The 115,343-nt window shown below is 39.8% G+C and carries 105 protein-coding genes, 1 pseudogene and 3 riboswitches; of the genes and pseudogenes, 20 read left to right on the forward strand and 86 right to left on the reverse strand.

Going from position 1 to position 115,343, the window contains the following annotated elements; translation table 11 throughout:
• The 15 genes from ACIQXH_RS00005 to ACIQXH_RS00075 form a co-directional block, all read right to left on the reverse strand.
• On the reverse strand, positions 1-227 hold a 227-nt coding region (locus ACIQXH_RS00005), incomplete at its 3' end, for an enoyl-CoA hydratase/isomerase family protein (protein ID WP_403121766.1).
• 76 nt (positions 228-303) lie between these two features.
• Positions 304-1,662 (reverse strand): FAD-dependent oxidoreductase, encoded by a 1,359-nt coding sequence (locus tag ACIQXH_RS00010; RefSeq protein ID WP_403121769.1) that lies wholly within the window; start codon positions 1,660-1,662, stop codon positions 304-306.
• Positions 1,663-1,695: 33 nt separating this feature from the next.
• Positions 1,696-2,415, reverse strand: a complete 720-nt coding sequence (locus ACIQXH_RS00015) for an SDR family NAD(P)-dependent oxidoreductase (protein ID WP_402868810.1) — start codon at positions 2,413-2,415, stop codon at positions 1,696-1,698.
• A gap of 20 nt (positions 2,416-2,435) precedes the next feature.
• Positions 2,436-3,167 (reverse strand): ABC transporter ATP-binding protein, encoded by a 732-nt coding sequence (locus tag ACIQXH_RS00020; RefSeq protein WP_402868813.1) that lies wholly within the window; start codon positions 3,165-3,167, stop codon positions 2,436-2,438.
• On the reverse strand, positions 3,157-5,019 hold the full coding sequence (locus ACIQXH_RS00025) for a branched-chain amino acid ABC transporter ATP-binding protein/permease (protein WP_403121771.1): 1,863 nt from the start codon (positions 5,017-5,019) through the stop codon (positions 3,157-3,159). The genes ACIQXH_RS00020 and ACIQXH_RS00025 overlap by 11 nt, the downstream gene beginning before the upstream one ends.
• Positions 5,016-5,885: a branched-chain amino acid ABC transporter permease gene (locus ACIQXH_RS00030; protein ID WP_402868818.1), complete on the reverse strand. Its 870-nt coding sequence runs from the start codon at positions 5,883-5,885 to the stop codon at positions 5,016-5,018. Before ACIQXH_RS00030 ends, ACIQXH_RS00025 begins: the two co-directional genes overlap by 4 nt.
• A gap of 29 nt (positions 5,886-5,914) precedes the next feature.
• Positions 5,915-7,087: an ABC transporter substrate-binding protein gene (locus ACIQXH_RS00035; RefSeq protein WP_402869857.1), complete on the reverse strand. Its 1,173-nt coding sequence runs from the start codon at positions 7,085-7,087 to the stop codon at positions 5,915-5,917.
• 172 nt (positions 7,088-7,259) lie between these two features.
• Positions 7,260-8,459, reverse strand: coding sequence for an ABC transporter substrate-binding protein (locus tag ACIQXH_RS00040; protein ID WP_403121773.1), 1,200 nt, complete (start codon positions 8,457-8,459; stop codon positions 7,260-7,262).
• Positions 8,460-8,634: 175 nt separating this feature from the next.
• Complete coding sequence (locus tag ACIQXH_RS00045; protein WP_402868821.1) at positions 8,635-9,234, reverse strand: TetR/AcrR family transcriptional regulator; 600 nt, start codon at positions 9,232-9,234, stop codon at positions 8,635-8,637.
• Positions 9,235-9,477: 243 nt separating this feature from the next.
• A complete protein-coding gene (locus ACIQXH_RS00050) occupies positions 9,478-10,278 on the reverse strand; it encodes an SDR family oxidoreductase (RefSeq protein ID WP_403121775.1) in 801 nt (266 codons plus the stop codon).
• Positions 10,279-10,363: 85 nt separating this feature from the next.
• The gene (locus ACIQXH_RS00055; RefSeq protein WP_402956949.1) at positions 10,364-11,125 is read right to left on the reverse strand and encodes an SDR family NAD(P)-dependent oxidoreductase; all 762 of its coding nucleotides are present in this window, start codon (positions 11,123-11,125) and stop codon (positions 10,364-10,366) included.
• Between the two features lie 104 nt (positions 11,126-11,229).
• Positions 11,230-12,303 (reverse strand): phosphotransferase family protein, encoded by a 1,074-nt coding sequence (locus ACIQXH_RS00060; RefSeq protein WP_402868826.1) that lies wholly within the window; start codon positions 12,301-12,303, stop codon positions 11,230-11,232.
• Between the two features lie 90 nt (positions 12,304-12,393).
• Positions 12,394-13,632, reverse strand: a complete 1,239-nt coding sequence (locus ACIQXH_RS00065) for an acyl-CoA dehydrogenase family protein (RefSeq protein ID WP_402868828.1) — start codon at positions 13,630-13,632, stop codon at positions 12,394-12,396.
• Between the two features lie 90 nt (positions 13,633-13,722).
• Positions 13,723-15,657: an oxidoreductase gene (locus ACIQXH_RS00070; protein WP_402868830.1), complete on the reverse strand. Its 1,935-nt coding sequence runs from the start codon at positions 15,655-15,657 to the stop codon at positions 13,723-13,725.
• 262 nt (positions 15,658-15,919) lie between these two features.
• On the reverse strand, positions 15,920-16,687 hold the full coding sequence (locus tag ACIQXH_RS00075) for an SDR family NAD(P)-dependent oxidoreductase (protein ID WP_403121777.1): 768 nt from the start codon (positions 16,685-16,687) through the stop codon (positions 15,920-15,922).
• 152 nt (positions 16,688-16,839) lie between these two features.
• Here ACIQXH_RS00075 and ACIQXH_RS00080 point away from each other — a divergent pair, with 152 nt between their 5' ends.
• A complete protein-coding gene (locus ACIQXH_RS00080) occupies positions 16,840-17,583 on the forward strand; it encodes an SDR family NAD(P)-dependent oxidoreductase (protein WP_403121779.1) in 744 nt (247 codons plus the stop codon).
• A 674-nt stretch (positions 17,584-18,257) separates the two neighbouring features.
• Here the strand turns inward: ACIQXH_RS00080 and ACIQXH_RS00085 are convergent.
• The 7 genes from ACIQXH_RS00085 to ACIQXH_RS00115 all read right to left on the reverse strand — a co-directional run bounded on the left by ACIQXH_RS00085 (position 18,258) and on the right by ACIQXH_RS00115 (position 27,503).
• Positions 18,258-19,808 (reverse strand): flotillin lipid rafts scaffold protein FloT, encoded by a 1,551-nt coding sequence (locus ACIQXH_RS00085; RefSeq protein ID WP_402988316.1) that lies wholly within the window; start codon positions 19,806-19,808, stop codon positions 18,258-18,260.
• A gap of 23 nt (positions 19,809-19,831) precedes the next feature.
• A complete protein-coding gene (locus tag ACIQXH_RS00090; RefSeq protein ID WP_403121781.1) occupies positions 19,832-20,350 on the reverse strand; it encodes an NfeD family membrane protein in 519 nt (172 codons plus the stop codon).
• A gap of 465 nt (positions 20,351-20,815) precedes the next feature.
• The gene (locus tag ACIQXH_RS00095) at positions 20,816-21,853 is read right to left on the reverse strand and encodes an aldose epimerase family protein (protein WP_403121783.1); all 1,038 of its coding nucleotides are present in this window, start codon (positions 21,851-21,853) and stop codon (positions 20,816-20,818) included.
• A 198-nt stretch (positions 21,854-22,051) separates the two neighbouring features.
• Complete coding sequence (locus ACIQXH_RS00100) at positions 22,052-23,446, reverse strand: sugar porter family MFS transporter (protein ID WP_402868842.1); 1,395 nt, start codon at positions 23,444-23,446, stop codon at positions 22,052-22,054.
• 251 nt (positions 23,447-23,697) lie between these two features.
• Complete coding sequence (gene araA, locus ACIQXH_RS00105; protein WP_402956935.1) at positions 23,698-25,122, reverse strand: L-arabinose isomerase; 1,425 nt, start codon at positions 25,120-25,122, stop codon at positions 23,698-23,700.
• 51 nt (positions 25,123-25,173) lie between these two features.
• The gene (locus ACIQXH_RS00110) at positions 25,174-25,869 is read right to left on the reverse strand and encodes an L-ribulose-5-phosphate 4-epimerase (RefSeq protein ID WP_402956933.1); all 696 of its coding nucleotides are present in this window, start codon (positions 25,867-25,869) and stop codon (positions 25,174-25,176) included.
• 23 nt (positions 25,870-25,892) lie between these two features.
• Positions 25,893-27,503: a xylulokinase gene (locus tag ACIQXH_RS00115; RefSeq protein WP_403121785.1), complete on the reverse strand. Its 1,611-nt coding sequence runs from the start codon at positions 27,501-27,503 to the stop codon at positions 25,893-25,895.
• A gap of 342 nt (positions 27,504-27,845) precedes the next feature.
• Between ACIQXH_RS00115 and ACIQXH_RS00120 the strand changes: the two genes are divergently transcribed.
• Entirely contained in the window at positions 27,846-28,937 is a 1,092-nt protein-coding gene (locus tag ACIQXH_RS00120; RefSeq protein ID WP_402868848.1) for a GntR family transcriptional regulator, read from the forward strand.
• Positions 28,938-29,278: 341 nt separating this feature from the next.
• The gene (locus ACIQXH_RS00125; RefSeq protein ID WP_402868850.1) at positions 29,279-29,848 is read left to right on the forward strand and encodes a biotin transporter BioY; all 570 of its coding nucleotides are present in this window, start codon (positions 29,279-29,281) and stop codon (positions 29,846-29,848) included.
• Positions 29,849-30,129: 281 nt separating this feature from the next.
• On the opposite strand, the gene ACIQXH_RS00130 is transcribed toward ACIQXH_RS00125, so the two are convergent.
• The 17 genes from ACIQXH_RS00130 to ku form a co-directional block, all read right to left on the reverse strand.
• Positions 30,130-30,612, reverse strand: a complete 483-nt coding sequence (locus tag ACIQXH_RS00130; protein ID WP_402956929.1) for a YusW family protein — start codon at positions 30,610-30,612, stop codon at positions 30,130-30,132.
• Positions 30,613-30,702: 90 nt separating this feature from the next.
• A complete protein-coding gene (gene trhA / locus ACIQXH_RS00135; RefSeq protein ID WP_402868854.1) occupies positions 30,703-31,347 on the reverse strand; it encodes a PAQR family membrane homeostasis protein TrhA in 645 nt (214 codons plus the stop codon).
• Positions 31,348-31,521: 174 nt separating this feature from the next.
• Positions 31,522-32,121 (reverse strand): cell wall hydrolase, encoded by a 600-nt coding sequence (locus tag ACIQXH_RS00140; protein ID WP_402868856.1) that lies wholly within the window; start codon positions 32,119-32,121, stop codon positions 31,522-31,524.
• 123 nt (positions 32,122-32,244) lie between these two features.
• Positions 32,245-32,814, reverse strand: coding sequence for a GNAT family N-acetyltransferase (locus ACIQXH_RS00145; RefSeq protein WP_402868858.1), 570 nt, complete (start codon positions 32,812-32,814; stop codon positions 32,245-32,247).
• Between the two features lie 27 nt (positions 32,815-32,841).
• Positions 32,842-33,246, reverse strand: coding sequence for a secondary thiamine-phosphate synthase enzyme YjbQ (locus ACIQXH_RS00150; protein WP_402868860.1), 405 nt, complete (start codon positions 33,244-33,246; stop codon positions 32,842-32,844).
• Between the two features lie 227 nt (positions 33,247-33,473).
• Positions 33,474-35,357: a PTS fructose transporter subunit IIABC gene (locus tag ACIQXH_RS00155; RefSeq protein WP_403121787.1), complete on the reverse strand. Its 1,884-nt coding sequence runs from the start codon at positions 35,355-35,357 to the stop codon at positions 33,474-33,476.
• Between the two features lie 4 nt (positions 35,358-35,361).
• A complete protein-coding gene (pfkB, locus tag ACIQXH_RS00160) occupies positions 35,362-36,282 on the reverse strand; it encodes a 1-phosphofructokinase (RefSeq protein ID WP_403121788.1) in 921 nt (306 codons plus the stop codon).
• Complete coding sequence (locus ACIQXH_RS00165) at positions 36,282-37,034, reverse strand: DeoR/GlpR family DNA-binding transcription regulator (RefSeq protein WP_402868866.1); 753 nt, start codon at positions 37,032-37,034, stop codon at positions 36,282-36,284. The genes pfkB and ACIQXH_RS00165 overlap by 1 nt, the downstream gene beginning before the upstream one ends.
• Before the next feature lie 211 nt (positions 37,035-37,245).
• Positions 37,246-38,502, reverse strand: coding sequence for a 2-oxoglutarate dehydrogenase complex dihydrolipoyllysine-residue succinyltransferase (gene odhB / locus ACIQXH_RS00170; RefSeq protein ID WP_402988282.1), 1,257 nt, complete (start codon positions 38,500-38,502; stop codon positions 37,246-37,248).
• Between the two features lies 1 nt (position 38,503).
• The gene (locus tag ACIQXH_RS00175) at positions 38,504-41,350 is read right to left on the reverse strand and encodes a 2-oxoglutarate dehydrogenase E1 component (protein ID WP_403121790.1); all 2,847 of its coding nucleotides are present in this window, start codon (positions 41,348-41,350) and stop codon (positions 38,504-38,506) included.
• Positions 41,351-41,703: 353 nt separating this feature from the next.
• Positions 41,704-42,474, reverse strand: a complete 771-nt coding sequence (locus ACIQXH_RS00180; RefSeq protein ID WP_402956915.1) for a dioxygenase family protein — start codon at positions 42,472-42,474, stop codon at positions 41,704-41,706.
• An 84-nt stretch (positions 42,475-42,558) separates the two neighbouring features.
• Positions 42,559-43,317, reverse strand: coding sequence for a polysaccharide deacetylase family protein (locus ACIQXH_RS00185; protein ID WP_402868874.1), 759 nt, complete (start codon positions 43,315-43,317; stop codon positions 42,559-42,561).
• 196 nt (positions 43,318-43,513) lie between these two features.
• Positions 43,514-46,963, reverse strand: a complete 3,450-nt coding sequence (metH, locus tag ACIQXH_RS00190) for a methionine synthase (protein WP_402868876.1) — start codon at positions 46,961-46,963, stop codon at positions 43,514-43,516.
• Complete coding sequence (locus tag ACIQXH_RS00195) at positions 46,956-48,803, reverse strand: bifunctional homocysteine S-methyltransferase/methylenetetrahydrofolate reductase (protein ID WP_403121792.1); 1,848 nt, start codon at positions 48,801-48,803, stop codon at positions 46,956-46,958. The genes metH and ACIQXH_RS00195 overlap by 8 nt, the downstream gene beginning before the upstream one ends.
• Before the next feature lie 106 nt (positions 48,804-48,909).
• A riboswitch (SAM riboswitch) is annotated at positions 48,910-49,008 on the reverse strand.
• 111 nt (positions 49,009-49,119) lie between these two features.
• On the reverse strand, positions 49,120-49,761 hold the full coding sequence (locus tag ACIQXH_RS00200; protein ID WP_402988274.1) for an MOSC domain-containing protein: 642 nt from the start codon (positions 49,759-49,761) through the stop codon (positions 49,120-49,122).
• Positions 49,762-50,246: 485 nt separating this feature from the next.
• Entirely contained in the window at positions 50,247-50,921 is a 675-nt protein-coding gene (locus ACIQXH_RS00205; RefSeq protein ID WP_402868881.1) for a phosphatase PAP2 family protein, read from the reverse strand.
• A gap of 89 nt (positions 50,922-51,010) precedes the next feature.
• Positions 51,011-51,853: a non-homologous end joining protein Ku gene (gene ku / locus ACIQXH_RS00210; RefSeq protein WP_402868883.1), complete on the reverse strand. Its 843-nt coding sequence runs from the start codon at positions 51,851-51,853 to the stop codon at positions 51,011-51,013.
• Positions 51,854-51,990: 137 nt separating this feature from the next.
• Between ku and ligD the strand changes: the two genes are divergently transcribed.
• Positions 51,991-53,853 carry a DNA ligase D gene (ligD, locus tag ACIQXH_RS00215; protein ID WP_402868885.1) on the forward strand — a complete coding sequence of 621 codons (1,863 nt, stop codon included), beginning with the start codon at positions 51,991-51,993 and terminating at the stop codon, positions 53,851-53,853.
• An 84-nt stretch (positions 53,854-53,937) separates the two neighbouring features.
• On the opposite strand, the gene dapF is transcribed toward ligD, so the two are convergent.
• From dapF to ACIQXH_RS00235, 4 genes are all read right to left on the reverse strand, one after another.
• Positions 53,938-54,924 (reverse strand): diaminopimelate epimerase, encoded by a 987-nt coding sequence (gene dapF / locus ACIQXH_RS00220; RefSeq protein WP_402868888.1) that lies wholly within the window; start codon positions 54,922-54,924, stop codon positions 53,938-53,940.
• Between the two features lie 181 nt (positions 54,925-55,105).
• Positions 55,106-56,398 carry an NCS2 family permease gene (locus tag ACIQXH_RS00225; protein WP_402868890.1) on the reverse strand — a complete coding sequence of 431 codons (1,293 nt, stop codon included), beginning with the start codon at positions 56,396-56,398 and terminating at the stop codon, positions 55,106-55,108.
• A gap of 158 nt (positions 56,399-56,556) precedes the next feature.
• On the reverse strand, positions 56,557-57,129 hold the full coding sequence (locus tag ACIQXH_RS00230; RefSeq protein WP_402868892.1) for a beta-class carbonic anhydrase: 573 nt from the start codon (positions 57,127-57,129) through the stop codon (positions 56,557-56,559).
• Positions 57,130-57,632: 503 nt separating this feature from the next.
• Positions 57,633-57,953 carry a DUF4870 domain-containing protein gene (locus ACIQXH_RS00235; protein WP_402868896.1) on the reverse strand — a complete coding sequence of 107 codons (321 nt, stop codon included), beginning with the start codon at positions 57,951-57,953 and terminating at the stop codon, positions 57,633-57,635.
• Between the two features lie 199 nt (positions 57,954-58,152).
• On the opposite strand from ACIQXH_RS00235, the gene ACIQXH_RS00240 reads away from it, so the two are divergent.
• The 4 genes from ACIQXH_RS00240 (at position 58,153) to ACIQXH_RS00255 (ending at position 61,152) form a co-directional block, all read left to right on the forward strand.
• Complete coding sequence (locus tag ACIQXH_RS00240; RefSeq protein WP_403121795.1) at positions 58,153-58,935, forward strand: undecaprenyl-diphosphate phosphatase; 783 nt, start codon at positions 58,153-58,155, stop codon at positions 58,933-58,935.
• Positions 58,936-59,291: 356 nt separating this feature from the next.
• The gene (locus ACIQXH_RS00245; protein WP_402868901.1) at positions 59,292-59,846 is read left to right on the forward strand and encodes a GNAT family N-acetyltransferase; all 555 of its coding nucleotides are present in this window, start codon (positions 59,292-59,294) and stop codon (positions 59,844-59,846) included.
• 255 nt (positions 59,847-60,101) lie between these two features.
• Positions 60,102-60,494: a CidA/LrgA family protein gene (locus ACIQXH_RS00250; protein ID WP_402868903.1), complete on the forward strand. Its 393-nt coding sequence runs from the start codon at positions 60,102-60,104 to the stop codon at positions 60,492-60,494.
• Positions 60,469-61,152 (forward strand): LrgB family protein, encoded by a 684-nt coding sequence (locus ACIQXH_RS00255; protein WP_402868905.1) that lies wholly within the window; start codon positions 60,469-60,471, stop codon positions 61,150-61,152. The genes ACIQXH_RS00250 and ACIQXH_RS00255 overlap by 26 nt, the downstream gene beginning before the upstream one ends.
• A 72-nt stretch (positions 61,153-61,224) precedes the next feature.
• Here the strand turns inward: ACIQXH_RS00255 and ACIQXH_RS00260 are convergent, their stop codons facing one another.
• From ACIQXH_RS00260 to ACIQXH_RS00280, 5 genes are all read right to left on the reverse strand, one after another.
• Positions 61,225-62,403, reverse strand: coding sequence for a Ger(x)C family spore germination protein (locus tag ACIQXH_RS00260; RefSeq protein ID WP_402868907.1), 1,179 nt, complete (start codon positions 62,401-62,403; stop codon positions 61,225-61,227).
• 3 nt (positions 62,404-62,406) lie between these two features.
• Positions 62,407-63,879: a spore germination protein gene (locus ACIQXH_RS00265; RefSeq protein ID WP_402988258.1), complete on the reverse strand. Its 1,473-nt coding sequence runs from the start codon at positions 63,877-63,879 to the stop codon at positions 62,407-62,409.
• Positions 63,854-64,963 carry an endospore germination permease gene (locus ACIQXH_RS00270; protein ID WP_402868910.1) on the reverse strand — a complete coding sequence of 370 codons (1,110 nt, stop codon included), beginning with the start codon at positions 64,961-64,963 and terminating at the stop codon, positions 63,854-63,856. Before ACIQXH_RS00270 ends, ACIQXH_RS00265 begins: the two co-directional genes overlap by 26 nt.
• A gap of 173 nt (positions 64,964-65,136) precedes the next feature.
• Complete coding sequence (locus ACIQXH_RS00275; RefSeq protein WP_402868911.1) at positions 65,137-65,286, reverse strand: YflJ family protein; 150 nt, start codon at positions 65,284-65,286, stop codon at positions 65,137-65,139.
• A gap of 54 nt (positions 65,287-65,340) precedes the next feature.
• Positions 65,341-66,429, reverse strand: a complete 1,089-nt coding sequence (locus ACIQXH_RS00280; protein WP_403079428.1) for an undecaprenyldiphospho-muramoylpentapeptide beta-N-acetylglucosaminyltransferase — start codon at positions 66,427-66,429, stop codon at positions 65,341-65,343.
• A gap of 189 nt (positions 66,430-66,618) precedes the next feature.
• Between ACIQXH_RS00280 and ACIQXH_RS00285 the strand changes: the two genes are divergently transcribed.
• Both ACIQXH_RS00285 and ACIQXH_RS00290 read left to right on the forward strand, forming a co-directional pair.
• A complete protein-coding gene (locus tag ACIQXH_RS00285; RefSeq protein WP_402868914.1) occupies positions 66,619-67,731 on the forward strand; it encodes a mechanosensitive ion channel family protein in 1,113 nt (370 codons plus the stop codon).
• A gap of 127 nt (positions 67,732-67,858) precedes the next feature.
• Positions 67,859-69,214, forward strand: coding sequence for an MATE family efflux transporter (locus tag ACIQXH_RS00290; RefSeq protein WP_402956883.1), 1,356 nt, complete (start codon positions 67,859-67,861; stop codon positions 69,212-69,214).
• Between the two features lie 56 nt (positions 69,215-69,270).
• Here ACIQXH_RS00290 and ACIQXH_RS00295 read toward each other — a convergent pair whose 3' ends face one another.
• On the reverse strand, positions 69,271-70,044 hold the full coding sequence (locus ACIQXH_RS00295) for an SDR family oxidoreductase (RefSeq protein ID WP_402868917.1): 774 nt from the start codon (positions 70,042-70,044) through the stop codon (positions 69,271-69,273).
• A gap of 227 nt (positions 70,045-70,271) precedes the next feature.
• On the opposite strand from ACIQXH_RS00295, the gene ACIQXH_RS00300 reads away from it, so the two are divergent.
• Positions 70,272-70,673, forward strand: a complete 402-nt coding sequence (locus tag ACIQXH_RS00300; RefSeq protein ID WP_402868918.1) for an Hsp20/alpha crystallin family protein — start codon at positions 70,272-70,274, stop codon at positions 70,671-70,673.
• Positions 70,674-70,770: 97 nt separating this feature from the next.
• Here the strand turns inward: ACIQXH_RS00300 and ACIQXH_RS00305 are convergent, their stop codons facing one another.
• The 6 genes from ACIQXH_RS00305 to ACIQXH_RS00330 all read right to left on the reverse strand — a co-directional run bounded on the left by ACIQXH_RS00305 (position 70,771) and on the right by ACIQXH_RS00330 (position 75,992).
• Positions 70,771-71,616, reverse strand: a complete 846-nt coding sequence (locus ACIQXH_RS00305) for a CAP domain-containing protein (RefSeq protein ID WP_402988238.1) — start codon at positions 71,614-71,616, stop codon at positions 70,771-70,773.
• A 463-nt stretch (positions 71,617-72,079) separates the two neighbouring features.
• Positions 72,080-72,523 carry a FixH family protein gene (locus tag ACIQXH_RS00310; protein WP_402868922.1) on the reverse strand — a complete coding sequence of 148 codons (444 nt, stop codon included), beginning with the start codon at positions 72,521-72,523 and terminating at the stop codon, positions 72,080-72,082.
• Positions 72,524-72,541: 18 nt separating this feature from the next.
• Complete coding sequence (locus ACIQXH_RS00315) at positions 72,542-73,954, reverse strand: sensor histidine kinase (RefSeq protein WP_402868924.1); 1,413 nt, start codon at positions 73,952-73,954, stop codon at positions 72,542-72,544.
• On the reverse strand, positions 73,944-74,636 hold the full coding sequence (locus tag ACIQXH_RS00320; RefSeq protein WP_403121798.1) for a response regulator transcription factor: 693 nt from the start codon (positions 74,634-74,636) through the stop codon (positions 73,944-73,946). The genes ACIQXH_RS00315 and ACIQXH_RS00320 overlap by 11 nt, the downstream gene beginning before the upstream one ends.
• A gap of 5 nt (positions 74,637-74,641) precedes the next feature.
• Entirely contained in the window at positions 74,642-75,604 is a 963-nt protein-coding gene (locus ACIQXH_RS00325; RefSeq protein ID WP_402988230.1) for a YncE family protein, read from the reverse strand.
• A 103-nt stretch (positions 75,605-75,707) separates the two neighbouring features.
• Positions 75,708-75,992, reverse strand: coding sequence for a hypothetical protein (locus ACIQXH_RS00330; protein WP_403121800.1), 285 nt, complete (start codon positions 75,990-75,992; stop codon positions 75,708-75,710).
• 102 nt (positions 75,993-76,094) lie between these two features.
• Here ACIQXH_RS00330 and ACIQXH_RS00335 point away from each other — a divergent pair, with 102 nt between their 5' ends.
• Complete coding sequence (locus ACIQXH_RS00335; RefSeq protein ID WP_402868932.1) at positions 76,095-76,337, forward strand: DNA alkylation repair protein; 243 nt, start codon at positions 76,095-76,097, stop codon at positions 76,335-76,337.
• 57 nt (positions 76,338-76,394) lie between these two features.
• On the opposite strand, the pseudogene ACIQXH_RS00340 reads toward ACIQXH_RS00335, so the two are convergent.
• The 7 genes and pseudogenes from ACIQXH_RS00340 to ACIQXH_RS00370 all read right to left on the reverse strand — a co-directional run.
• Positions 76,395-76,541: pseudogene (locus ACIQXH_RS00340) on the reverse strand (DUF2188 domain-containing protein); the annotation flags it as partial.
• 62 nt (positions 76,542-76,603) lie between these two features.
• Positions 76,604-77,530: a CobW family GTP-binding protein gene (locus ACIQXH_RS00345; protein WP_402868934.1), complete on the reverse strand. Its 927-nt coding sequence runs from the start codon at positions 77,528-77,530 to the stop codon at positions 76,604-76,606.
• Between the two features lie 127 nt (positions 77,531-77,657).
• Entirely contained in the window at positions 77,658-78,191 is a 534-nt protein-coding gene (locus tag ACIQXH_RS00350; protein WP_402988224.1) for a cupin domain-containing protein, read from the reverse strand.
• Positions 78,192-78,212: 21 nt separating this feature from the next.
• Positions 78,213-78,839 (reverse strand): methylthioribulose 1-phosphate dehydratase, encoded by a 627-nt coding sequence (locus ACIQXH_RS00355; RefSeq protein WP_402956865.1) that lies wholly within the window; start codon positions 78,837-78,839, stop codon positions 78,213-78,215.
• A gap of 2 nt (positions 78,840-78,841) precedes the next feature.
• Positions 78,842-79,498, reverse strand: coding sequence for a 2-hydroxy-3-keto-5-methylthiopentenyl-1-phosphate phosphatase (locus ACIQXH_RS00360; protein WP_402868939.1), 657 nt, complete (start codon positions 79,496-79,498; stop codon positions 78,842-78,844).
• A 2-nt stretch (positions 79,499-79,500) separates the two neighbouring features.
• Positions 79,501-80,733: a 2,3-diketo-5-methylthiopentyl-1-phosphate enolase gene (gene mtnW, locus ACIQXH_RS00365; RefSeq protein WP_402956863.1), complete on the reverse strand. Its 1,233-nt coding sequence runs from the start codon at positions 80,731-80,733 to the stop codon at positions 79,501-79,503.
• 156 nt (positions 80,734-80,889) lie between these two features.
• Positions 80,890-81,046, reverse strand: a riboswitch (SAM riboswitch).
• Between the two features lie 115 nt (positions 81,047-81,161).
• Positions 81,162-82,346: a pyridoxal phosphate-dependent aminotransferase gene (locus ACIQXH_RS00370; RefSeq protein WP_402868943.1), complete on the reverse strand. Its 1,185-nt coding sequence runs from the start codon at positions 82,344-82,346 to the stop codon at positions 81,162-81,164.
• 100 nt (positions 82,347-82,446) lie between these two features.
• On the opposite strand from ACIQXH_RS00370, the gene ACIQXH_RS00375 reads away from it, so the two are divergent.
• From ACIQXH_RS00375 to mtnA, 3 genes are all read left to right on the forward strand, one after another.
• Positions 82,447-83,229 carry a carbon-nitrogen family hydrolase gene (locus ACIQXH_RS00375; protein WP_403122599.1) on the forward strand — a complete coding sequence of 261 codons (783 nt, stop codon included), beginning with the start codon at positions 82,447-82,449 and terminating at the stop codon, positions 83,227-83,229.
• A gap of 73 nt (positions 83,230-83,302) precedes the next feature.
• Positions 83,303-83,455, forward strand: a riboswitch (SAM riboswitch).
• A gap of 71 nt (positions 83,456-83,526) precedes the next feature.
• The gene (gene mtnK, locus ACIQXH_RS00380; protein ID WP_402988807.1) at positions 83,527-84,732 is read left to right on the forward strand and encodes an S-methyl-5-thioribose kinase; all 1,206 of its coding nucleotides are present in this window, start codon (positions 83,527-83,529) and stop codon (positions 84,730-84,732) included.
• 12 nt (positions 84,733-84,744) lie between these two features.
• Positions 84,745-85,791 carry an S-methyl-5-thioribose-1-phosphate isomerase gene (gene mtnA, locus ACIQXH_RS00385; protein WP_403121802.1) on the forward strand — a complete coding sequence of 349 codons (1,047 nt, stop codon included), beginning with the start codon at positions 84,745-84,747 and terminating at the stop codon, positions 85,789-85,791.
• Positions 85,792-86,316: 525 nt separating this feature from the next.
• Here the strand turns inward: mtnA and ACIQXH_RS00390 are convergent.
• From ACIQXH_RS00390 to ACIQXH_RS00415, 6 genes are all read right to left on the reverse strand, one after another.
• Positions 86,317-87,774: a lmo1851 family serine protease gene (locus ACIQXH_RS00390; protein WP_483878329.1), complete on the reverse strand. Its 1,458-nt coding sequence runs from the start codon at positions 87,772-87,774 to the stop codon at positions 86,317-86,319.
• A gap of 269 nt (positions 87,775-88,043) precedes the next feature.
• Complete coding sequence (gene deoD, locus ACIQXH_RS00395; protein WP_403121804.1) at positions 88,044-88,748, reverse strand: purine-nucleoside phosphorylase; 705 nt, start codon at positions 88,746-88,748, stop codon at positions 88,044-88,046.
• Between the two features lie 221 nt (positions 88,749-88,969).
• Positions 88,970-89,140 carry a YozD family protein gene (locus ACIQXH_RS00400; RefSeq protein WP_402868951.1) on the reverse strand — a complete coding sequence of 57 codons (171 nt, stop codon included), beginning with the start codon at positions 89,138-89,140 and terminating at the stop codon, positions 88,970-88,972.
• 170 nt (positions 89,141-89,310) lie between these two features.
• Complete coding sequence (locus ACIQXH_RS00405; protein WP_402868953.1) at positions 89,311-90,018, reverse strand: hypothetical protein; 708 nt, start codon at positions 90,016-90,018, stop codon at positions 89,311-89,313.
• A 172-nt stretch (positions 90,019-90,190) separates the two neighbouring features.
• Positions 90,191-91,960: an ATP-binding protein gene (locus ACIQXH_RS00410; RefSeq protein WP_402956826.1), complete on the reverse strand. Its 1,770-nt coding sequence runs from the start codon at positions 91,958-91,960 to the stop codon at positions 90,191-90,193.
• 25 nt (positions 91,961-91,985) lie between these two features.
• Positions 91,986-92,213, reverse strand: a complete 228-nt coding sequence (locus ACIQXH_RS00415; RefSeq protein ID WP_402868957.1) for a YozE family protein — start codon at positions 92,211-92,213, stop codon at positions 91,986-91,988.
• A gap of 340 nt (positions 92,214-92,553) precedes the next feature.
• Between ACIQXH_RS00415 and ACIQXH_RS00420 the strand changes: the two genes are divergently transcribed.
• From ACIQXH_RS00420 to ACIQXH_RS00430, 3 genes are all read left to right on the forward strand, one after another.
• Positions 92,554-94,656 carry an MMPL family transporter gene (locus ACIQXH_RS00420; RefSeq protein WP_403121806.1) on the forward strand — a complete coding sequence of 701 codons (2,103 nt, stop codon included), beginning with the start codon at positions 92,554-92,556 and terminating at the stop codon, positions 94,654-94,656.
• A gap of 141 nt (positions 94,657-94,797) precedes the next feature.
• On the forward strand, positions 94,798-95,472 hold the full coding sequence (locus ACIQXH_RS00425) for a response regulator transcription factor (RefSeq protein ID WP_402868959.1): 675 nt from the start codon (positions 94,798-94,800) through the stop codon (positions 95,470-95,472).
• Positions 95,469-96,842 carry a HAMP domain-containing sensor histidine kinase gene (locus tag ACIQXH_RS00430; RefSeq protein WP_402868961.1) on the forward strand — a complete coding sequence of 458 codons (1,374 nt, stop codon included), beginning with the start codon at positions 95,469-95,471 and terminating at the stop codon, positions 96,840-96,842. Before ACIQXH_RS00425 ends, ACIQXH_RS00430 begins: the two co-directional genes overlap by 4 nt.
• Positions 96,843-97,280: 438 nt before the next feature.
• Here the strand turns inward: ACIQXH_RS00430 and ACIQXH_RS00435 are convergent, their stop codons facing one another.
• The 11 genes from ACIQXH_RS00435 to ACIQXH_RS00485 all read right to left on the reverse strand — a co-directional run bounded on the left by ACIQXH_RS00435 (position 97,281) and on the right by ACIQXH_RS00485 (position 107,627).
• Entirely contained in the window at positions 97,281-97,559 is a 279-nt protein-coding gene (locus ACIQXH_RS00435; protein ID WP_402868964.1) for a YokU family protein, read from the reverse strand.
• A 1-nt stretch (position 97,560) separates the two neighbouring features.
• Positions 97,561-98,979 (reverse strand): lysine 2,3-aminomutase, encoded by a 1,419-nt coding sequence (gene kamA / locus ACIQXH_RS00440; RefSeq protein WP_403121808.1) that lies wholly within the window; start codon positions 98,977-98,979, stop codon positions 97,561-97,563.
• 121 nt (positions 98,980-99,100) lie between these two features.
• Entirely contained in the window at positions 99,101-100,483 is a 1,383-nt protein-coding gene (locus ACIQXH_RS00445; protein WP_402868968.1) for a sigma-54 interaction domain-containing protein, read from the reverse strand.
• 85 nt (positions 100,484-100,568) lie between these two features.
• Complete coding sequence (ablB, locus tag ACIQXH_RS00450; protein WP_402868970.1) at positions 100,569-101,411, reverse strand: putative beta-lysine N-acetyltransferase; 843 nt, start codon at positions 101,409-101,411, stop codon at positions 100,569-100,571.
• A 55-nt stretch (positions 101,412-101,466) separates the two neighbouring features.
• Entirely contained in the window at positions 101,467-102,756 is a 1,290-nt protein-coding gene (locus ACIQXH_RS00455; RefSeq protein ID WP_402868971.1) for a peptidase, read from the reverse strand.
• Between the two features lie 17 nt (positions 102,757-102,773).
• Positions 102,774-103,439: a 3-oxoacid CoA-transferase subunit B gene (locus ACIQXH_RS00460; protein WP_403121810.1), complete on the reverse strand. Its 666-nt coding sequence runs from the start codon at positions 103,437-103,439 to the stop codon at positions 102,774-102,776.
• Positions 103,406-104,119 carry a CoA transferase subunit A gene (locus ACIQXH_RS00465; RefSeq protein WP_402868974.1) on the reverse strand — a complete coding sequence of 238 codons (714 nt, stop codon included), beginning with the start codon at positions 104,117-104,119 and terminating at the stop codon, positions 103,406-103,408. Before ACIQXH_RS00465 ends, ACIQXH_RS00460 begins: the two co-directional genes overlap by 34 nt.
• 18 nt (positions 104,120-104,137) lie before the next feature.
• On the reverse strand, positions 104,138-105,490 hold the full coding sequence (locus ACIQXH_RS00470; protein WP_402868976.1) for an aspartate aminotransferase family protein: 1,353 nt from the start codon (positions 105,488-105,490) through the stop codon (positions 104,138-104,140).
• A gap of 202 nt (positions 105,491-105,692) precedes the next feature.
• Positions 105,693-106,022: a hypothetical protein gene (locus ACIQXH_RS00475; protein WP_402868977.1), complete on the reverse strand. Its 330-nt coding sequence runs from the start codon at positions 106,020-106,022 to the stop codon at positions 105,693-105,695.
• A gap of 229 nt (positions 106,023-106,251) precedes the next feature.
• The gene (locus ACIQXH_RS00480; protein WP_402868979.1) at positions 106,252-107,226 is read right to left on the reverse strand and encodes a S66 family peptidase; all 975 of its coding nucleotides are present in this window, start codon (positions 107,224-107,226) and stop codon (positions 106,252-106,254) included.
• A 239-nt stretch (positions 107,227-107,465) separates the two neighbouring features.
• Positions 107,466-107,627: a YjcZ family sporulation protein gene (locus ACIQXH_RS00485; protein WP_402868981.1), complete on the reverse strand. Its 162-nt coding sequence runs from the start codon at positions 107,625-107,627 to the stop codon at positions 107,466-107,468.
• Positions 107,628-107,917: 290 nt separating this feature from the next.
• On the opposite strand from ACIQXH_RS00485, the gene ACIQXH_RS00490 reads away from it, so the two are divergent.
• Positions 107,918-109,015 carry an SGNH/GDSL hydrolase family protein gene (locus tag ACIQXH_RS00490; protein WP_403121812.1) on the forward strand — a complete coding sequence of 366 codons (1,098 nt, stop codon included), beginning with the start codon at positions 107,918-107,920 and terminating at the stop codon, positions 109,013-109,015.
• Between the two features lie 45 nt (positions 109,016-109,060).
• On the opposite strand, the gene msrB is transcribed toward ACIQXH_RS00490, so the two are convergent.
• Complete coding sequence (gene msrB, locus ACIQXH_RS00495) at positions 109,061-109,489, reverse strand: peptide-methionine (R)-S-oxide reductase MsrB (RefSeq protein ID WP_402868984.1); 429 nt, start codon at positions 109,487-109,489, stop codon at positions 109,061-109,063.
• Positions 109,486-109,971 carry a peptide-methionine (S)-S-oxide reductase MsrA gene (gene msrA / locus ACIQXH_RS00500; RefSeq protein ID WP_402869865.1) on the reverse strand — a complete coding sequence of 162 codons (486 nt, stop codon included), beginning with the start codon at positions 109,969-109,971 and terminating at the stop codon, positions 109,486-109,488. Before msrA ends, msrB begins: the two co-directional genes overlap by 4 nt.
• A gap of 261 nt (positions 109,972-110,232) precedes the next feature.
• Here msrA and ACIQXH_RS00505 point away from each other — a divergent pair, with 261 nt between their 5' ends.
• Positions 110,233-110,976, forward strand: coding sequence for a DUF4397 domain-containing protein (locus ACIQXH_RS00505; RefSeq protein WP_402868987.1), 744 nt, complete (start codon positions 110,233-110,235; stop codon positions 110,974-110,976).
• A 60-nt stretch (positions 110,977-111,036) separates the two neighbouring features.
• Here the strand turns inward: ACIQXH_RS00505 and ACIQXH_RS00510 are convergent, their stop codons facing one another.
• The 5 genes from ACIQXH_RS00510 to tatC form a co-directional block, all read right to left on the reverse strand.
• Positions 111,037-111,621, reverse strand: a complete 585-nt coding sequence (locus ACIQXH_RS00510; protein ID WP_402956801.1) for a YpmS family protein — start codon at positions 111,619-111,621, stop codon at positions 111,037-111,039.
• Positions 111,618-112,457, reverse strand: a complete 840-nt coding sequence (locus ACIQXH_RS00515) for an SGNH/GDSL hydrolase family protein (protein ID WP_402868991.1) — start codon at positions 112,455-112,457, stop codon at positions 111,618-111,620. The genes ACIQXH_RS00510 and ACIQXH_RS00515 overlap by 4 nt, the downstream gene beginning before the upstream one ends.
• A gap of 253 nt (positions 112,458-112,710) precedes the next feature.
• Complete coding sequence (locus ACIQXH_RS00520; protein ID WP_402869866.1) at positions 112,711-113,301, reverse strand: SCO family protein; 591 nt, start codon at positions 113,299-113,301, stop codon at positions 112,711-112,713.
• Positions 113,302-113,456: 155 nt separating this feature from the next.
• Positions 113,457-114,299, reverse strand: coding sequence for a DegV family protein (locus ACIQXH_RS00525; RefSeq protein WP_402868993.1), 843 nt, complete (start codon positions 114,297-114,299; stop codon positions 113,457-113,459).
• Between the two features lie 248 nt (positions 114,300-114,547).
• Complete coding sequence (tatC, locus tag ACIQXH_RS00530) at positions 114,548-115,300, reverse strand: twin-arginine translocase subunit TatC (RefSeq protein ID WP_403079419.1); 753 nt, start codon at positions 115,298-115,300, stop codon at positions 114,548-114,550.
• Between the last annotated feature and the right edge of the window lie 43 nt (positions 115,301-115,343).

The following is a 115,343-nucleotide window of genomic DNA, read 5'->3' on the forward strand; positions in this document are numbered from 1 at the left end:
GTTTTCAGAAAGTCAGCATCCAACATATCTAAATCTGCCCCTGCACAGAATGTGCCCCCGCGTCCTCGTACGACTAGAGCTAATACCTCATCATCATTTTCTGCCTCTCCGATGGCATCCGCCATTTCGTTCAACATCTCCCAGTTGATGCAATTCTTTTTCTCTGGACGATTCAACCAAAGTGTCGCCACGTTATTTTCCTTTTGATATTCAATAAACTTATACATATTGCACTCTCCTCTATATAAATTTTTTTACTAACTATACAACTATAGAAGTCTATTAAAAGCTTATGAATTTCTTTTACACATTACTTACTTTTGGTACAATCCATCCTGCTGTCTTTACAGCTTGCAAGGCAAATCCGAGGGCCATTGCCAACCCACCGCCATACCCACGTTTATAAACATTTCCAGTATCCGCTCCAGCAACGAGAAGTCCTGGAATCGGCTTCCCTTCTGAATTCAGTGCTCTAGCCTGATCGTCAATTCGAAGACCAGCATGAGTAAATGTAATGGCTGGTTCCACAACAAGTGCATAATAGGGTGCCTTGTCCAACGGCCGAAGATCATAAGCACGTGAAGGGTTGATTTTTTCAGGGGATGAAACAACTTTTTCATTGTATTCTTTGATGCTTTGCACAACTGTCTTCCCATCAAATCCCCATTGAGCAGCAATGTCACTTAATTCTGTAATCTCCTTTACCTTTATCCCAAGTGCCCCATGTTGAAGAGCCACCTGCAACCTATCCTCCGCTTCAACGCCATGGACAAATGACTTTAAGACATGTTCCTGTTGGATATGTTCGTCCCAGACAAGCAATCCACGTGCATTTGGCTGAAACACCAACTCATTTGAACTGCGGAAATCCCCTTGACTCTCGTCGGTAAACCGGACTCCTTCCTCATTAAATAGGAGCGAATAGTCACTATGATATTGGGAGAGTCGGGTAAATAGTGATGGGTTATTAAGACAGGCTGGTGAACTTATCAAATGTCCATAAAAACCTGGGTTCTCACCAGCCCATGTTGATCCTGCCTGAAGTCCTAAGCGGATTCCATCACCAGTACTGTTAGGATTAGACCTCAGGGCAATACCTGCCGCGTTTGGGTGGATTTTTTCTGCCCTGAGAGCAGGATTTGCCTGAAAACCACCTGTAGCTATTAGAGTCCATTCTGCTTTTACCTCAATTAATTCGTTATCATCGAGAATCCGTGCTCCCTCTACCCTCCCTTCAGGACTTAAAATTAGCTCTTCAACAAATGCACCTAAGATAATTTGACCACCCGCCTTCCGAATCATTTTTGTACAATCCTGAAGATGCCCAGTTACATTCAACGCATAACCGAGTCCATGAAGAACAGGTGTCGGTCCCGACTGAAACATTCCGCGGCTGCGCATCCATTCTGTTCCTTCTGGAAAATTTTCCAACACAACACGAGCCAAATGTGGGTCTCCATCATCCCATCCTCTAAGTACCCGTTCATCAGGAACTGTCCAAAGGAATCCTGCATGTTGTCCAGAACCACCAATCTCTGACGCTTTTTCTACCACTAATACTTTTGCGCCTGCATCTGCCGCACGGCCGGCTGCAGAAAGTCCTGCCATGCCTGCTCCGATGACAATCAGATCATATTCAAGAAACATTTGTTCATCTGTCAAATTCACTAACCCCTTTCCTCTGTTTCTAGCGCATTACCAGCGGAACCCAGCAGTTAATCCCCCATCTAACGGAATGATGGTTCCTGTTGCGATTTCCCAACGCATTAAATCCACGACTGCCTGGGCAATGTCATTAGGCTTGCCACTTTTCCCAATTGGAACGTAGTCCCTTACATAATCTTGAGCATTCTCAACAGTCATGGAAGTGTTAACAAAACCTGGACAAATCGCAATCACTCTGATCCCTGCTGGCGCAAGATCCATTGCTGCCGCTTTTGTTAAAGCAATAAGCCCCCCTTTTGAAGCACAATAACTTGCTCGATTATTTAAGCCCATTAAACCCGCAATAGAAGCAATATTAATAATTAAACCCCCACGACCAGCAGCTTTCCATGCATTTCCGACTTCCCTAGTGAGATAAAATGGAGCCGTTAGGTTCACCCTCATCGTGGTTTCCCATTCCTCATCGGTAGCATCTAAAACGGTAGTTGGCCAGCGGACACCAGCATTATTCACTAGTAGTTCGATTTGAGATGAATCTAACTCACTTACCATTTGTTTAATAAATTGAGGATCTCCGATATCCCCTACTTTTTTAATTAAAGCATTCCTTGTGACCTTCTCATCAAGAAGATCCAAGCCTACTTTATCCACATCTGCGGCAACTACAGTGTACCCCTCTTCTATTAGCCGGATAGCTATCCCGTTCCCCATTCCCCGGGCAGCACCGGTAACAATAGCAATTTTTGTCACACTCCCACCCCCATTTGATGTTACTTTGTTCCAAAGTATCCCTCTTGTAAGACCTCACTTGCAGCTGTCATAGTGACAGAACCATGATATCGAATACTTCCACCTTCAAGTACAACCATGTTTTTTGCATTCCGCAGTGCATAGGTAGCCATCTGCTCAATGACGATTACCGTCAATGCCCGTTTATTTAGCTCAGAGATAATTTCATATATTCTCTCAATCATTTTAGGTGCCAATCCCAAAGATGGCTCATCCAAAATAATGGTATCGGGTCGGGCCATGATTGCCCGGGCAACCGCAACCATCTGTTGCTCGCCACCACTTAAAAGTCCAGTAGGTTTATTTAGATGGCGTTTCAGTTCTGGCAGAAACTCTAGTATATCCTCATAGCTTCTCATCATCTCGACTTTGGATTGACCGGAGCCATAGGCTCCAATAAGCAAGTTTTCTTTCACTGTCATCGAATTAAATAATCGGCGTCCTTCAGGAACCAGAACAACTCCAAGTCCGATGAATCCATCACCTGATTGTTTACCCTTATGTTGTTTCACAGTGACCGAACCAGACGTTGGGCGAAGCATTCCACCTAAGATGAGAGCAAGTGTAGATTTACCTGCACCATTTGGCCCTAGGATAGCTGTAAAACTACCCCTTTCAATTTCTAGGGAAATATCTTGAAGAGCAAGTACTCCGTCATACCGGTGTGTTACATTTTCAAGGCACAATTCCTTTGCTACTATATTAGTGATCATCGGTTAAGTCCTCCTTACCATCTTGTAGTACAGAACCAAGATAAGCTTCCAGCACTTTTGGATTGTTTTTAATTTCATCAGGGGTTCCTGTTGCAAGTACACTTCCAAAGTCCAGTACCACCATCTGATCGGCAATACTCAGTACCTCCTGTACCACATGGTCAATAATTAAAATCGAGACTCCAGCTTGTTTCATTACTTGTAGGATTAACCGTACCTCCTTGCGTTCATCTGCATCTAGTCCTGAAAATGGTTCATCCATCACAATGATTTGTGCACCAGTAGCCAAAGCTCGAACAATATCGGTAACCTTTTGGACACCAAAAGGTACCTCCGCTGGATAGGAATTTGCATATGGCCGTAATCGAAGCTGATCAATTAACTTTTCAGCAATCTTAAGTGGTTCTTTATTATTTCCTTTGCCATTTAGTACTTTATAGCTTTGTTGGGCTGCTAGAATAATATTTTCTTCGATAGTGAGTTCTGTAAATAGTTCAGCATGTTGAAAGGTACGGCCAAATCCATGCTGTACTCGCTGGTAAGGCGCTAACTGTGCTAAATTGATTTTTCCAAAGCGCAGGCCTTCAAAACTTGAAGGTTTAACATACCCACTCAAAACATTTAACAGAGTAGTTTTCCCTGCACCATTTGGGCCAATCAGACCTACTACACTCCCAGCTGGAACATCGAGACTAACATGATTTAGAGCACGAACACCTCCAAAAGATACGCTAAGATCTGAAACCGTCAAATTGGATGTTGCTGGGTTTAAGAATCCTTCCACTAATGAATGAAGATGTTCGCTTTCATGAAATTCTATTAGTGCATTTTCCGAAGTAGCAGCAACAAGTTCTTCTTTTTTCACAATCGTCTTACTTCTCTTTTTTAGGCGTTTTAAAATACCTGGTACAATTCCTTCCGGCAAAAATAACAATACAAGAATGGTTGCAAAACCAAATACATACCCAGAAATTCCCTGCACCTCTCGAGCTACTTCAGGTACTAGTACCAGAAACATTGCACCTAACATAGCACCGCCAATACTTCCCACCCCTCCAACTACTGTACAGAGCATAAGGTTTGTAGCAATTGCTATTGTAAAGGCTTCGGGACTGATATACATTGTGGAGTAAGCAAGAGACACTCCAGCTATAGAAGTAATGGCACCACTTAACCCAAAAGCTAACGCGTTTTCAAGAGAAGGTTTTAATCCAATCGACATGGATGCCATTCGCTGACTTTTTACAGCTAACCAACGGCGTCCAAGTGTTCCTTTAGTAATAATGGTAACTAGCAGGAAAACCAAGGTGAACAATACGGTTGTTAACACTACGTAATTATTAGCACTAATTGGATCCTCAGAAAATAACAAGCGAGCAGGACCAACCGTGATACCCTGATCCCCACCGGTTACTGAGTGCCATCGTCCGATTACCTCATTTGATACCAACCCAAGTGCCAAAGTTAAAATGGCCATGTAAAGGATGGAAAATCGTCCCGCGCTGAGACCAATTATCAACCCTATTATTAGCGTAATCACAAAACTAATCAGAATAATTAGTTCAACTGAGAAACCACGAACACTCAAATTCGCTGCTAGGTAAGCACCGATGGCTAAGAATGCCGTATGTCCAATGGACCAAATCCCAGAGTAATTCGCCAACATACTGATTGAAATAGTCCCAATTGCATATATGAGTGTAAGGTTGATCACGTAGCTAACATAAGAACCCACTAGACCCGCTGGCCCAAGAATAACTATTAAAGCTATCCCCACAATAACAATCAAACTAAGCTGAGTGTTTTTTTGTTTTCTATTTTGCCCTAGAGCGGAGATGTTATGGCTGTTCATACCCTAGCTCCCCCCTTAGCCCCCAGTATACCGCTCGGTCGAATAAATAGAATGGCGACGATTACGGCAAATACCATCGTGTCCCGAAAACTTGCTGAAACATAACTTCCAGCTAAATTATCCATAATCCCAATCATCATACCGCCAGCTGCTGCACCCATCATATTGTTCAGGCCACCCAAGAAAACTCCTGCAAAGGCCCGGAAAAGAACCATTGCCATCAAGGTAACACTAACGGAAGTCTCAGCGGCCATAATGAAAGCTGTTAACCCAGCTAAGCCACATCCTAAAAACCATGCAAGACTTGCTACTCGACTGCTTTTTATGCCTACCATTTTGGCAGCAAAGTGATCTTCAGCAGAAGCCCTCATTGCTAATCCTATACGCGTCCAGTTAAATAAGGTTGCAACGAGCAACATAGCAACTATTGCTAGACCAGTAGCCAATAGTTTTTGATAAGTAATTGCCACTCCTAAAAACGTAAAGCTACCATCTATAATTGGAGGGATTGCCCGGGGGGTAAACCCCCAAACAGTCCCAATTAACGCCTGAAGTACTAACCCAAACCCCATTGTTATGACCAATGCTGAAAACATGCTGCCGGGCCCGAGCGGGCGTATGATAAATCGTTCTACCCCGATTCCAATCATGCCAGCTACAATGAACGTAACAGGCAGTGCCAATATTACAGGAACTCCCAATGCCATCACGGATAAAGCAACGTAAACTCCAATAGTTGCTATATCTCCAATTGCAAAGTTTACAACATCTGTTGCCCTAAAAATGATAACTATCGAAAGGCCAAGTAGTGCGTAAAGAGATCCACTTACCAGTCCTGAAAAAATTACGGAGAGTAAATCATGCATCGTATTTCTTCACCCCTTTTCTAGTTTATCTACCAATCTGTCGCCGGATCGATAAAGCCCCCTACCGTTTTCCATTCTCCATTTTCAACCTTAACAGGCTGAATTTCTTTAACACCCAAATGATTGTCAGATGAAAAGGATACTGGAGGAAGAATATCTGTCTCATAATTTTCAATAGATTCCAAAGCACTAATTAACTTTTCACGTGTCGGTGCTCCATCGATTTTTTTCAGAGCCTCAACAAAGATTTTTGACTCAGCCCACGTAAATAGAGATTGGAAATCAGGTGTTGTAGCAGGAGCATGCTTTTTCAGAACCTCTCTATACTCCTTAACAGCAGGTGAATTAGTTGTAGGTGGCACAGTCCAAGACATAGCATGAAGTCCCTCTACGGCTCCTCCTCCTAACTCCAATGTATCTAGTGAAGCATTAGGTGAATATGTGTATAATGGAACTTCGAAATTTTGGTTATCCAACGCCTTTGCCAACGCAATTAATTCCTCAATCGGTTGAATCATAACAATAGCATCAGGTTTCCGGTTAATAACTTCGAGGGCAATTGGAGCATAGTCTGCCGTACCATATTTTACCGGCAATAGATCTACCGATAAACTCGATTCGACGGTTTTTACACCTGGTTCCACATTATTAGCCACTATTTCGTATACCGCCGGATCGTTATGAATAACAAGAATATTCTTAGCTCCTTCCTTAGCAGCCCATCTTCCAAGAGCACGAGCTTGATCTTCGTATGGAATCATCACCCCATAAAGATTTTCACGGGATGGATCATACCAGTTTTCTAGTCCTCCATAGACATTTAACAAAGGTACCTTTTTTTCATCTAATACGAATGAGAAAGTTGCTTCTGTTTGTGCAGTTCCAAAAGGAGCTACAATAGCGAAGACCTCGTCTCGTTCAATTAGTTTCCGGGCAGCAGCAACCGTTTGCTGTGGGTCCCGGCCACTATCTTCTGTGATGTATTCAATCTTCCTTCCGTTTACTCCTCCATCTTCATTGATCATTTCAAAATAAGCCTCAATCCCTTGGCGCTGGGTACTACCATAAACAGCTGCAGGTCCTGTCATCGGCAACCATGCCCCAATTTTGATGGATTCTTCTGTTATACCTAGCGTCTTCTCCGCATTTCCACCGCTACACCCAGCTATAAATAATAGCAGCATCGCAATCCCTAATAGCACCGTTTTCAATCGCCATACCCCCACTATTTTTAATAATGTAAATATTCAGAAATTATCTCCCAAAAGATATCTGTTATTTTCGGATAAAAGGTTGGAGGCTGGCTGTTCAGAATCTTTCGGTTGATCGCTAAAGGTCAAAATCACTTTGTTGCCATTTTCAAAGGACTATCCTTTACCATTCCTTATCAGGATCAATGAAATCCCCTACAGTATTCCATTCTCCATTTTCCACCATGACTGGCTGTAATTCTTTTACACCCATATGGTCACCTTCTGAGAAGGTTACTGGAGGAATAATACCGTTTTCAAAATTCTCCATCGATTTTAGTGACTGAACAAAAGATTCACGTGTAAGAGGCCCATCTACCTGGTTTATTGCCTCTACAAAGACTTTAGCGACTCCCCACATATATAGGGATTGAAAATCAGGATGTGCAGACGGTTCGTACTTTTTCAAAGCTTCCCTATATTCTTCCACCTCTGGAGTGTCGATGGTTGGCGGCACCGTATAAGACATCGCCCTTAGTCCTTCAATTGCTTTGCCACCAAGTTCTAACGTATCATTTGATACATTAGGTGCATAGGTGTAAATAGGAACATCTAGATTCTGACGATTCAATGCCTTTGAAAAAGCAATGAGTTCCTCTACCGCTAAAATAGCGACAACAGCATCGGGCTTTTTGTTTGCTATCTCGAGTCCAATCGGAGCGTAGTCAGAAGTCCCAAACTTTACCGGGAGCAGATTAACAGATGCTTCCTTGGAAATTGTATTGACTCCTGGCTCAGCAGCTTTAGCTACATTAATAAACGCTGCGGGGTCACTGTGAACGACAACGATATTCTTCGCCCCTTCCTTAGCTGCCCAGTGGCCTAAAGCTTGTGCCTGGTTTTCATATACCACCTGAACCCCAAAAAGATTTGGTTTAACAGGATTCCACCAATCGTTCGCTCCACCCTGTCCCGGCAGGAAAGGTACTTTCGCCTGATCTAGCAAATAGGGAAATGTTGCCGCGCTCTGTGCCGTGCCGTTGGAGCCCACGACTGCAAAAACTTTATCCCGCTCCACAAGTTTACGAGCGGCAGCCACAGTTTTCTGTGGGTCGAAAGCATTATCTTCCACTATCCACTCAATCTTCTTTCCATTTACACCACCATTATCATTGATCATCTCGAAGTAAGCGTTCATCCCAGTTTGCTGAAGTATTCCATGTGCAGCAACACCACCTGTAAGAGGGAGCCAAGCACCAATTTTGATAGAAGTATCCGTGACCCCTGTTGCTTTTTCTCCTTGAGATGTAGTTACATCCGTTCCATTACTACAAGCAGCTAACAAAGAAGTGATTATAATTAAACCTAAGGCTAGTCTTTTCAAATCCCATTCAACTCCTTTTGAAGAGCGTCCATTCTAATTAACATTGAGATACTCAGAATTATAAGCATGGCCCCTTATAGGAAGCGCTTACATTAACTATTTAGCTCATAAATCCGCTATACAAATAATATAAGAGGATTTATGATAGTCTATTAAAAAAGTACCTTATCTTTATTTACTTAGAAATTCCAAATTTCACAAATTCCATAAGCTCATCTAATAATTTGTCGTCAACTTCTTTTCCATCCCACAAAACCCATTTCATACCAATATAATTCATAATGCCCATAAAAGAATAGACAATTATTTCTGGGTTTAGTTTTCGAATATCCCCTATTTCCATTGATTCCTCAATCCGCTTGATATAAGGTTCAGCGAAAACCTCCATTATTTTCCGATGAAGCTCTTTATCGACAAATTCAGCTTGTGGAAATAAGCTATACCAGTAGGGTCTTTCTTTTAAAAAATCTAACATTGCCTTAAAACCTTCTCTTTCCATCTCAATCCTATTGTCTATCCCTGCTGTTTTTTTTCGTAGGACTTTTGTTAACTCACTTTGCATTTCCCAAAGTAGTGATTCAAATATTTGGTACTTAGATTCAAAATAAGTATAAAAATTACCTAATGAAACTCCTGCCCTTTGGGTAATCTCTGTTACACTGCTCTCGTGATATCCATTCTTCCCAAAAACATATTCTGCCGATCGTAAAAGCTTATTTCTAGTTTGAATTCCTCTGTTAGTTTTTGGAATAAGGTTCTGATTCTCTTGGGGCATTGCAATTCCTCCTTAGTACATATAAAGTGAATCATGTTTCAATTATCATTATAACCGATTGTTTTGGTCAAGCTAATACTGTTAGAGGAATTTATCAGTATTATATTTCCTTGTATGTTTTATTTTAGTGAAAACTGATTCAGTATTTAAATTAACTTTATAATAATTTAACATTTTTGTCAATATTTTGAAAATTTAAATTATATACATCCGATAATTCTCAGATTCCCCCATCCACTCCGATTAATTTTTACGGGAATATTGACTTGCACCTTGGCCACCATCAATTGGAATCGTAACACCATTAATGAACTCTGCTTCTCCAGAAAGGAGGAATGCAACAAGGAGTGCCACTTCTTTCGGCCTCCCTAACCGTTTAGCTGGAATTCCATCTGCATGTTGAGCAGCTGCAACTTCCCAATTTTCCGGATTAATATTTTTAAAATTATTGATCAACATATTCGTTGCAATTGGACCTGGTGCTATTCCATTGACACTAATGCCGAATTCAGCATATTCGATTGCAGCTGCTTTTGTTAGACCTACCACTCCATGTTTTGATGCTACGTACCCTGGCTTATGGTAAAGTCCCCGAAGGCCTGCAACCGACGCAGTATTCACCACAAATCCTTCTTTCTGCTTTTTCATCACAGCAAGAACATGCTTTAGACCATAGAACACGCCAGATAAGTTAATATCAATTAGCTTGGAAAACAGATCGCTATCATACTCCTCGAATGGCGCACTTGTGTCGACAATCCCTGCATTATTAAAGAAACCATCAATTCTCTCAAAACGACGAATAGTATGATCAACGTATTTCTTCACTAACTCTTCATCGGAAACATCTGCTGTTAAAAGGAGTACCGGGGATTGCTGCGTCTTTTCGGTAATGAGGCTTCTTGTTTCCTCAAGTGCCTCGATGTTTTTGTCAACAAGGGAAAGCATAGCCCCTTCAGATGCTAAATGAATGGCTGTTGCACGGCCTAAGCCAGACCCTGCACCCGTAATTAACACTACCTTTTTTTCAAAACGTTTATACATCTTAGCCTTCCTTTCTAATTTCTTAAACAGAAGAATATTCTGTTGGTCAAAAGACCTTCTTATTCATAAAAGAGTGAACTAGTCACTACTCAGAGGTTACCCCTCCATCAATACTTATCGTTTGACCTGTCATGAAGTTGGAAGCATTGGATGCTAGGAATACTGACATCATGGCAATATCTGAGGGCTGACCTAGCCTTCTAAGTGGAATCAAATTCAGCATCTTCTTTAAGAGTCTTTCATCTGCTATTTCTCCTGTATTGATATCCGTACTGATGAGCCCTGGTGCAATTCCGTTTACTAATATTCCATGACGAGCCCATTCTGAAGCAAGCGACTTTGTCAGCTGAATGACCGCCGCCTTGCTGGCCCCATACGGAGCAATCCGTTTAAAAGTTTTGATTCCCCCAATGGAAGATATATTAATGATTTTCCCGCTCCCTTGTTCTATCATGATTTTTGCTGCTTCCTGACAGGCAAAGAATAAGCCCTTAATATTAATATTAAACATCGCATCCCAATCTTCGCTTGTAACTTCAATGGAAGGTTTGGTAATACTGATACCTGCGTTATTTACTAATATATCTAGCCTTCCAAATGTATCCGCTACCATTTGGAACATATTTTGAATTTCGTCTAAATTCGCTATATCGCAGCCAATGGCCAGTGCTTGCCCTCCCTCCCGGATCACATCTTCTGCCACTTCGTTACAATGTTGAATGTTTCGGCTCGCAATGACAACGATTGCCCCTTGGTTTGAAAACGCTTTCACTATTTGCTTTCCAATCCCCCTACTCCCTCCTGTAATAAGGGCCACTTTTTCATTCAAATCAAAGAGAGAGTCCAATCTCTTTACCTCCTTAAAAAATAGCAGTTTTCCCTTTTTGATAAAACTCTTATGGGATTGCCACCACTGAGATGGATGTGACTATCTATCCAGCAATGTACTTATTAAAATTTCTTTGTCTCGATAATTTCATTGGCATATTGCATCAAACTATATATAGACTGATCCAATGTTGCAAACCGTTTGTCCTTTGTCTGGCCAAGAGACCATCTATAATAAATTTGCTGCATCACAACCGCAATTTTAAAATAAGTAAACGCCATATAGAAATGCAGTGGAGGGATATCTTGCCCGGTCTTTAAAGAGTATCGGTGTATATATTCATCGCGAGTGATAAATCCAGGTGAGGTCGTCAAGGATGGTAAACTCTGTTTAACAGATTCCCAATCATTCGTTTGGGTCCAATAACCCAAGGCGGCAGCTAAGTCGAATAAAGGATCAGCAATCGCAGCCAATTCCCAATCAAAAACTCCAACTACTTCCCCGACATTTTGTTTGGAGAACATCATATTATTTAGTTTATAATCATTGTGAATAACTGTTGCTCCTAGTGAATGAGGAATGTTCTCAGTGAACCATTTTCCTATTTTATCAAAATAGGGTATATCATGCGTTTTACTTCGCTCAAACCGAGTTAACCAATTGTTAACTTGTCTCTCAACAAAGCCTTCAGGGCGTCCAAAGTTTTCTAATCCTATAGCCTTGTAATCGATTTGGTGAAGCTGTGCCAGCGTATCAACCGCCGCATAGGAAATTTGTTTGGATTTTTCGTCTGTAGCTGTAAAATCTGTCGGGAATTTCGCATCGAATACATAACCCTCTTTCCGTTCCATAATATAAAATGGGACTCCTATTATCGACTCTTCTTCACATAAAAGGTAGGTTTTTGGTACATAAGGGAAAGCTGGATATAATTTCTCTAATAAAGAGAACTCCCGTTTCATGTCGTGTGCTTTAGGAGGAAGAGGTCCTAAAGGGGGACGCCGCATAACAACTTCTGCCTCCCCACATCGAATTAAATAAGTTAAATTGGAATACCCGGCTGAAAATTGAGTCACTTCAAGCGGTTCATTTGGCCACCAATTTAAATGTTTAAGCATATAGGAGTGAAAAGCTTCCCGATTAAAATCTTCCCCTTCACGAACGACTGATATCACATCGCTTTCATGGGATTTCATCTTATTACCGCCTTTCCGCCAATTCACTAGTTTATTTCCATTACTTGAAAACGTTTATGATAGGTGCACCTTACGACTTTATTAATCATTCTAATGATTTAAAGTATACTTAGTCTCTTTTTGATTAAACTGTTTTAATTCTTGTTTTGCCACAGCTTCCCTGTGTACCTCATTGGGTCCATCCGCCAGTCGAACAATACGTGCATATGCCCAGTTTCTAGCAAGAGAAAAGTCTTGGCTAACTCCGCCTCCTCCGTGAACCTGAATGGCTCGGTCGATTATTTTCGTTGTCACTTCTGGTGCAATGATCTTTATCATCGCTATTTCTTTCTTCGCTTCTTTATTCCCTAATTTATCCATCATATATGCTGTTTTTAGAGTTAGTAGACGTGCTTGGTCAAGTTCAATCCTTGAATCCGCTATCCATTGCCGGATAACCCCTTTATCGGAGATAGCGCTTCCAAAAGCGACCCGAGTTTGTGCTCTCTCAATCATTGATTCCAATGCTCTTTCTGCCAAACCAATTAGGCGCATACAATGGTGAATTCGACCAGGCCCAAGTCTTCCCTGAGCAATCGCAAAACCTTTTCCTTCTCCCAATATCATATTTGAAGCAGGTACCCTTACATTTTCAAATAATACTTCTCCATGCCCATGAGGTGCATCGTCGTATCCATACACGTTGAGGCTTCGAAGAACTTTTACTCCTGGAGTATCAATCGGGACCAAAATCATGGATTGTTGCTCATAGGTTGGGGCATTGGGGTTGGATTTCCCCATAAAAATAAGAATTTTACAGCGTGGATCCGGGGCGCCCGATGTCCACCATTTGCGCCCATTAATAACGTAATGGTCTCCATCTCTTTCAATACTTGATTCAACGTTTCTCGCATCAGAAGAGGCCACTGCAGGTTCTGTCATCGCAAAGGCAGATCTGATTTTCCCCTCCAATAAAGGAATCAGCCAATCCTTTTTCTGTTGCTCCGTACCGTATCGTACCAACACTTCCATATTCCCTGTGTCAGGTGCACTACAATTAAAAGCTTCCGGACCAATGAAGGGAGAGCGGCCCATTATTTCACATAAAGGAGCAAACTCCGAATTAGTTAGTCCTGCTCCGTACTCACTTTCTGGAAGAAATAGATTCCATAGGCCCTTTTCCTTTGCTTTAATTTTCATTTCCTCAATGATTGGAGGGATTTCCCACCTCGATGTGCCTTCATTTAACTGTTGCTCATATACGGTCTCATTTGGATAAACATATTGTTCCATAAACTCCGTTACCTGATGTTGCAGATCCTTTACTTTATCTGAGAACTCGAAATTCATCCTAATACATCTCCCTTATTATTAAGATATTTACCTCCTAAACTGCCTTTCTTTCCTGTTAAATTGATACATTTATTAACTTTTTATCAATTAAATCTTACGGGCAATTCGATGACCCTCTAATATTGCATGACTTATCCGCCGAGGTGAGATGGCATCGCCAACTAAGTGAGCCGGAATAGCTACATCCCTAAGTTGCTTGGCAAGAGTGTTTTCTTGACGTCTTCCCGCATCTATGACAAGTAAGTTTGATTCTATGAGTGTTTCTTCCCCACTTAAAACATTACGAACTTTAATATTATTTCCATTAGCTTCTGCGATTTGGTGTAAAATCATAAATTGTACCCCAGCTGTACTCAGTCGATTAAGAAGCAGTTGAATGCTTTCATGCGGAATGCTTGCTCCAATTGTTCGTGACGGTGTCACATATATCACCTTATAACCCTTCGCAGCAAGACATCCTGCCGTACTTAATGATGGCCAAAATCCTGTCCCATCATCTACGACAACCGCAGTTTCACCTACGCCTTTTGACAAATCGTCAGACTTTAGCACATCATAAACCGTCAATACCTTACCTTTAATAGAATCATGAACCTTAGGTTGTTCTGGCACCGCTCCAGTTGCGAGGATAACCGTATCAAAACTGTTTAAGTCATTAACATCTACGGCTTGATTTAAATTTACAGTAACCTCAAGTCTTCGAACCTCTGATTCTAAGTAATGAATGACGTCGATCAGCTCCCGGCGGTTTGGTTCCCTTGCTGCTATTCTCACCTGTCCGCCTAAGGTCGCTTCTTTTTCAAATAGTTCGACTGAATGCCCTCGTAAAGCTGCTACCCTTGCTGCTTCTAAACCCGCTGGCCCTCCTCCGACAACGGCAACCTTTTTTATGTTATTGCTCTTAGGTATTATTCTATCTAACTCATTTTCGCGGCCTGTAGTCGGATTAACAGCACAATATAAAAACGGATCAAATGATCGGCAATCCTGGTTACAGCCGATACAAGGAATAATTTCATAACTGCGACCTGTTTCTGCTTTGAGTGGCCACTCTGGATCGGCAATGAGGGCTCGGGTAATCCCGACTAAATCTGCTGCTCCTTCTGCCAAAATCTTCTCTGCCATATTTGGGTCTTTAATACGTTGACTAACAAGAATGGGTATATTAGTAGCTGAGCGAATTTCCCTTGCTGCGTCTACCGTGACTCCTTGAGGAATGGTCAAATCCTTTACATATCCTCCTCTAATCCCCTTCGTAATGTTCAAATAATCGACAGGACTAATTCCAGACAGCACTTTGACAATTTGAAGTGTGTCAGCTAACTGCATGCCGCCGCTTACCTCTTCCTCCGCACTCAACCGAACACCTATAACAAAATCACTTCCCGTTTCCTTGCGAATGGCTTCCAGTAATTGAAGTAAGAACCGCATTCTTCCTTTTAGGGAGCCGCCATATTCGTCATTACGTTTATTGGTTCCAGATGAAAGAAATTGAGCGACCAAATAGCCATGCGCAGCATGAATTTCAACCCCGTCATACCCAGCCTTTTTTAAATTTAATGCCGATAGTACAAAGGCATCGATGATCTCGTTAATTTCTATATGTGTTAGCTCAATCGGCCGGTAAAGAGCACGAGGTGATTGAATGGCAGATGGTGCTCTTAAAGGATAATCGGATTCTCCTCCAATCATCTCTCTGCCTAAGTGAACCAATTGACCAATCACCTTAGCTCCGTTGGCATGAATCGCCTCAGCCCTGCGTCGAAACATCGGAACAGCTTCTTCCAAATATGCCTCATTTAGCATTCGTCTCCGAAGTCGAGAACTTGGATGAACAATGGTTCCTCCCGTAATTAGGAGTCCTGCACCGCCTCGTGCTCGTTCCTCCCAATACTTGATGTCCTCTTCCATCGGAACACCGTCTGTAATCATTGCTGTACCATGAGCAGTCCCAACAATTCTATTCCTCAAGGTAATACGTCCAAGAGTAAAAGGAGAAAATAAATGTTGGTGCTTCGTCATCGTTTAACATCCTCTCAAAAAATTAGGAATTCAAAAAACGAGTGCCTTAAAAATAATAATTTACCAATACATGAATCACCTTTCAACATCAATTGTAATAGACTGAGTTTTGATTAGTCAATATATTTAGAATATTTTTACAAATAAATATTATATCTTGAGGCTTCCTGTTGAAGTATTCCTTGACTCGGCTACATTTCTTAAACATGAAACATTATAACGTTCTAAATACTTTTACCCTTCTAATTTCAAACGACTGTTTTTACTGGTCTAACATCCCGCCATCAACGGTATATAATGATCCTGTTACGAAAGATGATTCCTCCGATAAAAGAAAATTCATTACAGCTGCTACTTCTTCTGGTTCCCCATACCTTCCTAAAGGTGTGGCCATCTCATTAAACGTTTTTTGTTTCCTTACATTACCGGAACTCTCCTCAATCCTCCTCATCATCTGTGTATTTATTGTACCGGGACATACAGCGTTTACTCGGACTCCGTATGGTGCTGCTTCTTTAGCCACGGAGCGCGTCAACCCTATAACTGCATGCTTAGACATATTATACGCTGAACTTCCAGGTACCCCCATTAGACCAGCAAGTGAAGAAGTATTGAGGATGGCACCTGATTCCTGTTTTTTCATTACGGGAATGACATATTGTAGTCCAAGAAATACTCCCCTTACATTTACTTTATATACTAAATCTAAATCTTCTACTGCTAGATTTTCGATTACCCCTCTTGGTCCTTCTATCCCAGCATTATTGGCAAAGTAGTCTATCCTCCCAAATTTCTCAACTGTTTTTTGAACAAATATTTTAACGTCTTGTTCTCTAGATACATCTGCTTTTACAACTAGAACGTTTGCATTCTCTAATCCAGTCTCAAACACAATTTCTTGAAGCATTTCTTCTGCCAAGTCCACAAGCACTAAATTTAATTCTCGTTTTGCCAGCCGTTTGATTAAAGCCTTTCCAATTCCTCCAGCAGCACCTGTAACAATGGCTGTAGTTGAATAATTATGAACCATATCAACTTCCCCCTCTTTAAAAGATTCTTTCTACTGACTAACTTAGAATATTAAAAACTATAAATCAAGTAAAATTAGAATCTTTTTAATTTTCTGTTAATTCTTTTGGCGTTATGATACTTTTAATATAACAAATATTAGGAGATGATAGTGTGGGGAAACTGGACAAAAAAGTAGCTATCGTAACGGGGGGAGCTTCAGGAATTGGACTTGCAACTGTAAAAGCATTGATTGAAAAAGGGGCCACAGTTGTAATCTCTGATTTAAATGAGCCCCCGGGAGTATTTGCCGAACAAGAGTTGAAAAAGAATGGAGCAGAAGTTCTATTTATAAAGGTTAATGTTGCTGAAGAAAAATCCGTTGAAAATCTAGTAACAGAAACGGTAAATAGATATGGAAAAGTCGATATCTTAATAAATAATGCTGGGATTGGCGGGTTAAATCCAACGCATACACTCACTTTTGAGCAATATAATAAAATTATATCAGTGAACCAACACGGTGTATTTTTTGCGGCAAAACATGTCATTCGTGAAATGCTAAAAACTGGGGGTGGTTGCATAGTAAATACTGCTTCTATCCTAAGTACTGTTGGGCTTCCTGAAACGTTTGCTTACACAGCTAGTAAAGGAGCAGTATTAAATTTAACCAAGACTCTTGCACTCGAATACGCTGATAAAAATATTAGGGTCAATGCCATAAGTCCCGGTTTCCTCGAGTCCGGAACCGTAAATAGGGAAGCTAATAATCTTTCCTATAACGAGCTTATCGCTAAACACCCGATTGGAAGACTTGGAAAACCGGAGGAAATTGCTCATGCCATTATTTTCTTATGTGAAAATGATTTTGTAACAGGAACTTCGCTAATCGTTGATGGAGGCTATACTGCGAGATAATGATGCTAGCAATTACTTGGGTAATTGGGGCTCTTCTAGAGCTCCTAAAAATTACTCAAGCAAGTGCATTAATCTCATTTCCCCTTACTATTTCAAAAACACAAGGAATAGTATACTAATATTTTTTCACTATAATAGCTCATGCTCCCATACAAACTACTCCCAATATATATATTCATACTTTCATCCCTTAAACCTTCCACAAAAAATTAGTGTTATTTTAAAAATTCTGCTGGTACTTCCTGTTTCTCCGTTTCACAATTTTCACAAATAAATCTTGATTCGTACCTATCACAAAGGACCTATTAAGGGGGTTACCATTTTATTTTCAAAAAAAGTAATTCAAGGAGAAAATCATCCATGCTTTCCTTCGTATGAATGGTGATCTGATTATAAATTGGTTATGTCATTCAAACTTCTCCATGTATTTTTTGGAATAGATAAAGCACCTCCTTTAATCATCGTACCCAGGAGGTGCTACTATTTAACATTTAAATGGAACCCTTATTTTACTACATATTAAATGGCTAACTCTAATACTGTGTATACCAGGAATTTACCATCAAATAGTCGGATGAACCAATAAATTTTAGTTTAAATTCAAATTTTTCTTTACATTGAAATTTCACAATTATCCCCCCGAGTGTTTCCTATCCTTTTCTCCTTACCCTATTTTATAAAATAGTCTTCTCCAATTCTTCTTTCCCTGCACCGATCGTCGCATTCATGTCTACATTTTCTTGATTCACCGTGGGCGGGTATATATTTCGCTTACCTGAAAAGTTATCCAGTAAGTCTTTCACATCAATGCCTGAAGATTCCTTTAAGGACTCTTGTAGTGTGGACATGAGGTTCGTCGCGTAAGAGGTCACTTTGTTAGCACCCCCATTTACACCATTCCCACCCGTATCCACTACCGTTATTTTATCAATGTTACCCAGTGGAGAAGCTATTTGTTTTGCATACTCCGGGAGCATTTTCAGGATCATATCCATCACGGCCGCTTGACCAAACTGTTCAAATGCTTCAGCAATCTTCTGTTTTGCTTCGGCCTCTGCCACCCCTTTTAAACGGATGATATCGGCATCTGTTGTCCCCTGGGCCCTTTGTGCATCGGCTTTGGCAAGTCCATCCAACCGGATACGTTCCGCTTCCGCTTTTGCCATTGCTTCAATTTTATACTTATCTGCGTCAGCTTCAGTTATTTGTTTCATCTTATTTGCCGAAGCCGCTTGCTCCACCGAATAACGGTCAGCATCCGCTTTTTTCTTCACTTCGGAATCATATTGCTTTTCTCGGCGAAGAATTTCTTTTTCTTCAAGCTCAATTTGCTTTTGCCGTTCAATAATCCTGATTTGCATTTCGTGTTCCATTACATCTTGCTTTGAACGGGCTGTTTCAAGATCATATGCTTGGTCTGCACGTGCTTTAGCAATGTCCTGCTCCCGGCGAAACTCTGCAACCTTTAACTTATTGATTTTTTCGGCTTCCGCTATTTCCGTTGCCCTCTCAAGTTCAGCACGTTGGGCCTCTTTTGAAGCTTCCGCCCGTTTAATCCTGGTTTCTTTTTCAGCATCAGCCGTTGCAATATCCGCATCCCTTTTTACTTGGGCAATTCTTGGCTTCCCTAGTGAATCAAGATAACCGTTTTTATCTCGCACATCTTTTATTGTAAAAGACACAATGATTAGCCCCATTTTTGCTAAATCTTGAGAAGCGACCCGCTGAACTTCCTGTGAAAATTTTTCACGATTTTTATAGATTTCTTCAACGGTCATGGAGCCAAGGATAGATCTTAAATGTCCTTCTAGCACTTCACGGGCTTCCTGTTCACGATCGTCCTTGGTCTTTCCTAGAAATTGTTCAGCAGCCGTGGCTATGTCCGTTATGGAACTACCGATTTTAATGATGGATACACCATCTGCCATAACTGGTACACCTTGTTCCGTATATACTTCGGGCGTAGAAACCTCCAGTTTACTCGATAGCAGGCTTAACGGTTCTGCTTGCTGGAAAACCGGAAGGACAAAGGCTCCTCCACCCCGGACAATTTTTATTTTATTTCCTGATTCATCGGCATGTACGTTTTTATTCCCCAAATAACTTCCAGTAATGATTAATGCTTCATCAGGACCAGCCGTACGGTACTTCGTAACAAAGACAGCAATAAGTGCAATAAGTAAAAAAGCAACAATAGCAATAACGATCCATATTAAACTTGTCATAAACATTCCCTCCTCAACCCTCTTTAATTATAATGGGGCATGACATAGACAACCCCATTTTTCACCTCAATGATCAAGACTTTAGTTTCTGAAGCGATTTGTTCATTTTTGAAACTTGCCGCAGTCTTAGAAATACTGCCGCTATTACTCTGTATTAACACTTCGCCAAACCCGTCTACCGGAACTGTCGTTAAGACCAGTCCCACCCTTCCCCTCAAATCATGATCATGAAAGGTTAAGCTTGACTCCGCCCTTGAAACGGGAATCAAAACAAACACATTCAATAATGTGACGGTTGTTAATGCCAGTAAAAAAGAAAGGCTTACAATCACACCGGCATGGAGATCTGTAACTGATTCAAATAGAAAACCACTTGCAAAAAAGATCGTCAAAAAACTAAGAATCAAAGTAGGATTAAAAATATCCGGAAGTTCTAATCCAGAAAATACATCATTAAACAAAATGATTAAAAATGTCAGTCCTCCAGATATAATTAATCCATATAGATAGACGGTTTCTAGTGGTACTCCATACAAATCCATAATTTCATCCCTTACATAAGGTTTTCTTCCCCCAAAAAATTGAGCATCATTTAATTTAGCCGCTACCTCCTCTTTCTTTTCATTTGATACCATTTAGATGTTAGGGTATAAAAACCATATTATACTTTAATCACCATTAATACGAATGAAAGCAGGAAAGGTTTCACAATTATAATAAATACGCCTTAATTTGGACCTACTACAATTGCCCAATTTCGATAGGAATAAAAAAGGGTCGTCATTTTTTTCAATATTCATTTAGAGGATAACCTATAGGAATAATGTACGGGGAAATTGTTATATTTAATCGTGGCATAGATAAAGCACCTCCCATGATTAATCGTCTTCAGGAGGTGATGCGTGTTTAATATTCTCTTGTGATTTTTTTATTTTTACCTCTATATGGTCAATTGCCCTAAGTCCCGACTGCTGCACCGGATCCTCACGTATGGTAGAAACTTCAACTTAACGGGGGCTAACCTCGATTTTGAACTTTGTTTGGGACGTATAACTTTCGCCTGCCAAAAGCAGAATATCTCCAAAACCTTCAAATTCCTCCGCTCCTGGAGCAGCTTGGGTTTCAAACGTTATTCCACCATGTTGACTTAATTTTTCTCCATGCATCAGTGGAACACCTTTCACAAAGTTTGCCGTGTAAATGACAACTGCTGGTTCATCTGTGTAAACCTTGACTGTTATTTTCCCGTCAGGACTAATTAATTTGGCTGCAATTTGATGAATTCCTGAAGAGGTAAGGAAAAATGGATGATCGATTCCTTGAACCTTTTCAACCTCTGCGTCAATTGCATCAAAGGTTGAACGTAATTCCTTTGGCGTACGAAAGTCATAAGGCGTGCCAATCGTGCTTCGCTTTTCCCCAGTTACCGTGGTATCTTCATTTACTGGCGCAAACTCTTCAGAAAAGATTTGTAAGAAATGATTATCGATTGGATTGCTAGGGTGCCCTGTTAAGTTAAAATAGACGTGATTGGTCGGATTAAAAATTGTGTCTTTATCACTTTTTGCTTGATAGTTCACTGACCAAGTATTTAAGTTATCCAATGTATACGTCACACTTACTTTCAAATTCCCCGGAAAGCCATTTTCTCCATCAGGTGAGTGAGTTGAAAAAATGATTGACGCACTTTCATCATTCTCCTCCACTTCATAATCCCATATTTTTTCATCGAATCCGGGATTGCCACCGTGTAATGTATTCCCTAATTGATTGACGGATGTTTTATACCGGGATTCACCAATGGAAAACTCACCATTTTTAATTCTACCAGCCACTCTACCTATTGTAGCTCCATAATATGTTTCTTTTTGATAATCCTCTATCGTGTCAAATCCCAATACGATATTAGTGGGACCTGATTCCGTAAGAACGAAAAGATTGACGATTCTTGCTCCAAAGTTTGTAACTTCCATTCTTATACCATGATCATTTTCCATAGTAAACAGCAAAATATTATTCCCAAATGAGCTATGTGATACTTTCATAATATCGGCTCCTACCCTATTAAATTCTTTTTTATAATGATAAGTTAATTTTTTTAAAGCGAAAAGACAAAAGCCCGAAGTATTCACTTCGGCCTTTTGTTAGGAATCATAAAAGTTCATGATGTACCTATAGATTATAATGACCAGAGTACCATATGAATTCCTGATTTAACTGGCTCCAAAAATCATAGTTGTAATTTAAGCACTTTCTCCCTTGGCTGGTTTTATTGATCCATTTTTTTCAATTTCCTCTAAAGAATGACCTCGAGTTTCAGGAACACATGTCCGGATAAATAGAACACCAAGCAAACATATAACACCGAATATTGCAAAAACGGCTTCTTGAGAAATCGTTGCTGTCATGATAGGGAATAGCAATCCAACCAAGAAAGATCCAATCCAGTTAAATGATGAAGCTAACCCGGATGCACGCCCGCGAATCGCCAGTGGGAAAATTTCTCCAACGATAACCCATGTTAAAGGCGCCCACGTGAATGAATATAGCGCAACATAAATACTTAAAAAAACAACCATCATCATCGGATTTGCATCAGGAATTAATACATTCAATATTGCGGGCAAAATAAAGGATAGCCCCATAATAGTTCCGCCTATCGTTAATAAAGTACGGCGATTGAATTTATCAGCAATCATTAAGAATAATAATGAACCTAATACAAGTATAACCCCTTGAATAATTGGCCACATCAATACTGAGCTGGCTTCATGCCCTGTTGCTTTTTCTACAATCATAGGAATATAATAAAAAATTGCGTTTGCTCCCTGGAATTGTTGAAACGCAGCTACCCCGACCCCAGCAATTACTAGATAACGGTATTTACTGCTTAAAAGGGTTCCCCATGACGCTTTTTGATTTACTTTCGTTTCCTCTTTGGCAGTGTCTTGAATTTGTTTTATTTCAGAATCAATTTGTTCTTTGTTAGAGCGAATATAGCTCAACACTTTACGTGCTTCATTAATCTTATTATTCTTAATCAAAAAGCGTGGTGATTCCGGTAACCTTAACACCCCGATAAACAAAATCAAAGCAGGTACGGCAGCCAAACTTAGCATCAAACGCCATGCCATGGTACCTGGTAAGTCTTTCAATAGATAAGCAATAATGTACGAAAGTAACATTCCGGAAACAATCATTGTTTGATTAATTCCGGACAACCGTCCACGTAAACGGGCAGGTGCCATTTCAGACATATAGGCTGGGACTAACGCAGAGGCAGCACCAACAGCTATCCCTAATAAAATACGAGCAACAATCATAAATAGAATCCCTTTATGAGGGGATACACCTGCTAAAATAGACCCAAAAGCAAAAATGATAGAAGATATTAGTATCATTTTGCGCCGTCCTAAACGATCTGAAAGTTGTCCAGCCAGGGCACCACCAAAAATAGCTCCAAACATCAAGGAAGAGGTGATCCAACCTACAGCACTAGGGTTGTTTTGAAGATTCCAATCATGTTGCAAAAAAGGCAAAGCACCCGTCATAACGCCGATATCATAACCGAAGAGAATGCCTCCAAATGCCCCAAAAAAATAAATGAATCCACTTGAGATTTTCTTTTCATTAACCATTAATGTTTCCTCCCAAAGGTTATAAAATTACATTCAAAAAAATCCCTATACTATAAAAGTATTAATTTCTTTTTAAGAAACCCTAATAGTTTACAACTATTGCTTATAAGGATGAATTCTGTGTCATTATTCAGTCAATAAAACGCTTTCATCTTACCCTAAAAAATAAAGCACGCCTACAAATTAATTTCAGGATTTACGAATCTAATTTTCCCCTCCCCGGAAGCCAATCTCCCGTGGAGGGAAAAACATTACTTAATAACTACGTAATCCAAACCTACTAATTTTGCATAGGTTATGATTTGGTCTGTTGTTAAATTCAATGACACAACTGTATGGTGACCCCCACCATTCTCTAGCCAAGCTTTCACTCCATCTTGGAAGTTTGGCTTAACTTCCCAAAGTACACGGGCCACTGGAAGGTTTGGTGCTGGAACAGATGGTTCAAAAGCAGAAACTTCATTAATTAAAAGTTTATAGTTTGTACCAAAGTCAGCCATGGAAACAACGACACCGTCTCCCGCTTTACCATCGAATACTAAACGTGCCGGATCTTCACGATCGCCTATACCTAATGGAGATACGACCATTTTCGGTTTATTGCTTGCTAAAGTTGGATCGACTTCAAGCATATGTGACTGTAGGATTGATTCTTGTCCGGCAGCTAATTCATATGTGTAATCCTCCATAAAGCCAGTTGATTGGTTATGGCTCATCACTTTCAGTAAGCGATCAAGTGCTGCCGTCTTCCAATCTCCTTCACCCGCAAAGCCATATCCCTGCGCCATCAAACGTTGGACGGCAAGACCAGGAAGCTGTTTCATTCCATATAAGTCTTCGAAATTCGTTGTGAATGCCGTATAACCACCGTCATCAAGGAAACGTTTAATTGCAATTTCATAGCTTGCCTGTACCTTAACGCTCTTTTCCCAATCTTCCTTACTGTATGTACCATATTCAAATTCATAAAGTCCTTCATATTCTGCAAATAATGCCTCAATTTCTTCATCCGTAACTGCATTTACATATTGAACAAGATCCCCTATTCCAAAATAGTCAACTGTCCAGCCAAATTGGATTTGTGCTTCAATTTTATCCCCTTCAGTTACGCCAACGTTTCGCATGTTATCTCCAAAACGAGCGACCTTAATGTTGAAGCTCTCGTTATAAGCAACCGCTACGTCCATCCATTGTGCAATTTGTTGTCGCACTTCAGGACGCTCCCAATAACCTACAACCACTTTGTTTTGTTTGTTCAGACGGGCATTGATAAAACCATATTCACGGTCACCATGAGCGGATTGGTTTAAGTTCATAAAGTCCATATCTATCGTAGCCCATGGAATGCTTTCATTGAATTGAGTGGCTAAATGAAGTAATGGTTTTTGTAATAATTTTGTTCCACGAATCCACATTTTCGCAGGTGAAAAAGTATGCATCCAAGTAATGACTCCGGCAACTTCATCACGATAGTTGGCTTCTTTCATGATGTTTGTTATTCTATCTGCACTAACAGCTAGATCTTGCAAAACAATTGGGTAAGGCAGAATGCCGCATTCATTTAATGCATCGGTTATCGTTTGTGCATGCGCCTTGACTTGCGCTAACGCATCTTCTCCATATAGATGTTGTGATCCAACGACAAACCAAAATTCCTTTGTTTCTGTTGTTAACATAATAACCCTCTTTTCTTAATCTACTGGTTTGATAACTTGGTAGAGTTACTCTTACTTTTGACCATAATAAGCATTTTTTCCATGTTTTCGTAAATAATGTTTATCCAAAATATTTTGTGGTAATTCTTTCGCAAAATGATTTAATTCCCTTGTGAATAAATTCATTTTCGAAACTTCATCCAAGACCACACTGTTCATGACAGCGGATTTTGCATCTTTACCCCATGTAAACGGTCCATGACCATGAAGTAATACGCCAGGAACGGCTAAAATGTCCAACCCACGCTCTTCAAATGTTTCGATGATTACCTTCCCAGTCTCCACTTCGTACCCACGATCAATTTCCTCTTGTGTTAGATAGCGCGCACAAGGGACCGATCCGTAAAATGTATCTGCGTGAGTAGTCCCCATCGCTGGAACATCAAGGCCTGCTTGAGCCCAGATTGTCGCCCAAGTTGAATGAGTATGAACAATGCCGCCAATTTCTTGGTAATATTTATAAAGTACTGCGTGAGTCGCTGTATCTGATGAAGGCCTCAGCTCTCCCTCAACAACATTGCCATCTAAATCGACAACTACCATATCGCTGGCTTTCATTGTTTCGTAATCAACACCACTAGGTTTGATAACAAATAAACCACTTTCACGGTCAATGGCACTTGCATTTCCCCATGTATATTTCACGAGACCATATTTAGGCAAGTCCAAATTTGCTTGATATACCTCTTCTTTCAGTTGTTCTAACACGCCAACCCCTCCAGTTTTCCAACTCATAACATCAAATTGTCAACAGCTACCTGCTCAATTACTAAGCCCTTCCTGTATCTTTCAATAAATGTTTCATATCCTTCAATATCTACTTGGTCAGGATAAATTTCTTGCCCATCCATATCTTTGAATACTTTTTGGTCGAGGAAGTCTTCTAAACTTTCTTTTTGATTTTTATTCAACATGTAAGAGGCAAGAATCGCCATTCCCCACGGTCCACCTTCACCTGCTGTTGACATTACCGATACTGGCGTATTCATTGCAGCGGCAACGATTTTTTGTACAACAAGTGGGGTTTTAAATAAACCACCGTGAGCCAAAATACGATCAATCGCAACATTTTCTTCCTTTGTCAAAATACCCATTCCGATATTTAAAGCACCGAAAGCAGTAAAAAGGTGAGTCCGCATGAAGTTCGCTAAATTGAAACGACTCTCAGGCGAGCGTACAAATAGTGGTCGTCCTTTTTCAAATCCTGTAATATTTTCACCTGAGAAATAACCGTAGCTAAGCAAACCACCACCATCTGGATCCGCTTCCAGAGCTTTGTTCAACATTACTTCAAATAATTTATTTGTCTCAACCTTTTGTCCCATTGCCTCAGAAAATTCACGGAACAATCCCAACCATGCATTAAGGTCACTTGAACAGTTATTCGCGTGGACCATCCCAACTGGACTTCCGTTTGGTGTAGTTACCATATCAATTTCTGGATATACTTTTGAAAGCTCTTTCTCTAGTACAATCATGGCAAAAACGGAAGTTCCTACTGAGACGTTGCCGGTACGTTTTCGCACACTATTCGTAGCAACCATTCCCGTTCCAGCATCGCCTTCTGGTGGGCAAATCGGAATGCCTGGTTGTAAATTCCCGGACCTATCCAGGATTTTCGCTCCCACTTCGGTTAATTCTCCCGCTTGCTCACCTGAAACGTAAACTTTAGGAAGGATCTCTTTAAGCATCCAAGGATAACCTTTCGTAGCAATCAATTCATCAAAACGCTTGATCATTAATTCATTGTAATCATGCGTTGATTCATCAATTGGGAACATCCCTGAAGCATCCCCAATGCCAATTGCTTTATTACCAGTCAATAACCAGTGAATGTATCCAGCCAAAGTCGTAATACAATCAATACGCGGCAAATGCTTCTCTTCATTTAATATTGCTTGATAAAGGTGGGCAATACTCCATCGTTCAGGGATATTGAATTGTAATTGATCAGTTAATTCTTTTGCTGCCACACCAGTTGTTGAGTTACGCCAAGTTCGAAACGGAACAAGTAGCTCCCCTGTATGGTCAAAAGCCATATAACCATGCATCATTGCAGAGAATCCAATAGATCCAATTTTCCGAATTGTTATGCCGTAATTTCGTTCAACTTCTTGCTTCATTTCACTATAAGCTGTTTGCAGACCGGTGATTATATCCACTAAATTGTATGTCCAAAATCCATCTTCCAGAAGGTTTTCCCACTCATAACTTCCAGATGCGATTGTTTCATAACGTTTATCTATCAACACCGCTTTTATACGTGTTGAGCCAAATTCGATTCCAAGTGAAGTATCACCCTCGTTAATCGCTTGTATAATTTCTAATCGATTCGATTGCACGTTAATCCCCCTTTCGATAGCGCTTTCAATATACAGGAGGCGCTTGAATTCATTTATGAATATATTATATTTTTTGTACGTACATTTGTCAATAAACAATATTAATTATACTCACAGCTTTTAAGTTGAACCGTCATCCTCACTTCAAAGGCAGTGAATCTAGGATATTAAGTGAATAGGGATAGGGAGTAAAGGATATGGTAAAAAATCAGGTATTAATAGCTTTGTCCACAAACTGAGGTAATTTGTTTTAATCCACTCAGGCTTATGTTAAAATGTGTACGTACAACTCTAAAAGGAAAATAAATAAGAATGCAAACAACCGAAACGAGGTGAGGTTTAATGAAACCAAAGTATCAGGTAATCGTCGATGATTTAAAAAATAAAATCCTTACAGGTGAGTATAGTATAGGAGAACAAATTCCTACAGAGTCCGTTATGCAGGATATGTACAACGTTAGCCGACACACTGTAAGAAAGTCCATTTTAGAATTAGCAAACGAGGGATTCTTAAGAAGTGAAAAAGGTTCTGGGACATATGTTAGTAATCAATATCAATTAAAGTCTGGTGGGAATTTCAAATATAAAACGATTGGTGTCATCACGACCTACATATCGGATTACATTTTCCCTTCTATTATCCGGGGAATCGAAAAAAGATTAAATGAAAATAATTATTCCTTACTATTGGCCAGTACAAATAATGACGTCGAACAAGAAAAAAAAGCCTTGGAAATGATGTTATCCTTTGGCGTAGATGGTTTGATTGTTGAACCTACAAAAAGCAATCTATACAATCCCAACATTGCTTATTACCTAACATTTAAGGAACAAGAGGTACCATTCATCATGATTAACGCTTATTATGAAGAATTAGAAGTTCCTTTCTTTTGCCTAGATGATGTGCAGTCGAGCTATCTCGCGACAAAAGAATTAATTTCCAATGGGCACACCCAAATTGGGTTCATTTCGAAAATGGATGATTTACAAGGAAAGTATCGAATGAAAGGATATATAAAAGCACTTGGAGAAGCAAAATTACGCTTTCAACCCGAACAATTGCTTTCATATACTACAGAAACGAAGCTAGACTTGCACAAGAACTTGAAGCGGTTCTTAAACGAAAATAGAGACGTGTTGACTGCCATTGTTTGCTATAACGACGAGGTAGGGTTAGAAGTAGTAAATGTATGCAGACAACTTGATATTTCCATTCCGGAACAATTATCAATTATTGGCCAGGACAATTCTTATATAGCGAAAAATGCTAATATCAAATTAACGACTTTAACACACCCACAAGAACAAATGGGTCATGATGCAGCTGATTGGCTGATCAAGAAATTACAAGGAAAGAAGGGCTTACCCAATGAAAACCATTACCAACCAGTCTTAATTGAAGGGGAAACTGTAAAAAAGCTAGATGAAAAATAAATCTAGTCTGGTGTAAATGATTGACTATCTTCACATGGGCCCCTATTATTCCTATGTGAAGGCAGTCAAATGATGAAATCCATTTTGTCTGCTCTTTCATGATTCCAACCTCATTTACAAAGTGGTGAACATACAGCTATACCTGTAATATTGAATGTTCGAGTTGAGCTAAATATCAGGCTTATAGATCCCTATATTCTTTACACTCCCCCTTATATGCAATCCAATTTTCTTCCTTCAAACTTCAGAAAAAACAAAAGATATTGACAGTATTTACTTCCTATAATAAAATTTTATTTGTTAACCAAATAATAAATTAGTTTACATTAGGAGGAAACGCTATGAATACGAGTCATGAAAAATTAAGAATGATGATAATCACAGCCTTATTTGCAGCTATTATCGGAATCCTTTCCCAACTAACCATTCCACTCCCGCTCGTGCCTATTACAGGACAAACTCTGGCCGTTGGACTTGCCGCTACGATCCTGGGTGCTCGTTATGGTACTTATTCGGTAGTTTTGTACTTATTCATTGGTGCAGCTGGTGTTCCTGTCTTTGCAGAAATGTCTGGAGGACTGGCAAAGATTTTCGGTCCTACTGGTGGCTATTTATTGTCTTATATCCCTACTGTTTTCATTACCGGCTGGATTTTGGAAAAAACCCGTTTTACATTTCCCATTGCACTCATAGCTAATATCATTGGCATGATGATAACATTAACCATTGGAACAATATGGTTGAAATATGCAGCTGCATTAACTTGGACAGCTGCCATTGCTAGTGGATTCGCACCATTCTTAATCGTAGGTATCCTGAAAGCCCTCCTAGCATCCTGGTTAGGTGTTTCCATTCGAGCTAGACTTGCTTCAGCTAAAATGCTTCCCAAAAAAAATATCTCTATTTCCTAATAGACAAAATAAAGACAGGTAGATACCATGGATTTGGTACCCCCTGTCTTTATCGTTTAATTAAATATATTTAAAGTCGGGCTTTATTTTTCAGAAAAATAAAAAAAGACTCTTTTTAGAAAAAAGACTCTTTTTTTATATGTATTTACTACGGTCCTATCCCCATAAGCCCGAATTAAATAGCATAGTAAAAGTATGATAAACCCCTTTGTTTACCTACACCATTTTACTATAACAATTAAGATTTGACAACTCTTGAATATATTCTATCACGATTGTTTTTATTTATTAACGACTTTATATACCTTTGTTTTTCCATCGCTATACGTAACTTCCAATTCGAACTCTTGGTAATCCTCTTTTAAGTTAAAGGCTTTAGTCACCTCTTGTATGACCTCATCATCCGTAGAGTCTTGGGTGAAAGTCAACTTTTCTAAAATTGGCGTCAATTCTTCCATCGCTTCATCACCATGAACTTCATGTTTATTGGATTCATCATCGATAGAAGCTTCCGTTTGAGCACCCATGGTATCATATTCCGCTTCATAGTCATTGTTATTCCCTTTATAATCAACTTCTAGGTTAAAGGCTTTGAAAGTAAATGGAAGCTTTTCATTGGTTTCTGTTCCCTTTTCAGGATTTGTTTCCGCTTGGTTTTCATTTTCTTGTACCGGCGGATTCTTTACCTCGTCATCTTCTCCACATCCTGCTAATACAAGCATAGCAGCAAATGGGACCGAAAGTACTTTTAAAGATTTCTTCATATGGTTTCCTCCTAAGTCTCTTTTCTTATCTATTACCTAAATGGTAGAATTTAAAACACGAATTTATTTATATAAAGATAATCCCTCTAGTTATAGAGGGATAATATAAAATAAAACTACAAAGAAGTGTGCCACAGATCCTGCAAGCACGAAGAGATGCCATACAGCATGGTGAAAAGGAAAACCACGCCATACATAAAAGATGGCACCGAAAGTATAAAGTAATCCTCCGGCTATAAGTAATTGTATGCCTGCTGCTGGCATGGTGTTGGTTAGCGGGCCCCATGCCAGTACAATCATCCACCCCATTGCGATATATAAAATCGTGGATAGATAAAGAAACTTCTTAACAAAGAAAGCCTTGAAGATGACTCCTACCACTGCCACACCCCATACAACTCCCAGTAGCGTCCATCCTAAAGCCCCTTGAATGACGAGCAGCATGATTGGTGTATACGTGCCCGCAATAAATATATAAATGGCCGAGTGATCAAAAATCTCAAAAAGGTCTTTCAATTTCCCCTCAGGAAAGCTATGCACTAAAGTAGAAGCTACATATAAAAGGAGCATAGAAACTCCATAAATGATCGAAATCACAATGAGTGAAGCCGATCCTTGATGAGCAGAGAAAATTATTAATAAAACAAGAGCGGCAATGCTTAATAAGACACCAATTCCATGGGTGATTGCATTGAATACTTCCTCTTTTTTTGTATAAACGTGCGTATTAGCCATCTTACAACTCCTTATTCATTGAACCACTTTTTCAATTTCCTTTTCAATTATATCCTACTTCCAGAATGCATTAAAGTAAGTAATTCCATTCATCAGCCCTTTTCGACTATAACGTTTTTGAGGAAATACTCTTTTATTGAAAAAGGCCTGACCGTAGACGGTCAGGCTTCATGATCAAATGGCAAAATGGTGGCCACCGATAATTTTAACCACTTCTAATTTTTCCATCCACACACTGTCGGATATACTTGGATTCCAAAAATATAATGCATCATTCGTATAGCCGTGAATGGCTATTGCTTCATTTACTGCCCGTACTGCATCTTCTCCAGCAGGTTTGTTAATGCTACCATCATCAACAGGAGAGAATTGATTTTTTTGATAAATCACTTCTCTTACTGTTTCAGGGAATTCGCCACTATCAAGACGATTTAACACGACTCCTGCTACTTCTACCTTGCCTCTATATGGCTCACCTTTTGCCTCAGCATGAACCAATCTAGCTAATAATTCTTTATCGGTTTCATTCATGAAATGCGGAATAATCAATGTTTTGCCTGGTTCAGCAACATTATTCTTGTTATTATTGACTTCTTTTAACGTTTGAATTGGAACTCCATGTTGCTTAGCGATATCCCATATCGATTCACCTTGTTTAATAACATGTTTTTTAGCACCATTCGAAGCCTTGCTTGTGGTTTCCCAAGGGAATGCTAGTCCAAGTATGATGACACTAAGAGTTATGATCATCGGTAATACAACTGATAATTTCATCCTTTAACCTCCTCGTTAAGCACCTCCCTAGAATAACAGAATAAAAAAGAGAAAACAGCGTCAAATTATTCCCAAGGTAATCCAGGTGTTTTTTTACATTTTTTTTAAAAAAGTGATTATCGTTCATTCGTTTCTCGCTTGCCATTCTTCACGTAACATCCCCATCTTGATGGAATCGTAGTAAATCCCATCGTGATAAATGCATTTCCTTATTCTACCCTCAAGTTGCATTCCTACTTTTTCAGCGACCGTCATCATTCGTTTATTTCCAGACCACGTCGTCAATCCTATCCTTTCAATGGTTAAATTTTGAAATAAATAAGGAATGAATAGGCTAATGGCTTCCGTTCCATAACCGCCATTCCAATATCTTGGTTCATATATGGTAATTCCGATTTCTAGCCATCTTGCTGGTTCATTCTCCCAATAATAAACAACCGACCCGATTATTTGGTGTTCCCTTTCTATTAATAATTCAGAGAAAACACCTAATTTTTGATCGTATCTCCGTAGTTTCATCTCATTGTTAATGTACGTAGGATAATCCATAATTTCATTAGCTGAGTATGGTGTATCCCATTTTTTCCACATAGGATTTTCTTCTCCATACCTTAAACTCCATAAGGTTTTCAAATCGTCCTGTTGGACATTCCTCAACCGTACTTTTTTTCCTGTAATCAAAACATCTATCAAAATTGCTTCCCCCTGCATATCCTTGTCTTACTCAATCAGTTTGATGAAGTAATGACGATCTCTAGGACCATCAAATTCACAGAAATATATACCCTGCCATCTACCAAGGACCAGACTACCTTTATGGATAATAACTTGTTGTGACGACCCTACAGTGCTGGACTTTAAATGAGCAGCAGTGTTCCCTTCCATATGTAAATCCAACGTATGATTCCATGGATAAAGCTCATCCCATCTCCTAAGCATATCTTTTTTAACATCTGGATCCGCATTCTCATTAATTGTAATGCCTGCAGTAGTATGTGGACAATATACAAGCGCTATACCTTCTTGTATTCCCCTTTCCGTTACAAATGCCTGCACTTCTGTCGTAACATCTATCATATCATCTCTTTTGATGGTTTTTAGTGTGTTTTTCTTCAACAATGTCATCCTTCTCCTTTTTATGTTATTTATATTCTCTACCCAAAAACTAGGGGAAACATGCTTTTTTATGTCTCTATCAATGGCTTATTATTCGTCATATAAAGACTTTTTAACCAATCTATAATATGGCCGAGGAACAACCTTCCCCAAAAGTGAATCATATGGAATCTTTGTACGATTAAAAGTCTGGAAAATTGAAAAGACGGATTCAAGATTCTTGAATCCGCCAATCTTCAGTTCTGTTTTCTTTTCCAGAATCCCAAGATAAGTCCAGAGATGAGTGAGCCTATTAAAATGGCCAACAAATATAGAAATGGATGGTTAACTAATGGTATTACAAACACGCCCCCATGAGGTGCCGGCAATGTGACATTGAATGCCATCGTAAGAGCACCCGCCGTTGCTGCTCCAATCACACTACTGATAATGACCCTAAACGGATCGGCTGCCGCAAATGGAATCGCTCCCTCTGTAATGAAAAAGGCTCCCATAAAGTAATTTGTCAATCCAGATTTCCTTTCTGTATCGTTAAATTTACTTTTGAAAAATGTAGTCGCAAAGGCAATGGCAAGCGGAGGTACCATACCACCCGCCATAACTGCTGCATGAGGGCCGAAGCTTTGTGCTTCAATAGCCGCAATCCCAAAGGTAAAGGCAGCTTTATTGATAGGGCCCCCCATATCTACAGCCATCATGCCTGCAAGAATCATCCCTAAAAGAACGGCGTTTGTCCCTGATAGGCCCTGAAGCCAATTCGACAAACCTTGGTTGAGAGCGGTCACCGGTTCATTAATAACGAATAGCATGATCAAGCCTGTTATTAACATTCCGAACACCGGATAAAGCAATACCGGTTTAATCCCTTCGAAAGCCTGTGGCAAATTAGAGAATAATTTCTTCAATCCTAAAACAACATACCCGGCAAGAAAACCTGCAATCAGGCCACCTATGAAGCCAGCATTGGCCTGGGCTGCCAACAACCCTCCCACCATACCTGGGGCAAATCCTGGACGATCGGCGATACTTGAGGCAATGAAGCCTGCCAGGACTGGGACTAGAAAGAAAAAGGCCCCGCTTGTACCTCCCCCAATATCACTTAATGCTTTGGCTATCGGATTATATTCCGGTTTCGTCGGATCGGATGCATCTAATCCAAAAAAGAAGGATAGTGCAATTAAGATCCCTCCACCTACAACAAATGGAAGCATATTACTTACGCCATTCATCAGATGCTTATAAATATCGATTTTTCCTTTTGTTGAAGGTTCATCTTCTCGACTATCCTTTTTGGTCCCTTTGTAAATGGGTGCGTCCCGGTTAACAGCCCTTTTAAGTAACTCCTCCGGCTTCCTGAGCCCATGAGCAACGGGAACGATGATAACCCGCTTACCGTCAAAACGGTCCATCTCCACTTGTTTATCCGCTGCAACAATAATGACATCCGCATTGGCAATTTCCGCTGGATTCAACCTATTTTTTACACCTGTCGATCCATTGGTTTCAACTTTGAAATCAAGACCCATTTCTTTCGCCTTAGCCTTTAAAGCATCCGCTGCCATATAAGTGTGGGCTATTCCTGTCGGGCAGGCCGTAACGGCCAAGATTTTTGCAGCATCCCTAATTGCACTTGTTTCCTGTTCTTCGTTTTCGTCTTGATCTGCTTCTTGTTCTTTTTGATCGATAATCTCCAACACTTCTTCAGCTGATGTGGCAGAAACCAATTGAGACCTGAATTGAGCGTCCATTAATAATGAAGACAATCGAGATAGGGTCTCTAAGTGAACCTGATTAGCTGCTTCACTTGCCGCAATCATGAAAAATAAATGAGCTGGCTGCCCATCAAGCGATTCATATTGAATACCTGAAACTGATTTTCCAAAGCAAATGGCCGGCGTTTTCACAGCACTCGTTTTTGCATGTGGGATGGCGATTCCCTCACCTATCCCTGTCGTACTTTGCTCTTCACGTTTCAAAATGGCGGCCTTGAAGCCACCTTCATCATGTAAACGTCCAGCTTGTGCTAACTTGGCGGATAATTCTTCTATCACCCCAAGCTTTGTCTCGCTTTGCAAATCTATAAGAATGGTATCCATTTTTAACAAGTCTGTAATTTTCATAGAGTTACCCCCCTTTTATCTCACTGACACTAACCTGCGGCAATACTTTTTCTATTAATTCCCACGTACAAAGGTCCGATGAAAAAGCTGTCGCACTTCCCGCGGCGACACTATATCGAAAAGCGGTTATAACATCTTCCGTTTTTTCATACATCCCGATAAATCCGGCCACCATGGAATCTCCGGCCCCCACTGAGTTGATGACCTTTCCTTTCGGTATATTTGCAGCATAAGATTTATCTCTTGTGATAAGTACAGCCCCATCTCCTGCCATCGAAACGATTACGTTTTGAGCACCTGCTTCCAACAATTCCTGCCCATACTTATTTGCATCCTTCACATTTCTGATTTCAGTCGAGTAAAGACTCGCTAATTCGTGATGATTAGGCTTCAGGAGAAAAGGCTCATAATGAACGACTTCCAATAATTCTTTCCCACTAGTATCAACCACCACTTTTACTTTCCTCCCCGAACATATTTTCATCATCGTTTCGTACACATCACGTGGGAGGCTTGTTGGAATACTACCAGATAAAACGAGCCAATCATTTGGCTTGAGTTCACCAATTAAACTAAGTAAATGATGATAATTCTCCATGGATATTTCAGGACCATGACTATTAATTTCAGTCTCCACTCCTGTTTTTAATTTAATATTGATTCTCGTATCACCTGTTATTTCCGTGAAATTAGTCCTAATATGATCTTTTTCTAAACAGGCTTTTACAAATTCCCCAGTTTGGCCACCTAAAAAGCCTAAAGCAGTCGTATCGTTTCCTAGCCTTTTCAATACACGTGATACGTTAATTCCTTTGCCCCCCGGATATTTCTTATCCATGCATGTTCTGTTCACCAAGCCCATTTGGAAGTTTTCAACCTCGACCAGGTAATCTATTGAGGGGTTAAGCGTTACGGTATAAATCATTAAATCGTCACGACCTTTATCTTGGGATTTTTCAAGAGCTGTTCGACGGCAGCTTCATTATTGTTATCCGTCAGCAAAATGACTTCACTTACATCTGCCACTTTTGCGAAGGTGACTTCATTTAATTTTGAACTATCTGCAAGCACATAACTTTGATTGGAAAGCCTTATTGCCGTCTTTTTCAATAGCGCTTCTTCAGGATCTGGTGTGGTCAAACCTAATTCAGGATGAATGCCATTGATCCCTAGAAAACATTTATCGAATCGGTAATCACTTAAAAAATCGACAGCTGTACTACCTACAACCGCATTGGTGGAAGCCTTGATGGTTCCACCAACGATAACCGTTTTTATTTCCAATTCCATCAACTTTTGTATATGCATGAGACCGTTGGTTAAAACGGTTACATTTTTATCTTTTAAATAAGGGATCAGTTCAGAGATGGTCGTACCTGCATCAAGATAAATACAGTCATCATTCTCGATAAAAGTTGACCCCAGCTCTGCTAGGAGCTTTTTTTCGGATAACGCTTTGTTTTGCTTCTCCAAGGTGGTCGGTTCCATGCCTTTTCTTTGAAGCAAGGCAGCTCCACCATGAACACGTTTTAAAAGCTTAAGTTCCTCAAGTTGGACTAAATCACGCCGAATGGTAGATTCTGAAGCTTGCAAATGATCGACAAGTTCTTGCATCTTTATAATGCCTTTTTTCTTAATCAACGTAAGGATTACGTCATGCCTCTCGGTTGTCAACAATTGCCTCACCCCCAATATATTTCCATAATAACTTCATTTTTCAGATTAATCAATCATTATCGTTCACTTTTATTCAAAAACATTCATTTATATTAAAAAAACCAATCACATTCCTGCAAGTGATGATATGATTATCTCTTTATCTATGAACTTTTCTACAAAAAAAAGCCCCCATCACCATGACAGGGGCTTTTTCATTATATAGGATTTATTAATTTTGTAATAAAAGTTGTTCAGGATCTTCAAGCATTTCTTTGATTGCCACTAGGAAACCAACTGCTTCTTTTCCATCAACGATACGGTGATCATAAGATAATGCAAGGTACATCATTGGTCTGTTTTCGATTTGATCGCCAACAGCAACAGGACGAGTCTTGATAGTATGCATACCTAGAATACCAACTTGTGGTGCATTCAAGATAGGTGTCGATAATAGGGAACCGAATGTACCACCATTTGTGATGGTAAAGGTACCACCAGATAAATCTGATAGCGCTAATTTGTTGTTACGTGCTTTAACAGCTAGGTCCGCAATGTTTTGCTCGATTTCAGCGAAACTTTTACGATCAGCATCTCTTACAACTGGAACAACTAAGCCTTCTTCAGTCGATACGGCTACACCGATATCATAGAAGTTCTTTTTAAGGATATGATCCCCTTTGATTTCAGCATTCAATAAAGGATACTTTTTCAATGCCCCAATGACTGCTTTTGTAAAGAATGACATGAAACCAAGTTTAACGTCATTAGCTTTAACGAATGATTCTTTATGACGGCTACGTAATTCCATAACTGCAGAAAGATCGACTTCGTTGAAAGTTGTAAGCATTGCCGCTTCAGATTGGACTTGAACTAAACGTTTAGCAATGGTTTGACGACGGCGTGTCATTTTCACTACTTCTATACGGTCATCGTTGGCTTCAATAGGAGCTGCCGCTTGTTTAGTAGCTGCAGGTGCTTTTGGAGCTGCTGCAGGTGCTTTACTTGCTGCTTCCACGTCTTGTACACGTACACGGCCTAGTGGATCAACAACAGGTACTTGAGTTAAGTCAATTCCTTTTTCACGAGCTAATTTTCTAGCAGCTGGTGATGCAATAACTTGTTGAGTGGAAGATGCTTCTTTCGTTTCAGCCTTTGGAGCTTCTTTGGCAGGTGCTGCTTGTTCCACTTTAGCTGGTTCTTGTTTCACTTCTTCAGCTTTTGGAGCTTCCTTAGCAGGTGCTGCTGCCGATCCATTTTCATCCACGATGGCAATAGCTTGTCCAACTTGAACAGTGTCGCCTTCTTCAGCTAAAAGTTCAGTAAGGGTCCCAGTGTAATCAGAGATGATTTCCACGTTTACTTTATCTGTTTCCAGTTCAAGGACATAATCTCCCTTTTCAACATGGTCACCAGGTTGCTTTAACCATTGCGCAATAGATCCTTCAGAAATTGATTCTGCTAATTCAGGCACTTTTACTTCAGCCATTTTATTTATCCCCCTCATTATTGCGTGTAATTGCTTGACTCATAATCCGTTGTTGTTCATTTTTATGGACAAGTGGATCTCCCTCAGCCGGGCTTGATCTACGTTTTCTACCGATATACGTTACAGAAAGATTTCCAGGAGCAGCCGCATTTAAGCGAGGTTCAACAAATGTCCAAGCTCCCATGTTTTTCGGTTCTTCTTGAGCCCAGTAGATTTCTTTAAGGTTCGTATATTTTTTCAATGCTTCTTGAACGCCAGTGAACGGGAATGGATAAATCTCCTCGATACTGATGATTTGCAACCAATCGGTATTTTGTTCAGTAGCTACTTTATCACGTAGTTCTACAGCTAATTTACCGCTTGCAAATACAATGCGCTCAACAGCTTTAGGTTTTTTGCCTAGCGTTTTCGTTTCAATGAATGATTCAAAACTTCCTGTACTGAACTCTTCTGGAGTAGATGCCATCACTTGGTTACGAAGCATACTCTTCGGTGTCATGATAACAAGCGGACGCACTTGTTCCTGATCAAGTATTTTAGCTTGTCTTCTAAGGACATGGAAATACTGAGCTGCAGAACTTAAGTTAGCAACTGTCCAGTTATTTTCAGCTGCTAATTGAAGGAAACGTTCCAGGCGAGCACTTGAATGTTCTGGTCCTTGTCCTTCGTATCCGTGTGGAAGTAGCATAACAAGTCCAGATTTTTGACCCCATTTTGCACGGCCTGCCGCAATGAATTGGTCAAAGATTACTTGTGCCGTATTGGCGAAATCACCGAATTGGCCTTCCCAAAGTACAAGTGTTTCTGGAGCAAAAACATTATATCCATATTCATAAGCAAGTACTGCCGTTTCAGTAAGCGGACTGTTATGGACAGCGAAAGATGCTTTGGCAGATTCAAGAGTATGAAGCGGTGAATATGTTTTGCCGTTCACGCTATCATGCAGCATGATGTTACGTTGTGCGAATGTTCCACGTTCTGAATCTTGACCAGTTAAACGGATTGGTGTGGCATCATTTAAAATCGTTGCAAATGCAAGCGTTTCAGCATGTGCCCAGTCAATTTTACCGTTTTCACCAAACGAATCCAGACGACGGGACAAGATTTTACCTAATTTTTTATTAGGCGTAAATCCTTCTGGCCATTTCACAAGTTGTTCATTGATTGAAATAAGTTCTTCCTTAGATACAGCTGTATCAATCGTAGGAATGCCTTTTTCAATTATTCCCGGAGGATTTACTTCTTTGGAAGCTTCCGGTTTGTTTCCAGAAATTTTGGCATAGGCTTCTGCAAGTTTAGTATCCACTTGTTTTGCCATTTCTTTCACTTCATTTTCTGTAAACTCTCCAGATTCAATCAGTTGTTTACCGTAAATTTCTTTAACTGTTGGATGCTTATGAATCAAAGCATACATTTCAGGTTGTGTGACCAATGGCTCATCCATTTCATTATGGCCGAAACGTCTGTAACCGATTAAGTCAATCAAGAAATCTTTTTTGTATTTTTCACGATATTGGATGGCAAGATTAACTGCAGCCATACATGCTTCGGGATCATCAGCATTAACGTGGACGATAGGTACTTCAAAACCTTTTGCAAGATCACTCGCATATCTAGTTGAACGTGAATCTTCACTTTCGGTAGTGAAACCAATCGTGTTATTAGCGATGATGTGGATTGCCCCACCAACTTGGTAACCGCGTAGACGGCTTAAGTTAAACGTTTCAGGTACGATACCTTCACCTGGGAACGCAGCATCACCATGAATAAGGATTGCTAGTGACTTATCAATATCTTGCACTGGGAAGCCTTTTGCTGTCCTGTCTTCTTGAGCCGCACGAGAGTAACCTTCCACGATTGGGCCAACTACTTCCAAGTGACTTGGGTTATTGGCAAGCGTAATTCTTGCTTTCTGTACGCTTTCTTTTGTAATTTGTTTATCCAAACCTAGGTGGTATTTAACATCGCCAGTCCAACCATAATTAATGCCGGTTGAGCCTTCTGATGGGACTAAATCCTTATTAGGTGAGTGTTGGAATTCAGAGAAAATCACTTCATATGGTTTTCCAAGGACATGTGCCAGGACATTAAGACGTCCGCGGTGAGCCATGGCAATATTCACATTGCTCGTTCCATTTTGGACAGTCTGTGAAATCATCTCGTCTAACACTGGAACCAATGCATCTAGACCTTCAATAGAGAAACGCTTTTGCCCTACAAATGTACGATGTAGGAACTTTTCAAATCCTTCAACTTCATTCAGACGTTTTAGCATTAATGCTTTTTTCTCTTTTGAAACTTTAGGGAACATTTTACCAGATTCGACCATATCAGTAAGCCATTGCTTTTCATCCAAGTCATTTACATGGTGAAATCCAAAGGCTATTGTTTTTGTATAAAGTTGTTTAAGATATTGGAAAGCTTCGTATCCGTCTTTTACGTTTTCAGGTGATTGCGCGCAAATAAGATCAGCCGGTATTTTCCGTAAATCCTCAACCGTCAAATCGTATTTTTCAAAGTGGATTTGCTCTGTGTCTGGCTTGTCTTCAATCAATGGATAAATGCTTGAAGCAAGATGTCCATATGCACGAATATTTTCTGCCAATTTTACTGCAGACATAATTTTCTTCATTGAAAGGACTTCACCAGTCTGTGGTGCACTTTCCATTACAGTGCCTGCCTCTACTTCAAATGAAGGAGGACCAGCAACCTCAAAAAAGTTTTTCAGTTCCGGATCTACTTCTTCCGGATTAACTTGAAATAAATCGTATTGCTCCATGACATACCCAAGGTTTGGACCAGAAAAAGATTTCCATGGGTCGTAAGCCTTAGCATCCTTGATGGTCATTTTTGTAAACCCCCAAATTTTTCTCATAATTTCGTTTTATCCATCCCCAAATTCCTTCTTCTAACATTTCCCCAAATAGATAATTTATAATAAATAACTTGGTCATTGAATAATAAAATTTTAAAGGATAAAACGTTTTCAGATGCTATATTAACATGTTTTTGTCGAAATATCCAAGGGTTTCACCTCTTTATACACCCTTTTTCAAACTATTATTCTGTTTAATTCGCCTTATTTCGTCTTAAATAGACCTTTTATCTTTTTTAAGTCTATTTTTTCTAAAAAAAGATTTTTCTATTTTCGTATATTAATTCAAACAAGCTAGATTTCGTACGATTGAAAACCCTTTCAACTCAAGCAAACTCCCAAGCTGTCAAACTTAAGTTTCCATACTGAAAACTACGATGCAACATTTTTGCCTTTTTATTGGAATCTCCTGCTCCCATCGCAATGATCAAGGGAATGAAGTGGCCTTTAAATGGCACCGCCTCGGAACTATATGGCCCTATTCTTTCATAATCAAACAAGGATTCCAAATCCCACTTCTCTACCTGTTCTTCCACCCAGTTTTCAAAACGGATTGCCCACCCCTCCGCAACATGCAGGTCTGGCTGAATCTGGTTAAAATTATGCACAATCCCACCGCTACCAATTATAAGGACGTTATTCCGTTTGAGAGCCCCCAGCATTTTCCCGATTTCATACTGTTTTTCAAACGGTAGGTCGGAACTGATCGATAATGAAACGATTGGTATATCAACTTTAGGATACATGAGATGCAACAGCCCCCATGCCCCATGATCGAGAGGACGCCTTTCATCCAGCTCCCCCCATATGCCCACTCGTGACAACAGGGTTAAAATCTTATCGGAAAGCTCCAAATTTCCTGAAGCGGGATAGGATACCTGGTAAATTTCTTCCGGAAAATCGATATAATCATAAAGGATTTCATGCTTCTTGACAGCTGAAACCAACTGTTCATCACTTTCCCAATGGGCTGACAGAATGACTATTGCAGTTGGCTTCTCAATTTCTTTTGTATAAGCTTTTAAAAACTCGGTGTAGCTATTCTCTTCCAAGGCTAATAATGGCGTTCCATGTGATAAAAACAACGATGGCATCATAAAAACTTTAAATCCTTTCCAAACTATGATCTTTAAATTAAAATCCAATTACCTTTAATTTACTATAGTTGAGCTTCGCTTTCACTAATTAAATTGAACCTTTGGGGTTGTCTCATCTATCGTATCAAAGATATAGCCTTCTTTTTTTAGGATTTCTATTATCTTCGGCAGCGCTTTAACGGTATTTTTCATACTGTTGATATCATGCAGCAGGATATTAGCCTGTTTTTGATTTTTCAAGCCTCTTTGCACGGATGTGATGATTTGATGTTCGCTTATAGTAGGACTGATTCCATCCGTTGAATCTATATTCCAATCTGTATATATATACCCTTTATCCGTTAGCTGTTGAAGTATTCCATTAATGATTGGTTTTGTGCTTGCTTGTTGTCTCAGACGATTTCGTGATCCACCGGGAAGACGAACGATTCGGCTTTTTATTCCATAATCTTTTTCTAACATCGTTTCAAGACGATTTAAATCCTCAAAAAAACTATTCGTGGAACGATACACGATTGAATAGTCATGTGTATAGGAATGTAAGGCAATTTTGTGGCCTCTTCCTATCATTTCTTCATAGCATTTTTTTGCATATGGCTCTTCATTACCTTTAACAAAAAATGTTGCCTTTACTTGATACCGGTCTAAGATGTCCAGGATATCCATTGTATTCGTAGAAGGCCCGTCGTCAAAAGTTAAATAAACTGTCTTTTGGTTTTCTTTACTTTTGACGAGTGGAGTTATTTCTTCCGGAATTATTGCATGTACGGGTCCGGCAAGTGTTTCACTTAGGATCATTGAAAAACAGAATACTATCGTATATAAGTGCAATAATTTCTTCATAATTATATCTCCCCCTTGCTTTTTACCATTAAGGTGTACTATACCAGGGGTTTCATGCATCAATTTTTTTTAGAATATAGGCATGGAATTATGGTCTTTAACAACTTCACTTTCTGTATCAGGAATTTATTCTTAATGTGCTCTCGAAATTAACTCGCCATAATCAATAAGACAGCGGATTTAACCGCTGCCTTACTTATCTATCGACATTAAAATATCTAGCTTCAGGGTGTGCAAACACTATAGCGGAAACAGATGCCTCCGGTTCCATCATGAAACCTTCAGTCAATTCTACCCCAATATCCTGAGGCTGTAATAAGCGGAAGAGTTTTTCCTGGTCTTCCAGATTCGGGCAGGCTGGATACCCGAAAGAAAATCTTTGACCAATATACTTGGCAGCAAATCTCTCTTTCATGGTCATTTCGATAGAATCGCTGATTCCCAAATCGTCACGCATCATTTGATGGATTCTTTCAGCAAATCCTTCAGCCGTTTCGAGAGCAAGGGATTGTAGGGCATGATTTTTTAAGAAATCTCCCTCTTTCTTGAACTTTTCAGCCCACTTTCTAATGCCTCTTCCTGCTGTAACCAGGAAGAAACCAACATAGTCCATTTCGCCAGAAGAAATAGGCTTCGCAAAATCAGCCAGACAAAGGTTTGGACTTGTATCTTGCCTTGGAAAATCAAAAGTTTCCAATACTTCCTGATGATCCTCGGGATTGTATACCACTAATTTGTCACCATCACTTTGGGCGGGGAAAAATTGATAAACTGCATTTAATCCATATTCAGGTTCGGATTTCAGGAATTCAATCAGATCGTCAACCAAATCATTCAATTGTATAGCTTTATCGTTACCCTCCTTCAGTAATTCAGCCACCTTCCCTTTTAGACCCAGATGATGCCCAATCAACATCTGTCTATTGATATAGGGCTGAATGACTTCGAGTGGATATTTTTTTAGTATATGCCTTTTGACATCATGAGGTTTTTGAACCGGTACATTCCTTAGTGGAACCGCACTTACTGGCTTACGTTCCGGTTTTTCAATTAATGCGGCGATGGCAGCATTGGCTTTTGCCTTTTCACGTTTATTTTTCAGTTCCTCTAGGTATACCATTTTTCTGTTCGTATCATGTAGGATATTCGTAACGGCCAAACCATCCATCGCATCCTTAGAATATAGAACAGGCCCATCGTATTCGGGTGAGATTTTAAAATCGGTGAACTTACGGGATAATGCGGCACCACCCACCAAAATTGGGGTGTCAATCCCAGCCTGTTTCAAATCCTGTGCTGTTAAGATCATTTGCTGAGCTGACTTTACAAGCAGGCCCGATAAACCGATAATGGTAGGTTCATGCTTCCGTACTTCCTCAATGATTTGCTGTGGTGCAACCTTAATTCCAAGGTCCACTACTTCATAACCATTATTGGAAAGAATGATATCGACAAGGTTTTTACCGATATCATGGACATCCCCTTTGACAGTGGCCAAAAGAATTTTGCCTTTTTTAGCATGATCCTCTGAATTTTCCATAAGCGGTTCAAGATGTGAAACAGCGGCTTTCATTGCCTCGGCACTTTGAAGCACTTCTGCCACAATAAGTTGGTTATCATTGAATAACCGCCCCACTTCGCTCATTCCATCCATCAATGGTCCATTAATGATTTCCAGTGGAGCATCACCACGCTCTATGGCTTCATTCAAGTCCTCGATCAATCCTTCTTTTGTACCCTCGATTATGTAGTTACCTAACCTTTCATCTAATGGAAGAATAATTCCATCATCTTTCTTTTCAGCTTTTTTACCACGATAAAATTCAGTGAAGGTCGCCAGTGTTTCTGTTGAGGTATCAAATAAAAGTGCTTCAGCAAGCTTCACTTCCACTTCTGGTATTAAAGCAAACCGTTCGAGTTTTTCCGTATTCACAATCGCGTAATCTAGTCCAGCTTTCGTACAATGATAAAGAAAAACGGCATTCAATATTTCCCTTCCACGTGAAGGCAAGCCAAACGAAACATTTGAAATCCCAAGAATCGTCAAACATTCAGGGAATTTTTCCTTGATTGCTTTAATTCCTTTTACTGTTTCCAATGCGGAGCCAATATATTGTTCATCTCCTGTACCGACTGGAAATACAAGGGGATCAAAAATCAAGTCACTTTTCTTTAGGCCGTATTTGTTTACAAGTAAATCCACTGAGCGAGTAGCTACTTCTATTTTTCGTTCGGCGTCTACCGCCATACCAATTTCATCAATCGTTCCTACTACGACAGCCGCACCGTATTGATGAATAAGTGGAACGATTTTTTCAAACCTCTCTTCACCATCTTCGAGATTGATTGAGTTTATGATGGATTTCCCTTGGGAATGTTTCAAGGCTTGTTCAAGAACGGCTTCATCAGTTGTATCGATGACTAAAGGGACCTTTACCTTTTTGACGACCTCTTCAATGAATTCTTTCATGTCACCGAACTCATCTCCATCAGGGTCTGCCAGACAGATATCAATGACATGCGCACCTTTCTTAACTTGTGCCCGGGCAATCTCCGCTGCTGGTTCGTATTTCTTAGCACGAATCAATTCCTTGAATTTACGAGATCCAATGACATTCGTTCGCTCTCCGACAAACAGGGGTCGCATTGAGTCGTCATAAATAAGCGGCTCGATGCCAGATACGGCATGACCATGTGCAGCCTCAGGTAATTTCCGTGGTTGAATATCTTTAAGTACTCTTGAGAGCTCTTTAATGTGTTCAGGAGTGGTACCACAACAGCCACCAATGATATTGACCCAGCCTTTTTCTGCAAATTGTTTCATTTTCTCGGCTAGGGAAGTGGGAGATTCATGGTAATGCCCCTCTTCATCAGGCAATCCTGCATTTGGATAACAGCTAATCGCATTGTCGGATAGATCTGCTAGAGTACGGATATGGTCAATCATAAACTCTGGGCCTGTCGCACAGTTCAAACCGACAGCCAAAGGGTTCATATGCTCTACCGATAAATAAAATGCCTCTATGGATTGACCGGCTAACGTCGTTCCCATCGGCTCGATTGTTCCTGAAATCATTATCGGTACTTCCTTGCCAGTTTTAGCGATGGCCGATCTAATTCCAGAAAAGGCCGCCTTTACATTGAGCATATCTTGACAGGTTTCCACGAGTAATAAGTCTACCCCACCGTCTATAAGGCCAAGTGCCTGTTCCTCATATGAATCGGTCAATATATCGAAAGTCGTTCCACCTGTAACAGATAAAGTTTTTGTCGTTGGTCCCATGGAACCCGCTACATACCTGGGCCAATTATCACTTGAATATTTTTCACATGCTTTTACGGCAAGCTCTGCCGATACTTTATTAAGTTCATATGCAAGCGTGCTTAATTGATATTCTTCCAGCACTAAGCTTGTGGCACCAAAGGTATTAGTCTCTATAATATCGGCACCTGCCGCTAAATATTTTTCATGGATGGTTTGAATGATTTCAGGACGGGTTAACGATAAATACTCATTACACCCTTCGTATTGTTCTCCACCGAAATCCTCGGCCGTTAAATCTTCAGCTTGAATCATGGTGCCCATTGCTCCATCAAGAAGAAGAATCTTTGATTGTAATTGCACGTTAATTTCCCTTTTACTCATGTCCTGCCACCTCAGATGTTTGTTTACGATCATGATCCTTAATATATGTAGTAAGTTCCGCTGTCATTTCATAGCGTAAGAAAGGCGTTATTAAGTAAATTCCCTTGAACCTCTCTTGGGCTGCGTCTACCAATTCCCTTGCTATATTTATAGCTTCAATCCTTGATTTTACTGGATCAGCTCCCGCTGAGGCCATTGCTTTCCGTACACTGTCAGGTAATTTAATCCCCGGTATTTCATTATGGATGAATTCGGCATTCCTCGTACTGGTAAGGGGCATTATCCCCATGAAAATCGGTGTTTCCAAATGTTTTGTCGCCTGATAGACTTCTTCTATTTGTTCTACTGAATAAACTGGCTGTGTTAAAAACGAATGAGCACCGCAAGCGATTTTCTTTTCCATTCTCTGAACAGCCTTATCGAGATATTTCACATTTGGATTAAAAGCTGCGGAAATCTTGAAATTAGCCCGTTTCCCTAGACTTTGTCCGGAATAGGAGTAGCCCTCATTGAATTGCTTAACCAGACTTATCAAATCGAATGAAGATAAATCATAGACAGACGTTGCCCCCGGGAAATCACCAATCTTAGAAGGATCCCCAGTGATAACTAAAACTTCATCCAGCCCGACCGTATGCAATCCCATTAAATGGGATTGTAACCCAATAAGATTTCGGTCCCTGCACGTAATATGGACCATCGGATTCACCCCTAATTCAGCCTTTAATAAATTGGCTAAGGTCGAATTCGATATCCTTGGTGAAGCAAGTGAATTATCAGCTAAAGTAATGGAATCCACCCCAGCTTTTTTCAAGGCTTCAGCTCCTGCCATAAACGTTTCGATTCCTAACTTTTTCGGTGGATCAAGCTCAACTAGGATCGTTCTATCCGTTTTTGCCTTTTCATGAAGAGCTAATTCTTGTTTTTGGTTATTCACTTCAATAATTTCTATATGTCGAGCTTTCGTAATTTTTTCCTTGACTGGCGCTAAAGTGCCAATCATTTCGTTCACAGCTTGTATATGTAGTGGTGTCGTACCACAGCAACCCCCTATAATGGTTGCTCCTTGTTTTCGTAATTCGAGTGCACTTGAACCGAAATATTCTGGTTCCGCTTTATAGACCAGTCTCCCATCCACATAATCTGGAAGACTTGCATTAGGATAGATGGCAATCGACGCCTGCATAGGCAATTTCACTTCTTCCAGTGCCCTTATCATATGATGGGGGCCCAGACGGCAATTCACCCCAACCACATCTGCACCTAGGTACTCTAGCTTTTGAAAAGCTTCATTCAAATGAAATCCATTTTGAAGATTTCCAAGTTCATGCATCGATACATTTGCAATAATCGGCAGGTCCGTTTCCTTTTTAGCAATTTGAAGCACCGTTTCAAGCTCTTCATAATCATAGAATGTTTCAAGAAGAATTCCATCGGGATCTTCCAGGAGCAAACTGTATAATTGTTCTCGAAAACCCCGTTTTATTTCTTCTATACTTAAATCCGATTTACGTATACTACGCTGGGCCCCAATTGTACCAAAAACATAAGCCTTCCCTTTCGCTACTTGTTTAGCAAGGCTGACTCCTTGGCGATTGATCCGACTGACTTCTTCCTCCAGCCCATACCGTTTCAATTTATTGAAATTGGCACCATATGTATTGGTTTGCAGAATATCTGCACCCGCTTCTAAATAGGCCCTATGTATAGTCTCAATTTTATCAGGATTGGTGCAATTTATTTCCTCATAACATTGATCGATTCCATAGGAGTACAACAACGTACCCATCGCGCCGTCTCCAACTAGCATTCTTTCCTTCAATTCACTACGAAAATCCAATTAGTACACCCTCTCTTAAAAACACTATGGTTTTTGTCAGTTTCTATGAGTGTGAGAGTAAAGAAAAAAAACCTTCTCAAAGAAGAAGGCTTTTTTCGAAACATTCTCCTCATCTATCAAGCTCTGCTTGCTGGATTTAGCACCTTTGCCTAGGCTGGTTGCTGAGGTTTCATCGGGCCAGTCCCTTCACCTCTCTCGATAAGATTTATTAAGTTTAATTTTCTAAACATTTCAAAATTTATTTATATTTAATTTACATGAATCATCTGATAATTTCAAGAGTATATTTATCATTTTTTCATTTTCTTCAGACTTTTTAACGATACATCCTTTTAGAAAGCAAGGCTCCCCATTCTTCCGACAAGGATTCAATGGAAAGCAAGGACATTGCCCCCTCCTCCCCATCACGCTTATGAAGGATGACATCCGTTGCATAAAGTACCGTAACCTTATCTTGAAGCCGATCCAATAACACGATATCATCTTGTTGGCCAATTACCCCTTCTTGTATAACCCTAGCAAAATAGCCAGTTAGATTAGTGTCCATCACCAATTTCAAAAACTCTGGCTCTTTGTTAAAGTGGGAGATGGTCGAGCAAGGAATACGCCCCTGTGTAATCTGAATAACGGTCCCGCCAATGCGATAGATATCGCCTATAAACGTTTGACGTTCAGTCATTCCAGCAATCGTCAAATTCTCCCCAAATGCAGGGATGGAAAGCTGCTTATTGAATGTTCGATTCCATAAATCATAATGCTCAAAGGGATAAAAACATAGAGCACGGTCAGGCCCTCCATGGAACTTTCTGTTACCCACTCCATCCCTATCAATCCCTGATTTTGTTACGGTGATATAGTCGATGGCCTTCTTATCCATTGCCGTTTTGATCTTTACCCCCGAAAGCTCCTCCTCTTTTGGCATCCCAATTTGAAGAGACATGATTTTACGATTTTCCATTGGACATCTTCCATTTCTTTTAAATTTCCAGATTGCAATAAAGAAACATTCTTTATATTCAATCTATTCAATTATTTGATTATACCAAACAAAAGCAATAACCTCTTTACTAGGTATAAAATTCGATGTGAAAAGAGAATGATATAAAAATAATCCCTTTGTTTTAGTAATTTAGTTGCTATTTCCAAATTAATTATGATAGAATATGAACACAATATATAGTCGAAAAAGACAATCCGTCGCCTATATGTTGATTCACGATTAATTTCCTCATTGTCGCTCTTTAGGGGGCGAATTTTTTTGTCTCCTTTTAAAAAGGGTGGAAAACAGTAGATCCTTACTAATTATTTATACCTAACAGGTAGCTACCAAATTGAACAAGAGACCTTCTTTTAATGAAAATTTATAGGTACGATCATTACTTTCCTCACAGTACACCACTTTTTTGATAATTTTGGTGATTTTCTTATGCCTTCATTTTCCCCTTAGCTTCTATTTTTTCGCCCCTTATATTCCAGGTATCGTAACAGCCATGCCGATATCGTTAGCCAAGCAGCTCCGGCAACAAAACCTGCCACAACATCGCTCGGGTAATGCACCCCTAGATAAATGCGGCTCCATCCAATGACCAATGAAGCCAAAAAAGCCAAAAACCATATAATGCCGTTCATATATTTACTTTTGACGATTCGTAAACATACAACTGCAATGCTTCCGTAAACGATAACCGAAGCCATAGAGTGACCACTAGGAAAACTATATCCTGAAACGGATAATAATGGAGCGATATCGGGTCTTTCCCTTTGAAAAAGATATTTTAGCCCCCAATTAAATACCCCACCCATTGCTGAAGTGATTATTAAGTATAAAGCAAGCTGTTTTCTTCTGTATAAGGCCAAAATCAAGGCAAATATACCAATTAGTACGACTATCCATGTCACCGACCCAAAAAATGTGAGCGTAGTCACAAAGCTGATAAATTGTTCACTAAAGGGCACTTGGATGAAATTGATAAGGACTTTATCAAATTCGATTAACTCCCCTTCCTTCAGTTCTTCCACAATTTCAATAAAAATGAAAAAATAAACTAGGATTAAACCAGCCATCATGGCAATATAAAGAAGTTTTTTTGAAATATGTATGCTAAAAAAGTTATGCATTCTCGGACACCACCTTTTCCCTCATTTACCACGCTACCTCTAGGATAAAACAAAAAAAGCCTAAGCGATAGATTTCGCTCAGGCTTTTTTTACGCTTGTTTCTTTTTAGGCTCCGCTCTTTTGCGTGTCGTCTTTTTCTTTACAACCATTTTCTCCGGCTTCGTCCTGTCAATGGACGCTTGTAAAGCTGCCATTAAATCCGTCACATTATTGGCCACGGGTTCTTTAGATTTTGCTGTAATGGTTTTCTCGCCAGTTTTCTTTGATTCAATCAATTCAAGCAAAGCTGTTCGATAATCATCTTTGTATTTAGTCGGATCAAACGTCGATGTCAACTGATCAATTAATAATATGGCCGTATCGATTTCTTTTTTTGCAATGGCATCATTAGCAGGAATATTAGGAACGTCGGTTGCAGAACGAACCTCATCAGGGTAATGAATGGTTTCCATCAACAATGTGTTATCCACTACCCGAAGGATAGCCATTTGTTCTTTGGAACGAATGATGATTTTAGCGAGACCAACCTTGCCTGACTCCAAGAGTGCTTCCCTCAAAAGAGAATAGGCTTTTGTACCGCCATCGTTTGGAGACATATAATAGCTTCGGTTGAAATAGATTGGATCAATTTCCTCTATTTTAACAAAATCAATGATTTCCACTGCCTTATCTTCATTTTGTTTTTTTAATTGCTCAAGTTCATTGTCTTCTAGGACAACAAACTTTCCTTTTGTATACTCAAACGCACGAACAATATCATCCTTGCCTACTTCTTTCTGGCAAACTGGACAAACCTTTTCATATTTTATCGGTGAATGGCATTCCTTATGCAAAGTTCGTAAGGATATATCCTTATCTTCCGTTGCCGCATGAAGCTTTATCGGGATATTCACCAAACCAAAAGAAATGCTGCCTTTCCATATTGTATGCAAATTCCTCACCTCATCGTTGATTAATTGATTCACTATTATTATCATTCCCATTTCTTTCAAAAAAATTATATCTCAACTCTTAAAATTAAGATTTTATGGGGAAAATACTAATAAACGCATTGAACGGAGGGAAAAATGTGATAAAACCAATGTTGCCCACCTATCATCCAGAAGCTCCTTGTTCTAAGGAATGGATATATGAAGTCAAATATGATGGCTTTCGGGCCATTTTAACGATTGAAGAAAGTAAAGTGGCAAAGCTGACGAGCCGGAACGGAAAAGAGTTGCTGCCTCTTTTTCCGGAAATCGGTGAATTCCTAGAAACCTTGAACCTCGAAGGTATACTTCCCCTTCAACTAGATGGAGAACTAGTTTGGCTAACGAATGAAGCCAAGGCAGACTTTTCCGAGATACAGTGGCGTGGACGTTTGAGAAACCAAACATTGATATCCGAGGCTTCCACCCTCTCCCCATGCCGATTCATAGTGTTTGACTTACTAACCTTAAATGGAAAAGACATTACCAAACAAAACTTGTCGGAACGGAAAGCTATGTTGAAGGGCTTAGGAAAGAAACTTCATTTCCCAGAAAATCCTAGCCCCCATGAAGAAAGCCCAATCCAACTGATTGGAAACTATGATACTGCAAATGAAGCAATGAACAAGGTCATTCTCATGGATGGGGAAGGGATTGTAGCCAAGAACATCAACAGCATATGGCACGAAAAACGGTCAACCTCCTGGATCAAGGTGAAAAATTGGAGGGTATTCCCCTGCTTTATCACCGCTCTTCATAAAGAAAACGGATATATTTCAATTTCCGTTTATAAAGACGGTGTAATTACCCCGATTGGGAGCGTCAAAAATGGCATGAGTGCCCAGGATAAAACCATTTTACACGAATTGATTAAAAAAAATGCCGTCGAAGAGAATGCGAAGTTCTTTTACCTCCATCCTTCCATTTGTATCGAAGTGCAATTTCTGCATGTTCATGAAGAAAATGAATTACGGGAGCCTCAGTTTTCCCAGTGGCTGTTGCAAACGATACCAAGTGAATGTACTTGGGAGAGGTTCCTTATCAGTCAATTTACTTTTCCGGAGTCGGTCCATATAACATCCCCAGATAAACCGATTTGGGCATTTAAGGATAGAAAGGTGATAAAAGTTGAATACCTCCAATATTTACGGGAGGTGTCATCTCATTTCTTGCCTTTTCTAGCCGACAAACTTCTGACAACAATTCGTTACCCTCATGGCGCAATGAACCCTGAACGTTTTTTTCAAAAAAATAAGCCAGAGTATGCGCCCGCATCGATTCAAACGTTCCTGAATGAAGACATCGAGTATATGCTATGTAATGAACTGGAAACATTGCTTTGGTTTGGCAACCAACTTGCCTTGGAGTTCCATGCACCATTTCAGAAAGCTGGCTCTACTAAACCAGATGAAATTGTATTGGATCTTGACCCTCCCTCGATTGAGTATTTTAACTTGGCGATTCATGCCGCTCTTGAAATAAAGAAAGTCTTGCTTCCATTACATATAGAAGCATTCGTAAAAACTTCAGGAAATAAGGGATTACAGATTCATATTCCACTACCGGAAGATACTTTTACTTATAAAGAGACACATATTTTCACTGATTTTCTTGGTCAATACTTAATAAGCTCCTTTCCAAATGACTTTACCTTAGAGAGAATGAAGAAAAATCGACAAAATCGACTTTATCTCGATTTTGTCCAACATAGTGAAGGGAAAACCATTATCGTCCCTTATTCCCCTCGTGGAAATCATTTCGCCGGGGTAGCCACTCCCTTATCATGGGAAGAAGTGAATGAAAACCTTAGACTGGAAGATTATACAGTGGAAACTGTACCTAACAGGATCAAAAGGTTGGGCTGCCCCTTCAAGAATTACAGGCAGATTGATAACGGCCCAGCATTTCTAGAGGTTTTATCCTTCCTTAAACAACAAAAGGGGCCTTATAAGTCCAAAAAATAAAACAGGTGAAGAAAAACGAATCGTTTTTCTTCACCTGTTTTTCTTTTTTTATAATAATTTACTGATTTGACAGCCTTTTGTCCCTTACCATTTCGTTTTCAAAAAGCTTTGTACTTCATCCTGCATCTTTGCATATAATTTTGTTTCCTCTTCATATTCATGTTTTTCAAGCACTGTGAAAACCTCTGGCTGATCGATGTCTATTTCAAGCAACGCTTTGAACTCATAGGTTGCATTTCCAATCAGGTCAATGGAATACGCATTACTCTCTTCATCATGGTGAACGATACATTTCACTTTTCCACCGTTGTTATAAACGGAAATTTCCTGTTCAAGCGAATTAAGTCCAATCGAGCAAGTAACCAGACTTGAAGCCGACATCGCAGTTCCACAAGCATTCGTGAAGCCTACACCTCTTTCGAAGGTACGAACATAAATGCTCCCAGGTGTCAGTTCTTTTACAAAACTGACATTGACCCCATCCGGAAACAGGTCATTCGGTTGGTTCACTTTCGTGGCAAGCTCTTCCTGTAAATTACTTTGCAATACATCGCTATCCACTAAGGTGATCAAGTGTGGATTTGGGACAGCCAATGCCGAAAATAGGAGGGAATCATGCAACTCAGGGAGCAATTCATTTAACAACTGATCCTTTTCTATTGCAAGCGGAAGATCCTTGACCCTAAAGCTGACCGGAGAAATTTCCACTTTGAATGTTGGAATTCCCGCATAAATATCATCCGTTTTTTCGACGAGTAAATTCACTTTCATCGTCTCAACAGTCATTTTATCAAGCCCTAAAACGTCATTCGTATACCTGGCCACACACCGAAGTCCATTACCACACATGGATGCTTCTGATCCATCTGCATTAAATACCCGCATTCTGGCATCTGCATGCTCACTTTTCATGACAAATAGAATGCCATCCGCTCCAAGCTTTTCTCTATTGCAAAGGACCTTCGCTAATTTTTCGCGTTCTGCCTCTGTAAAGGTCAGAGTTGTTGTTAATTCATCAATAATTAAAAAATCATTGCCCGATCCATGAATTTTAAAACCTTCAATTAACATCCTGTCACATCCTCAATGCTGTTCATTTATTTTAAATATTCTTTATCATAGCATTATAAGTTCGAACATGTCATCGGGAAAATTCCAATTAAGCGAATATTCCATCAAGAAAGCCGAGTTGCCATACAATAAAAAGCCTGTGGAGGCAATTCTACCCACTCCACAGACTTTTCAATTCATATTAACCTATTATAAAATAGATAATAAACAATATAGCGCTAACATACATTGGACCTGAAACTTCTTTCGCCTTACCTGTGACCACTTTCAGGAATGGGTATAGAATAAACCCGAAAGCCATTCCATCTGCAATACTGTAGGTAAATGGAATGAAGGTAATGATTAAAAGTGCGGGGATGCTTTCTGTATAATCGCTAAAGTCCATTTTCTTAATATTTTCAAGCATGAGCATGCCGATAATGATTAAAATTGGCGCAATGGCACTATCCGGAATCACCTTAATTACCGGAATAAATAAAAGTGACAGAAGAAACAAGAACCCCGTGATGACTGATGTTAAACCGGTCCTGCCCCCTGAGGCGATGCCTGCAGCGGTCTCAACAGTGGCTACCGTCGGACTGGAACCGATAGGGCCAGAAAGAAGAACGGAGACACTCGTTGCCTGTAGAGACTTCTTATAAGCCTCCGGACGTTCGATGCTGTTCACATGTCCGTGTACAAGACCAATGTTTTCAAAGATTAGTACCATGGTCATCGCAAAAACACTTATCCAAAATTCAATTCGCCCCACCTCGATAAATGTCAGTGAAAAAAAGAGTTCACTATAAGAGGCTGTATCCAAACCAGAAAAGTGGATATTCGAGATTTCAATCGTGCCAAAAAAGTACGCTATACAGCTACCTATGATGATCGTGATCATAAAGTTTCCTGGGACATTTTTAATAAATAAAGCAATGGCAAGTAAAAATGTCAAAATCGTTGCTAGAACAGATGGGTCACTCAAATGACCAAGTCCAAGAAGCGATGAAGAGCCCCTTGTAATAATCCCACCCTTTTCCAAACCGATTAACAGCAAAAATAAACCAAGACCAACAGAAATGGCGTCTTTTATGGAACCTGGAATGGAATCATTAATCAATTTCGAGAACTTTGTAAAAGCCACGATTACAAAAATGAGGCCCGAAACAAAAACAGCTCCAAGAGCCGATTGGAAGGATAAGCCCATTCCTTGAACCATTGTGTACGCGAACAGGGCATTGACGCCCATACCGGGGACGATGATTATTGGTACATTAGCCCACAACCCAATCAAGATACAACTCACTGCGGAAAGGATAATGGTTGCAATCACCGCTCCATTAATAGGTATACCTGCTTCAGATAAAATCAGGGAATTCACGACGAGAATATATACGATTGTGAAATAACCAACCACACCGGCAAGAATTTCACGTTTTCCATTTGTTCCATATTGGGAAAAATGAAAAAACGTTTCTAAATTTGTTTTCTTCATGTAGTATCCTTACTATGTTGTCCCTCGCCCACCCGCTTGTATAAGTGACAAACTGCACTTCGTGATTTTAACAAATATTCATTTAAAAATAAATAGAAACTCTTAAAAATGAAAAAGCTGATGGTATGATTCCATCAGCTTTTGGTACATTGTTTTTATTATTTTTCTATGTGGTCATAACCGTTAACGACCAGTTCCAATTTGCCTTTATCCGGAGAAATGATAAGTCCATGGACAGGAACATTCTTTGGAATCAGAGGATGGCTTTTAATAACCTCTACACTATTTTTTAAACTTTCATAAACGTCATCAAATCCACGAAGCCAACTCTTGATATCGATGCCTGAAGCTCCGATTGTATCGATTGTTTCCTTTTGAATGCCACGTTCTACCATTTTTTCTACCGTAACATCAGCATTGACAGAAGCCATGCCGCAATCATGATGAGGGATGACAAACACTTCATCCGCCTTCAATTCATATATAGCAATCAAGATACTACGCATGACGCTACCAAACGGATGAGAAACAATCGCTCCGGCCGTTTTCAATATTTTCACATCACCATTTTTGACATTCATTGATTTTGGTAACAGCTCAACAAGGCGAGTGTCCATACAACTGACGATAACCATTTTCTTTTCAGGGAATTTGTCTGTTTTGTACTTAACATATTCCTCTTTTTCAACAAATTGCTCATTATAATCTAGAATTTCATTAAGTAAACTCATACCTTCACCCTTTTTCTATGTATTCTATTATGTATTACTATTTGATTATATCAAATCTTTAGACTATTAGCCAAAAAAATTGCCTAATGCTAACCTGATGCTAAAAGGAACGATGATGATGTACGGCTACACAAACCCCAGCATACGCAAAGGGAAACTAAGAAGAGGTGCATTTGACTTGAATATCGTTTCCCAATCCTTCGACAGCACCATACTTGATAGCCACCTTCTTTCCGGTGCCACTCATAATTTCAAAAGAATAAGAACCCTGCTGAAGTTTGTATGGATATCCATTCATTCTTGTCATAATTATAAATCATTCTATTGATCTTCACGAGGGACTTTGTACCGTTTTCTTCATAATAACCAATGAGTTCGCCTCTTCGGTTCATGGCCGATACTTTATTGATAACCCCTCCTTTTTATTATACTCGGCTAGTAAATGACCCTTGTTCCATCATAAAAAAAGGGATCCGCCTAAGCAGAATCCCCCGATGTAAAACTTATAAAATCCTAAATATGAAGGGAATGCGATAGTCGACCCCTTCATAAGCTCTGACTGCAGCTATAATTGTAAATACAACTAAAGCTATACCTATGACCGGTAATAGTACTGCACCAATCAATATGATTACAAGTAGACCAGCGACGATGGAATATACAGTATAAGAGATAAAGAAGTTCAAATATTCCCTTCCGTGATAATCTACAAATTGGGATGAATCCTTCTTAACTAACCATATGACTAAAGGACCGACAAAAGCGGTAAAAAAGCTAATTACATATATTAGGGCAGCAAACACTCTTTCATCTTTAGTGGGCATGTGTTCTGTTCCTCCTTTCTTATATGAAATAATACGATTCAAAAAGCAATTAGTTTCATTTCTTACATGTTTTTTAAAAAAAAGTAAGTCTTTTTTCCCCCATCTTAAAACGTTAACGGATAAAAAACCGAATAAGTTGGCCCTTCCCACGCATACAGATTAAATAGTGGATTGTCCACGTAAGAATGGAGGGATATATTTGCTAAATGAATTCCAGGCCTTCATCCTTGGAATCATCCAGGGCTTAACTGAGTTTTTACCGATTTCAAGTACAGGCCATTTATATCTGGGGAGGCACATTTTCCATCTTGACGAAGCTGGCATCTTTCTAGATACTATGCTACACATTGGAACTTTACTTGCTTTATTGGTCGTTTACAAAGATGAAATCATATTCTTATTGAAAAATCCATTCTCAAAATTGACGCTTCTTCTGGTAATAGGAACGCTTCCGGCTGTTATTGCCGGTCTCCTTTTAAGTGATTGGTTTGACAGCCTTTCAAAAACAGGGTTGACGATTGGTTGGGAATTCCTCGTAACCGGAATGATTCTATGGTGGGCCGATGGAGTCAATAAAGGGAATAAGAAACTAGATGATATCTCCATAAAAGATTCCTTTATCATCGGTACCTTTCAGGCGGCTGCAATCATGCCTGCCTTATCACGTTCCGGATTGACCATCGCAGCTGGTCTTTTTTGCAGGCTTGACCGGGCAACAGCCGCCTATTTTTCTTTTTTACTTTCCATCCCTGCCATTGCCGGAGGAATCCTCTTTCAGATGAAACCCATTTTCACGGGAGAGGTTGAAAGGATCCCTTTCATGGCTCTTTTGATTGGGACCCTCGCTGCCGCAATCTTTGGATATATAGCCGTAGTCTGGATGATTGATTTCTTAAAGAAACGATCTTTGAAGATGTTTTCCATGTACGTCTGGGCACTCGGTACGATAATTTTATTCATGCAATTCACTGGACGATTTTAACAAAATAAAAAAGCAACTTTTCTTAGTGAAATGCTGACAATCGGGCTCAAAATCAAGTTGAATACCAACCAAAACCTTCCCAATTTCCACCTTCAAAAAAAAGTTGGAAATTGACGAAAAAAAAAGGCAAAAAACCTATTCCCAAACCGTTTATTTTTTAGTATTATACCTTCGTAAGGTTCTTTAGATTTAAATACTTTCTGAAAATAAAAATAGGGAAGGCAAATGGTGCGCCACCGGTTTCCGGTTCTAGTGGGTTCGATTCCCACCCCGAAATTTTTTGATGAACGACTTAAAAAATTTCGAGGGTGGGCAGCGGCTACGCATAAGGACTGCCCTCAAACGGAGGGACGGAAATGTTAAAAAAGAGAGATTTTGCAGATTGTTTTTCTCTTTATGAACACATGACTCATCCAGATGTCTTCCCTTTCGTGCGCCATAAAGTAGATTCATATGAAGAATATGTATTCATTACTAAGCAAACGATTGAGGCTGAAGAAAAAGGTGAGCTCATTTCACGAACAATCTTAGATGAATGGGAAAATCCCGTTGGTTGTATTTCTTTATACGATATTGAAAACGGAGCTGGGTTCCTAGGTACATGGCTTGGAAAACCTTTTCATGGTAAAGGGTATAATGCCGTTGCCAAAGACGCCTTCTTCAAGGAATTATTTTTTGAGCTCGGCATGGAAACGGTTTTTATGAGGATTCGCAAAATAAATATCCGTTCCATTAAAGCAGCCGAAAAGCTTCCTTATGCGATCAAGGCAAATGAAACCAGAAAAGCTCTCTATGATCAAATAAATCAAGAGGAAGACATTTATGATTTATTTGAAATTCCCAAGGATTTATACACCTTGCATATCCTAAGACAGGATAATGATGAAGACCAGCAATTACTTGAAGCTTAATCTTAATAAAGGCATGCCAACTCTTTCTTATGAAAGAAAAGGTACCCTATCATTTATATACAGAAAACGGAAGCGTCCCGGATTTGGGACGTTTTTTTATGTTTATTTACATTTCCCCCTCTTTTAGCCATATGGAGTACAATTTTTCTGGGCCGAATAAGCATATACCCTATTAATTTACTCAATCTTTTTCTATAATAAATACAATTGACCAATTACTAAATACATTCAAATAGTCATGGAAAGGATCTAATTATGAAAAAAATCATTCTTTTTATCATCCAGCTTTTCCTGTTGGTTATTATTTGTGAACTAGGGATTTATTTATCCAATTTCTTCAGTTTGCCCATTCCAGGAAGCGTAATTGGCATGCTTATATTATTCATTTTATTACAAACTAAAATTTTAAAAGTGGAGTGGGTTGATATTACATCAACCTTTTTAGTCAAACATCTGGCCTTTTTCTTCATTCCGATTTCTGTAAGCTTAATGACCATGGGTTGGCTCTTTCTAAAATACGGACTTCCCTTAGCCCTAACACTGTTAATCAGTTTGATTATCGGATTCATCGTATCATCCCTGGTCGTCCAAAAGTTCTCCCGTAGAGAAGAGGTTAAACAGCGTGACAACATTCATCACACTTTATAGTATAATGATTACGATCATAGCCTATGCTATCGGTAGGAAAATATACAGTACACATCCTTCACCTTTTACGACGCCTGTTTTTTTTGGAACAGTCACTATTATTCTCGCGTTGCTAATAAGTGGGTTGGATTTCAATGACTATACCCCAGGCAAAGACATCATCACGTATTTCTTAGGACCGGCTACTGTTGCGTTGGCCGTTCCTCTTTATAAAAATAGAGCCATAATCGCAAAATATGCGATACCAGCAATCAGCGGTATGGTTCTGGGTCTTGCCGTGACATTAACCCTTGCCTTAACCATCGCCAAAGCCTTAACACTTCCGCTTTATATCCTTCAGGGATTGGCGGTTAAGTCCATTACAGTTCCTATTGCCGTGGAAATCACCAAAATTTATGGCGGAAACCCTAATATTTCTGCAGCTTTCGTCATTTTAACCGGTGTTTTAGGCACGATGATCGCACCTAAATTGATGGATAAACTGAACGTCACGATGCCTTTCGCCCGTGGCATTGCTTATGGCACAATTGCACACGGACTTGGGACTGCCCAAGCAACACAGGAAAGTGAATTTACAGGAGCGGTCGCAGGTGCGGCAATGGCCCTTTCCGGCATCATCATTTCATGCTTATTTCCACTAATTAATCATTTTCTCTAGTATGATAAAAAATCCACATCGTCATTTGCCGATGTGGATTTTTTATGAAAAGATTCTGACTGAGGACCTAGCCTATTTCCCATCATTCCCAGGCAATTTTGAACTTTTAAACGGATGGTAATCAAGTGTACCAGCGTTGGTCAGGTTAACTGTTATGTTAATTTGGTCAATTGAATTTCCCTTCAAATAATCATTTGGTTCCTTAAAGCCTTTAGCTTGCCAAAATTTCAATTCTTTACGGTATAGAGTTCTCCCCAGACCCAGTGGATCTCCATTCCGTTTTAAGCCTATTTTATATGTCTTTTCAATTTCTTTTCTTATATAGTCTTGAACTACATTTTCAAAGTTCTTTAAAGGTTCTGTATTTGACATTTCCAAGATACTCCCATTAATATGTATATCCAGGTTGTATTTAGCTTCATTATCTTTAATGAACGGTTTGATTTTCACTTTAGGGTGGGATAATGAGATGTAATTTGTGCCGTCACCTTTTTTAAATTCAAGTGGTGTTCTATTCGTATCTTCCGTTACCCAGCGCAATCCTTTTAAATCATCAATGGAATACCAATTTAACGATTTTTTATAATACAGGACAAAAGCTCCGTCAATCATGAAAGTCCTGCGCTTTTTCTTGTCCTCGGTCCAATCCTTTTCACTAAAAGAAATCGTCGGAAGGATCGTAGTTATCGAAACGTCCCTGTAAGTGGAAATAAAGGTTCTCAATGAAATCGGTTTAATATAGGAAATGTTTTCATAAACCGCTTTTGGAAAATGCAGCTCTGAATATAAAGGCGTTAAATTGAAAAAACCTTTAATAGCAAACAATTCCTTCAATGGCTTGTTCGTCGCAAAAATATTACTTGAATACCGAATCAAATTATATCTGAAAGCGGCATCAATTATATCATTTATATTGTGCTTTAACGCCCTATCCGTCAACACAAAGGTAGAAACTTGACCAAGGTATAATCGTTGTTGTGCCGACTGATACAAATGGTTTATTGCCTCCGCAATGGATTTCCCTGAATGTTTCCCGACATACACTTTTCCCGGTTCTGTACTCTTGTTTTCTTGCTTGGCCACACCAGATAAGTCAACCAACTGTACATATACCTCATACTTGCCATCAAGATAATCCACTCCTAAAGTAGTCACGTAATGGATGTCCTGAATATCCTTATAATCCCAACATCCCGTTAAAAGTGTAAAGGCCGATAAGATGAGAAAAAGCTTCGACAATCGTCGTGTCACTGTTTACTCCCCCTTTTCCGTTTGGTCTAGAGCGCCTTTAGTTCTTTTCTTAACATTCCATGGGATTTTTATAAAAGCATCTGAAACTTTCGAAAGACTTGGAGGTGAAAGTTCATTCATATAAGGTACTCCAAACGACTCGAGAGAGGAAACCCAAAAAGTAACGAATATAAATCCAATAAGTAAACCATAAATACCTAGTATAGAACTAAGTATTAAGATTAATAAACGGATGATTGATACGACCCCTGTCAAAGATTGATTAACCAAGGTATAGGAAGCCACTGACGTGACTGCAGCGATGACAAGCATTGTTGGAGATGTCAATCCGGCACGAATGGCTGCATCACCGACGATCAAACCACCAACGACTGCAACAGTCTGGCCAACTGCTTGAGGTAACCGTACTCCCGATTCACGGAACAACTCGAATAACCCTAGCATGAGAAACATTTCAAGCGCAACAGAGACAGGTAGTCCCAATCTGGAGATACTGACTGTTGCAAGTAAAGGAAAAGGCAATTGGTCTATGTTATACGCTGATAATGCCACCCAAAAACCTGGAAGCAATATAGAACACACCAATCCAAAGACTCGTAGAAGCCTTTCTAAAGAAACGAATATGAAAGGAAGGCTTGAATCTTCGGCCGCTTTAATCTGAAGCAATAATGTGGTCGGTGCTATGATGACGGTGGGTGAACCATTCATAAGTACAATGAACCTGCCTTGGTTTAATGATCCGACGCAAAAATCGGGTCTACTCGTATAATGAGTCAGTGGGAACAGCCTGAAATTTGCCTTTGAGATCAACTCCTCAAGCTGTTGATTACTAATCAATACATCAATATCAATTTCATTCAGTCTTTTCCTTACCAGCTTAACAAGTTCAGGATTTATTATGTTCTCTATATACATTAGGGCGACTTTTGTTTGGGTGCTCTTCCCAATTGTAAACTCTTCATAGGATAGCGAAGCTGTTCGCATCCTTTTACGTATGAGAGCCACATTCGTTGCAAGATCTTCCACAAACCCATCCCGTGGGCCCCGAAGAGAAATTTCAAATGATGATTCCTCCGGACTCCTGTTTGGAATGTCTGGTAAAGGTAATGCAAAAAGCTGCTGTGTTACTTGGAAAAAAATAAGGATTTCCCCGCTGAATACCCGTCTACTTATGTCCTCTTTATCAATCGGACTGCAAGAAAGCTCTGTCAAAGTCAAAGAAGGATGAAATGGAGGCTCGAGCTTTTCATGATCATCCTTTTGCTCCAGCATAACGTGAATGTATTGCAATACATTATTATTCAATTCAATTGTATCTACCATTCCGGGGTAATAAAATAAGAGGATGTTCGCTTTTTTATTCTGTTCACTTTCCATTACCCTAAATAAAATATCCGAACTATTCCTGAAAAGTTCTCGAAAAACTTCTTCCGTATAATAGTATGGTTTATCATGGGCGCTTTTGAATCGTTTCATCAGGAACCACCTTTCGTTTAGGTTTCATCTTGGCTGCCACTGTAAATAAAAGAATAAGAATAATGAGCAAAAAGAAAGTACCCAGAAAATAATAGTTCTTTAAGAATGTATAAAAATGAATATCGCTTAAGGGAATTACATTGATAATAATCATCATTATTGCCAGGACTATCAGGATCCCTTTCTTCATATTCGCTGTTTTTACTCTTAATAAATCCGGAAGTAAAAACATCGCCATTGATACCCGAATAAAGGCGCCAGCAATCCATTGATATATGGAAAAAAAGTCTGTATGGGCAATGTACTTCCCGATAGTCAACAAGCGCCATTGTTCATAAGCCGGATATCGCATTTCGCTAGAAAGAATTGGGCCGAACTCAATAATGGCACCGGTAAGCGGGCCAAGGATTAATACCGTGATGATGCCCATCATCCCCAATACCGTTTTCAGTTTAATGGCCTCTCCATTTGAAAGATGATGCTGAAATAATATAACGATAATCAACTCCAGATATCCATTTGCAATGTAGTACATTGATTTAATCCCAAAAAAATAACCCTGCTCAAATAGTGGAAAGAGAAAATCATAGTTTTTTTCGGGTATATTACCAGTAGCTACAAAGATACCTAAAACAATCACAATGGGTAATAAAATCGCTGAATTAATGGCAATGGTCTTAAGGTTAGAATACGCAAGCACGGCACATATACACGCAAAAGGTATAATAATGGCGATTGAAGGTGTTTCTGGCAAGGACGTGGTACGGACCCAGTCAACCATATCTTTAGCCGTCGTCAAGATGATCGTGATCAAATATACTGAAAGCACAAAACATATTACCTTTGTAAACCGTTTTCCCATTCGATTTGCCAACCAGGGAAAAAGATGCTCCGTTTTTTTCTTCTTTAAAATCCAATACAGTAGGAACGCCCAACCAATAGATAAGACACCTGTGAGAACAGCAAATATCCAAGCATCTCTTCCTGCCACATCCAATACCAAAGGAATGATCATAACGTGGTTCAGAAGTCCGACCGAAAGGATGACTATCGGTAGTGAAGAATTAAAATTAATCTTTTTCATATTTAAACTCCATAAGGGAAAAGTTTTATCCATAACTATAAAGCATTCATTGTTTTGGAATAATAAATAGCATTTGCAGTGTAATAGGAATATATCCAAAAAGATATAAGGTCTATTTTTAAAAGACAAGAAAAACATAAAGGAGCCGCAACGTAGAATACGTTGCGGCTCCTTTATGTTTTTTCTTTTTTAGTGAGTTCATATAAACGTCTTAACTCATAGGTTTTATACAATTCTAACTTTCTTCGTTCAATAGGATGATAACTGATTCCTGCAGTTTTTAACTGCTGAATGAACCATCCTTTCGAGTATTGGTGAGCCATCCTTCCCCCTCCTCTTTTCGAAAAAAGATATGCTTGAGGAAGGGAAATAATAACCTACTTTTTACTTTTCATTACATTCGTCAACAATTCATACATTTCCGCCGCAGTTTTGAACGGACGCTTTTGACGCATTTTCGTTTGGTATGCGTCGGAATTATTGACTAGATCAAGAAGTGCCTGGTTAAAGACTTGATCTGATAATTCCTCTTCCTGAATCACCTTACAGAAGCCTTGCTTTTCAAAGCTTGCAGCATTTAAAATCTGATCCCCACGGGATGCGGCCGCACTAAGCGGAATAAGTAGCATTGGCTTTTGTAGGCCGAGGAATTCAAAAATTGAATTCGAACCTGCTCTTGATACAACAACATCAGCACACGCTAGCAAATCGAATAGTTCTTCATGTACGTATTCAAATGGGGCATACCCTCTTTGCTTAAGTTCCGACTTGACATTATCTTTTCCGCAAATATGAATAATTTGATAATCCTTTAATAATTGATCCAAGTTATCCGTTATCAAGTTATTTATTTTAACCGCTCCAAGGCTGCCGCCCATGACCAATAATACGGGCCTGCTATTCGTGAAACCACAAATGGTCTTGCCTTTTGAAGGTTTACCTGTGAATATCCCATCACGTAGTACCGCCCCAAGGTACATGGCCTTATCTTTTGGCAAGTCCTTTTCCGTCTCTTCAAATGTCGTGAATATTTTAGAAGCAAGCGGCATGGCAATTTTATTGGCTAGCCCTGGTGTATAGTCAGATTCATGAATCGCTATGGGGATTTTCAACATCCTTGCTGCCAATACGACCGGAACCGAAACAAATCCACCTTTTGAGAAAATGAAGTCAGGCTTAGTTCGTTTTAAAATCTTTCTTGCGTCAAAAATCCCCTTTATTACACGGAAAGGATCTTTTGCATTTTCTACAGAAAGGTACCGCCGGAATTTACCAACTGAAATCGTTTCATATCGAATTTCAGGAAATTCCTTTTCAATGATATCTTTTTCAATCCCTTTTTTAGAACCGATATAAGTAACATCCCACTCATGTTTTAAAAATTCCGGGATGATTGCTGCATTAACTGACACATGACCGGCTGAACCTCCACCGGTAAACACTACTTTCTTAGTCAAAATTTCCACCTTCCAAACTTAAAAAATCACTTTCCATCCATAGTACCACATTTCAAGGGTATATTTACTCGAAAATGCAAACAATGATATAGAATAACGTAATAAATGCAATGAGCGATTATTTTTTCATTTTCACTCTGAATATATTATAATCTTAGTATTCTACAATTCTACAGAATACATTGGAGGAACATTACATTGCAAGAAGTTTCTGAATCTCTTAATCAATTTGAAGGAATTGATGCATGGACACAACTAGGAATTTCTATCATTATTTTCCTTCTGGTCCTTTTGTTAAGGAAAGCATTCACTACTTATATTTTCAAATTTTTCCTTAAAATCGCAAAAAAAAGAAAAATTGAATTTGCCGCCAACCTAATGCTAGCCATTGAGCAACCAGTAAGATGGCTCATCGTTTTGATAGGGATCATCATTTCGATGCACTACTTTCCAATTGACATCCCATCAGAAATTATGAGGTCGAAGATATACCGTTCGGTCTTTGTCTTCTTGTTCTTTTGGACGATTTTCAATATCAGCTCGATTTTAACCATCTTGTTCCCTAAGTTAGTTAGTAAATTCGGACTTGAAGTCGATCAAATCGTGATGCCGTTCTTAACGAAAATCATTAAATTGATTATCTTGGCACTGGGAGCATCCATCATTGCGGAAGAATGGGGATTTAACGTCAATGGATTTGTTGCAGGTCTTGGACTAGGAGGTCTAGCCTTTGCCCTTGCTGCAAAGGATACTGTCAGTAACTTCTTCGGTGGAATCGTTATCGTTACCGAAAAACCTTTTACTATCGGCGACTGGATTAAAACACCAAGTGTCGAAGGGACGATTGAGGACATTACGTTTCGTAGTACGAAGGTTCGTACATTTGCGCAGGCTCTCGTTACGGTTCCGAATGCCACCCTTTCGAATGAACCAATCATCAACTGGTCGAAGATGGGCAAAAGGCAGATTGCTTTTCATTTAGGCGTGAATGTCACAACGCCAAAGGACAAGTTGGAAAATGTCATTAAGAGAGTTGAAAAAATGCTTACTGACCATCCGGAAGTCCATCCCGAAACCATACTGGTGAAATTTGATGAGTTCAGCCATACGGGTTTCAACATCTATTTGTATTTCTTCTCAAACGAAACCAACTATGGGGAGTATTTAGCCATCAAAGAAGATATCAACTTTAAGATTTTGGATATCCTCGAAGAAGAAGATGTCCAGATTGCCATCCCTTCTCAGGCATTCATCCTACAAACCGATTCGCATACAGCAGACATGAACGATTTTCAATCCATGCATGACTGACAAAAGGGACTGCCTAAATACCGGCAGTCCCTTTTTATATCTTGCCTTAAATAAAATCAAAATGTTCAAGGGATTTTATGATATAATTCTTTCATTGTGAAAAAATTTCATACACCGAGGTACATCGATGAATCAAACTTATAAAAAGTCAGAAAAGATCCGTTTGTTATTTTATATTTTGATACCTATCCTCATCACCCAAATCAGTCTCTATGCCATGACTTTTTTTGATGTGATGATGTCGGGCCAATACAGTACTGAAGATGTTGCCGGCGTCTCGATAGGAAGTTCGCTCTGGACTCCAGTCTATACGGGATTGAGTGGCATTTTGATTGCCTTGACTCCGGTCGTCTCACAGCTAATCGGATCAAGACGTACAAAATTGGTATCCTTTTCAGTGATGCAGGCCATATACTTGGCCATATCCTTAGCCGTCATAGTTTTAGTCGTCGGGTCATTTGTTTTAAACCCTATTTTGAATGCCATGGATTTGGATTCAACTGTCCACCGGGTCGCGCATGACTATCTGGTTGCCCTATCAATCGGGATTGTTCCATTATTCATATACAATGCCTTAAGATCCTTCATTGATGCACTGGGTCAAACAAGAATTTCGATGGTTATTACGTTGATCGCACTTCCGATAAATGTTGTGTTCAATTACCTTCTCATATACGGAAAATTTGGTTTTCCGAAACTTGGAGGGGTCGGTTCTGGTTATGCCACCGCGATTACCTATTGGTTAATCGCTATCATTGCCATCTTAGTCGTGGTGAAAATGAATCCGTTCTCTTCCTATCTCGTTTTCCATGAATTTTTCAGGGTATCTTGGATTGAATGGCGGTCCCTATTAAAGATAGGCGTCCCTATCGGATTGGCCATCTTTTTCGAAACAAGCATTTTCTCAGCCGTTACCCTCTTCATGAGTAAATATGATACGATCACTATTGCTTCACATCAAATTGCGATGAATTTCGCGTCATTGCTTTATATGATGCCGCTTAGTATATCTATGGCCCTAACCATTGTCATTGGATATGAAATTGGTGCTAAACGATATAATGACGCCCGTGAATACAGCAAGATAGGAATAATCATGGCTCTGTCGATGGCCCTCGTCAGTTCAGCTATCCTATTTTTCTTCCGGGAACCTGTAGCTGCTCTCTACACAAAAGATCACGCTGTAGTTGCACTAACTTCCCATTTTTTGATCTATGCCATCTTCTTTCAGATATCCGATGCCCTGCAGGCACCCATTCAGGGAGTATTACGTGGATACAAAGATGTCAATGTCACTTTCGCTATGTCACTTGTCTCCTATTGGGCACTCGGACTGCCTATAGGCTATCTATTTGCTAAGTTTACGGAAATGGGAGCTTTCGGATATTGGGTCGGTTTAATCTCAGGTTTGGCACTAGGAGCAATAGGTCTGGCCGCTCGTTTACGATACATTCAGCATATAAAATTCAATAAAACCGCTTAAAAAGGTGAAAAAAGGATTTATCCTTTCTTCACCTTTTCTTATCTTTATCTATCCTATTACTTCTTATTGATTTTACCTAGAATATCACTTCCGCCTGTGATTGGAATGACGCTTCCGGTAATGAAATCAGATTGATTTTCGCACAAAAAGGTAATGACTCGTGCAACGTCTCCTCCTGTTCCGGGTCTTCCTACCGGGACCAACTCATCCTTCTCCCCCTTGGCCATAAAAATCTCGGCTTCCTTCCATGCACCTACAATATCCCCTGGACAGACCATATTGACCGTGATTCCATTGGTTGCTTCTTCTAATGCCAATGTTCTTGTTAAAGAGGTCAACCCGCTTTTTGCAGCAGCAAAAGCCGAGCGGTAAATCCAGCCGGGTGCCGTCTCACAACGGTCAAAACCGAGCGTGATGATCCTACCCCATCTTCGCTTTCGCATATGAGGGATGATTTCCTTTGTCATAAAGAAAAAACCATTTAGATTACCGTTCATCATGTAATTCCATTCTTCACTGCTATACTCGGTCATGGATTTTCGTTCATGCAAATAAGGTCCTGCATTATGGATGAAGAAATCTATTCTTCCAAAAGTATCCATAACTACTTCCACCAGGCTCTTGCAATCTTTCTCAACTGAAGCATCGCCTTCAATTGCCAATGCTTTTACTGAGTAATTTTCCCTCAATTCTTGTACCAATGCTTTTGCTTCCTTTTGACTTTTCCGATAGGTGATGACTATTGACGCCCCCATACTTGCTAGGGAATAGGCAGTCCTTCTACCGATTCCCTTTGCTCCTCCCGTAATAACAGCTACTTTTTCATCCACAGGCATCCCTCTTTACCAAATGATTTTTATTTTATATTATACATAGGCACGAGTTATTTTCCTAAAAATTAACATATCGGAAAATGAACCCATGGGTTTGAGCCTGCATAAAATAACAAAAATAACCCTGTCACCAGAAATGCAGGAGAAAGGAATTCAATATGTTTCCTTGGAATTCACTTTTTTCTTTCCAGAAAAACTCAAATCAAAAGGACTTCTTAAAGAATATGCAGCAAAGTGATGTACAGACCTTTATTGAAAAGGTATTTACACAAGTCATACCAGAAAATATGCAAGGAATGACGAACCAAGCTAATAATCCTTTCCAAAAGGATAATAAGCCTTCAGAACACCCCTTACATTCAGAAGTTTTCGAAACGCATTCATTTGTCTTCATAAGAATACCCATCGAGGATGAAGCCTGGCTCAAACAAATGAAACTGAAACATACTTCTAATCAATCAATCGTTGAAGGTATACCAGAAGCATCGGATCGACATGTGATTACATTGCCTGCTCTCGTTAAGAAAAAAGGTGCTGCTGCACAATATAAAGACGGTACATTAGAAATCCGTCTGCCTAAAAGCTTTAATTCGCAGTATTCCGAAATCGATGTTTCAGAATTTTAATTCCTCTAGAACGATTACATGCAATCATTTCTGAACTAACGCAAAAAAGAGTGTACCTCAAATTTCAAGGTACACTCTTTTTATTCTATTAAACTTATTATTTACCGATGAATTGTTGAGTCCAGTAGTTACCTGATTCTACATATCCAACACCGATATGAGTAAAGCTTGCATTCATGATATTTTCACGGTGGCCTTGGCTGTTCATCCAAGCTTCAACCACTTCTTCTGGTGTTTGTTGACCTTGTGCGATGTTTTCTCCAGCTGATGTATAGCTAATTCCGAATTGTTTCATCATATCGAATGGAGAACCGTACGTGGGGCTATTATGATCAAAATAATTATTGTCTTTCATATCTTGAGACTTCGCACGGGCTACCTTGCTCAATTCTGTATCAATTTCAAGAGCTGCTAGACCTTGTTTTGCTCGCTCAGCATTTGTTAGTGTAACTACTTCTTGTTCAAAAGCACTTAATTCTGAGCTTGTCTCTTTTTGTTCCTCATTTGTTTTCTCTGTCGTTACTTCTTCTGTTGTCTCAGGTTTTGCTTCTGGCGCTGTTACTTCTTCTGTTGCTTCAGGTTGTGCTTCTGGTGCTGTTACTTCTTCTGTTGCTTCAGGTTGTGCTTCTGGTGCTGTTACTTCTTCTGTTGCTTCAGGTTGTGCTTCTGGTGCTGCTACTTCTTCCGGTGTTTCAGCTTTTGCTTCCGGTGTTAATTGTACTTGCTGTACTAATTGTTGGAATGCGAAGTGTGAAGTTGGCATTGCAATATTATACTTAGCTAAGTATTGTTCAAGTACTTTTTGTATATCTTCCTGATTGATAGATTTATATGTTACTTGTTTCACAGTTTCACAGCTTGCCGCTTCAGTTTGGCTAGCACCCGCTCCTGTAAAAATTATAGCTGCAGCAGCTGCTGCTGATATGAACATTTTCTTTTTCATTTGTATTTCCTCCCATTAATTCGTTGATGTGTCTTGGCTCTGGAAATATCATATCATGCATTTTTTGTAATAAAGGCACCATCAATTTCCAGAGCCCTATCCAACAACAATTGATTGGAAGGAATATTATCCTAGTTTCATAGTCATAGAGAAAAACCTTATTCTATCAATGTTTTGCTTTTTCTTACATATTCATATATTTTCCATGATTTTTTTGTCAATGGAAGATACTTATTACCATTACCATGGAATACTAATAACTTTTAGTTGACAACTTGTATAAACCCTTATTGATATGACTTTTTTTACTTTTATATTACAAATATTTCGTATGAAACACGTTTATAATGTTCCTTTTTCTTTCTTTTTTGAAAAATAATGATAGACTCAATTGAATTTAAAAAAGGTTCGAGTTTTACCGAACCTTTTTTCACTACGAGAAGTTGTGACAAAAAAATCATTTTCAATGATCACTTTCTTCATGATCCATCTCATCCATGTTTTTGGAACCACCATTTTCCTCGGGTGAGCTTGGAGTTCCGATTATGAATTCCTTCTTAGGCATATTGTGCATATCCCTGGCCGTTACATGGGCATATACATAATAAGTTCCTTCTTCATTAAAGGACTTTTCCAATTCATAGATTCCATTTCCTTTATGGGTGGCGGCTATTTTTTCATGATCCTCACTATTTGCCAGCCATATTTCAAAACTCACATCATCTGCATCCTTCACTTCTTCTTCACCATAGGTCACTTTTGCCTTGAATGTTACTGGCTCGTCCCTTTCACCTTTAGTAGGTTCGACCGTTAGATCTACATTCAGCAGTTTTGGAATCTCTTCTTCTTTACCACAACCAGCCAGTATGGCTAAAGCTACACACATTCCAATCATCATTTTTTTCATTGCCATTCCCCTTTTTTATTAATTCCATTCATCTACTATAGTCGGTAGCACTATGCTAACTTTTGTACCTATCTGTTCCTCACTTTCTATAGTAATTTTACCTTTTTGCTGCTCAACCAATTTCTTGACGATGGAAAGCCCCAGCCCCGAGCCCCCATCAAATCGGCTTCGTGCTTTGTTCACTCGATAAAAGCGTTCCATCACATGATGAATATCTGATGCCGGTATTCCTCTTCCAGTATCTCCGATGATTAGCTCACACTCTTCTTTTTGCTGGGTCAATGTTAAGTAGATGGTGCCCCCCGTTTCCGTATATGTAATGGCGTTATCCAGGATATTATGAAGAACTTGTTCTACTCTTCCTTCGTCACCCATAATAATCGGGTCAGGATCTAGTTCAACCTCCAACCGGATTTGCCTTTCTTTCATAATAGGCTCATATTTAACCAACACTTCTTCTATGAATTGGGCAAAGGCAATTGGCGTACTATGAAGACCACTTTGTTCACTGTCCAACTTAGCTAAATTCATTAAATCCCTTAAAAGTTTTTGCAGCCTTTGCGTTTCCCTTGAAATGAGTTGAAGGTATTTTTGTTTTTCTTCTTCATCTTTCACAATGCCATCCTTAATGGCCTGCGTATATCCTAAAACGTAGCTCAATGGTGTTCTAAGCTCATGTGCTACATTTTCGAGGAATTCTTTTTTTCTTTCTTCTTCTAAATAAATGGACTGTGCCATCTCATTGAATGCTTGAGCCAAACTCCCTATTTCGTCTTGGCTCTTGACTTGAAGCTTAATATTATAATCACCATCCGAAACGCGATTGGCAGCGTGTTCCATTTCCTTGATCGGCTTGACCAACTTTTTCAACCATTTTGTCATAAAGAAAATCACAACAATTAAAAATAAAAATGCGGCCCCCAACCATTTTGCTGCAAACTCTCTAAGTAAATCGGTAATCGAATCAACGGGAATATATGTATAGATGATGCCTTCAAGGCGATCTCCATCGTTTAAAGGAATAATTGCCGCTACAATATTCTTATCGAACCTTTTCTCATACCCTTCTTTTTCTACGGCTTGTCCGGCCAATAGGAGTTGCCTTTCTTCTTCTGAAATGAGGGTGTCATAATCGATTTCAAAGGGCAGGCAAGCACTTAATTCCCTTGGGTTGCTGACAACAAAGACTTCACTATCATTTTTACTATTGAACCATTCTACCTTTTCCACGAAATCTTCAGTGATTTCCCCTCCGGAATAGTCCACACCAAGCAAGCTGGCTTCATTAACTAAATCTGTTTTAATTTTTTTTACATATAAGTTTTTGTAATAATATTGTGATAGCGAGTATGCGAATAGAACCGATAGAATAATTGCGGCAATAATCGTTACCCATATTTTAATAGATAGGGACGGTCGCTTATTCCACATGTTTTTCCTCGATTTTATAGCCAATGCCCCATACCGTTTGAATATAGTCGTCAGTCTTCAATTTCATCCTTAACGTTTTGATATGGGTATCTACCGTACGTAAAGAACCCCCATATTCTCCGCCCCAAATGTTCTCGAGGAGCTGCTCGCGGCTCAGCGCTTGATTTTGATGATGGATGAGGAATACGAGCAATTCAAACTCCTTCAATGTCAATATCACTTGCTTCCCCTCTAGAGACACAGTTCTGGAATCAAGGTTGACGTTAATTTCACCCAGCTGAATGCTATTTGTATCTTCTCGTTTCAATGACATTTTCCCTGCTCTGCGTAGTACAGCTCCAACCCTGGCCACCAGTTCACCTGGATTAAAAGGTTTCACCAAATAATCATCGGCGCCTATCCCTAATCCTTTTACCATATCCCATTCCTCACCTTTTGCACTGACAAAAATGATAGGGACTTCAGATTGTGAGCGGATTTTTTCACATATGGAAAAACCGTCCATTTCTGGCATCATGATATCCATTAAGATCAAGTCTACATCATGAACTTCAAGCAGGGATATGGCCATTCTCCCATTATCCGCTTGAAGACATTTATATCCTGAGTTAAGCAAATACATTTCTACCAAGTTACGCATATCTTCTTCATCATCAACGATTAAAATGGTGTAATGATGCATGTTATCTACTCCCTAACCAACATTTGAAATGGACCTTCACCGACTTTTGCCGTTTTCTTGACCTCCATGGTTTCAGTATCCACTATATACACTTCATCACTGTCATACCCTGCCACTATCAAATCCTCCTTGAAGTTTCCCATTTCAAAAGGATTGACACCTACAACAAGGCTCTTGATCACTTCATATTTGTCATTCAATTTATATAAAGAACTTGAACCATGACTCAGAATAAAAATCCCGTCATCATTTTCAATGAATTTTATTGGCATAGTCGCCGCCTTAATCCTTTTCTTCAACTTTCCCGTCTCTGTCGAATAAATATAGAGATTTTCTTCTACCTTTTTTCCCTCACCATGACCGCCTATCCAAATTTCTTCATTTTCCTCCCTTACTAAAGCGCCTGTGGAGGAACTCTTTATCGTAAACTCCCGATCAACTTTTTTTGTTTCAAGATCAATCACCGAACAGATGGTATCCCCAAAATTAACGACAAACAAATTATGTGATTGCTTCCCTTGAAGTACGGTTAAGGGGCTTTGACCAACCCTGACCCTGTCTTGCTCCTTGCCTTCTTCATCTAAAAAGGAAATGGAATGATTCAATTGGTTGACAGCCACAATCCCCTTGTCTTCTTCTAGCATAAGCATATTGACGATCCCCTTCCCTGAATTCCAGCTGTTTATGTGTTTACCAGCGGATAGGGAAAAGATTTCAATCGTCGACATCTCCTTTCCATACAGAAGGAGCGTATCTTTGTCCGCTAAGAGCAAAGCTCCTGTAAAGGGTTCAGAAATATCCCAACTGGCAAAGCGCTGATAGTTTTCATCCAGGAACGTCAAGCTTGTATTTTTAATGTTGACAGTAGCCAAAAAAGATTTATCCAGGTTTATTTTGGTATACGTTTCATTGCTGTCGCATCCACAAAGCAGGGCAACGGCAAGCAAAAGGGGAATGACCCGCATCATGACTTTGACTCCTCATTCGTTTAAAAGCTATTTTCAAATATTCTAACAATAAAATGTGAAAAAAGTATGAAGAAAAAAAGAAAAATGATGAACAACTCCCGCTTCACTTTGAAGCCAACAGTCGTTCCTGTACCGTATGGTAAGCTGAAATGATTGCTGTCTTTTCTGCATCGGTAAGAGAGGATTCCCTCACCCGATTGACACTTAAATGAAATTTATCATGAATTGGCTTCCTTGCCCGAGGATGGGCATTTTCATCCAAGAGTTCACGTCGGATAAGTTCTGACAGAACTCTTGACGGGTCTTCTTCCCCCTTCAATACCCTCCTGTTATTCCATAGGCTTAGATAAGCCTCCAATATTGTCTCATCATTCATTAAATTTTTCATCCATTTCCCTTCCATCCATTACTAATTTATACATATTAAAAATCATCTTCGTAAAGACTATAAGTATATTTTAACTTTATTACTTCTAAAGGAGTGAGTGAATTGTCTCAAGTATATCGTTGTCCGAATTGCAGGACAAATAAATCCCGTTTCAATCTCATTGAACAGGTTCCCACCCCTGTTAAGAAAGATCCGCAATCCGGTGAGATTGTCGAACAGTACTCAAATGATGCCCTTCAGCCGTTTCACCTAGCCTATAATGGTCCTGAAGTTCGAGTACAGTGCGCAGCATGTGGGCTTATTGAAGATGAGAAAACATTTGCAGCTTTTGGACTGCAGTCATAAAAAAATCAGGCCCATGCTTTAAGGGGCCTGATTTTTTTATTCTTTTCCGACTGCCATTTTTGCTCGATCAATGGCGATTGGAATAGCTTTCCCGTCCTCATATCCTTCATCAAGTAAAGCGTTCGCTATCTCAATGGCTTTTTCACGGACATCTGCATCAAGATTTTTCATTGAATTAGGATAATCGCTTTTGTTCCACGGCATCCATAACCACCTCCTCGATAACTAGTCCTCCTCTTTTCCCGGTTTCGATTGGTGGTAAACGTCTATATCGCCGCTTTCACTTCCAAAGCTTTTAACTCATTGATTATCTTCTCTTTATCCAGTTTTTCGCCGATTATGACGATATTCAAAGGCATTTTAATCATTTCATTCATATACAATGGCATCCCATAAGAATATTGGAATAAGTAAGGATGCTGCGAATGCGTGAAGGAAAGATATCCTTTCATCCTGTATACCGTTTCAGGGAGGGCCCTGAGCCAATCCTCAAAGTCGGTTTGATTAATGGTCCCTGTAAAAGTATGCACGATTGCACTTAAATGAAGATGGCTATGTACTTCGAGCTTTTGATGGTTTTTATGTTGGTTCCTATGCATTTGTTGCAGGGAACCTATAGATACGGCTGCATATTCCGTCAATAAACATACGGCTTCTGGATTCAACCCCTGAATGGAATAGATGAGTTGGGATGCTTCCATTTCACTTACCAAATCCGCTTTATTTAATAAGATGAAATCTGCGTGGTGTATTTGCTCGGACAACAACTGTCTAAGCTGTGGCGAGAGCTGTTCTCGGTCACGCCACCTCAATAAATCGACCACCGTGATAATCCCTTTATACTCTAACTTATTAGCAAAAAATGGTGACATGATTCCATCGAGTACTTCTACTGGATGTGCTGCACCTGTTGTTTCAATATAAACGGCATCTAGATCATTTTCGGTCAACAATTCTTGCAGCTGAATTTCAAGCTTGTCCTGAAGGGTACAACAAATGCAACCATCAAACAATTCCTTTAACGGTACGTCATCGCCAATCAAACCACTATCCACCGATACACTGCCAAGTTCATTTAAAAGCACGGCCACTTTTCTACCCGCTTCACTTTCCTGCTTTAATATATTTCGAAGAAGCGTCGTCTTCCCGCTACCGAGAAAGCCGCCTAATATATATACTTCGGTCGTTTTCATTAGTATCTTCTCCTATAATGTACACGATTTTTATTTCCGTTAAAATTTTATCATACTTTTCCCGCTTAAGCACCCTGCGGGGCCACATAAAAAAACCAGCCCGAAAGCTGGTTTTTTCACACTTTTATTATGCCTGAACTTCATCTTTTTCATATATCGGAACCCAGCCGGCCGCTGTAACGAAAATACGGACCGCGACTGTTCTTCTATCTTCCGCTAGCGTGAAGTAGTGACGAGTCGATTCAGGTACGCTGATCAAATCTCCAGGGTTAAGTCGGACATCGAACCATTTTCCCTCGCTACCCTGGATGGCGAAGATACTCGTTCCCCCAGCGATGAACCGTACCTCGTCATCTTCATGATGGTGTTCCTGCTTGAAGTTCTGCAACAATTGGTCCAAATTCGGATTGGAATCGGATAATGTGATAATATCATGCGCTTTATATCCTCTTCTTTCCGAAATTTCTTTAATCTCTGACTGGAAAGCATCAAGAATCTCTTGTTTATCTTCATCCGTAAGATCATATTTTTCCACCAGATGGGCTGGCAATTTTGAAATATCCCATTGTTCGTAAATTACGCCTTGAGTCTCTAAAAAGCTCTGAACCTCTTCATTTGTTTCAATTACTTCATTTGTTTCTTGGAATCTAATTGTAGCCATTATTTTTCCTCCTTTATATTTTTAGCTGAGCGAACCTGTCAATATCTTTTGCTGGTTAAGTAACAGCTGATATTGAAACAGGAATTCACATGCTTCTAAGATTTTTTTTGCTTCCAACCCGCTTTTTCCCCATACGGTTATACCATGATTTCTGATAAGCACCGCTCCTGAGTCTGCATCGACATAGGGACTGAATGTCTCAGCCAACAACGGAATATCTGCATGGTTATGGATGATGGGTATCTTCAATTCTGCATCTTCCTGCCATCGTCCAGTAGCCTTGATAATTTCATGATGACAAAAAGTCACTTCCCCAACTTCACTATATAACTCGGAAATCACGTTATTTTCTACTGTATGGACATGGAGGACGCAATTGGCATCCGTTTTCCGATAAATCTCTGTATGAAGAAGAGTTTCAGCGGAAGGTCTGAGCTCGGTCATTTCGACTGGTTTTCCTGACAAATCCACCAAAATAAAATCGGAATCTGTCTGCTTGCGTTTATCCTTGCCACTTGCGGTTATATAAAAAGAAGGGCTATTAGCCTCACGGATCGATAAATTTCCACTCGTCCCCATGAACCAATCTCTCTCGGCTAGTTCTCCCTTTATTTGCGCTAGTTCCTGCCACTCTTTTGAAGCTGTCACCCTTACACCTCCTGCATTTTTTTTAGAATATCAATCACATCATGGAAAGTTTCAAACTCTTTATGGGGAATGGCTTCTGTGCGGCACTTTTCAAGGAGCCTGTCACGGGCAATAACAAAATCTGCCTGTTTAGCCGCTTCAAAGTCGGTAACGGAATCTCCAATCACCAATTTATACTGATCCTTTGTAGAAAGCTTTCTCATAATCGTAGGTTTACAGCAACCACACCCATGATTACATTGGTCATCACAAGTATGCGGCCACTCAATCATAATTTCTTCCTGACTGAAGTCGGCATGATTACAGTAGACATTCTCTACAGGTAAGAGGTCATTCAAAAGAGGTTCAACGAAAAAGTCCATTCCACCACTGACAATATAGAGAGGAATATCTGATTTTTTTGTAAATTCCACAAAATCACTGAACCCTTGGCGAATACCCGCTGTCTCCTTCACATATTGAATGATGTCCTCCTTTAAATCGCTATCCAGCAGGGAAAACATTTCCCCTACACCGTGGGAAATGCTGATTTTTTGCTGAAGAACACCATCTTTTAATGCCTCCCAGCCGGGCGGGGCAAACTTCTTCATGATTGAGATGATATTATCCGAGTTGGTGATCGTTCCATCAAAATCACAGAAAATGATCGGTTTGACCATGATTATAGCCCTCCCCATAGGGCCAGTGCTTTTTGAAGTTCCTCATCTTCCTCAGCCGCGATTGACAATGATTTTCCGGAAAGGACAGCTTCTACTGCGGAACGGAAGGCCTTAGCTCCGCCTTTTGCACCATCCGGATGACCATGGACGCCCCCACCAGCATTGATCACACTTTCTATCCCAAAATCCTTGATGAGATCTGGAACCATGCCAGGATGGATACCTGCCGATGGAACCGGGAAAGTCCTTTTCCAAGATGTTTCATTTCTCGTCAATCCTTCAGCAATCGCCAATGTCTCTGCTTTATCGAGTGCCACATTTCCGTATGGAGAGGGAAAGAGGGATAAATCTGCACCTGATATCCTCACCAGTTTTCCAAGGAGAAGCGGATAGCTGAGTCCATAAAATGAAGATGAAGCTAATGCTCCGCTATATGCCGGATGAGCCATGATCGGTAAGTTGATCCGGTCATTTTCGCGTAAAGCCTGTAGAACATCCAATCCATATGTATGAACATTAAATAACAAGGCATCTGCGCCGGCTTCGGCTGCCAGTTCAGCTTTATCCAATAGTTCTAGTGTTTTTCCTGACAGGTTCACAGCATATAAGGTTCGATGTCCCGTTGTCTCATAGATACCTTTCAAAATGGCCTTTCCGGTTTTGACTCTATCGATGAAAGGCGTCTGATCTTGGTCAAAAAGAATCTCATCGTCCTTGACAAGATCGACTCCTCCCAATGCCTGTTGCTCCAATTGTTCATTATGAAAGGCAAGGTCTCGACCTAACACACCTTTAAAAATACTCATCACTAGGGGGCGGTCAAACACATCAATTTTTTCCCTGATCCCACTAATTCCGAATCGAGGACCTGGAAAGGCTTTTTGAATATCGCCGACAAAGTCCAAATCCATCAATTTGATTTCCCCATCCAATGACAATTTACCGAATACTGTCGTCAAGATAGCCGGTAGATCATTAGAAAAATTACCTGCCGGGTAGGCAATCCTGATTGTTGAACGGTACACTTTTTGACCGAAATAGAGATTAACTCGCTCTTCTTCGGGAAGGGGTGTTACGGAAACTACCCTACCTTTATGTTTTTCCAGTTGCTGTTGCACCAAGTGAGGAAGTTCAGTCCATGTCCCTACAGTCAATCCTAACGCAATGCCTTCTGCTTTTTTCTCATGCTCTCCTTTGAAGTCATGAAGTAAATACGTAGCGATTATTTCGCTCATCTGATCACTCCCAATACGTAAAAGTCATTCTTAAAGTTGTCATTGTTGGTCTTTCCTTTAACAAGCTTCTAACCATCTGCGAACAAAGTTGCACTCCAATTCTCTGTTAAACATGTAAAAGCCCCTTCCTAAAGAAGAGGCTTTGAAAAAGCCATCTTCTTATCTCCCAGCTCTATAGCTGCAAGAATTAGCACCGTGCCTTACGGAATCAATAAATGATCCGGCGGTATTATCTCCGCCCCATTTCACAATGGTATTACAGTCGGTTGCTGGGCTTCATCGGGCTAGTCCCTCCACCTGCTCAAAATAAGAAAATGCTATTATATTTTCGTTTATGTATCTTAACTAAAAATTTAGAATTCTTTTTTATATTCTTTCACGCAATTCATACTTTGTCAATAGGTATAATGTTCAAACTATTCAATATCTCACTGATTTTCTTTGAATATATTCAATGTACGAATTCTTTCTACCGCTTCTTGGAGTCTGTCTTCTGAAGTGAGAAGTCCCACCCTGACGTATCCTTCACCAAATTCACCGAAACCATTTCCTGGTGCAACTGCTACATGGGCATGTGCCAGTAAATGATCTGCAAAGCTCGCTGAAGTATATCCTTCAGGGACCTTTAGCCAAGCAAAGAAGGAAGCATCTGGAGCCTGGACATCCCATCCAATGGATCGTAACCCTTCGATAAATACATTTCGTCGTCCTTCGTACATGTTCACGAGTTCCTTCACACACTCTTGTGAATCCAGTAAAGCGCATGCCGTGGCTTCTTGTATTGCGGGAAAAAGGCTGACGTAAAGATGATCCTGCAATAATTCAAGCGATTCGATGACACTCTGGTTGCCAACCGCAAAGCCAACCCTCCACCCCGCCATGTTATATGTTTTAGAAAGGGTGTAAATTTCTATCCCCACTTCTTTTGATCCTTCTGCTTGAAGGAAGCTTACCGGTTTTTTCCCATCGAACCCAATTGCACCATATGCGAAATCATGGACCACACATATCGAGTGTTCTTTTGCCATGGAAACCGTTTCTTCGAAGAATTCTGCTGACGCCGATGCTCCTGTGGGATTATTGGGATAATTCAAGAACATCATCTTCGCTTTGTCAAAAACCTCTTTATCTATTTCCTTATAATCGGGAAGAAAATCATTTTCTTCGGTCAAGGGCATAATTTCCGTTTTAGCTTGGGCTAACGCTACACCTGACAGGTAATCTGGATAGCCCGGATCAGGCACTAAAATTGTATCGCCTGGATTCAACAAGCATTGCGGTAATTCGACTAGACCAGCCTTTCCACCGAAAAGAATCGCCACTTCCGTTTTAGGATCTAGCTTGACGCCATATTCACGTTCATAAAAGAGGGCCGCAGCTTCTTTTAAATAGGGAAGCCCCCTAAAAGGAGAATATTTATGATTCATGGAATTTCCTGCTGCTGTCTGCAGGCTCTTCACGATATGTTCAGGAGTCGGTTGGTCTGGATTTCCCTGCCCAAGATTAATGACATCCTTGCCTTCTGATGTTATGTTATTAACTTTTTCGACTAAAGAAGCAAAAAACTGCTTTGGAAGCTCTTGAAGAAGTCTGGATTTTTCGAATTGCACCATCTTTGCACCTTCTCTGAAATTTCTTGAAATTATAGTCACAAATGATATATGTTTATCTTAATCTTGTAAAGTACTTTTTTACATATGGAGGTTTTAAATGATGAAATGGAAAATCGCCTGTTTACAAATGGACATTGCCTTTGGACAGCCAGATATAAATTTTCAGGTGGTAGAACAATGGATTGAAAAAGCTGTACAGTCTAAACCGGACATCGTCATGCTGCCGGAACTATGGACAACCGGCTATGACTTAACGAGATTACATGAAATTGCAGACGAAGAAGCAGAACAAACCATTACCTTTCTAAAAGCCCTTGCAACAAAACACCGAATTAACATAATCGGTGGCTCGATTGCAAAGAAAACTAAGGAAGGCATCTATAACACAATGCTCATCATCGATAAAGAAGGCAAACTGGTTAAAGAATATGATAAACTCCATCTGTTTCAATTGATGGATGAACACCATTACTTACAACCTGGCAAAAAAGACGGCTTATTCTCCCTCGATGAAAAGATTTGCGCCGGATTCATTTGCTATGATATCCGGTTTCCGGAATGGCAACGAGCCCATACGGTACGAGGTGCGGAGGTTATCTTCGTGACCGCCGAGTGGCCAAAGCCTAGGCTCCATCATTGGAGGGCACTGTTAATCAGCCGGGCAATCGAAAATCAAGCCTTCGTTGTGGCTGTGAATCGTTCCGGTTCTGACCGCAATAATCATTTTGCCGGACATTCCATCATCATCGACCCATGGGGAGAAATCATTTGTGAGGCTGGTGAAGAAAAAGAACTTCTACTCGGCACCCTTGACTTAGAAAAAGTAGGAGAAGCAAGAAATAAAATACCCGTTTTCGAAGATCGGCGGCCCGATTTTTATTAATTTCCCATTGACAAACTATTTGAAATATTGATATCATTCATTCAAGATTAATTTTCTGAAAATAAATACAATACTCTTATCAAGAGCAGGCTGAGGGATAAAGGCCCTATGAAGCCCAGCAACCGACTGTAATACCATTGTGAAATGGGGCGGGAATTCCGCCGGATTATATCCACAGAGCACGGTGCTAAATCCACCAGAAAGAATTCTTTCTGGGAGATAAGAGGTTCGAAGTGAAGCTTCTGCCTCTTTCTATGGGAAAGGGGCTTTTTCATATTTTTTAATGTACTTGGAGGGATAACAATGACTCAACCATCAAATTTCAAGCTATTGACAAACGAAACGGCAATTGACCTAACGAAGAAACTTGGGTTACTGCATTCAGATGACTCATTACTATGTAATGAAATCGGTGACGGAAATTTAAATTATGTTTTTCACGTTACAAATCCCGTAACAAATAAAGGAGTCATCATCAAACAAGCAGTTCCTTACGCAAAGGTTCTTGGTGAAAGCTGGCCATTGACTTTAAAAAGATCGGCTATCGAAGCAAATGCATTAATTCAATTCAGAAGCTATTGTCCCGAACTTGTCCCACAAGTCTATTATTCTGATGAACAGCTTGCAATCACCGTCATGGAAGATTTATCACACTTGAAAATCGCCCGGACCGGATTAATTGAAGGAGATCATTTCCCTCTATTATCCAAACATATTGGTGAATTTGTTGCAAAGACCGCTTTTTATACGTCTGATTTTCATTTGGAACCGGCAGCGAAAAAAGAGGTTGCCCGGAACTTCACGAATCCAGAACTCTGCAAGATTACTGAGGTTTTCATTTTCACGGATCCTTTTTTGGAGGAACATCCAGGCGAGTTTGAGCTTGAGTTGCTGGAGGCTGCCAAGTCTATATGGAAAGATGCTGATTTAATACTGGAAGTGGCTAAGTTAAAACAAAGCTTCGAATCCGAGCAGGAGGCCCTTCTTCATGGCGATTTACATACGGGAAGTATATTTGCAAGTGATACAGAAACAAAGGTAATTGACCCTGAATTCGCTTTTTATGGTCCTGTTGGATTTGACCTTGGACAATACATGGCGAATCTCCTATTCCAGGCAGTAACACGCGAGGCCACTGGGAAGGAAGAAATCTTTACTCATCTTCAGGAATTTTGGAATACATTTGAAGAAACATATACAAACCTGTGGAATTCTGAAAATAAAAGTCCTTACAGTAAGATCGAAGGTTATCTTCCATATGTACTCAACAAGTTTAAAGGTGATGCATATGGCTTTGCAGGATGTGAACTAATTCGAAGAACCATTGGCCTATCTCATGTTGCTGATTTAAATGGCATTGAGAATAAAGAAACTAGAATTACAGCTAAAACGGCTACCTTGAAAATCGGGGCCCATATAATCAAAAATCGGAAAGAACTGAATATTTCAGCAGTGATAGAAGCCGTAAAGCAATATACATTGCCTTCCTATTCAGCCCTATAAGGAGATATACATATGACAACTACAACGCCACTACCCTATTCCGTCCAATGGAATGATACCCATATTACCTTATTGAATCAACAGGCCTTGCCATCAAAAATAGAATTCATTGAACTTTTTACGGTTAAAGATGTATATGACAGCATCTTGACCTTGAAGGTCCGTGGTGCCCCCGCTATCGGGCTAACTGCAGCATTTGGCGTTGCTCTTGGTGCAATCCAGGAAAATACCACGGATTTATGGCAATTTAAACACAATGTCACGAAACATGTTACTACACTCGCTTCTTCAAGACCAACAGCGGTCAACCTTTTTTGGGCACTGAAAAGAATGGAGAGTACTCTACAAGCAGCCAATAGCATAGCTTCAGCCAAAAGCGCTCTTGTTGCTGAAGCAAAAAAGCTATTTTCAGAGGATGTGGAGATGTGCCGAAAAATTGGTGAATACGGATTGTCTTTATTCAACGAGGGTGATTCTATTTTAACCCATTGTAATGCTGGGGGGATAGCCACTGCACGGTACGGAACTGCCCTCGCACCTTTCCACCTGGCCCAGGAAAGATCCTTTCCTATAAAGGTCTATGCCTGTGAAACGAGACCTGTCTTGCAAGGGGCACGACTCACCGCATGGGAACTTATGCAAGCTGGAGTGGACGTTACATTAATCTCGGATAATATGGCAGCCCACACCATTCATCATAAAAAAATCGAAGCCATTATAGTCGGAGCAGACCGTATTGCGGCAAACGGTGATACAGCCAATAAAATTGGTACATTGGGTTTGGCGATATTAGCTAAGCATTACGATATTCCTTTCTATGTAGCAGCACCATCAAGTACATTCGATTTATCTCTCGAGTCGGGTATCTCCATCCCAATCGAAGAAAGGAATGGGGATGAAATCACTTCTATACAAGGAGTCAGGATAGCACCAGAAAATGTGAAGACATTCAATCCTGCTTTTGACGTTACGCCCCATTCTCTTATTACAAGCATCATTACCGAAAATGGCATCATTTCACCTGATTACAGGAGTAATATCCCGCTTGTTGTAAAATGAAATTATTTATAAAGGATTGATCAAGGGGCTGTCCCAAAAGGTGTAATTACACACCGAAATTGAATAAATAGTAAAAGGCAGAAACGTTGATTTAACAACATTTCTGCCTCTTTATTTTTGCGAAATCCACTGGAATAAGGACTTATTAGACAGCCCCTTCATTCTTTTCACGATTAACCTTGGAAACCCATTCAGTTGCTCCTGTTATATTTATTCTGACGAGGTTCTTTTTGATAGATATAATCGCAGAATTTAGTCAGATTGGCATCTAGCCTTCTTTGATTTTTCTGCCGCTTTTCGGTAGTAATTATTCTTAGCCTTGTATGAAAGTTCATGTTCCTCAAGCAGGGTTTACCGCTCGTTTTCTTCAAATTCTACTTCATCATGGATACCCTTCCATTCCCCACCCATTGGTACTTCTTCCATGGTCACCTTATGGATTACACACACACCTAAGTCAAGCATACGAAAAACGGCCCATCAGCAATAAATGCTTGCTGATAGGCCGCTTGTTTTTATAAAAGATTATTTGATTTTCTTTTTCAATACTTCCACCGCTTTTTTCACTTGAGTATCATTTTTAAGGATTTTATCCCTAATGACTTCCATCAATTTAACGGTTGTATCGTCTTTAATGACACCTGTTTCTTTGATCTTATGATCCTTTTGGAATTCCTTGACCGCTACCTTTGTTTCTTCATCGAAATACTTATCCACTTTTCCTGGATTATACCCGGCTTCTTTCAGCATTTTCTCCGCTGCTTCTACTTCACTCGAGGAATCCGATACTTTCAATCCTTTATCAGGAGAGATATATGGAAGATTGGCATACTCGGGAAGCTTGACTTTTATATCCGGTTCAATCCCTTTTTTATGGATCCAATTGCCTTTCGGAGTCAGCCATTTTTGTGCTGTATACTTAAAGTTGGAACCATCATCAAAGTCTGCGGCTTTTTGCACGGTCCCTTTCCCGAATGATTTTACCCCTACAAGCTGAATACCCGCAGATTCACTAACAGCGGCGGCAACGATTTCAGATGCACTTGCACTTCCATCATCAATTAATACGACCACTGGTAGCTTCAACTCACCATTATTCTGGGATTTATAGACTTCTCTTTTTCCTTTTCGATCCTCGACCTGAAGGATGACTTCCCCATTCGGGATAAATAAGTTTGCCATCGCGATCGCTTGGTCAAGCAATCCACCCGGATTTCCACGTAAGTCCAATATTAGGCCTTTCATCTTTTCTTTATCCATGTCTTCAAGTGCCGTATTCAGCTCTTCCACCGTATGCTCAGAAAAACTTGTAACCTGCACTTTGGCAATCCCATCATCAAGCATCTCTGAATAAACCGTTTCAATCGGAATGGTATCACGCTTAATGGACAAAGTAATCGGTTCCTTTTCACCCGCCCTTGAAATGGCAAGTTCCACTTTTGTTCCCTTTTTCCCCCTGATTTTCAAGACAGCTTCCGAAGAACTTAAGCCATCAAGGCTTTTGCCATTGACACTTAGTATAATATCATTAGGCCGGACTCCGGCTTTTTCAGCTGGTGATCCTTTAATAGGGGAAACCACCATGATCTGTCCATCCTTCTCTTGGATTTCAGCACCTATTCCTTCAAAGGAAGAAGAGATGCTCTCATGGAAACTGGAGGCTTCTTTCTTATCCATATAAGAGGAATAAGGATCATCCAACGATTCTATCATTCCATTTATAGCTCCATCCACGAGCGTGTTCTCATCGATTTCTTCATAATAATTATCTTTGATCGTATCATATGTAGAATATAACTTTTCAAATTCAGGATGATTACTCGGTGCAAGTGACTCTACTTTTTCATCGCCAAAGGTCAACGCGATTGTAGTTATCCCTGCTGTCAAAAATATGAGTAAGAAAATCCCCATAATAAACGTAAACTTTTTTATTTTCACAATTTTGCCTTCATCTTTGGGCTGTTGTTGATTTTCTTCTTCCACTGAAGCCTCACCACTTTCATTCTTCATGACAATATTAACTAATACATCCTATTTTATCAGCTTTCTAGCAAATCGGAAAACTTTAGTTATCAAATTTTTTGAATGATATGTAAGTGCCTACCATCTTGCTCCAATCCAGCTTTCTTATAGAGACCAATTCTTTATCCACATTCTATTTACGTGCAAAAATACGGACTCCGTGGAATAGAAGAAACTAAATATCTTAGTTTCTTCTATTCCTGGCTACCCGTAAATGATAACGTTTATAGTCAGTCTTGAATCGCTGCCTCTAAAGAAACCTCAATCATCTCATTGAATGTTATTTGGCGCTCTTCGGAGGTTGTTTCCTCACCTGTTAAAAGATGGTCGGAAATCGTTAAAACGGATAATGCTTTACGACCAAACTTAGCAGCAAGTGTATATAATGCAGCCGATTCCATTTCTATAGCAAGGATTTGGTACTTGGCCCACTTTTCCAATTCACTATTATCATTATAGAATTGATCTGCGGTAAATACGTTTCCGACTTTCAATTGCAACCCTTTGTCCACCCCTGCATCATAAGCTTTTTTCAATAAATCAAAATCAGCAGTAGGAGCAAAATCAACGCCACCGAATGTCATGCGGTTCATTTGTGAATCTGTAGAGGCACTCATAGCCAGGATTACATCTCTGACCTTCACATCTTTTTGAATGGCACCAGCTGTCCCAACCCGGATAAGTTTTTGGACATTATAGCTATTCATCAATTCATTTACATAAATCGAAATCGAAGGGACACCCATTCCTGTACCTTGAACGGAAATACGTTTTCCTTTATAAGTTCCTGTATACCCAAACATATTACGAACTTCATTGTATAATTTAGCATCCTCTAAAAACGTCTCAGCAATATATTTTGCACGTAACGGATCCCCAGGAAGCAAAACCGTTTCCGCAATTTCATTTTCTTTAGCACCAATATGTACGCTCATTCTTAAAATTCCCTCCTTGAAGTGGTTGAAATGACATTCCCAATTACTATAACATACCAACCCCATATTAGGAAAATAGAACTTCTTTATCTACTGCAGGAAGTAGGATATAACACTCTTTAAGTGATCGGTGGAACGCAGCAAAACGGCGGAAACCCGCCGTCTTTTTAGTTGATTTTAAGGAGTAATGGCAAGAAAACTGCCCATTGATTGATGATACATCATTCATCGACTTCCTCATCAATAATGCATTTTTCAAGAAGGTATTCGAATGTGATGTCAGCAAGATCTTCAACTTCAGATTCTTTTGGAAGATAGCCCCGCTTTAATAATTCTTGGTAAAAGAATTCCGCTATCTCTTCAGTATCAATAAAAACCTCAATTTCTCGCAAATCATCGCCCCCTTAATTAAAGATGTATGAATGTATAGGTATAAATATGCCAGTAGGGCATTTTCTCTCAAAACTTACGGATATCCTACACTTTATTCGTTGATTCAATTTCTTAGAGATGAGTCTTCATCGGCTCGTGCTAAAGTGTATACATCCCTTTTCGAGACCTTTTATTTCGTATGCTCTTTTTTGTGACCTGGGTAAATTTCTTCCGCCGCCTTCTCAATTTTAGCAAGAGCTATTTTCATGATATGTTGATATTCATCATCGCCAAATTGATGAAAAAGCTTACAATAATCATTATATAAATCCAACAGTCCATCAATCATTTCCATTTTTTCATTTTTTGTCATAGTCATATCTCGCTCACCTTTACCAGGGTTGTTTTGTTTAGCAATGATAGTAAGCTCGTTATTCTTATTAGAAAGGAGCAGCCCCAATTTTTGAATGATTGCATCTGCACGTTTGGCATCGGCTACTAAAGTCAATTCTTCTTCATGCGCTTCCAGCCATTCCCCATCGGAGATACGTGATAATTCATATATCACATCTTCCCAGGCATTCTCTTTATAGCGCCAAATCTCCGTTCGATAGCCAATTATCTTAAAATAATCATATTCATATCCATCGACCTGGACTAAATCACCGATAATATATTTATATTCGATATCGATTTGTTCCTGTTGATAAAGGATTTCTCCTTCGTATTCAGTTATAGACTGTAATGTCTTTTCAATATATAGGCCTTCGCTGTAATTTACTTCATACACATAAGAACCATCGAGATATTTTATATCGGTTATATTCCCGACTGTCCCATACATTATAATTACGACTGTATCGCCTAATTTGAATTTTGGCTGATTTTTCTTGCCCATAAGAGACATCCCCCAATATGGTCCTTATCGTTTGATAGTAAATTATATGCATGAACAAACAAGGTGGTTAATGGAAAAGAGGGGGCATTTGACTCATTTAGATAGGTTATGCGAGAAACTTTTATTATGGTAACCTATCAAAAAAATAGGGCAAGACAGGAAAACCGCCTCTTTAAATGAGACGGTTTGTTGTCGGAATCGTCAAGATCACTTCTGTACCTTGTCCATATTTACTTTCGATTTGAAATTTCCCTTTGAGTTCATCCATTATTTGGATGCAAGTTGCCACTCCCAAACCATTTCCTTTTAACTTTGTCGTATAAAAGGGCATCCCGATATTTTTTAAATTCTCAGGTTTAATCCCTTTTCCATCGTCTCGGATCTTCAATTGTACATAATGAGGTGAAGTATCGACGGTCATTTCAATCTGCCCTTTTGACTCAAACGATTCGCAGGAATTATTCAGGACATTAAGGATAACCTGACGCAACCGGTTTTTATCGGAATAGGTATGTACGGGTTCTGTCAATGTATTAACGAGTGTGACATCTTTATATAGAGTAGAAGCCGAATAGACAACAACCAGTTCATCAAGGAATTCCTTCAGATCCAAATTCTCCATTTCAAGCTGGTGGGGTTTAGCTAAATCAAGGAGTTGTGTAACAAAAACGTTCACTCGATCTACTTCCCCAAGCATGACATCACTGTACTTTTCAATTAACTCTTTTTCATAATCCTGCTTCTTCAACAGTTGGAGAAAACCCCTGATGGTCGTCAATGGGTTCCTGATTTCATGCGCTACCCCTGCGGCCAGTTGTCCGACATATTTTAACTTTTCGGTACGGACGATTTCTCTTTCCCTATCCTTAATCGTATCCATCATCCTTAGAAACGCATGATTCAACTTCTCCATTTCTACAAAACTTCTTTTATCAGAGACCACGAACTCTTTTCCCTGGATAAAATCTTCCGTCACTTCCACTAGATTATGTACTGGTTTCACCAGAGATTTCGTAAGTAAATAGACGCCTAGAATGATGGACATAAATACAATGGTGTATATAGAAAGATAGCGGGATAAAAGATCATTTAACGGCTGATATACTTGTTTTTTGTCAGCTCCCACTACCACAAACCATTTATTTTCCGTTTGAGCTATCGGTTGAACGTATTGAATGGAATATATCTTTTCTCCATTTTCTGCACTATATAAATTATTGGAATTAGCGGATTCCAATAACTTTTCTTTTGTAAGGCCCATATCTTCCAATGTCGTATTAGAACTCTCATGAATGCCATTCGGATCTTTTTTTGAAATCATAATGCCATCCTGATTGATCATATAAAAATTCACAGGGTACTTTTCACTAATGTCATTGGCCTTTTTCTCCATCATATCCCAAAGGCCTGATATCCGAAAGGCCGGGGACACAACACCGATCATTTTCCCTTTATTATCATTTACCGGTGCACTTAAGGCTATAATAGGTTCAGCAAATGCTTTCGTTTTATATACATCCGATAGGAATTCATGCCCCTTTAGCCCTTCTTGAAACCATATTCTATTAGCTAAGCTTGTTCCGACCATTTTATTTGAGGTATCAGCCATGACCGTACCTTCCAAATCTAAATATACGGCACCAAAGTATTCACCTTTTGCTTCTGTGAATCTTTTCAATTCATCGGTCTTCTCCTCTTTAGAAGAATCAGGATTGATCAATACCGTATTCGTACTCATTAAGTTAACATCACTAATCCGTTCATTTAAATAACTGTACATTTCATTTACCATATTAAGTGAACCTGAATTCAATGTACTCTTCGCTTCTTTAGCTAGCAAGGAGCGTTGTGATTCATAAGAAATGATTCCCAATATCAAAACAGGTAAGCTCGATATAATTAAAGAATAAAACAAAATTCGGGCTTGAAGGCTTCTAAACATCCTTCGGCTCCCCCTATTCCTGTATCTATAGCAGTCCTTCTTCTATTTGGACATATTGATCCCATAATCGATCGAATATAGTCATACTATCTAAATAGTCTCCATTTAACTCCAAGTAACTGCTCACTTCATGATAATCATCCGATTGCTTTGGAAAACTGTGATCTTCGTATGCATGGTTTGCGAATTTTGTAAATTCATCAATTTCCTTCGGCTGTCGATATTTCATTAAAAATAAGTAAAACGGTCTCATGTCGAGCCCCCTTATCAAAATACTATGATTTAAATCTTAATATATCGGAAACTAACGCTTACGTCTACACCTATACAAGTCTTGATTGTTAATTACCCTTTCAACTATAAATTCCATCTAGATGCTTTACCACGAATTTTGTGTATATAGAGTAAATCTTCAGGCGCTGATAAATGTTTTATTATCCAGCTGGTTACCCCTCCAATTTTTCATAATTTAACTAAAAGTTCATTTTCAGTTCATTTAGTTACATTACAATGAAATAGAAAGTGATGACGAGCTTAAATGTGATGTCCGCATTTCACATTGCAGCTCTAAACTATAAGGGGGAAATAATTAAATGAATTCTTTTTTACGCCCAATAACTGATTGGGTTTCAACTAAGAAAGGTATGTGGATTACAATTGTCACATGGCTGGTCTTAATGATTGGGTTAAGTGCCGGTCCGGCAGTAAGTGATTACAAAGTGACAAACTTTCAATCCTTACCCGACGATGCACAATCCATTATTGCAAATGAAAAATTAGAAAAATACTTCCCTAATGATCAAGGGACGCCTGGTATTCTTACCTTTCATAACGAAAATGGTAAGGTGAACTTAGAAGAAGTTACAAGCATTATGAATAAAATCATCGGTGCTAAAATTGAGGGTGTCGATGAAATCGTCAATATCTCTCAATTACCGCCAGAAGCAATCGAAGGGTTCAAGTCAGATGACCAGTCTACGATCATCATTCCAATGACTTTAGACCCTGGTCTTGATAGCCGCCAAATTGGCGAAACCGTAGATGCTATGGCTGAGGTTGGAAATGGCGTTACAGAGGGTATGTCTGAAACTTCCTTCCGTATTACTGGTCCTGCAGGAATTGCTGGAGATACGCTTAAGTTGTTCGAACAAGCAGATTTCGTGTTACTATTTACCACAATAGTGATTATTTTAATCCTGCTCATCGTTATTTACCGTTCTCCATTATTGGCTTTTATCCCACTATTAGCAACAGTAATCGTATACCAAGTAGTGAATCAAACACTCGGATTAATGGGTGCTGGTGGACTTGAAATCAACAATTCAACTACATCGATAATGAGTATTTTGCTGTTCGCGGCCGTGATTGACTATTCATTATTCATATTCTCTCGCTTCCGAGAAGAACTGAACCACCATGAGACCAAATATGAGGCAATGAAACATGCGATGCGTGCTACAGGATTGCCAGTATTCTTAGCAGGCGGAACAGTACTCGCCGCAATGCTAGTATTATTCTTTGCAAACTTCCGTGATTATCAAAACTTTGCGCCAATTTTTGGAACGACAATGTTTGTCATCATGTTAGCATCCATTACACTTGTCCCAGCGCTGTTCACCCTATTCGGGCGTAAAGCCTTCTGGCCGAAAGTACCGAAGTTTGGTGAAACGAAAGAAGTGAAACATCGCTTCTGGGGACCCGTTGCAAAATTCGTTGTAAATAAACCAGGCCTTTCTGGCGGGATTATCGCCATTTTAATGGTTGTGTCAGCGTTAAATGTATTTAACCTTGATTTTGAATTTGATACAGTGAAATCTTTCCCAAAAGATTTACCTTCACGTGAGGGCTACGAAATCGTCGAAGCGAAATACGACAAAGGTGAATTGGCTCCAACATCCATTTTATTCGAAGGAAGAGAAACGTTATCAGAAAAACAGATCGAAGCATTACGGACAACGCTCGAATCTGAAAAAGATGTTACATCAGTTCGACTAACAAATGTATCTGACGACGCGAAAGTAGTAAAATATAGTATGACGCTTGACCTTAACCCTTATTCTGTCGAAGCAATCGATATGATGAAGGAGTTAATTGAAAACGATGATGAAATCCTAAGTAAAGCAGATATATCCGGTGAAGTGTATTTTGGTGGAATTACTCCTAAACTTGTTGACGAGCGTGATGTCAATAATCGTGATATTTGGGTGATCGTCCTACTAGAAACATTATTAATTTTAATCCTCCTATTCGTGTTAACGAAGTCAGTAAAAATGTCGGTTTATATGATGGCCACCATTTTACTTTCATTCTTGGCGGCATTAGGATTAGGTCTGTTCCTCATTGATGTTCTGTTCGGTTATGAAGCAGTAAGTACACGTGTACCTGTTTATGCGTTTATCTTCTTAGTCGCTCTCGGGATAGACTATAACATTATTTTAATATCCCGTTTCTTAGAAGAACGCAAAACAAAAAAAGTGAAACAGGCTTTGGAAATCGCTATTCGGAATACAGGTGGGGTCATTTCATCTGCTGGTTTAATTTTGGCAGCCACCTTTGCGGCATTGACTACGATGCCAATAGCCGATTTATTCGTCTTTGGATTCATCGTTGCCATCGGTATTTTAATGGATACATTCTTAGTGCGTGGAATGCTATTGCCCGCATTAATATTATTCTTTGAGAAAGATAAGAAATAAAAGAAAAAACAAATATACAAGCCATACGCAGAGACTTCCACATGTCTCTGCGTTCTTACCTGTTTACATGCATGTAAGTATAGATTTCATGAAAGCGAACCCATGTACATATAAAGCAAAAAATGGTTTGAGGTGATTGTATTGAAAATAATGGTTTGTGATGACGACAAACATATATTACAGCTGGTAAGTATTCATTTAATGCGGGAAGGATATGATGTCATAAAAGCTAATGATGCGAAAGAGGCGCTTTACTTATTAGAAGAAGTAGTTCCTGACTTAGCCGTAGTTGATGTGATGATGCCCGGGATGGATGGCATTGAGTTGACAAAAATACTCAACCAAGATTATAAAATTCCTGTTCTACTGTTAACGGCAAAAGATCAATTAGAAGATAAAACGAGAGGGTTTCTAGCAGGTTCCGAAGATTATGTAGTAAAGCCCTTTGAACCTAAAGAGTTACTATTTCGGATTGCCGTCATCCTTAGAAGATTTGATAAGGACAGCCAAAATATCATTCGGATCGGTAATGTGACGATTAATCGTAAAATTTTTGAAGTGTCAACCGAATCAGAAACACTGATCATGCCCTTAAAGGAATTTGAATTGCTATCATTACTTGCAAATCGGCCCAATTATGTCATCGAGCGATTTACCATCATGGAACAAATATGGGGACATGATTATGAAGGTGACGGCCTGACCCTTAATACACATATCAAACGCCTGAGAAACCGATTGGATCGTCTAGGGGCTAATATCGAAATAAACACAATCCGTGGTTTAGGATATAAATTAGAGGTTCAACATTCATGAAAACCTTGTATCAACAGTTCATTATCACTACGTTAAGCCTTATGCTATTCAGTACAATTGTCGGCTTTTTTTTAACAAACACGTATTACCATCTGGTTACTAAGGAACAAAATGATGAAAAGAATGTCGCCATAGCACAAAATATTACACGATATATCGAGAGTACGCCTGATTTGGATTTAGAACATTATTTATCGACACTTGGCGATATAGGGTATCAATTTTATGTTGTCGGGGAATCTGGTTATTCTCAGTTCTTTGGAGGGGCATTTAAAACGTCAGAATTACCCCCTTCCGCCAAAGAAACGGTATTTAAAGGAAATATCTTTCATGGTATGGAGAACTATCCAAATCAGTCATTCATGACAGGTTTTTTTACGAATAAAATTATCAATACTGTCGGTGTCCCCTTTATATATAATGGCGAACAGTATGGGGTCTTCCTTCGGCCCAATATTGGCTTATTATTTTCTGAAGTGCATACAATATTGGCTTGTTTGATCATATCCATGGCGATAATCAGCCTGATTGGAATGCTATTTGTTGCGAAACAATTAATACGACCCATTACACAATTAACGGAAGCCACTAAACAAATATCAAAAGAAAATTATGACCTTCTACTGAAGGTTAAACGACGCGATGAAATTGGACAGCTTGCATCAAGTTTCAATCAAATGACGAAGCAATTACAGGAAACAGATCGATCAAGAAAAGAATTCATAAGCAATGTTTCTCATGATTTCCAATCGCCGCTATTAAATATCCAAGGATATTCTGAACTATTGAAGTCACCCAGCATTACAGAAGAAGATCGCCTAACATACACATCGATTATCGAGACAGAGACTAAGCGATTATCTCTCTTAACTAAGCAATTACTACTGCTAACCTTTTTAGATCAGCCTACACGTGCATTAAAACGCTCCTCATTTGCATTGGATGAACAACTTAAGACGCTGATTCAAAAATATTTGTGGCTCATTGAAGATTCGGGCATCGAACTATATTATAAAATTGCACCAATCCGTTTCAATGGTGATGAAGGTCTATTGGAAACTGTCTGGGATAATTTACTTACAAATGCTTTAAAGTACAATAAACCGAACGGTTCCATTAAAATTATCGTTGAAGAAACAAACGATGATGTTTTCATTCAATTTCGAGATACCGGTATGGGGATTAAAGAAGAAGAACTTTCTCATTTGTTCGAACGTTTTTACCGAGCGGACGCTTCTAGGACAAAAGAAGGCACTGGTCTGGGACTGGCAATTGTCAAAGAGGTAGTGGATTTCCATCGTGGCAGCATACGTGTTTCAAGTCAATTCGGAAAAGGAACATGTTTTTTCATCACTTTGCCTAAACTATAAATAGGCTAACTACGCACCTAGATCAACATATACCTAAAGCCACCAGGATTAAGATATGGTGGCTTTAACTATAATAATCCATCCTTTTGAACATTCGTACACCCTCCCTTCCGCGTTACTCAACCAACTAAAAACGAACATGGAAAAGTTTTTCTAAACTTATAAAATAAGGAAAGTAGCTTATTCTAGTCTAAGCCTATTAATTATTACATGGAACTTGCTGCAGAAGAGATCGTCGGACATTAGTGTGAAAGAGTTATAGTGGACAATATTAGGGGCTTTTTCTGCAGAAAACCTCAGCTATCCTTGCACTTATAATCAGTCCGTTTAGCCGATTTTATCTAGGTTCAATTCAAAAAAACATCTATCCAATCCCGAGGATCAGATAAATGTTTTATCAAAAATCATAGTTTGTATTTTTTATAGAATTCGCTCCTCCTAAGAAAAGTCAAAATAATTCCGTTTCAGCATTCGCTTCATCTTTAATAGTTCCTCATACGTAGTCTGCTTATCTAGCTGTTTCGTATCAATTAAAAACAGCTGGTCTTCAATTTCTTTCACGATTTCATCACGTTGAAATAGGGCGTTACAATTTTCACAATAGGATGATGGAGTTTCGGTAATCTCAACAGCCCTCGTTCCATCCGGTAATTCCCAATAAACTGTACCTTTTATGGAAGAGAGTTTTCCTGTTTCACACCACGGACATACTTCCATTTTACTCCCCTTCTTCCTTTTCACTTTGTGGAGCTATATTTTTTATCTGCTGTGCCTGAAATTTTTTTTCTTTTAGCTGGTCACGTTTTTCGCGTTGGTTTTTTAAAGAGGCATGTTCTGGGTTGGTATGGTACTTTTCACGACGGTTCATCCGTTTCAGGCCTTCAGGTACTAAATTAAATTGTTTGTCGTTCATAAGACCCGCTATCCCTGAACCTGACTGTTTTGCTTCAACATCGGGATAAATCCCCTTGAAATAATCATCGGCAAGTCCCGGTGTGTACTGCTCCGGTTCCGGATAGGTCGTGATTACACCTTCGAAATTCCGTAGGACTGTCTTCGTCGGGGATTGAGACAGGATGTAATTTGGCTGTAAAGTGATTTTCCCTCCGCCTCCAGGTGCATCAACAACGAATGTAGGTACTGCATAACCGGATGTATGACCCCGTAAGCCTTCGATGATCTCGATTCCTTTAGATATCGGGGCCCGGAAATGACCAATTCCTTCTGACAAATCGCATTGATAAATATAGTAAGGGCGTACACGGATCTTGACAAGGTCATGCATTAGCTTCTTCATGATAGGGACACTATCGTTAATGCCCGCTAAGATTACAGCTTGGTTTCCGACTGGCACACCCGCATCCGCGAGCATCTCACACGCTTTCTTCGACTCTTCCGTAATTTCTATCGACGTATTGAAATGCGTATTTAACCAAACCGGGTGATATTTTTTTAGAATATTACACAGGTTTTCAGTGATACGCTGAGGAAAAACCACTGGAGCCCGTGTACCGATTCTAATTATTTCAACATGGGGAATGTCTCGCACATTCTTCAAGATATATTCGAGGATGGTATCGTTGATCAATAATCCATCACCACCGGAAATTAGCACATCCCTGACCGCTGGTGTATCCCGAATATAGCCGATTGCTGCATCTAATTGTTTCTTTGGAACGCCCATGCCAATTTGACCTGAAAAACGCCTTCTCGTACAATATCGGCAATACATCGAGCACTGGTTCGTCACCAGGAAAAGCACACGGTCGGGATACCGGTGAGTCAATCCCGGTACGGGTGAATCCTCATCTTCATGTAGTGGATCCTCCATATCATACTTAGTTTTATGCATTTCTTCCGATATGGGCACGGATTGCATCCTTATTGGACACCTAGGGTCCTCTTTATTCATAAGTGACGCATAATAGGGGGTAATGTTTAAGGGAATCGTTTTGGTGGAGATTCGCACCCCTTCCTCTTCGTCTGGAGTAAGGTCGATTACTTTCTTCAAATCATCCACAGTTCTTATTGTATTTGTCAATTGCCACAACCAATTGTTCCATTGTTCATCAGTTACATCTTTCCATAACTCTATATCTTTCCAATGACGATCTGGTTTATATAAATCAAATAACATAGCCATACCTCCTAAGTCTTGTTAGTAGTATTTAATGCAAGAAGGGTGCCAAAATTGCCCAAAAACTAAATATGAACGCTAAAAAATCCGGTTATATACGATATACCGGATTTTTTAGCGTTCAAGTATGTTTCTTGATTTTATATTGGAGGGTCTGCCTCGGGATGTCCAATAGCTTTGAAGCTTGAAAGACATTTCCTTCGGTTTGCAAAAGTGCCTCTGATATAAGTTTTGTTTCCATTTCCTTCATGGCTTCCCGCAGCGGCAATACCTTCTCTTTAGGAACTGTACTCTTTTTTAAAAATGGGGGCAAGTCACCCGCTGTCAAGACTTCACTTTCGGCATGTATCATCATGAACTCAATCGTATGCTTGAGTTCCCTTACGTTACCTGGCCAATGATAGGCATGTAGGATTCCCTTGGTCTCTTCATCGATTCCTTTTACGGAGCGATTCATCTTCTCGTTAAAGTTTATAATAAAATGCTCCGTAAGCAATAAAATATCCTCTGGACGATCTCTTAGCGGCGGTAGCTCATAGCTCAAAACATGTAAGCGATAAAATAAATCCTCACGGAGCTTTTTCTCCGTGACAGCCGTCTTCGGGTTTACATTCATCGCAGTCATGATCCTGACATCTACCTGAATGCTTTTTGCCGCCCCTATCCTCCTAACGGCCCCATCCTCAAGTACACGAAGCAGCTTCGCCTGTAAATCAATGGGCATCGATTGCAGTTCATCAAGAAATAGAGTCCCTCCATTCGCCAGCTCAAATAATCCCTGGCGTTCGACAGCTCCCGTGTAACTACCTTTCGAAGTCCCAAATAAAAGCGAGTCCAATAAATTTTCAGGTAGTGCCGCACAATTTTGTGCAATGAAGGGCTTTTTTCGCCTATTGGAGTTGTGATGTATACTTTGGATGAAAAGTTCCTTTCCGACACCACTTTCACCATAAACTAAAACCGAAGACGATGACCGGGCAGCCTTTTTCCCTTGTGCAATCAACTTTTCAAATGGTGGATCTTGGGTTAGAATATCAGCAAAAGTGTATAACGTACCATTCGTGGCTACTTTTTTTTCTTTTCTTGTCGTCGTTTTAAGAGAGCTTTCCAAGTCTGCTAAGCGTTCCGATAATTGTTTCAGGCTAGAATAATCTTTCGCAATTTCGATTGCCCCCATTATGAAACCGTCTACATATATAGGCAGGGTTGTATTGAAGGTCTCAATGATTCGACCATGTGCATTTACATAAGATTGTCTATGATGGTAGATGGGCTTTTCGGATTGGATGACACGCAGCAAGGTCGAAGATTTATGATTTAAGGACGGAAACGCTTCAAGCAGTGGTTTTCCAAGCACTTCCTCTACCTTCATTCCATCATGGTTGGCCGCCACTTCATTATAAAAGATCGTTTGACCTTTTGGATCGATTACATGAATTCCCTCATCAATGCTTGCCAGAATCGCTTCTAAGACCTGATTTGTATTAAAACATTCACTGATCAATGTCTTCCCCCTCTCTCACATTCCTTCCATCATATATATGAAGTAGTGCCGAAAACTTGTCATATGCATGCCCGAAAATGGGCATTCATGTATAGTTCTTCACCCATAAGTTCATATCCTCCAATTTATCGAAAATGAAGCAGTTATTGGCTAATCTACCCCTGTAATAATAGCCTTGCTGATGCAATGCTGCATTCATTCCGAATGATAGCGCCCTTGCGATAGAATAGATACAATAAATGTCATGTGAGACGAGGTGACTTTCAAGCTTCTCAATCAAGTGCTTCATTAATCCATACTGCCGATGATCCGGCAGTGTTGCACAATCCGTTATTTCCGCATTACGGTAGAAGTCATTTATTTCAGCGGATGCCGCACTGACGATTACTCCATCATGTTCGTACATGTAAAAGACCGTCCCGCTTTTCATGCATTTCCTCACATATTCTGGTTCATTCATTGGGGTTGGGTAAATTTCAAATACTTTTCCGTACAATTCAGCAAGCTTCACGGCATCTATTTCCTCCGCCTTCCTTCCTATATAGGTTGATGGGGGGGCCTCTAGCTCTACTTTTGTTGGAAGTTTCTGTACATTTTCTAGAATTTCATCCTCCTTGATCCAATGAGAACTGGCCCTTCGCTGATCTTGGGTATATTTAACAAGGAAGTGGCAATCACTTCCTAAAAAGAACTTATCGATACTTCCCTCATATAAAAAACCTTTGCTCAGCAGATCCAGTACATTTTCCGTTCGTGCCTTAAATATGATTTTCTCCGCTGATATATTATCAGCTGCTTTCAAAGATTCTTCGACGCAATCTTGAAAATGGCCCAAATAGTCTTCGACCCGTACGCGCTTATTAAAACGATCCATCGTTATATGTAGTGTAGAACGGGACAATTGAATTCTTTTTTCAACAATATCCATTCGGCTCTCTCCTTCCTTCTCTATCTAATAGTGTAACAGAAGGCCTGACCCTATTTTAGGAATCAGACCCGGTACCCCTTATATGTCCCTCCACTCCACACCATTCCAAAATTGTTCGTGCAATGATTTCGGCCGATTCCAACATTTTATCCACTTCTATATATTCATTGGCATCATGGGCCAATTTTGTTTCGCCTGGTCCGAAAACCACTACCGGTATGGAACCGACCGAAGATAAATACCCTCCATCCGTTCCCCAAGGGGAAGCTTCCACAGTCGGCTGTTCTCCCATGACTTTTTCATAGTGGGTGGACAATGCCTGAATCAACGGATGATCCAATTCCAGGATTCCCGGTATCCATCTAGCTCCGAACCATTCCAATTCAATTGGTTTTTCCTTGAACCAATTATCCTTACGATTCAAATCGTCAATCTTGTTTTTCAAGGAGAGTTGTGCCGCTTCCATGGTTTCCTTCGGGGCAACTCCAAATCTACCTTCTAGAATCGCTGTATCAGGCACAGAAGAAGGCCAATTCCCACTTTGGATGCTCCCGATATTAATGGGAATGGGGATGGGGATATTATGATAAAGTGGATGATCCATCTTTTGGTTACGTTCCTTTTCAAGGTTCTTGATTTCCTCGATTACAAGATAAGCTTTATCTATCGCGCTTTGTCCTTCATACCGGGTTCCCCCGTGTGCTGATTTGCCTTTTATTTTCAGTCGAAACCACATCGATCCTTGTTGAAGGGGGAAAAATTTCATGTTCGTTGGTTCTGGAATGATCGCTCCATCAGCTTTATATCCTCTCAATACAGCTGCGAGTGAACCCGCCCCACCGCTTTCCTCTTCGATTACACTCTGAAATATCACGTCGCCCTTCAACCTTATGCCTGTTTCAACGATGGATTCGAGCGCTAATAATAATGAAACATTCCCGCCTTTCATATCCGTCGTCCCCCGCCCATACACTTTCCCATTCTCTATTTTTCCACTGAATGGATCATCCTTCCATGCTGTTCTATCACCTTCAGGAACGACATCGATATGACCGTTCAATATAAGCGACCTGCCGCCGCCACTTCCCTTCCTAACCGCGACAAGGTTTGGATTCCCTTTAAAATCTTTTCGGTCACAATAAAAATGAGGATGATTTCTTAGTGCACCATCCCCAATCTCCCATAGGTCGATGTCAAGACCGATCTGCCGGCACTTTTCGACGACGATGGCTTGTGCACTCCCTTCCTGCCCGCGTTTGCTGGGTTCCTGCACTAATTTTTGAAGTAATTTAATGCCATCATTTCGATGCTCTTTCAACCATGCACTGATTTGCTCTTCATACATGCCCTCATACTCCTCTCTCATTCTTTTACTATACAAAGCTTGCTAGACACTTTAACATCGGCTTCCGTTCTTTTCTTGACTTCTTCTATTGTAGTGGAAGCGAATAAATCAGTTAATAGGAGACCTTTTGGAATAACAGAAAAAACGCCCAGTTCCGTGATAACCTTATGTACACATCGTTTCGCCGTTAATGGCAATGTACAGTTCTTCATTAATTTGGAGATACCGTCTTTGTCGGTGTGCTCCATTAGGACAATGACTTTTTTCGCCTTTGCCGCAAGTTCCATTGCCCCACCCATTCCAGGTACTCGCTTACCGGGAACAATCCAATTTGCCAGATCCCCATATTCACTTACTTGAAGAGCGCCTAAGATCGTAACATCAACACGGCCACGGCGAATCATCCCAAAGGCGAGTGTACTATCGCAATAGGATGCTCCTTCCCGGATGGTTATGGGGAGGCCTCCTGCATTACAAAGATGTGCGTCTTCATGGCCCATGGCTGGAGAGCTTCCCATACCAACAATCCCATTTTCTGCTTGAAACATCACTTGATGATCGGCTCGTAGATGATTCGGCACTAAAGATGGAATGCCGATACCTAAATTGACCAGCATGCCATCCCTAATTTCAGCTGCCGCTCTTTTGGCTAATCGATTTCTCGCCTCGGCTCCCAAACCCATTTCCAATCGACTCCTTTTGAAGGAATGATATAATCTACAAAAGCACCAGGTACAATGATTTTCTCTGGATCCATGCTGCCCAGAGGAACGATTTCCTCGACTTCCACAATCGTGATTTGACCTGCCGTTGCCACGAGTGGGTTTGTATTTCGAGCACTTTTGTCGAATATGAGATTGCCATAGGGATCTGCTTTTGCTGCAAAAACGATAGCGATATCGGCAGTCAATGCAGGTTCCACTAGGTAATTTTTCTCCCCGATTTTGACGGTTTGTTTCCCTTTCCTGACGATATCATTATCCAGACCAATATCGGTTAATATTCCGCCAAGACCCATCCCCCCTGCACGGATTCGTTCAACCAGTGTACCTTGCGGAGAGAACTCCACTTCCAACTCTCCATTATTCATGGATAGTCCGGCATTCGGATTGGAACCGATATGAGAAACAATGATTTTTTTTGCCCGCCTTTGAGTAACCAGCCTACCTATTCCGATATCAGGGAAGCCAGTATCATTTCCGATTAAAGTTAAGTGTTGTATACCCGTCTCCAAGATTAGATTGATGAGGCCCGGAGGAGTGCCAATTCCACCGAACCCGCCAAAAAGAATGGACTGACCGTCTTCAAAGAGATGCAGGACATCCTCAAAACGGCAAACTTTATGGAATGCATTATCATTCAATTCTGTTCACTTCCTTATTTAAGACGGCAGATATCCAGGGAGGATCTTATCTTTAAATTCACGGAGGGTTGAGTCCAGTCTCCTTAGCAATTCAGCACTCTCTTCCTTTGTAATGATTAAGGGCGGAGAAATGATGATGGCTGCCCCGTTAATGCCATCAAGCCCCGCTGATGCAGGGTATAAAATAATCCCATTGTTCATCCCCGCCTTTATAATTTCAGCAGTCACATCTAAAGTTTTTGGAAAAGGTTCCTTCGTTTCTTTATCCTGGACAAATTCCATCCCGATCAATAAACCCCTACCGCGGAGGTCCCCGATAAACGAGTATTTCTTTGCAAGCTTTTTTAAACCGTTGAATAACTCCTTCCCTCTTTTAGCAGAGTGTTCTACGAGATCGTTATCCTCCATATATTCCAAAACGGCAAGCGCTATGGCACACGACAATGGATTGGCACTAAGTGTATGTCCGCCCATGATTGAACGGGAACCATTCATGATGGGTTCCAACACTTTTTCCGTCATGGCAGCGGCAGCGATAGGCGTGTACCCCCCGCTTATCCCTTTCCCAAACGTAATAATATCCGGTTCTACTCCCCAATGTTCAGAGGCTAGCATCTTACCTGTCCGACCGAATCCAGTCATAACCTCATCAGCAATGAATAGAATGTCATGTTCCTCACAAATTTTCTTTAGTTTCTGAAAATAACCATTAGGCGGAACGATTGCCCCACCTGCTGCACCGATAACTGGCTCACATATAAATGCTGCGATGTTATCTGCACCAATGCGCCGGATGGATGATTCCAACTCCAAAGCACAGGCCATCCCACATGTTCGGTGATCTAATTGATATGGACAACGGTAACAATAAGGAGGAGCAACAGAAGGGTATGATTCAAGTAGAGCGGTAAATCGCTCTCTGCGTATAGGATGACCAGACATTGAAAGAGCGCCGATCGTAATGCCATGGTAGCTCATCCATCTGGATATTATCTTTTGTTTCCTGGGTTTCCCTTTTTCCTGCCAATGCTGGATGGCAATCTTTAGTGCAGTTTCGGTCGCTTCTGAACCACTATTAACAAAAAAACTATAGGGGAGCTTCCCATTGGTTAAATCTGCAATTTTTCGGGCAAGCTTCTCTGCTGCCTCGCTCGTGAACTGGGAACGATACACAAATGACACTTGGCTTGCCTGTTGAACCATGGCATCTGCAATTTCTTGCACCCCATGACCAATATTGGAGGTTACAGCACCGGAAGATGCATCCAGATAGTCCTTCCCTTCTTTATCGTATAAATAGACGCCCTTCCCATGACTAATTGTCGGATAGGCGACGCCAAGGAACGGCTTGATCAATGAAGACTGCTCCATGCCCACACTCTCCTTCTACCACCAATTATGGCTTATGCTAAAGTGTATGTCCCCACTAGGGAAATCTTGCTAAGGAATTGTTGCAACTCTTTCAAACTATTTTTATAGGAAGGTTTTAGAAGGATGGGGAATCTATTCACCGCGGGGAAAGTAAGGAAATACGACAAAAAAAAGTGTATCCACGAGAGATACACTTTTTTTCTTATAATGAGCTATTTAGTTTGTCTTGACGAATGGAATCTATGAAGCTTTCATCCTTTAAAATAGCCAGCACACTTTTATAAAAAGCCGCTTTGTCAATGACTGAGGTATGTACGTATTCATACTCTTTTAATGATGGATGACGCAAGACATGTTTCATGCAAGAAAGACAGACTTTTTTAGTACCTAACTTATAGTAATTCAAGTTGCTTGCATCCCCATTAGAAGTGTCTTCGTTACAAACGAAACAGGTATGGCTTACCCGGCCTTTTTTATTATACTCGGATAAAGCGCCTTCTAAACGAATGGATGCGGGAATTGTTAATAACACATAATCACCTTTTCTATTTTAAATCTCTTAGTATTATATCAGAAAAATAAAGAATTTGAACTATTAGCCTCATATTCCCTAATAATGCTTGTAAAATAGGAAAATGAACAGGGATAAAACCCTATTTTACCCAAAAACAGGGACCGATACAGACAATGACCGATAATCTCGGTTCATCCTCTTAAGTTGCCCTATATATAGGTAGTCTGACGATAAGTCCATCTATTTTTCAAGAGAGGATGGTCACTTTCGCGTTACCGTTCCTCACGGTCATCTTAACACTTTCGCCCATCGGTATAGTAGCAAAAGGATGGACATGACCAAAGTTTGCATTCGCTATGACAGGGATACCATTCAGTTCCCTCTTAGTTGCAATGATTTGCTGAAGGGCGTAAGGTGTCATCCCTGAATCCTTTTGAAATCGACCTATGATAACTCCCTTGATACCATCTGCATCAGGCAACTGTAGCAAGGATTGTAAATCCCGATCGAAACTAAAAGGATGGCTTTCTTCATCATCCTCAATAAAAAGAATGCGGTCCCGTAACGATGGCATATACTCCGTCCCCTGCAAAAGATTTATCGTACAAAGGTTGCCACCTAAGATGGTACCAGCTGCTTCGCCCTCCTGTATGACCATATATCCCGAATTTGGATGGAAGGAACGGTCCTCCTGCTCCAGATGCCATGAATCATCGCTCCAGGTTTCACTTTGTTCTAAATCAAAGCCATCATCCATAAGAACCGCTTTCTTAAAGTAGTCCATTGTATAGTCCAGCCCAGTCTTCATCCCAAAAGTAGAGAAATCAGGACCAGAATATGTAGTCAAACCAGTTTTTTGATAAATGGCCAAACCGATGGCCGTAATATCACTATAGCCCATCAAAACTTTAGGATTCTTTTTTATTAAATCGTAGTCGATATATTGTAGCAATTGATTGGCATTATATCCACCTACGCCAGCAAGGATTGCCTTTACAGACGGATTTCTAAACGCATCATGCAAATCTTCAACCCTGTCCTCAATCGAATTCGAGAAAAAGTCATCATGTACCAAAGCTGTTTTACCGTATGTAACTTTAAAACCGAGGTCCACCAATCTTTCCTCTGCCAGTCTGCGTTGCTCACCTTTTACAATCGCAAGACTTCTCGATGGTGCAATAACCCGGATTTCATCCCCGCGTTTTAAACGAGAAGGTTTCATATCTCTTTCCCCCTAAATATATTACATCTTAAATTATTTTAGCAGATATACAGAACAAAAGAAAATCATGGCTCATTATTGATTATAACACAAAAGAAACATATGTTCTTAATCGAATCCCTTTTAAAACTCCACCCTTGAGCCAGTCCCTAGCCAAGGCTTAATCTTGGGTAATTCTGTTATAAAGAATGGCCTCCATAAGAAAAGACCAGCTGATAGCTGGTCTTTTAGTGTTATATTTAGCAGCAGAATGATGCGCCGATGATAACCAACAGAATGAATAAGACAACGATTAATGCGAAGCCTGAACCAAAACCGCCACCGCATCCGCCACCGTATCCTCCGCCGTAACCATAACCGCCGCCGCAGCCGCCACCATATCCTCCACCATATCCGTACATAAAGTTTCACTCCTTCTTGATTTCTGTTTTCTCTTTACACCCTTACCATATGTCGATATGCCCGCCTTGGTCTGTGTATTTGCCCATTTTTTTTTATTTAAGCAAAAACTCCTCCATTCTTCTATATAAATCCCCCTCAATAAAACGTGTAATCAATTGGTTTTAAAAACGGGAAATGAAACCAAACCTTATTGTATTACCTTAAATTTGCGATATAATAAGGTTAAAATATGCTTTTCGGCCTATACTTACCACACCAACCTACAATAATGTTAATCGGAGGAAATGAATTGAAAAAAGTCTCGAAATCCCTCATTCCATTCGCAGGAATTGTCCTCACACTCCTTCTCATTTACATCCTTCAAAAAGTTCCAAAAACATACGGTTCCGATGAGAACTTAAATGTATACCAAAAATACCAGGATGGTCAGCCGATTGACTATCTGATTATTGGCGATAGCATAGGCAGGGGGTCCGGGGCTGAAAATCCGAGTCAAACTTGGTTTAAACAACTGGAAAATAAAATGAGCAAGCACCATTCAGTTCCCTTTAAAGGGGATTACGTTGTTCAAAGCGGCTCCACTGCTTTTGAAGGTCTTTATAAGCTCTGTCAAATAAAAAGAATGGGCCATAAGGATTTGATTTTCATTGTATTCGGTGAAAATGATCGTAAATACATGAATGTGGACGATTTCAAAATGACGTACGAGGCTCTGATTAGAAAAGCAAAGCACCTATATCCTCATGCTGAATTGTTCACGATTACGGAAAGTTGTTTGGAAAACGAGGAATTTGCGAATGCTATCGGTCTGTTATCTGACTATTATGGGGCCACCAATATTGACATGCGTCCAGTTTTCAATTCTTCAGGGTTCACTGACAAGGAATTGACGAAAGATTTGATTCATCCAAATGGCCTTGGCTATCAATTCTATGCAAATGCGATTTACCAAAAGTTTATTGAAAATGCACAAAAAGAAAAACCTGTCGCTAGTCTTCCTCCTAAATTTCATCAAGGCTCCGAAATAAATTTAAGAGATAATGACAACTATGATTCAATGGTGGGGTTTAGACCAAGAGGCGGTTATTACACAAGTGATGAGACAGGGAGTTATATTGAATACCGATTCGAAGGAAATATACTTGGAGTTAAATTACTCAGAAGCCCAGATGGCGGAGAAGTTGATGTATTCATTGACGGCAAACTGAATACATCCCTTCATACGTGGTGGCCCTTTGCCCGCGAAAGGTATTTATTCATCGCCAATGGCCTTTCTCCCGGTCCTCACACCGTGCGTTTTGTAGTTTCAGGGAGAGAAACCTCCAAGGACCTCCCTACCACACATGTGCGGCTTTCTTCCATCATCACCAATGATTCAAACCACTAAAACAAGTAAGCCCCTATCACAGGATGATAGGGGCTTACTTGTTTATTAAAGAAACAGTTTCTTATATTCACCGTATCCTTCTTTTTCAAGATCTTCGAGTGGGATGAATCTTAACGAAGCAGAATTGATGCAATATCGTAACTTGGTTGGTCCTGGTCCATCATCAAACACATGTCCAAGATGGGAATCGGCCGTTTTTGAACGCACTTCGATCCTTCTCATGCCATAGCTTGTATCCAAATTTTCCACAACTTCACCATCATCCAGTGGCTTGGTAAAGCTTGGCCAGCCACAGGCGGAGTCAAATTTATCTTTGGAAGTGAATAGCGGTGTACCGGAAACAATGTCCACATACAGTCCATCTTCATTCAAATTCCAATATTCATTATGAAAAGCAGGCTCTGTCCCGCTATTTTGTGTGACTTCATATTGAATGGGTGTTAATTTTTTCTTCAAATCATCTTTACTGCTCATTTCTTTTCCCCCCAATGATGTTTTTGAAAAGCCTTGCGCCCGGAGCCAACTGAATATCTCTCGTAGTGCTCTGGTTGCTTTTTATAATAATGCTGGTGATACGTTTCTGCCGGATAAAAGGTTTTGGCCGGTAGAATGGGTGTCGCAATGGGCTTAGAAAAAATGCCGCTCTCCTGTAGGTTTGCCCTGGAAGCTTCCGCTATTTCCCGTTGCTTTTCGTCGTGATAGAAAATGGCCGTTTGATAGGAACTACCACGATCAAAGAACTGGCCTCCAGCGTCTGTTGGATCAATCTGTTGCCAAAATAATTCAACTAAATCTTTATAAGGGTAGATGGAAGGGTCAAAGGTAATCTGAACAGCTTCATAATGTCCCGTCGTTTCCGAGCAAACCTCTTTGTATGTAGGATTCTCCGTTGTCCCCCCTGTATAACCGGAAATGACAGATTCAATACCAGGCTGTTCATCGAAGGGTTTTACCATACACCAAAAACATCCTCCAGCAAATGTTGCTTTGTCTAAATGGTTGGTCAACTGTAATATCCTCCTTTTTTGGAAAAGTTCTATTGAATGCATTTTAAACCTTTTATAAGGTCATGTAAAATTATCTGCTGTCTAAACTTCTTTTGTTGATGAAACTGGACTGATTAAAAAAATCAATCAAATTTGAGTATACGAAAGACACATGCCCAAGCATGCTACCATATGATGTCTTCATAATGATTCAAATGAGAGGTGATAGACATGAACCATAAAGACAAACATTTACAAAAGGCCATGAATTATGATGCATTATCCTGCTACTATAAATATACTAACCCACATTTACATGATTATTATTATCATAAACACTTAAAGAGCATGGAAAAAGCCATGCAACCAATGAGAAGTGAACAAATCAATACGGTAAAACCGGCACAGGTCCGTATTTTACATGCAGCTCCAAAAGCACCTGCGGTCGATGTATATGTAAACGAAATGCGCATCCTTCAGAATTTCGCTTACAAAGACAATAGCAACTATTTATCTTTACCCCCGGGTAAATACCAAATTGATATATATCCTGCCGGACAAACCACGTCCACCTTCCTTAGCCGTAAAGTCGATCTGGAAAGTGAAAAACTGTATACTGTCGTTGCTACAGGATCCAATGAAATGCCAAAACTACTTACTTTCGAAGACAATCCTTATGTCCCCCAAGATGAATCCAAGGTTCGATTTGTCCACTTGTCTTTTGATACGTCACCGGTGGATATCGCTGTAAAGGATGGTGATGTCGTATTTTCAAGACTTCCGTATCGCAAAGCAAGTGAATACCTGAATCTCTACCCCATGCAAGTCGATTTTGAAGTAAGGAAAGCCGATTCGAAAGAAGTAGCCCTCTCCTTACCCAATACAGATATTCAGGCAAATACCCCATTATCCATTTATATAATCGGCACCAGTCAGGGTCAACCTGGCTTAGAAACACTTATCTTAACACCTTAATACAAAAAAAGATGAAAAGCCAGGATGCATTTGACCTGGCTTTTCATCTTTCATTTTCACTTATTGTAAAGAAGAGGGGACAGTTAATAAAAATGAAATATCATCATTCTTTAAATCAAATTCATTAGCCTTGACCCTGACGTCACTTTTTAATTTCATGTCCTGTAAAGACACATATATGTTTTCCTCATTGGGATTTATGGTGACCCAATCCGGCATTTTATACCGTTCATTAATTAAGTTCATCACATATGAAACAGGAAGGTTCATCTGGCCAATCGCAATCGATTTTTGTTTTAAAACCAAATCCCCGTTCTTTTGCGCAATGGGTTCGAATGTTAATTTCATTTCCACTTCACGGTTGAAAAAAGGCATTTTCCCGTATAACTCCACTTCATCTCTTAAATACACTTCATAATGTATCAATCCAGTCAAGCCTTCTTTATCAAGATACTGGTTGATTAATCGGGTCAAATCTTCCCGGTTTGTATGAATCTGAAACTGGATATCTTCTTCCTTAGTTACAACTGGCTTCATATCTGAATCTTTTGCCGGTAAATTAATTAAAACCAGGATTGAAAGGATGACCAGGATGTTAACGGCTAATAAAGTAATAAACAAAGTCTTCCATTTGACTTTTGTCATTCTTGGTCATCATCTCCTTTGGCGCTAGCTTCCATTGTATCCTTTCCGATTGTTAAAACTTCCATGTTATTATAGATTCTTTCTGCAATCAATTCATATCCCCGATCATTGGGATGGAAGTAATCTTCCGTATATAGCAAGTCTTCTTTGGAATTTTGGAAAATATCATCTATTTCGATAAAATATGCAGAATCATATTCGGTGATAATCTTTTTTCCGCTATCATTCCAATCATTCATGATTTCATCTAGTTCATAAAAATCAGCAAACCACTTTGAAAATGGGTTATACACGCCCACTAAATAAATCTGTGCCTGTTGATTTTCAGAGCGCACCTTATCCAATATCTGTCTTAATCTTTTTTCATACCCTATTTTAGCTGAATCGAATTGGTTCAGTTCCAAGTTGGAGAAATTCTGTTTAAATACTCTCATGATATCATTTCCACCAATTGTGACGACAATGGAATCGGCTTGTTCAATATCTTCTTGAACACGGGATTTATCCAACCTTTTTAATAATTGGTCGGTCCGGTTTCCCCGAACTCCGTGATTGATCATCTCAACTGAAGTAATAGATGGCTCTTTCTCAAGATTTTTCTGCAAGTAAGGGAGATATCCCCCATTATCTTTACTATCGCCGACACCTTGAGTTAGGGAATCACCTATTGACACGATTTGAACAGGATCCGGAAAAAAGCTGGCTGGAATGGTTTCCTTTTTGCTTAATTCAACAACATTATGCTGCTGAACGAGTGGCTGTTCTGAAGTAGTCCTCTGAGAGCAACCTGAAATCCAAACTAGGCATATAAAAAGACAGGTGATTTTGTGTCTCATAACCTCACCTTCCCTACCTAAATATTATATCATGGGGAAAATATAAAATTGAATCAATTTGACCTTTACTTGTCGGTTTTATTTGTATTTATCACTGTATAGTATGAAAAAAAGCTGGGAATTAAAGCTTATCCCATGAATTTTAGCATGTACCTGATGAGTAAATTCATTCTTCGTAACAGCTATTTGTTCCATACGTCATTCCGTGATTACTATAGAAACTAAAAAACTATTGAACAGGTCATTCTCCTGTTCAATAGTTCTGTAGTATTTTTATATGCTTAATCATCTCATCAAAAGGAATATCCTGAAGTCCCGTGTAATCCCGGATGACTTTTCCCTCTTGATCCATTAGATAAAACCTTGTCTGGTGAATCACCTGATCTTCATTGTCAGGCTTCAATACAATCGTTTTAAAGTTATCCTTGGCAAATGCCTCGATTTCATCTTGACCATAACCAGTCAAAAAGTGCCAATTTTTGTAATCGACGTTGAACTGGTCGCCAAATGCTGTCAAGACATCAGGCTTGTCCACTTCAGGATCCACGGAAAATGACACGAACTCAACATCTGAAATTCCCTCATCCTTCAGTTTTTGTTGCAACTTCACCATATTGGCAGTCATGGGGAGACAAACATCCTCACAATTTGTGAAAATGAAATCGGCTACCCAGACTTTTCCTTTTAAATCAGTTTTGGAAAAGGGTTCCCCATCCTGGTCCACATAACTAAAATCTTCGATATCCCAATTCTTCGCATCAGGCACCCCAGTTGAACCACATGCTGCCAGCATCAACAATACCCCAATGCCCATAGCTGCCTTCAACAAATGCAGCTTCCTCATCCATACCCCGCCTTTTATGTATAAATATTCTGTCACTTCTTTCATTCTACCAGACCACCAGTAGGAAAACAGCACTATTTTTATCATAAAATGAACATTTGACTACATTACTTAGCTATCATCTCCTGCTCTTTAGGAGGTACTAAAAGCGAACATCAATCCCAGTAATACATGATGGCCATGGCACCTTCGCCAGTATGTGTGCTGACCACAGCCGTTGTAGCTTCTAACTTAATATCCTGGACCCCTGAAATTTCAGTAATCGCTTTGCGAACTTTATCGGCCATTTCATAGCCATTTGCATGGACGAAACCAATGCCTTTGACTTGTTTTCCTTGTGTATCTTCTTTGAATTTTTTTGAAATGAATTTTACAACCTGTGATTGGCTCCTTGCTTTTGAAACGGGATTCAGCACGCCTCCGTCCAGAAGTGCAATCGGTTTAATATGTAAAAGAGATCCGATGAATGCTGATACTTTGCCAATCCTTCCGCCTTTCACAAGATTGTCCAGCGTTTCAATGACAATGATTAGACTCGACTGTTTTCTAATGGTCTCAAGCCTTTGCATTATTTCTTCGGTGGTTTTGCCTTCATTCGCCATCTTGGCAGCCTCTATCACTTGGAATGACATGGCTTTTGAGATGAATTCCGAATCATAAACGGTAACTTTAGCATCGGACATCCCTGCTGCACTTTCAGCCGAACGTACTGTACCACTCATGCCACCAGTCATATGGATTGAAATAATCTCACTGCCATCCTTTCCAAGTTCATTATATACTTCTAAAAAAGTCCCTACTGCCGGTTGGGAGCTTTTAGGGAGTTCTTTTGACTGATTCATTCTTCTTAAAAATTCATCCTGTTCAATTTCCACTTTATCCAAAAAGGTCTCTCCATCAATATAGATCGACAAGGGGACCATTGTAATGCCATAATACTCAAATTCTTCTGGGGTCATATCCACTGTTGAATCCGTTACAATCTTCACTTTATTCATCTTTACACATCCCTAAATTAACGTATCTATTGTATTATACCTATTCAAAGTACGCTTTCAAACTAAAGCTTATATTTTTTTCAGAATAATGATTCTCTTGGACACATATACGTTGAAAATCAGAAGAAAACTTTGTAAAAAGGCATATATCTTATTTGGATCTAATCAACTTTATGGCTGAATGATGCCGATTCAATAACTTCAGCCATAAAAAATGACCCGAAGGAATAAATCCTTTGGGCCATTTTTTATATGCCATCTTCATTATTAAGAGTTTCTTCCAGCAAGCTCTCCCGTTTTACCCTTCGTCGATAGACAATTTTAGAAAGCGAAATACTAACTTCGTAAAGTAACAGTAAGGGAACCGTGACCAAAAAATCCGACATGAAATCTGGCGGTGTGATGGAAACAGCAATTACCACGAGAACAAAGTAAGCATACTTCCTTAATTTTTGAAGCACGTAAGGGTTGATAAGACCGATGGAGGTCAGGAACATCGTAACGACTGGTAGCTCGAATAAAAAGGCAAAAGGAATCGTCATATTGAAGACAAATGAAAAATACTTATCTGCGGTGAAATTGGTTATGAACATGCCTTCACCCAGTTCAATTAAAAATTGAAGGATGGTCGGAAAAATGACAAAATAACCAAAAGCAAGGCCTCCAATAAACAAGATGAAAAGAGCTGGAATATAGGCAAGGGTGGCCCTCACTTCATTGGGCATTAAAGCTGGCTTAACGAACAACCAAATTTGAAGTGCTATAATCGGAATCGTTGCAGCAATGGCAACTACTCCTGAAAGCATGAAGTAAATCCAGATGATATCACTTGGACCTAAGACCATTAATTCGAATTCAAGATCCTTAACAAACCAATAGTAGATTTTTTCCACATAAATAAAACTGACAATAAAAAAGACGAAAAAAGCTACAGTCGTAATGATTAGCCGTTTTCTCAATTCATCGAGATGATCGATGATATTTAATTCTTTATCTTCCAAAATAAATCACGCCTTCATTTGAAAATCCGTTTCTTTGCTACAG

Source organism: Peribacillus sp. NPDC097225 (assembly GCF_044761955.1).
Classification (GTDB): domain Bacteria; phylum Bacillota; class Bacilli; order Bacillales; family DSM-1321; genus Peribacillus.

What these genes read in the sequence shown, in the direction of transcription:
- ACIQXH_RS00360 (WP_402868939.1), bottom strand. Translation starts at nt 79,498, where the DNA reads ATGGTCAAACCGATCATTTTCTGTGATTTTGATGGAACGATCACCAAC.
- ACIQXH_RS00075 (WP_403121777.1), bottom strand. Translation starts at nt 16,687, where the DNA reads ATGGTTCATAATTATTCAACTACAGCCATTGTTACAGGTGCTGCTGGA.
- ACIQXH_RS00510 (WP_402956801.1), bottom strand. Translation starts at nt 111,621, where the DNA reads ATGACAAAAGTCAAATGGAAGACTTTGTTTATTACTTTATTAGCCGTT.
- ACIQXH_RS00315 (WP_402868924.1), bottom strand. Translation starts at nt 73,954, where the DNA reads ATGTGGAATAAGCGACCGTCCCTATCTATTAAAATATGGGTAACGATT.
- ACIQXH_RS00205 (WP_402868881.1), bottom strand. Translation starts at nt 50,921, where the DNA reads ATGCATAACTTTTTTAGCATACATATTTCAAAAAAACTTCTTTATATT.
- ACIQXH_RS00275 (WP_402868911.1), bottom strand. Translation starts at nt 65,286, where the DNA reads ATGGCTCACCAATACTCGAAAGGATGGTTCATTCAGCAGTTAAAAACT.
- ACIQXH_RS00375 (WP_403122599.1), top strand. Translation starts at nt 82,447, where the DNA reads ATGAAATGGAAAATCGCCTGTTTACAAATGGACATTGCCTTTGGACAG.
- msrA (WP_402869865.1), bottom strand. Translation starts at nt 109,971, where the DNA reads ATGGTAAAACCCTTCGATGAACAGCCTGGTATTGAATCTGTCATTTCC.
- ACIQXH_RS00325 (WP_402988230.1), bottom strand. Translation starts at nt 75,604, where the DNA reads ATGATGCGGGTCATTCCCCTTTTGCTTGCCGTTGCCCTGCTTTGTGGA.
- ACIQXH_RS00410 (WP_402956826.1), bottom strand. Translation starts at nt 91,960, where the DNA reads ATGTTTAGAAGCCTTCAAGCCCGAATTTTGTTTTATTCTTTAATTATA.
- ACIQXH_RS00200 (WP_402988274.1), bottom strand. Translation starts at nt 49,761, where the DNA reads ATGGAAAATCGTAAAATCATGTCTCTTCAAATTGGGATGCCAAAAGAG.
- ACIQXH_RS00480 (WP_402868979.1), bottom strand. Translation starts at nt 107,226, where the DNA reads ATGAAACCTTCTCGTTTAAAACGCGGGGATGAAATCCGGGTTATTGCA.
- ACIQXH_RS00065 (WP_402868828.1), bottom strand. Translation starts at nt 13,632, where the DNA reads ATGAATTTCGAGTTCTCAGATAAAGTAAAGGATCTGCAACATCAGGTA.
- ACIQXH_RS00370 (WP_402868943.1), bottom strand. Translation starts at nt 82,346, where the DNA reads ATGGTGCAATTCGAAAAATCCAGACTTCTTCAAGAGCTTCCAAAGCAG.
- ACIQXH_RS00350 (WP_402988224.1), bottom strand. Translation starts at nt 78,191, where the DNA reads ATGGCTACAATTAGATTCCAAGAAACAAATGAAGTAATTGAAACAAAT.
- ACIQXH_RS00085 (WP_402988316.1), bottom strand. Translation starts at nt 19,808, where the DNA reads ATGACAAGTTTAATATGGATCGTTATTGCTATTGTTGCTTTTTTACTT.
- ACIQXH_RS00505 (WP_402868987.1), top strand. Translation starts at nt 110,233, where the DNA reads ATGAACCATAAAGACAAACATTTACAAAAGGCCATGAATTATGATGCA.
- trhA (WP_402868854.1), bottom strand. Translation starts at nt 31,347, where the DNA reads ATGGCTAATACGCACGTTTATACAAAAAAAGAGGAAGTATTCAATGCA.
- ACIQXH_RS00180 (WP_402956915.1), bottom strand. Translation starts at nt 42,474, where the DNA reads ATGATGCCATCGTTGTTTTTATCACATGGAACGCCATTATTAGCCTTG.
- ablB (WP_402868970.1), bottom strand. Translation starts at nt 101,411, where the DNA reads ATGGATATTGTTGAAAAAAGAATTCAATTGTCCCGTTCTACACTACAT.
- ACIQXH_RS00030 (WP_402868818.1), bottom strand. Translation starts at nt 5,885, where the DNA reads ATGCATGATTTACTCTCCGTAATTTTTTCAGGACTGGTAAGTGGATCT.
- odhB (WP_402988282.1), bottom strand. Translation starts at nt 38,502, where the DNA reads ATGGCTGAAGTAAAAGTGCCTGAATTAGCAGAATCAATTTCTGAAGGA.
- ACIQXH_RS00265 (WP_402988258.1), bottom strand. Translation starts at nt 63,879, where the DNA reads ATGAAACGATTCAAAAGCGCCCATGATAAACCATACTATTATACGGAA.
- ACIQXH_RS00520 (WP_402869866.1), bottom strand. Translation starts at nt 113,301, where the DNA reads ATGAGGAAGCTGCATTTGTTGAAGGCAGCTATGGGCATTGGGGTATTG.
- ACIQXH_RS00525 (WP_402868993.1), bottom strand. Translation starts at nt 114,299, where the DNA reads ATGAATAAAGTGAAGATTGTAACGGATTCAACAGTGGATATGACCCCA.
- ACIQXH_RS00460 (WP_403121810.1), bottom strand. Translation starts at nt 103,439, where the DNA reads ATGGGTTTGGGAGCCGAGGCGAGAAATCGATTAGCCAAAAGAGCGGCA.
- ACIQXH_RS00045 (WP_402868821.1), bottom strand. Translation starts at nt 9,234, where the DNA reads ATGCCCCAAGAGAATCAGAACCTTATTCCAAAAACTAACAGAGGAATT.
- ACIQXH_RS00470 (WP_402868976.1), bottom strand. Translation starts at nt 105,490, where the DNA reads ATGGAGCAGTCTTCATTGATCAAGCCGTTCCTTGGCGTCGCCTATCCG.
- ACIQXH_RS00150 (WP_402868860.1), bottom strand. Translation starts at nt 33,246, where the DNA reads ATGACATTGTTGAAGAAAAACACACTAAAAACCATCAAAAGAGATGAT.
- araA (WP_402956935.1), bottom strand. Translation starts at nt 25,122, where the DNA reads ATGTTAACAACAGAAACAAAGGAATTTTGGTTTGTCGTTGGATCACAA.
- ACIQXH_RS00235 (WP_402868896.1), bottom strand. Translation starts at nt 57,953, where the DNA reads ATGCCCACTAAAGATGAAAGAGTGTTTGCTGCCCTAATATATGTAATT.
- ACIQXH_RS00415 (WP_402868957.1), bottom strand. Translation starts at nt 92,213, where the DNA reads ATGAGACCGTTTTACTTATTTTTAATGAAATATCGACAGCCGAAGGAA.
- ACIQXH_RS00270 (WP_402868910.1), bottom strand. Translation starts at nt 64,963, where the DNA reads ATGAAAAAGATTAATTTTAATTCTTCACTACCGATAGTCATCCTTTCG.
- mtnW (WP_402956863.1), bottom strand. Translation starts at nt 80,733, where the DNA reads ATGAGCGAAATAATCGCTACGTATTTACTTCATGACTTCAAAGGAGAG.
- ACIQXH_RS00050 (WP_403121775.1), bottom strand. Translation starts at nt 10,278, where the DNA reads ATGTATAAACGTTTTGAAAAAAAGGTAGTGTTAATTACGGGTGCAGGG.
- ACIQXH_RS00300 (WP_402868918.1), top strand. Translation starts at nt 70,272, where the DNA reads ATGCAGCAAAGTGATGTACAGACCTTTATTGAAAAGGTATTTACACAA.
- metH (WP_402868876.1), bottom strand. Translation starts at nt 46,963, where the DNA reads ATGAGTAAAAGGGAAATTAACGTGCAATTACAATCAAAGATTCTTCTT.
- ACIQXH_RS00120 (WP_402868848.1), top strand. Translation starts at nt 27,846, where the DNA reads ATGAAACCAAAGTATCAGGTAATCGTCGATGATTTAAAAAATAAAATC.
- dapF (WP_402868888.1), bottom strand. Translation starts at nt 54,924, where the DNA reads ATGTTAATTGAAGGTTTTAAAATTCATGGATCGGGCAATGATTTTTTA.
- mtnA (WP_403121802.1), top strand. Translation starts at nt 84,745, where the DNA reads ATGACAACTACAACGCCACTACCCTATTCCGTCCAATGGAATGATACC.
- ACIQXH_RS00020 (WP_402868813.1), bottom strand. Translation starts at nt 3,167, where the DNA reads ATGATCACTAATATAGTAGCAAAGGAATTGTGCCTTGAAAATGTAACA.
- kamA (WP_403121808.1), bottom strand. Translation starts at nt 98,979, where the DNA reads ATGTTATTTGATTTATATAAACCAGATCGTCATTGGAAAGATATAGAG.
- ACIQXH_RS00130 (WP_402956929.1), bottom strand. Translation starts at nt 30,612, where the DNA reads ATGAAGAAATCTTTAAAAGTACTTTCGGTCCCATTTGCTGCTATGCTT.
- ACIQXH_RS00305 (WP_402988238.1), bottom strand. Translation starts at nt 71,616, where the DNA reads ATGAAAAAGAAAATGTTCATATCAGCAGCAGCTGCTGCAGCTATAATT.
- ACIQXH_RS00250 (WP_402868903.1), top strand. Translation starts at nt 60,102, where the DNA reads ATGAAAAAAATCATTCTTTTTATCATCCAGCTTTTCCTGTTGGTTATT.
- ACIQXH_RS00155 (WP_403121787.1), bottom strand. Translation starts at nt 35,357, where the DNA reads ATGAAAATTACAGACTTGTTAAAAATGGATACCATTCTTATAGATTTG.
- pfkB (WP_403121788.1), bottom strand. Translation starts at nt 36,282, where the DNA reads ATGATTTATACCGTAACGCTTAACCCCTCAATAGATTACCTGGTCGAG.
- ACIQXH_RS00100 (WP_402868842.1), bottom strand. Translation starts at nt 23,446, where the DNA reads ATGGTTAATGAAAAGAAAATCTCAAGTGGATTCATTTATTTTTTTGGG.
- ACIQXH_RS00405 (WP_402868953.1), bottom strand. Translation starts at nt 90,018, where the DNA reads ATGGGCAAGAAAAATCAGCCAAAATTCAAATTAGGCGATACAGTCGTA.
- ACIQXH_RS00185 (WP_402868874.1), bottom strand. Translation starts at nt 43,317, where the DNA reads ATGAAGAAATTATTGCACTTATATACGATAGTATTCTGTTTTTCAATG.
- ACIQXH_RS00430 (WP_402868961.1), top strand. Translation starts at nt 95,469, where the DNA reads ATGAAAACCTTGTATCAACAGTTCATTATCACTACGTTAAGCCTTATG.
- ACIQXH_RS00245 (WP_402868901.1), top strand. Translation starts at nt 59,292, where the DNA reads ATGTTAAAAAAGAGAGATTTTGCAGATTGTTTTTCTCTTTATGAACAC.
- ACIQXH_RS00310 (WP_402868922.1), bottom strand. Translation starts at nt 72,523, where the DNA reads ATGAAAAAAATGATGATTGGAATGTGTGTAGCTTTAGCCATACTGGCT.
- ACIQXH_RS00070 (WP_402868830.1), bottom strand. Translation starts at nt 15,657, where the DNA reads ATGACGAAGCACCAACATTTATTTTCTCCTTTTACTCTTGGACGTATT.
- ACIQXH_RS00435 (WP_402868964.1), bottom strand. Translation starts at nt 97,559, where the DNA reads ATGGAAGTATGTCCGTGGTGTGAAACAGGAAAACTCTCTTCCATAAAA.
- ACIQXH_RS00230 (WP_402868892.1), bottom strand. Translation starts at nt 57,129, where the DNA reads ATGAGTTTACTTAATGAAATTCTAGATTATAATGAGCAATTTGTTGAA.
- ACIQXH_RS00140 (WP_402868856.1), bottom strand. Translation starts at nt 32,121, where the DNA reads ATGAAATTATCAGTTGTATTACCGATGATCATAACTCTTAGTGTCATC.
- ACIQXH_RS00060 (WP_402868826.1), bottom strand. Translation starts at nt 12,303, where the DNA reads ATGAAATCCCATGAAAGCGATGTGATATCAGTCGTTCGTGAAGGGGAA.
- ACIQXH_RS00345 (WP_402868934.1), bottom strand. Translation starts at nt 77,530, where the DNA reads ATGAAAACGACCGAAGTATATATATTAGGCGGCTTTCTCGGTAGCGGG.
- ACIQXH_RS00290 (WP_402956883.1), top strand. Translation starts at nt 67,859, where the DNA reads ATGAATCAAACTTATAAAAAGTCAGAAAAGATCCGTTTGTTATTTTAT.
- ACIQXH_RS00455 (WP_402868971.1), bottom strand. Translation starts at nt 102,756, where the DNA reads ATGTATGAAGAGCAAATCAGTGCATGGTTGAAAGAGCATCGAAATGAT.
- ACIQXH_RS00320 (WP_403121798.1), bottom strand. Translation starts at nt 74,636, where the DNA reads ATGCATCATTACACCATTTTAATCGTTGATGATGAAGAAGATATGCGT.
- ACIQXH_RS00515 (WP_402868991.1), bottom strand. Translation starts at nt 112,457, where the DNA reads ATGAGACACAAAATCACCTGTCTTTTTATATGCCTAGTTTGGATTTCA.
- ACIQXH_RS00025 (WP_403121771.1), bottom strand. Translation starts at nt 5,019, where the DNA reads ATGAACAGCCATAACATCTCCGCTCTAGGGCAAAATAGAAAACAAAAA.
- ACIQXH_RS00330 (WP_403121800.1), bottom strand. Translation starts at nt 75,992, where the DNA reads ATGAAAAATTTAATGAATGATGAGACAATATTGGAGGCTTATCTAAGC.
- deoD (WP_403121804.1), bottom strand. Translation starts at nt 88,748, where the DNA reads ATGAGCGTACATATTGGTGCTAAAGAAAATGAAATTGCGGAAACGGTT.
- ACIQXH_RS00225 (WP_402868890.1), bottom strand. Translation starts at nt 56,398, where the DNA reads ATGAAGAAAACAAATTTAGAAACGTTTTTTCATTTTTCCCAATATGGA.
- msrB (WP_402868984.1), bottom strand. Translation starts at nt 109,489, where the DNA reads ATGAGCAGTAAAGATGATTTGAAGAAAAAATTAACACCCATTCAATAT.
- ACIQXH_RS00095 (WP_403121783.1), bottom strand. Translation starts at nt 21,853, where the DNA reads ATGAAAGTATCACATAGCTCATTTGGGAATAATATTTTGCTGTTTACT.
- ACIQXH_RS00125 (WP_402868850.1), top strand. Translation starts at nt 29,279, where the DNA reads ATGAATACGAGTCATGAAAAATTAAGAATGATGATAATCACAGCCTTA.
- ACIQXH_RS00090 (WP_403121781.1), bottom strand. Translation starts at nt 20,350, where the DNA reads ATGGATTTGTATGGAGTACCACTAGAAACCGTCTATCTATATGGATTA.
- ACIQXH_RS00485 (WP_402868981.1), bottom strand. Translation starts at nt 107,627, where the DNA reads ATGTACGGATATGGTGGAGGATATGGTGGCGGCTGCGGCGGCGGTTAT.
- ACIQXH_RS00420 (WP_403121806.1), top strand. Translation starts at nt 92,554, where the DNA reads ATGAATTCTTTTTTACGCCCAATAACTGATTGGGTTTCAACTAAGAAA.
- ACIQXH_RS00175 (WP_403121790.1), bottom strand. Translation starts at nt 41,350, where the DNA reads ATGACCATCAAGGATGCTAAGGCTTACGACCCATGGAAATCTTTTTCT.